Below are 115,343 nucleotides of genomic sequence, written 5' to 3'. Positions count from 1 at the left end.
CATAAATAATATTTTTTATCTAAAATAGACATCAGAATATAATTTATTCTCTATTTTTTTAATTGACCAATCATTTAAATATTTGTTAAAAATAATAAAAGAATGGATATCATTTTTTACATTATTTAGTAATTTAATTAATATAGTTGTCTATAATTTAATCATGATTAAATTAAATGAGACCACAAGCTTAATTACAAATTCTGAAAAGCTAGCAAACTTTACTTGAACAATTGTTGGCGTTGTTATTATGACTTTATTAGTTATTCTAATTACCACTCTTTTTACATATTTATATTTGAAGAATAAGAAATATCGTTCAAAAGGTTTTATCTTTGAGCAAGAAGTTGATAGTAAAATAAAAACATGAGTCAACAAAAAAAATGTAGAGTACATACCAGGTGGTACATATTCTTATAATGATAATATGTTTGAAATTGATGGTTTAATAATTACTTCCAAGGCAATTATTGTTGTAGAAGATAAATATTATACAGGTAATATAACCGGTGATGCCAACAACACCTTTTTACATTTACAAAATGATAGAGGTAAAAAGAAGAAAATAAATAATCCTATTATCCAAAACGATAATCACATCAGACATTTATTCAAAGCAGCACGTGCAAAATTTATTTGTGGTTCATTAATAGTTTTTGAAAAAAATGCAAAATTTAACATAAAAAATGTTGATGACCATGTTGTTTTAACAACTATTGATGATATTTCTAATACTTTAGACGAAATGTTAAAATCATTAGATTCACTACCGAAAACAATTGATATAGAAAACTATTCTTCGATGTTTATAAGTCTAAAAGCAAATACAATTAAAGAACAAAAGAAATGAAAAAAAATAACTAAAACAAACTCAAAAACACAAAGACAAAAAGGAAAATAATATGATAAAAGCACTACAATTCGTGGCATTCGAATTAAATATAAAAGAAAGTCAGATCCAAAAAACTTTAAAACTTTTAGAGGAAGGTAATACCGTTCCTTTTATTTCTCGTTATAGAAAGGATGTGACAGAAGGGTTAGATGAAGAAGTAATTCACCAAATTGATGTAATGTATTCATACTATGTTGAATTAATAAAAAGACAAGATGCCATAATTGAAATTCTAAAAGAAAGAAAATTATTAACTGAAGAATTAGAAAAACAAATAAAATCAACAACTAAAAAAGCTGATTTAGAGGCAATTTATGAACCATTTAAACTAGGCAAAAAAACAAAAGCAACAGATGCTATTGCATTAGGTTTAGAAGAGTTAGCAAAAGAAATATTCAACAATAAGGATGAAAAATTTAATCCTTACAAATTTGCAGAAAAATTTATAACCGAAAAAGTTCCAACCATTGATTTTGCAATTGAAAATGCATTATATATTATTTCTCAATGGATTTCACAAGATGTAGAAGTTCGTAATTACATAAGAGAGCAATATTTAAATTTCGGTAAAATTGAAACTAAATTAAAACAACCTGACCTTGATGAAAACCAGAATTTTAAAATATATTATGACTTTAAAGGAACGGTTTCAAGAATACAAAATTATCAAGTCTTAGCTATTAATAGAGCTAGCGACTTAAAAATAGTTACATATAAGATTTTGATTAATGACAAGGTAGTTCGTTATCATTTAACAAATAAATTCTTTAAAAACAAAAGAACAGCCACATTAATTAATAGAGCAATCGATGATTCTCTTGAAAGACTAATTAAGCCATCGTTAGAAAGAGAAATTTTTGCATATTTGTTTGATAAAGCCGAACAAAAAGCAATTGAACTTTTTGCAGAAAATCTAGAGAGTATGTTAATGACTCCGGCCGTAAAAGATAAGGTTGTTTTGGCTATTGATCCAGCGTACATTAACGGATGTAAAACAGCCGTTTTAGATAAAAATGGTAATGTTTTAAACATTGATATTATTTATCCAAACGGTAAATTCGCTAAACCAGAAGAAGCAACAAAAACAATTTTAAAAATTGTAAAAGCCTATGACATAGACATAATAGTAATTGGTAACGGAACCGCTTCACAAGAAACAACGAGATTTATTAAAGCATTATTAAATCATTTCAAGCTCGATATTCAAGTTGAAATAGTTTCTGAGATAGGTGCTTCAGTTTATTCTGCTTCAGATGTGGCAATCAAGGAATTTCCAAAACTTTCCGTTGAACAAAGATCTGCAATTAACATAGGAAGAAAATTCCAAGATCCGCTTAATGAAATAGTAAAAATAGAACCCAAATCAATAGGTATTGGACAATATCAACATGACCTCAATCAAAAAGAATTGGGTACAGCTCTTGATTTTAAAGTAGATAAAGTTGTAAACTTGGTTGGAGTTAATTTAAACACAGCAACAAAAGAAATTTTGACTCATATTTCAGGTTTAACTTCTAAAATTGCTGATTCAATTTTAGAATACAGAAAAACAGTAAAAGAATTTTCAAACCGTTTAGAATTAAAAGAAGTTAAAGGTTTAGGTCCTAAATCATTTGAACAATGTGTTGGTTTCTTAAGAATTTTTAATTCCAATAATTTCTTAGACAGAACTAATATTCACCCCGAAAATTATAGCTTAGCTAATAAAATAATTAAAGAATATGATTATGATTTTAATACAAATAAATTTAACAAGGAAGTCAATGCCGATAAAATTTTACAAGAGTCAAAAACAGATAAGTATTCGCTTGAACTGATTTTGGATTCTTTAAATAATCCAACTAAAGATATAAGAGATAACAAAAAAGGCTTTAAGATTAACTTAGATTTGAATGATATTGACGATATTGTTGTTGATGAAATTTACGATGGCAGAATTGAAAACATTACAGATTTTGGAGCTTTTGTTTTTATTGGAATTAAAACTAATGTTTTTATTCATTTCTCTAAATATAAAAATAAACCTATTGCACTTGGTTCAGATATAAAAGTTAAAGTGATTTCAATTGAAAAAGACAGGAAAAGAATATCAGGTGAATTTGTAGACATTTAAGAAAAATATACAAAAAAAGTTGCGTCAAAGCAACTTTTTATTATTTGTTTTTAAGAAATGTTTGGATTCTTTGTGTTAAATTATCAACGTTAAATCCTTTTAATTCATAAACTTTTTGACCGTCTTCGCTTCAACCATATCCGTTAGCTAGAAACGCATCAAATTTGTTGTATTTTGACAATTTATATCACATCATTTCATTTGTTGCTTCAATAGCAAATATAGGTTTTTTATTTAGACCTAAGCTTAGGATTAAATTCTCATTATTAATTAAGTTTTGTAAGTGCGGTACGGATATTACTTGAGCCTTTATTTTTAATTTAGCTAATTCATCTGAAACCTTAATAGCTAGTTCAACTTCTGAACCACTAGCTAGAATACTAAGGTTATAAGAAATTTGATTTTTTACTACATAAGCACTTAATAATTTTCCTTTTTCAGGTAATAAGTTTAACGAAACTAGTGGCTGACGACAACCGATAATTGCAACTTGAGTTTCCTTTTGATCTAGCGCATATTGGAATGCCGCTAACATTTCACTTTCGTCACAAGGTCTAATTACTTCAAAATTATGAATTGCTCTCAACATTGGTATTTGATCAAAAGGTTGGTGTGTTGGTCCATCACCACCTACTTGATATGAATCATGTGTAAATACATGAATTCCAGGTAGTTTCATCATAGCACCCATTCTTAACCCTGATTTCATATAATCAGCAAAAGCTAAAAATGTTGAGTCAATCGTTCTTATATTTGAATCTAAATATATACCATTGTTAATTGCAGACATTGCAAATTCTCTTATTCCATACTTTATGTTTTTTCCACCTTCTGAAACAAGCTGTTTTTCAAATCCTACCTTTGTTGCAGAAAACAAGTCTGCACTACCACCTATTATACTTTGGTAGTTTTTATCAATGTACTTCATAATTGTTGCTATATAATTTCTGGTAGCAACATTTGTTTCTTTAAATTCAACTCCAGATAAATCAAATTTTGTTGAATGTGAGGTTATTTCTTCAAATAGTTTTGCTTCTTTTGGATATGTATTTTTATAGTTTTCATATAGACTATTTCATTCTTCATATCTTTTATCTTTTTTTGCTAATTCTTCTTGACCGTAGTCATATACGTCTAAATCATAATCAAAAGGAATTTTATTATTTAAACCAATTGATTTTTTAAATTCTAATGTTTTTTCTTCATTTAGTGTTCCGTTATGTCCGCTAGATTTATTGGCAACAGATGTGTGTGGAGCAATAATAGATTTTACTTGGATATAACTAGGCTTATCAGATTTTTTGGCTTCTTTAATAGCTAGTGCAATACTTTCTTGATCATTAACATCTGCTTTAAAAGTATTAAAGTTTTGTGATTCGAAGAATTTAATTAAATCAATTCCATTTACATCATTAGCATTAGAATCAATTTGTATGTTATTGTAGTCGTGGATCATAATTAAATCATTCAATTTATATGTTCCTGCTAACTGAATAGCTTCTAGTGCAACACCTTCTTGAATACAACCATCACCATGAACTATAAAAATTTTATGGTCAATTATTGGGAATTTTTCTTTGTTAAAATTAGTTTGTAAGTATTTTTGACTCAAAGCCATTCCAACACCCATTGCTACTCCTTGACCCAAGGGACCGGTTGAAGCATCTACATAATCAAAAGCATCTATTTCAGGATGTGAAGGAGTTTTCGAATGAAGTTTTTTATGGTTCATCATATCTTCTTTAGAAAGTAATCCTAAAAAATGCATTGCCGAATACATAGACATTGAACCATGACCTGCACTTAGAACAAATCTATCTCTATTGATTCATTTTGGATCACTTGAAGAAATATTCATTGATTTAACTATCAATTCATATGTAATTGGAGCAGCGCCAAGCGCCATTCCTATGTGTCCTTGACCAGCTTTATTAATTGAATCAAGTGCAATTGCTTGCATAGAAGCAATATACTTTTTCTCTATTTTTTTAATCATTTATACCACCTTTTCTATATTATATTAAATAAACAAAATACCTTAGTTTATTTGTTATTATTTTTGAAACTATTTATTAAATTTATTGAATTTTAATTTCATTATTATGGTTAATAATTACAAACCGTTCTAGTCCTGAAATATCTTTATAAATTTTTGCATCATTGTTTTTTACTATTTGAATTCAAAAATCATGATGAAGAGGATTGATTTCAAATATTAGTTTTCCGTTTTTGTTAAGGTATTTTTTTGATTGCTTCATAATTTCTTTATAAAAAAATAGTCCATTATCATCAGCAAATAAAGCATGATGTGGTTCATGATTTAATACATTATTTGATATATTTTCACTTTTCATTAAATATGGTGGATTTGAAATTATACAGTCAAATTTTTCATCTATATTTTCAAACAAATCAGATTTGATTATTTTCACTTTTACATTATTTTCAAGAGTGTTAATTTTACTTTGTTCTATTGCGTTATCGTCAATATCACTTAAAGTCACTTGCAGATTTTTATTGTTAAATTTAAGTGCAATTCCAATAAAACCAGAACCACAGCAAAGATCTAATACTTTTGAATCGTTTTTTATATTTTTGAGAGCAAGAAAAATTAATTCCTCCGTTTCATAACGTGGAATTAAAACATTTTTTTGAATATTAATTTTAACATTAGCATACTCGATGTAGCCTATTATTTTTTGAACAGGAACTTGTTTGGATATTTGATTAATTTCTTCTTGATTAATGGTTTGTTTTAAACCATATTTTCTTTTTTCTTTTAGAAGTTCGCTTATTGATGACACTATAAACCGGCTTCTTTTAACTTTTCATCTTGTTCCATAGCTAAAAGCGCATCAATTATTGAATTCAGTTTTCCTTCCATAACTGGTGATAAACTAGTCGAATATGAAATTCTATGGTCAGTTACTCTATCTTGTGGATAGTTATAAGTTCTTATTTTTTCACTTCTAAAACCTGAACCAGCAAGTTTTCTATATCCGGATTCTTCCTCTTCTTTTTTCTTAAGTTCTAAGTCATATAATTTTGATTTTAAAATTCTCATTGCAATTTCTTTGTTTTGAATTTGGCTTTTTCCTTCTTGACAAGAAACAACAATACCACTTGATGCATGAGTTATTCTAACTGCTGAATCAGTTGTATTAACTGATTGCCCACCATTTCCGCTCGAACGAAAAACATCAATTCTTATGTCTTCACTTTTAACTTCTATTTCTATATCGTCATCTATTTCTGGCATAACAGTTACTGTTGCAGTTGAAGTATGTACTCTACCTTTTGTTTCAGTTACAGGAATTCTTTGTACTCTATGGACACCACTTTCAAATTTTAATTTTGAATATGCTTTATCTCCTAAGATTGAAAATGTTATTAGTGTAAAACCACCGGCTTCTGCTCTATTTTCGTCTAATACTTTAAGTTTCATATCATTTTGATCACTTCATTTTTGATACATTCTAAATAAATCTCCAGCAAAAATATTTGCTTCATCACCACCTGCTGCTCCTCTTATTTCTACAATTACGTCTTTATCATCGTTTTTATCTTTAGGCAAAATTAAAATTTTTAACTCTTCGGTTAATTTTGTCATTATTTCTTCTGATTGAGTTATTTCTATTTTTGCTAATTCAACCATTTCTTCATCTTTTTCACTTAACATTTCTTTTGAACTTTTAAAATTTTGTTCGGCATTTAAATAGTGATTAAAACATTTAACTATTTCTTCAATACTATTTAGTTCTTTGTTAATTTTTGTATATTTCTTTATATCATTAATTACATTGGGATCGTTAAGCATTTCTTGCATTTCATTGTATTTGTTCTTAATATTTGTTAGTGATTTGTACATTGTTTGTTCCATAATTTTTAATTATATTATAAAAATATAAATTACTTAATTATTAATATTAATTTGTATCTATTGATATTTTTTAATAATTAAACTACTATAAATATTTAGTGAATTTTTTAAACTTATGCAAACAATTTATAAGTTGAATAGTATAGGTTTAAAAAGGTTTTAAAAAACACCAACACAACTTATTAATAGGCATATTGGTGTTTTTATTTTTCAAAATAAGCAATTAAAGGTGTATCTTTCATTTTAAAATTATCATTTTTCATTTTAAAATTATCTAAAAATAATTTATTGTTTGTGCCTTTAAAACAATCGATTACTATCTTTTTGTTTCTATTTTCCTCGCTTAATAAAGATTTATTATTGTAATCTATAAAATCAATAGTTATAATTAATTTTCCTGGGTTTTGATATTCATAAGTATTTATGCTTACATCTTTTATACCGCTATAAAAGTCATTTTCTTTATTAGAAATTAGAAACGACAACACTATGTTTGAAATCATTGTTTCGATGTACTTATTCGAGTTTAACAAGTCTTTATAAACTTGGTATGCTTCTACTTGTAAAATATTTCTATTTGCTCATAATTGTAAGTTGTTTCTTTCTTTGAAGAAAATATACGAAACTATTTTTTCTATATTTTTTCTAAAGAAATTGTTTGCATCAATACCTTCAACTAACTTATTATCAAACTTCTCTAATTTGTAAACATCTCATAAATCTGCACTTGTATAATCTAAATTATTATTAGCAACATAACCTTTAAATAAATGATAATGAACATTAAAATCTATTGAATATCAAGGATATATCTTGCTTGTTCCATCTTTTTTATTTACTTTTATATTTAATTTAACAACACTATAACTGTTTTTTGGGAATGGTGCATATTCGATGAAATCAGTGATTTCATATGATAAATCCTCATTACTTTTCTCGTATGGAACATCTATATAAAATAAATCTTTTTGCCTATGTACAAGAGATATAAATGTTTTAGCACTCATTTTATCATTAAGGTTTTTTACATTATCAACTAGATTATCATAATTGGTTCAATTTCAAGGATTATCTTTAAATTTTAAAACCGGAAAGTTAAGATACTCATTAAACAAAGTATTGTCATCTTCATTTCAAAAATCAATGCTTAAAACAGATGATTTTAGGTAGTTTAAAAAATTTGTAATATAGAATTTTACTTTTTTGGATTTGTCGCTTAATAAACTCTTGTTTTTGCTATCAACAATATCAATGTTAAATGAAACAAAATCATTCTTTTTATTAACTTTATTTGGGTCTATATCAATCACAACATTGAAATCATTTACATCGAAGTTGTATTTCAATAAATGAACCTTAATTATATTTTGGAGATATTTTTTTTGTTCATGATTTATACTTCATCCATAGGCTCTTAAATTTTTTATATCAATATAGTTTGGTAACAAAGAGAAATAATATTGATAATTATCAATTATGTTTTTTATTGTCATTTGAATATCTGGAATGAAAAAATCATTACCATATCTTTTCATCTTCTCTTCATATAAATAATATGGATTTTTTACAACTTTATCATTGTCATATTCGATAAATAAATCATCAAATTTTTTTATCTCTTTAACTTCAATTGGTTTTTTATTATTTGCACTAACATTAATAATTAAATCATTGTTTAATTTAAATTTTATGGAGTTATTATAAATTTTACTTTTAATATAATTAATTTCACGACCATCCTTTTCAAGATTGTAGAAGTTACTAAAACCGACCAATTCATTTATTTGATCTTGGTTATATTGTTCAAAAAAATTATTTTTTAAATTGATTTTATAACCATTAATAGCGCAAGATTGCATTGCTAAAAACGAAGCAAGGCTTGCACTTGTTAAACTTGCTCATAAAAATAAACTATGTTTTAATCTTATTTTTTTCATCATATTAATATTACTATTAAATAATAAATTATTATTAATTTTTTATTTATTCAAATTCTTTAAAAATTTAAAAATTCTTTATAATACATTTTATGAATAATTTAACATCAAGACAAAGACTTTATAAAAGAACTATGATGAATTCTTATAATAAAGCAAGAGCAGCATCACAAATAAAAAACTTTTGAATAATTTACTTAATAAACATCTTAATTATTGCTGCAATTACAATATTTATATTGGTTCAATTTATCTTAAAAAAGGTACCTTTTAACTCAAATACAGCAAGCCAATCTTCAAAAATTTTAACATTAGTTTTCTTCATTGTTTTTAATTTAATTATGTTATATGCAATTTACTTTTTTGTTGTGACTATCTTCTTCATCCAAAAAACAAAGAATCTAAAAGACTTATGAATTTTTTACGAATCTTATAAATTACAAAGAAAAATACTTTTTTTAGATTTTAGAAATTATAGTTATGAACACTTGTTTGAAGAAGAGATTTTTGAACAAAGAAGTGCAGGTAAAATCGGTACAACAAACAATGGACAAGATGTAAATTTGGTTGAAGTAAATAATGACCAAAATTTAGAACAAAATACTATTTATGCAAGTGATGAAACACCAAAAAATAACAATTAAAACACTTTAAAAAATATTCTTATGAATATTTTTTTAATTTTATTTGTCAATATTGTAAAAATCCATTAACTTTTTATCAAAAAAACACTTTGGTAATGAAAAAACTCCATTTTAAGGTATTTTTTCAAAAAATATATTAAATTTTTATGGTTTAATGCTAAAATATATACGGGCATGGTTTTATTCATTCGCTGTGCCTATATCAATTTTTTAATTTTTTACTTTACAATCATAAAATGGTTGCTAAAATTTTTTAGAGTTATTTATTTTATTGTTTTTTATACTTTTAATATGTGTATTTTGCTTCTCTTGGAGCATTTAACAACAATAATAATAGGGAGACATTATATGTCTTCTTTTTTATTTTTTTTAATAAAAAATAATAGCCCACTAGAGACTATTATTTAAAATGGATTTTTAATAAACTTTAGCTACTTCTGTAGCAACTCTCATTATGTCCTTATCCATTTTTGTGATTCTTACATTTGTTTTTGATGAATCAGGTAAAACAATTGTAATAAGGTCTGTGATTTTAATCTTACTTGCTCTTAATAATTCTAAATTAACAGTTGCAATTACATCCCCTGCAGAAACCTTTTTGTTTACTTTAACAAATGATGTAAACCCTTGACCGTTTAATTTTACAGTATCAATTCCAATGTGTAATAGTAAATTAATTCCTGAATTTGTTGTTATTCCATAAGCATGTTTTGTATCATAAACCATGCTAATTTTTCCGTCAACCGGAGAATAAATTCTAGCTTCTTTTTTTGCAGAAAAGGCCACAACAAATCCTTCACCAACCATTTTTTCTGAGAATACTCCATCATGTAATGATTCAAGTGATTTAACTTTTCCACATGCTGGAGATTGTAAAGAAACAACTTCATCCGTGTTTAGAATTGTCTTTTCTTTTTCTACTGAAATAGCTGCAGGTTTTTCTTCAACAGTTTTTATTGTTTCAACAATAACATTTTCATCATTAAGTTTTTCAATTGTTGTTTTTTCGGAAACAATAGGTTCTGTTATAGTTACAGTTTTAACAATCTTTTGATCTTGTAATTCATTAGAATTAACTGTTGTTACTGTTTCAACAACTTCAACAGTTTTAACTGTTTGTATAATTTGACCTTCTTTAACTTCTGGAGTAAGTTTGTTTGATAGTTCTCATTGAGATATTAAGTCACGTTGTGATTTAATTTTTGAATTTAATTGCTCAGATACAGGACCAAAGATAGCTTGAACGTGGTTATTTCCTTCACGTTTAACTCCTGCTGCTCCTGCTGCTTTTAATGCATCTTCATTAACTAATGAACCATCTAGCACGTCATATCTTAAACGAGAAGCACAGTTATTAAATGAAGTAATATTAGAAATACCACCATATGCTTGAACAACTGCTAAACCTTTAGGATCGATTTGTCCTAAATCTTGTGTAGTTCCTTTTGTATCTTTTTGTTTTAAATAATCTTCTTTTGTAAATAATTTAACATTACGACCACGTCCTGGTGTTTCAAGGTTAAATTTCTTAATAAAGAATAAGAATGCAAAGAAGTAAATTGGTGCGTATCCGGCTCCAACTGCTAGTGTTCAATAGAAATTAGTTCCCTTAGCAAATGGAATTATTCCATAAATTGTTAAGTCTAATAATCCTCCTGAAAAAGCCATTGGTATATGCACACCTAAAAGGTTTGCGATCATGAATGACAATGCACAGAAAAATGCATGGAAACCTCAGAATAGTCATGGAGCTAAGAATAAGAATGTAAATTCAATAGGTTCTGTTACCCCTGTTACTAAACAAGTAATTGCAGCAGGTAAAACTGCTCCAATTGCAAGTTTTCTATTTTCTTTAGGAGCAGCCATTATCATAGCTAATCCTGCTGCTGGCAATCCAAAGATCATAAATGAGAATTTACCATCTAAGAAACGACCGACCTTGATTCCTAAATCTTGTGCTAAGAAAGCAAATAAAGGTTTAGAAACAGCAGTACCATTTAAAGTATATTCAATTGTGTTGTATTTAAATCCAACCAATGAAAGAGACATTGTACTATCTCCAACAAATTTATTTTTGCTTTCAGCTACTGTTTTAATTAAATCATTTAGAGATTCGCCAGGAACTAGTCCAGATGTTTTAAAGTTATTAAGCGCTGTATATAAATCTCCACCAGCTTGTGTATATCACAATGGAGCATAGAAAGCATGGTGTAGTCCAAATGGAACTAAAGATCTTTCTAAGAATCCAAATATAAATGATTCAAATCCATAAGGAACTTTACCTAAATAATTTCCGAATGTACTTAAACCTTTACCGATTCATGGTCATAATAATAAGAAGATAAAAGCAGTTGGTATCATAGCGATTATAGAAATAATAGCAACAAATCTTTTTCCTCCAAAAAACGAAATTACCGAAGGTAATTGAATTGTATGGAAACGGTTATATAAATATTGAACTATTAACCCAACTGCAATTCCTCCGAATGCTGAAGTTTGTAATGATTTAAAACCAAGTGTCGAACCAACAAGTTTTTCCATTGAAGCAGCATCTCTACCTCCTTGTTTGAATAATATTACATATCCTTCTAAAGTTTTTTCAGGAATAATCTTTCCTTCTTTGTCAAGTAAATCGACAAATTTTCCTAAGTTTTCATCATAAATTTGAGCAGGAACAGGTGTCCCGTTATGCATCAATGATGTATACGACTCTCATATGAAAACTGATTGAAGGGCACTAAAAGTTAAATAAGCAATTATGGTTGCAAATACTCCAACACCCGCTTCATCAGTAAATGCTACAACAAATGCTGAGGCAAATAGTAAAGGTAAAGCAGCAAAAACTGGCTCACCCAACATTTTGATAAATTCACCAAAAACTTTTAGTCCTTGATTATTGACTGCTTGATGAGATATTGTAGCACCTACTCCTAAAAATAACCCAGCAATTGCCATAATTGAAATAGGCAACATAAAAGCACCAGAAATTTTTGATAAAACTTTTCTTACTTTGCTAGACCCACTGTTATCTTTAGATTTATTGCTTTCTTTTTTAGAAAGCTTTTTTGAAAGTGTGTTCATTTTTTCCTTTCTTGTATTGTTGTTGTTAATCAACGTTCTAAATTATAAAATATTTTAAAAATTAATAAAACATAATAATTAAGCAATTTAATAAAAATACACTCAACTTTTAAGTGTATTTTTATTAAAAAATGTTTGATATTTTTGCAACAATCATAAACACACCGATTATGCAAAAAGTCATTCCAACAAATATAGGGATGTTGTATTTCATCCTTTGTCATCCCGGAACAAATAACCCACTTGCTTCATATGAACAACCTTTATTTTTTGGATGATTGATATAATACTCTTCTAATTGTTCTTTTTTATATTGAATCATTTTCCTTTTTTGCTTTGGGTATAGGAAGAATGATGCAATTCCGATAATTAAAAATGCAATTCCAAAAAATATAATTAATATATTAGTTGTGCGTTCTGTATCTTGTTTGGTTTGACCAACAATCTCATAAACTTTAATAATTTTATCTATAATATTCATAAAACTATTATACTTAAATGATAAAAAAATGTAGTTGAAAAAACTAATTCCTGAAAGTCATTTTTTAAATTTAGCACTTTATTATTTTAATTGCTAAAAAATTATTTTTTGTGTATAATATTAACATGGAAAAAATCAAAGAAAGTCTAGAAGAAATTCTAAAATTAACAGTTGAATCTTATATTGAAGAAAGTGAACCTATTTCATCAAGTCACTTGCTTATAAAATATAATTTAAATTATTCAAGTGCAAAGATAAGGTATTTAATGAATGAACTCGAAATTGATGGTTTTTTAGAAAAAGCCCATATTTCATCAGGTCGTATTCCTTCAATAAAAGGCCTTCAATATTACTCAGAATATCTTGCTTATAGTCAGCAAGAAATTCTTACTAGTCGTCTTAAAAAAATTTTCCAAAAACGCAAATTACAAATCACAGATACAGTTGAACAAGCTGTAGCACTCATTTCAGATATTACTGGATTAACATTAGTAACTAGTATTGACGATTCAAATGCACTACTTAAAAGTATACAAATAGTCCCATTAACAGAATTTACTGCATCAGTAATTTTGGTGGTTTCAAATGGTAATGTTTATTCAAAAACATTAGACATATCAAATACACACTTTAAAATAGAAGATGTAAGAATAGCTATTAGATTATTTAAAGAAAGATTACTTAATGTAAAAATAAATGAGCTTTCTAGCCGTGCTCTTTCTCTTAAGGATTTACTTGCAAAAAGCATAATAAACTATGAAGAGTTGTTAGAAAAATTTACAAGCCAAGTTTTCGATTTTGCCTTTACCACAAGGAATAAAGTTTATGGTAAGGACAATATAATATTAAATAAAGATATAAATAGATATGACTTAAACAAAATGCTTGATCTTATTGAAAATCACTCAATTTGAGAGATTATTGAAGGTAATACACCAGAAGATGAAAATCTAAAAATTTCAATAAACAAAAGTGGTTCTATAATGTCTAAACGATTACCTTTCGAAGGAACTATTCAAGAAATTAGTGTTGTTACACCTACTGTTAGTGACTTTGCAAAAATGAGAAGTGCAATTTATTTATTAGAAGATATATTAAAAAATAAAAAAATTGATAGTGTTGAAAATTTTGAATCTAGTGATGACGATATAAAAGGAGATGATAATGAAATCAAAAACTAAAGATATAGTAACAAGTAATTTAAAAAATAAAAAAGAAGATAAAAAATTTATATTTAGTAAAGGAGATATATTAACAGCAGAACTACAAGTTAAAATTGGAGATAAAGTAATCGATGAATTTACTACACAGGAAATATTCACTTTAGGATGAGAAGGATACCTACCTGGTTTTGATAAACTACTAATCAATAAAAAAATTGAGACCCCTATACATCTTAAGTATAAATTCCTTAAATCTTATGAAGATGTTGAACTTAAAGGTAAAGAAGCTGATGTAACATTAAAGCTAGTCAATTTAGTAAGAGAAGACAAAACTTTTATTTTCATAGAACCTCAAAAAGAAGATGTTGCTAAAGAACCTAAAAAACACCATCATCATGAAACGTCTAAAGAAAAAGAACTTGAAGCAGAAATCGACAGATTAAAAAGGCAACTTGAGGTTAAAGATATTGAACTAAAATATACTATTAATTCAATTCAAGAAAAAGCTAAATCACTTCAAGAAAAAGCTAATGAGGAAATTAAAAAAGCTCTTAGTGAAAATACTGAAAAAATTGAAAGAGATAAACAAGAAATTAGACAATATGCATTACAAAATTTCTTAGAAGATTTTATAACACCATATAATAACTTTGAATTAGCTATTGAAAGTGGGAAAAATATTGATAATCAAATGGTAAAAAATTTTGTTATTGGATTTAATATGATTCAAAAACAATTTGAAAGAATGTTAGAAGATAATAAAATTGAAATCATTAAACCCGAAATCGGTCAAATGTTTGACCCCGAAATTAATAATGTTATGGATATTCAATATGATAAACATAAACCTATAAATAGTATATTAAAAGTAAATATGAATGGATTTAAATTAAGTGGAAGAGTAGTTAGTCCAGCGCAAGTTACAATAAATAAAAAAAATTAGCAATTTATTTGTAAGACTGCTAAAAGTATGGTAAAATATGATTGTAAAAAGTTTAGCAATATATTTAACCAAGTGCTAAAAGTGGTAAAATAATGTTGCAATAAATGATTTAAAAAAATAGGAGGCTATAATGGCTAAAGAAATTATATTAGGAATTGACTTAGGAACAACTAACTCTGTTGTTTCAGTCATGGATGAAAAAACACCTGTTGTTTTAGAAAACCCAAATGGAAAAAGAACTACACCTTCAGTTGTAAGTTTTAAAAACAATGAAATAATTGTTGGTGAAGTTGCTAAAAGACAAATAGAAACAAACCCAAACACAGTTTCATCAATTAAAAGATTGATAGGAACAAATGAAGTAGTTAAAGTTAATAAAAAAGAATATAAACCAGAAGAAATTAGTGGAATGATTCTTTCATATATGAAAGACTATGCACAAAAAAAACTTGGTGCTACAATAACTAAAGCAGTTATTACCGTTCCTGCATATTTTGATAATGCACAACGTGAAGCTACAAAAATTGCTGGTAAAATTGCTGGATTAGATGTGCTACGTATCATTAATGAACCTACTGCTGCTGCATTAGCTTTTGGTCTTGATAAAACAGAAAAAGCAATGAAAGTTTTAGTATATGACCTAGGGGGAGGAACATTTGACGTTTCTGTTCTTGAATTAGAAAATGGAACATTTGAAGTTCTTTCAACATCTGGAGATAACCACTTAGGTGGAGATGACTGAGATAATAAAATCGTTGAATGATTAACAGGTCTTATTAAAAAAGAACACAATTTTGATGCATCAACCGATAAAATGGCTATGGCTCGTTTAAAAGAAGCTGCAGAAAAAGCAAAAATCGATTTATCAAACCAATCAATTGCTACAATTAACTTACCTTTCTTAGCGGTTACACCATCAGGACCTATTAACGTTGAAGTTGAATTAAAACGTAGTGAATTCGATGCTATGACAGCAGGTTTAGTTGATAGAACAAGAAAACCTATTGAAGACGCTTTAAGAGAAGCTAAAATTACCGCAAAAGACTTGCATGAAGTTCTATTGGTCGGAGGTTCAACAAGAATACCTGCAGTTCAAGACATGGTTAAAAGAACTTTAGGAAAAGAACCAAACAGAACAATCAATCCAGATGAAGTTGTTTCGATTGGTGCTGCAATTCAAGGATCTGTTTTAGCTGGTGATATTGATGATATCTTATTACTTGATGTTACACCTTTAACTTTAGGAATTGAAACAATGGGTGGAGTTTCTACACCACTTATTGCAAGAAATACAACAATTCCTGTAACAAAATCACAAATTTTCTCAACCGCTTCAGATAACCAAAGTGAAGTTACTGTTAGAGTTGTTCAAGGTGAAAGACAAATGGCTAATGATAATAAGTTGTTAGGGCAATTTAATTTAACTGGTATTAGACCTGCTCCTAGAGGAATTCCTCAAATTGAAGTTAGTTTCTCAATAGACGTTAATGGTATTACAAAAGTAACAGCAAAAGACAAAGATACCAATAAAGAACAATCAATTACTATTCAAAATTCATCAAAATTAAGTGATGCAGAAATCAATAGAATGGTTAAAGAAGCAGAAGATAACAGAGAAGCAGATAGCAAACGTAAAGAAGAAGCAGAAGTTATTGTTAGAGCGGAATCATTAATTGATCAAATCAAAAAAGCAACTAGTGAACAAGGTGACAAACTAGATGAAAAAACCAAAGAACAAAGTCAAAAAATGATTGAAGAACTATTAGATTTAATCAATAAAAAAGACATTACTGCTTTAAAAGAAAAATTAGATCAATATGAAGAATTAATGAGAAACTTTGCTAATTATTCAGCACAACAAAATGCAACAGCAGATGATTCAAAAGAAGAAAAAGAAACTTCTAAAAATAATCAAGAAGAAGAAGTTGAAGCAGAAGTTATTGTTGAAGACGATAAAAAATAATTATATTTAAATAGTGCTTGATTGCACTATTTTTAGATTGCTTAAAAATTAGTAAAAAAAAAATATTAATGTAAAATATATGAATATAAATAATTTGTAAAGTAAAAAAATAATGTAATGATAAATTTGTGTTTTAAAACTTTAAACATAAATAATTTTATGATTTATTTACATTTTGTCAAATTAGAAAGGATTTTTTATGACTCTATTTTATATTACAAATATACTTTTTTGAGTAACTTTTATTATAGGTATTATTTTTTTTGTAATTTATGGTTTGGAGTGAATTCACTTTTTTAATTCAAGAAAAAATATAAATTCTCTCAATAATTACACACCAAAAAAAACAAGAAATTTTGCCTTAATTATTCCTGCTAGAAATGAAAGTGTTACACTTTCAAAGCTAATTAATTCAATGCAAGAACAGAAATATGATGGAAAAATTGATATATATCTAGTTGCTGATAATTGCACAGATAATAGAATGACATACAATATTGGTATATCAAAAGGTGTAACTGTTTTAGAAAGGTTTAATGATATTCAAAAGGGCGGGAACTTTGCTATACAACACGCATTAAGATATATTAGAGATAATAACCTTTTAGATAATTATGATTGTTTTTGTTCGTTTGATGCAGATAATTTACTTGATAAAAATTGAGTATTTGAAGTTAATAAAGCTTTTGATTTTTATGGGAGTGAGGTCGTTACTACATATAGAAACTCTAAAAACTATGCAGATAATTGAATATCAAGTGCTTATTCGATACAATTTATTAAGGAGTCAAGCGTAATAAATAAATCTAGAAATTATAAAAGATATAGTGCTTACGTTAATGGTACAGGATTTTCTTTCACTAAAAAAATTCTGGAACAAACTAATTGATGAGATTTCAATTCGCTAAGTCATGATATTGAGTTTACTCAATGATTATTATTGAATAACGTAAATTGTGCTTATTCAGAAAATGCTATTTTTTATGATGAACAACCGATAAGATTTAAAGATTCGTGAAAGCAAAGAATGAGATGATGTGTAGGTTTTAAACAAGTGTGAAATATTTACAAAAATAGATTAAATACTGCGCTTGTTAAAAAAAATATAAATAAACCTTCATTAATAACTAATTACATAATGATATCTCCGGCAATATATACGCTAATTATTAATATTTCATTTTATTTGATAACCTCAATTTCAATGGTTTTAATGTATTTTATTAATTATACCCTAGATCCTGTAACTTATGTTGATTATAATTTATTCGGTTTAATACTTTATATTCTACTAACTCCATTTGTTATAATTATTACTATATATTTAAACCTATTTGTTCAGGCGATAATTATTGTAAAAAGAAATTGAAAAAGAATTAATGCTAAGAAATCTAAAAAAATAATATCAATATTTACTTATCCATTATTTATGCTAAGTTATATCCCGATATCATTCATAGCTTTATTTAAAAAAACATATTCAACAACACCTATTCAAAGAAAAGAAAATCAAGATTAATACCTTAGGAGTACCAAAATGGAAAAACAAATTAAAAAAGTTATCATACCTTGTGCTGGTTGAGGAACTAGATTCCTTCCACTCACCAAAACAATTCATAAAGAACTTTTACCAATTCTTAACAGACCGGCAATTGATTATCTAATAGATGAAGCTATTGAGTCTGGAATAGAAGAAGTAATTTTAGTAATAAGTGAAAGAAAAAGAGAATTAGATAACTACTTTAAAATTAATGAAGATCTTGAAACTGAACTTAAAACAAAAAATAAAACAAAATTACTTCAGGCTGTTAAAAAAACAAATAGATCAAAATATATCACTATAGTAATTCAAGATAAACAACTAGGTTTAGGTCATGCAATATCAATATGCAAGAATAAAGTAGGTAATGAACCTTTTGGTGTTATATTGGGTGATGACTTAATTAGGGTAGACGCTGGTGAAAAACCTGCACTTAAGCAACTTATTGATACTTACGACAAAATTGGTCATCAAAATATAGTTGGGGTTCAAAAAGTGCCTTGAGATTGTGTGAATAAGTATGGAATAGTTGCTCCCAAAATTTATTCTGAAAGAAAAAATAAATTTTTTGAAATTATTGGCGCTATTGAAAAACCACAACCTGAAGACTCACCATCAAGTAGAGCTATTTTGGGTAGATATATATTTAACCCAGAAATTTTTGACTTGTTATTAAAAACAAAACCAGGTGTTGGAAGTGAAATTCAACTTGTTGATTGTTTTGATGAATTAATGTTAAAACAAAAGGTTTTTGCTTGCGAATTTAGCGGGACCAGATATGATCTTGGAGGTGTAGAAGGTTTTGTTAAAGCTAATATTGATTATGCACTTGATAACGAGCAATTCAGTGAACAAATTAATGAATTTATTCATTCAAAAATTAGGTAATTTATATGTATGATCTAGATTATAAATTATGTACAATAATTATACCTGCTTATAATTCTCAGGATTATATTCATGATGCTTTAAATTCCATATTAAGTAATAAAAATCATGAAGAATATATCAATGTCGTTGTCGTAGATGATTGTTCTACTGACAAAACAAAAGAAATTGTTAAAAGATATTCTTTAATGCATAAAAACATTTTTTTGTATGAAAAAGAAAAAAATGGAAATTGAGGATCTGTCATAAATTATGTAAGAGACCATAAATTGGTAAATTCGAAATACATGATGTTTTTAGATAGTGATGATAAAATAAAAAATATATTCCTTAAAACATTGATTAAATATGATTCTAAATCAAATTATGATTTTCTTATATCGAAAACATCTGTCGTTTATTTTGAAAAAATGAAAATAACAATTAAGCCAAGATATTTTATAAAAGCCAAAAATTTAATCCATTCCTCTCCAGCACTTATACCCGTTTCACTAATAATTAAATCAGATATTTTTTATAAAACATCTAATCTTGAAGAGGGTGTTTCATACCAAGATTTTCCATTTTTTTTAGAAGCATTAAAAATATCAAAAAATCCTTCCTTTGTTAATAAAACTACTGGAATTTATTGATTCAATAGACCTGGTAACACAATGTCAAGTCAATGAAATAAAAAAAGAAAATTAGGTGAGCAAGCTGCATTTAATTCACTTATTAAAAAAGGATTATGCGAATATCAACTTTTAAAGTTACTTTTGCATTCATACGTATCAAATTTGTTTAATTCAAAGTGTAAGATTTACCTCGAAGCTTCCAAAGTGCAAAAATTTCTATCTTACTCTACATTAATTACAAGATTATTAATTAAAAAACAAATTAAAAAAGCTCTTAAGTTGAATGTTCTAGAGTTTGTTTATGATTCATCAAAATGTAAATTTGAAATTTATGAAAATTAAAACTCCTGTTGGAGTTTTTATTTATCTTATTTCTTAAGTATTTCATTGAATAATTCAAATGCTTGCTCAATTGTTGTGTCAATATCAAGATATTTATACTGTGCTAATCTACCAAGCAATAAAATGTTACTATACTTTGAAATTTCTTCTTTATATTTATTGTATAAATTTATATTATCAATCTGTTGTATAGGATAATATGGAATACTTCACTTATTTGATTCGATATTATACTCACCAGGATATTCGTGCGAAATAATTGTTGAATTATTTTTAATTAAAGTCATTTTATTATACTCAACGGTTCTTGTTATTTTCTTATCAAGTGGCTTGTTTATTATTGTGAAATTTTGATATTCCGGTTTGTTGAATTCTAAAAATTTAAAATATAATGACCTATATGGTAAAGAACCAAATTTAAAATCTATAAGTTTTTCAATTTGTCCTGTGTAGATTATTAACCCTTCGTATTCTTTATTATCTCAAAATGTTTTACCTTCTCTTAAAGATAATTTTTTAAGAGCATCGGTGTTTATAAACAACTTAATATTTTTATTATCAATCATTTTATGAAGCATCTTGGTATATCCCCCAATTGGCAAACCTTGTAATATAGCACCAGGAAAATAATTATGCTCATTTGTAAGTAGTATTTTAACTCTGTTTAGAACAGATTTGTCAATATTTTCAATTTCAATTCCCCACATTTTAGATGTGTATTTAGCATAAATATTTAAATAAATTCAACTAATAATTTTACTTATTTTTTTGTCTCGTTTTAGTTCTTCTAATGCATTTAGTTCATATACTGGCACCTCTGTTTTATTAGGAAAACATTTTAATAGTTTATCTGTAATTTCCTTATAGTTAATTGGATCAATTTGTTTTATGCTTTCTAATGAAACAGGTAAATTAATATACTTTTTATTTACTCTAGAAACGGGTTTATTTATATATTCATTAAAGTCAGCAAATTTTTTTATATAATTAGCTACATCATTATTTTTTGTATGAAAAATATGAGGTCCATAAAGATGATAAAGATTACCTTTTTTGCTTTTTAAATCATAGCAATTTCCACCAATATGACTTTTTTGTTCATATAATTCTATTTCATATCCTTTTTCTGCAAGTAAGTTTGCCATGGTGCAACCAGAAACTCCTGCACCTATAATTTTGATTTTTTTATTCATAAATTCTACCTCTAAACCGAATTTATTATATCAAAAAAAGAGAGCCAAAGCTTCTCTTTTTTGTATAAATCGAACATTATTTTCTAACTAATGGGTTTCATTTTCATTCTTTGACTTCAGGAATGTCTGTTCCGTATTCACGAATATATTTTGTATGGAAATCAATTGTTTCAAGCATTTTTGTTTCAAAAGCATTTGCTTTCTTACCAAGAGCGGCAACAGCAGCGCTTGCTGCCATATGGAATCTGTCCATATGACTTAATTGACGAATATCAAATGATGTTGTAATATCACCATTTTCTCTATAACCATGTGCAATTAAATTATGGTTATTACGTTTAAAGAATATATCTCTTAATATTCCTTCATATCCATGGAAAGCGAATAGAACTGGTTTATCTTTTGTAAAGATTTTATCAAATTCTTTATCAGTTATTCCTCTCGGGTCAATTGATGGGTGTCTTAATTTCATTAAATCAACAACATTAACAAATCTAATTTTTAGTTTAGGGAATTCTTTGTTAAGAATTGTAATTGCTGCTAACGCTTCTAAGTTAGGTTCTGTTCCAGCGGCTGCAACAACTAAATCTGGTTCATCATTTCCTTCGACTGTTGAAGCTCATTTGATTACTTTTAAACCTTTTTCAACTAATTCTGCAGCTTCTTTTGCTGAATAGAATTGTTCTCTAGGTTGTTTTGAAGCTATAATATGATTGATTACGTTTCTTTCTGTTAATGATTTATCCATAACAGCTAATAAAGTATTTGTATCAGCTGGTAAGTATTGTCTAATCAATTCCGGTGTTTTATCAGCTAAATGTCCAATAAGTCCTGGATCTTGATGTGTATAACCATTATGATCTTGTTGGAAAGCTGTTGATGTTGCAATAACATTCAATGAAGGATAATCATTTCTTCATGAAACATCATTTGCTTTCTTTAATCATTTCATGTGTTGTGTTAACATTGAATCAACAACTCTTAAAAATGATTCATAACTAGCAAAAACACCATGTCTTCCAGTTAAAACATAACCTTCTAAAAATCCTTCTGCTTGGTGTTCTGAAAGTTGCGAATCAATAACTCTACCTGCTGGTGAAAGAGCTTCATCAAAAAGTGGATTAATAGGTTCTAATCATTGACGGCTTGTAACTTTAAATACATTAAATAGACGGTTTGATTTTGTTTCATCAGGACCAAAAAGTCTAAAGTTATCTTTATTCATTTCCATAACTTTAGCAAAGTATGAACCTAATTCAACCATGTCTTGCGCAATTTTTGCTCCTGGTTTTTCTAAATTAAGTGCAAAGTCTTGTCAATTTGGTAATGCAAGATTTCTAGGATTTAATCCACCGTTTGTAACAGGATTCATTCCCATTCTTCTATCACCAACTGGTGCTATTTCAGCAATTTCAGGAACTAATTTACCTTTTTTATCAAACAAATTATCAACATTATATGATTTAAGTCAATCAACTAATGCATCAATATGTGTCATATTTTCTGAGTTAACAGGAATTGGAACTTGGTGTGCTCTAAAACTTCCTACTATTTGGTCACTGTTTCATTTTTGAGGTCCAGTTCAACCTTTTGGTGTTCTTAGAACAATCATTGGTCACAATGGTCTTGTAGCTTCTTCAGCCTTACCTTTTCTAGCTTCTTTTTGAATTGATAGAATTCTTTCAATAGCATAATCTAATTTAGTTGCCATTAATTTATGCATTTTTTGAACATCTTCACCTTCAACAAAAATAGCTTCTCAACCCATTCCTAAAAAGTAATTAGTTAATTCTTCATTAGATTTTCTACATAAAATTGTAGGGTTAGAAATTTTTCCACCATTTAAGTGAAGTATTGGTAAAACAGCTCCATCATTAACAGGGTTAATGAATGAATTTGAGAATCAACCAGCAGCGAGCGGCCCAGTTTCTGATTCACCATCTCCAACTATTGTAGCAGCAATGACATTAGGGTTATCTAATATTGCTCCTGTTGCATGTGATAATGAATAACCTAATTCACCACCTTCATGTATTGATCCTGGAGTTTCAGGAGCAGCATGTGATGCTGTTCCACCAGGGAATGAGAAATATTTAAATAAGTGTTTCATTCCATCTAGGTCTTGTGTTACATGGGGGAATAATTCAGTATATGAACCATCTAAATATGAGTTAGATGTCATAACTTGTCCACCGTGTCCTGGCCCTTCAATATAAAACATATTAAGATCATATTTATTAATTACTCTATTTAAATGAGCATATGCAAAGTTTTGACCAGGTATTGTTCCTCAGTGACCAATAGGGTAAACTTTAACATCATCCTTAGTAATTTTATTTCTAAGTAATGGATTATTTCTTAAATACATTTGTCCAACAGACAAATAATTTGCTGCTCTAAACCAAGCATCAAGTTTTTCGATGTATAGTTCTGTATCGTAAACAGTTTTCTTCATTTTATCTCCAATTATAATTTCTTTTGCATTAAATTTAGATTCTTAAATTTGTATCTTTTCTTTTAAAAAAAATGTTAATTATTCATTCTAACTTATGCTAATCAATTATATATTTTTATTTATTTTAAGTAAGCAAATTGATATAATAAGTGCATGAAAAAAGCGACTTCGGAAAATATTGATTTGATCATTAAAAAAGCAAATGAAAAACCATATAACAACTTTTTCATTATTGGAGACATAGAGTTATATTGAAAAAAGAATCATGCCCATTCTTTTCTATATTATGAAGGTCTAAACAATGTTATAGATACAATATATTTTGTATATTATAACACCTTATTAATCTATACCACAGCACAATTTGACACAAAGTCAATAAATAAATTATTAAAACATCATCACATTTTAAATGTAATTTGTCATGATTCATTTAGTCAAAATGAGTTTATTAAATATACTCAAGAAGTTAAAATAAGCATATTAATTAAAAAAGAAGATATTTTGGTTATGAAGAAACTTCCTGATAAGTTATTTTCAAAATCTAAGTTAATTTTGGAAGAAAAAATCGAAAAGCTACTTATTTCAAAATCAAAAATTAAAGAGTTTGCTTTTATGGGAAATAAGGTCGAAAATGAAATAATTGCTTATAAAGAAAAGTTTAAAAATAAAACATTTTTTTCATATTATATAGAACAAGATGACAAAGTTGTGGCTGCTGCATCTTGTGATTCTTGAACAGATAAGGTAGCAAGTATTGGCGGAGTTTTTTGCCTTGAAGAATATAGACAAAAAAATTATGCAAGTGATTGCGTATATAATTTGTGCAAACACATAATAGAAATTAAGAAATTAAAACCGATTTTATTTTTCGATAATCCTGTAGCAAAGATAATATATGAAAAGCTAGGATTTGAATTTATAGATAGCCTTTTTGTTAATGTTATTAAAAACTAAAAAAATCTTTTTTTGGTTTTTTTAAGCACTTTTTTAATACTTTTGGTATTATATTATCAACAATATATAATTAAAAGGAGCATCAATATGAAAAAATTATTATTTGGAGAAAGAGAAGTTACAAGCAATGGGGACGAAGTAAAACTTGGAACGGTTATTAATTTAAGAGGAGTAAAGGCGGGTACATTTGACGAGAGTAAACCAGTTCTTAAAAACGATTATACTGTTTTTACAACTCTTCCTTCAATAGACACAAGAGTTTGTGATTTACAAATTTTAAGACTTGCAGAAATTTCAAAGGAATATGCAGAATTTAACTATGTTTCATTCTCTCTTGATTTACCTACAGCATTAGCTTCGTATTTAACTGAACATCAAGTTGGAGAAATACAAATGTTTTCTGATTATTTAGATAAAAAAGTTTCTAAAGAAACAAACTTATTAGTTAATGAATTACAATTAATGAACAGAAGTGTATTTATTTTGGATAAGGATAACAAAGTTGTGTATAAACAAATTAATAAACAAATACGTGAAAACATTGATTTTGAAAGATTAGTTGAAGCGATGGAAAAAATAAGTAAATAATTATTTAAAGATTTAAAAAGTGTATAAAAAAATGCTAAATTCATTAGCATTTTTTAAATTATTTGTTTTTCTTTTCAAGTCTCTTGTTAAATCTATCAACTCTTCCAGTTGCTTTAACTTGTGCTTTGTTTCCTGTATAAATAGGATGACAACCTGAACAAACATCTACACTAAATTGTTTTTTCGTTGAACCAAATTCAAATTTATTTTGACATGTTGAACATGTAGCTTGAACTACATGATATTGTGGGTGAATATTTTTTTTCATACTTATCCTTACTTACTATTTTGCGTAGTACTCAACAATTAATGCATCTTTGATTTCTGAATGCATTTCATTTCTTTCTGGTAATCTATCGAATTTGAAGTTGAAGTCTTTTCTTGTTAATCAAGGTGATGCTGCTTTGTTTGCTAATGCATCTGTGATTTGAATATTCTTTTGTGATTTTTCTTTTAGTGTAATTGTTGAACCAATTTTAATAGACATTGAAGGAATATCTGCTTTCTTTCCATCTACTAAAAAGTGGTTGTGGTTTACTAATTGACGTGCTTGTCTTCTTGTTTGAGCAAATCCTGCTCTATAAACTAGATTGTCTAAACGACTTTCTAAAACTTGAAGTAAGTTTGTACCTGTAATACCTTTAATTTTTGTTGCTTTGATATATGATTTTTGCAATTGCTTTTCACTGATTCCAAAAACATATTTAATTTTTTGTTTTTCATATAAGTGTAAACCATAATCAGATAGTTTAACTCTTTTGTTTCCGTGTTGTCCAGGTGCATAGGTTCTTTTCTTACCTTTGGCAAATTCTTTACCAGTTTCAAGAATTGAGAAACCTAAACGACGAGATTTTTTAAACACAGGACCTGTATATCTTGCCATGTTTCCTCTTTCTGCATAAAAAGGGTATTTTTCTTAATAGAAAATTTAACTTTAATGTTTTCACATTACAGCTAAGCTACTTACAAATCTAAAGAAATATTAAATTTTTACTACTTATAAAATACTGCTGTTATATGCCTATTTATTTTAACATCTTTTGTAAAAAAACAAAATTGATTTTTCTTTAAAAAAACTAAGTATTTTCACTTAATTTTTCAATGTCTTTTCTTGCTTTTTCTCTTATATCATTTAAAAATACTAAGTGATTGTTTCTCACCACATATCAATAATCAAATCCATTAATTCGATCGGCATTTTTATTAGCAAATTTTGCTGCGCAAGTATGAATATCTAGTACCTCGTTGTTATAATACAATTTTCCATCATCTCTTAATGTTGCATAGTCATCATTAGATAGATTAGTGAATTTATCTCCAACTTTTAAATAGTTTTTACTTATCAAATCCTTAAAATGTACTTTTGTTGGTTTATTATCAAAAATTGATTTTTCTATATCACCTATTAGCATTTTTGTAAAATCAACTCTCTTTTTCCCGTGAGTAAAATATTTTAAATCTTTTTCGATCATTATGCAGTTTCTTCCCATTTTTTTTGCCATTGCACCTGTTGTCATTGTTCCGGCAAAAGGATCTAAAATTGTATCTCCAATCTTTGAACTTATTGCTATTATTCTATATAAAAGTGCTTCAGGTTTTTGAGTGGAGTGTAATTTATTATATTCTTCATCCTTTAATCTTTCTAATCCGCTACATATTGGAAATTTTCAAACTGAACCCATTTGTTTTCTTTCTCCTTTTGTAAATTTAGAAATTTCAATATTTTCGTTATTTAATTCTTTGGCTGTCTTATAGTTAAATGTAACTTTTGATTTTATTGACTTTGCAGCTCAAATTATTGTTTCGTGTGAATTATTTAATCTTGTGCCCTTAAAATTAGGAGTAGGGTTCGACTTGTGTCATATGATATCATTTATAAGTCAAAAATCTAATTCTTGCATAATCGCACCAATTGTATAAATACATTGCATACCACCTATGACAAATATTGAACCATCTTTTTTAAGTATTCTTTTACATTCTATTAATCATTTTTTTGTAAACTCTTTATAATCTTTAAGTGAATTAAATTTATCCCATTCATCATTACAACCATCAAAATTTGTACCTTCTACTCTTTTTAAGGTTCCTGTTGTCCGCATCCAATAAGGAGGGTCAGCAAAAATTAAATCAATAGAATTTTCATCTAATGACTTCATATATTCTATAGAATCGTCATTAATTAAAATGTTTTTTAATTCCATTTTATTTATCTCCCCTCATTTTTTTAGCTTTATTTAAATTGTGTTTTGACTGAAATAAATTATCTCTAAGAATTGACATTTCTACATTGTTTGAATTTAATTTATCTCATAGTTTTTTTGGAAGGTTTAAAAGTGCTTCATAAATTATGTTGTCATTATCAAAGTCAGGTATCTCTAAATTATGAGATATTTCATTTTTTAAATGTTTTAAATTATTTATTAAATCATTTCATATTTCAACTTCAGGACATATTTGTAAAAAATAATCTTTACCATAAACTAAAGCAATTTTTACATTTTTCAGGCTTATTTTATTAATTTTGTTTTCATAATATCTTTTGTTTTTAATTTGATTTTCATCTATAAATCACATATAGGCTTTTATAGTATAGTTTGGATATAAATTGTTAATTATTTTTATTTTTTCAATAAAATTATCAAACTGTCCTACTTTTTTAGTACTATCGTGATCATCTCTTACTTTTTGTTCTGTAATATAAATAATATTTTTTTTTATAAAAATTTGATCTATATTAAATCTTTGATTTTCATCATTTTTAATTTTAGAATTTATTTGCTCGAAGCCCAAATATTCTAAATATAATTTAATAATTTCTTCTAAGAAGTCACCAAATTTTATCTCGTTGCTTTGCGTAATGAATTGAATAATTTTCATTTTTATTGATGAAGCTCTAAAAATTGATATAAATCTATTTGGATTTTTAATCATTTTGATTAATAAATCAACATAAAAATCATCTTGACTACCTATTTTTTTTTTATAAATTTCTTTAAAAATACTATATTCCACTTTTGTCTTCATATATATTTGTAATTTTACCTTATTTTTTATTTATCTTATATCTAATATTTATTAAATACTATTTTTGAATGTGGAAATTCCACATTTTAAAATAAATTCCATATTTAATTTTTAGTTTTTATTATTCTATAAAATAAAAAATGTATTTTGGAGGTTTTTATGTTTTTGAAGTATAACGAAGGAACAATTGAAGTGATTACAGGGCCGATGTTTTCTGGTAAAAGTGAGGAATTACTTAAGAGGATAAATATCTTAAGTATTGCTCAAATTAAAACATTGATAATAAAGCCAGCTTTTGATACGAGATTTAAAGAAACATCAATAGTAAGCAGAAATGGAAAAGAAATAAAAGCTATTTCAGTAAATGATTCAAGTGAAATATTATCATTGATTGATAATTCATACAAAGCTGTAGCAATAGATGAATTAAACTTTTTTGATGAAGGAATAGTAGAAGTTATTCAAGAGTTAAGAACAAGAGGTATAAGAATAATAGTAAGTGGTTTAGATATGGATTTTATGGCTAGACCATTTGGTGTTGTTCCTATAATTATGGCTTTAAGTGATGAAATACTTAAACTTAAAGCAGTTTGCTTCAAATGCCATTCCTCAGCAAGCTTTACATATAGAAAGATAAAATCTAATGAACTAAATGTTCTTGGTGATTCTGAATATGAAGCTAGATGTTGACATTGTTATAAGCAAGGAATGTCTAAAAGATAATAAAAAAATTAGTTAAAATTATTACTTATGTTTATATTTAAAAAATACTAAATATACTATGTACAAAGTGGTTTAGTATTTTTTAATACAATTTGTATTTTGTTTTTGAAACAGAAAATTAAAAATCTCATTGGTTTAACCAAAGAGATTTTCATTATTAAATTATTTTAATTTAGCAAAATAATCTACAGTTCTTACTAATTGCGAAACATATGACATTTCATTATCGTATCATGAGAATAATTTGTATAAGTTTCCATCTTTAGATTTTAGTACTGATGTTAGAGCAGGGTCAAAAATTGAACCAAATGATGAACCAATAATGTCTGATGAAACAATTGGTGCTGTTTCATATTTAAGTGAAGAGTTTGCAGCTTTTTCAAATGCAGCATTTAATTCTTCTTTTGTTGGTTGTTTTGTTAATTTAACTGTTAAGTCAACTAATGAACCTGTAATTGTAGGCACACGAATTGCTGAACCATCCAATACCCCAGCAGCTTCAGGAATAACTAAACCAATTGCTTTAGCTGCTCCTGTTGATGTAGGAACCATGTTAGCAGCAGCAGCTCTAGCTCTACGTAAGTCACGGTGAGGAGCATCTTGTAATCTTTGATCTCCTGTGTATGAGTGAATTGTAGTCATAAATCCTGATTCTAAACCAAAGTTATCAACTAAAACTTTAACTACTGGTGCTAAACAGTTTGTTGTACATGAAGCACCAGAAATAATGTCATCATTAACATTAAGTGTTTTGTGGTTAACGTTATAAACGATTGTTTTAACATCACTTCCTGCAGGTGCAGAAACAACAACTTTTTTAGCTCCTGCTTTTAAGTGTTTTCCTGCTCCTTCTCTTTTAACAAAGAAACCTGTACATTCAATAACAAGGTCAATGTCAAGAGCTTTTCATGGTAAAGCTTCTGGATCTTTTTCTGCAAAAACTTTAATTTCTTTTCCGTTAACTACGATAGCATTTTCTTTAGCTTCAACATCAACTTTTAGTGTTCCAAATGCTGTATCGTATTTTAATAAATGAGCTAGTGTAACTGGGTCTGTTAAATCATTAACAGCAACTACTTCTAGTTCTTTGTTCTTTGTTTCTAATAGACGACGAAGAACTAATCTTCCGATTCTTCCGAATCCGTTAATTGCGATTTTTTTCATTTTAAACCTTTCGATTTGTTTAATAAATATATTTATTTGTGTATAAAATTATACTTTTATATTATATATGATAAGTGTAATAATATAACGCATAAAAATAAAGTAAAAATATTATTATGGTAATAATTGCATTATTTAATAGTTATTCTTTTTTTAGATTCAAATTGATAGTCAGTAGCATATAAAAAACCATCGCTACAATCGATAATTGGAGCATTTTTTATGAGTGATTTTGTAGCGTAGAATATTTTAATTCTCTTATTATTTTTGGTTATATAAGCACCTGGGTTTTCAGAAAAAGCCCTTATTTTATTGAAATTGAATTCTACTGAATCGCTATTTTTTATTTCAGAATCTTCTTTTAATAATTTAGGACTTAACATCACTTTTGTTTCATCTTGGATAATTTCATCAAAATTATTATTATAGATATCATAAAGCCAATTTGTTATGTTTTTGGTTGCTAAATTAGAAATTTTACTAAACATTGTAGTTGATGTATCTTCCTTGTTTATAGGCAATTTAGCAATTTTTAAGATGTTTCCTGCATCCATAATTTTAGTCATATAAATAAGTGAAATTCCCGTTTCGGTATCACCGTTTAATAAACTATATTGAATGGGCGCTGCTCCTCTATATTTAGGTAAAAGCGAACCATGTATATTCAAAGAAGCTATTTTTGGAAGTTCTAAAACATTGTTTGGAATGTATTGCCCAAACGCAGCGGTAAGAAAAAAATCAAACTCCATATTTGAAAGTTCTTGATATATTTCAGAAATTTTATTCGGTTGGTAAATTTTAATCTTATATTTTTTAGCTAGTTTTTTTGTTGGTGTTTCTTCTAAAGAATAACCACGATTTTTCGGCCTATCTGGCTGAGATATAATTGCTAGAACTTCAAAATTATTTATAACTTCTTCAAAAATTGGAACGGAAAAATCAGGAGTTCCAGCTAAAACGATCTTTATTTTTTTAGTTTCATTTAGCATTTTTTTCTCCTTCAATAATTATTTCTTTTTCGCATAATTTTTTTATTCCAATAAGTAATCTTTTTGTTTTTGATATTTCGTTTGGAAACGTTTTTGAGTATTTTTCAAAAAGTTGTTTCATTGTAATATCGCTAGCGAAAAATGTTATTTTATTACTTTTGAACCTTTCATCAATTATTTTTAATATAAAATTTAGAGTAAATCATTCTGATTGTTTCTCACTTCCAAATCTATCAAAAAATAAAATGTCAACGTTTTTAAGCCTGTTTTCTATAGAGTTAATATTTTGATTTTGCTTTTTGCTTATCTCTCCAATAAGATGTTTATATAAGTTTTCTATTTCTATAACAGCAACACTTTTGCTAAGAATTGCAGCTTCTTTAGCCATTGCGTGAAACATATAAGTTTTACCACAATAAGGCTCTCCAGAAAGATAAATACCTTTTATATTTGGAATGTATTGCTTTTCTCTTAAAAAAGGTAGATAAATAGCATCAATGTACTCGATCATTTTTCTTTTTGTTTTTTTGTCTGTAAAATCATCTATAGAAGCCTTAAAATTGATGTTTCATAATTCATTAAGCCATAAAAATGGTTTGATTTTTTCTTTTTCTGCAGCTTCATTAGATCCAAAAACTTCCTTAAAAACTAGTTTATTATTAAAATCACGTTCAAAAAACAAGTGTTTAACTTGATTTGAAAGCAAATGATTATTTCTATACATTTCTAAGAAGTTTGCGAAGTTTTCTTTAATTTCTTGATCCGAAACATTATGTTTTTTAAGTAGATAATTAATAACATCATACTTTTTAAAATTATTGATTGTTTCTTCAACAAAATCAATATTATTTACATCATCTTTATTTTTTAGTAATTCAAAACTTAAGTTTTTATTAATCATTTCTTAAGCTTTCTATATAAGATAGTTTTAATAAATGTTTCTTTTTGTATGCAATTATTGATGATGAAGAGCTATTTTCAAATTTGTGATCTAGATATGCTTCAGAATCGGATAAACCAATTATGTTTTTTAATGATAATTCCGTTATTAATGATTCTGCGCTCTTTAAATTAATTCTATTTTGAGCATAAAATGAAAGTAAAAGAGCAATATTAACGATTTTAAGATCTTTAACTTTGAATTCAAGTATTTTCATTTTATCTACTTCATCATCTGTTGGAATACGATTAGATAGTTGAGTAAAAAAATCAACATTATTCAGGTTTAAAGCAGCTTCATAATCATTAGTATATTTATTATTATTTAAATTTAGAGTATTTTGTATTTTAGTTTCTTTATCTATATTTCTATTTTCTTCAGCTGTTTTTATTCTTCTTCCAGCTTCTATGAACATTTTTGTTAAGTGATTTTGTTCATCTTTATCAATATTCATTTCAAAAACTTCAAAATAACTAGCTGAAATATCTTCGTAATCCCTTTTTGTGTTAGATTTTAAATTTCCAACAAGACGATTAAAGTTGTTTTGACCAATTTTTGCTTTTAAATGCGCACTTAAAATCGGATTCTTTTTAAATACATCATTAAATAATGGTTTTTGTAAAATAAATATTGTTTTAGCTTGATTATCGTCTTGGTAAGTTGATAAAAGTGACACCGATTCTAATAAAACTCTCGCTCTTTCTAACTCATCTTGACTTAATCCTGTATATAAAGATAAAGTAGATAAGTCATAAGGTGAAATATACTTAGTTACATTATTAGATAATTCTTTTAGATATTCGTATAAAACAATAGGATTTGGGCCTAAAAATGGCAAATAAAGTCTTTTTAAGTTGCTTATGTCTTCACCATTGATTTGTAAATCTTTTTCAATGATAAAATATGGGTATCTTATTACTTTTTCGCTCATTTTTTGCTCCTTTTCGTTTCTATTTACTTAATTTTATAAATATTGTTTGATTAGGCTTATAAATTCCATATTTTCACATATGGTTTCAATGTTATCATATGAGATATTAACAATATTAATTTTACCAAAAAGTTCATTTTCTTTACTTATTTCTTTGTTTTTTTGATTTAAAAAATCCCTTTGGTACTTATCCACATTTCTAATAGATAGGTTTTTTTGCCTTTTTTCTTCTGAAATTACAACGTTTATTGTTATATCGAAAAAAGATGTAAAATCCCACTTTTTAGTCAATAAAATGGGTATTTCTACAAAATCATAAGTATGCGTTTCTAAATGAGTGAAAATAATTGGATAAATTATATCTTCAAGTTTAAAAATATTGCTATTTTCTTCTAAAAGTCATTGTTTCACTTTATCTTTAGAAACAAAACCATTTACAACAAGGTTTGATGAAATCTCTAAGCTGATTTGATCTGCAAAAAATGAACTTTTTTCGTATAACTGGCCAACAAATTCATCACATGAAAAAGTTTTATAGCCTAGCTTTTTCATTTGGTTAAGTAAATAACTTTTTCCAGATGCTATTCTTCCTATGATTGCTATCATTTTAGATTCTCTAATCTTAAAAATACTCTTAAAAGATCAAGTTCAATAAAATAATCTTTAGCATTTTCAATGTCTATATTATATAAGTATAGATTTTTATCAAGTTGTAAATCACTAACATTATTATTTAAGCAAGCCAATTTATAACAAAGCAATGACATTTCCTTTGAGTTTAATAATTTTTCCTGCATTTTCAGTGTTAGTTTATCTATGTTATCATAAACATTGTGAATACTTCCAAATTGTTCTAAAAGTTTTATTGCTCCGATTTTTCCTATACCCTTTACACCGGGTAAATTGTCGCTTGTATCCCCGTTGATTGCTTTGTAATCAGGAATTTGATTTGGGTAAAAATTGTAAATATCATAAAAATTATCTTTGTTTACAGTTGCAAATTTTTTAGTTTCAGGGTTTTTATATATTATTGAAATATCTTCTTTTACTAATTGAAGTAGGTCCTGATCTTTTGAGTAAATATATTTACTTACTTCATTAATTTTTGAAACAGTAGCTATTAAATCATCAGCTTCTGCTCCTACAATTTCGTTATGGTTTATTTTAAGTAAGGTTAATAATTTTTTAACACTTTCAAATTGTTCATAAATTATTTCAGGTGCTTTAGTCCTTCCAGCTTTGTAATCAGGATATTCTTCATGTCTTTTAGTTTTTCCTTTTGCATCAAAAGCGATGAATAAATATTTTGGTTTTAATTCTTCAAGCAAATTTATTAAAGTAGTAAAAAATTGAAAAGTTCCATTAGTGGTAACTCCTTTGTTAGAAGTCATAACATAAGAGTTGTATGGATTATATGTTGCATAGAAACTTTGGAACATTAGCAAGTTTCCATCTATGATTAAAAAATTTTCTTTTTTCATTATCTTTCCTTTCAATCTCTTAAGTAATATTTATTTTTCATACTTCTATATAATTTTGCTTTTATTATGGTGTTTTTCTTTAAATTTTTAAAACGATTATCATAATCATTTTCGCTAATAAAAATTGCAATTTCGTCGCTTGAATCGCTTAAAACAACCGTTCAAATATTTTTTTTAGCAACATGAACTAATCTATTAACATATACAACTATTCATGTCTCAGTTTCAATTGGAAAGTTTTTTATTTTGATTTCACCTTCTAAATCAGAAGTTATAAAAGTGTTGTAAGTGTTACCTAATAATTCAAGTTCGTATTTTGATTCAGTTTCTATGTCTCTATCGATGATATCAACTTTTCTATCTAGCAGATTATTTTCTTTAATAAATAAAACTAATTCATCATCAATTTTTTCATCTTGAATTTTAAGTCTTGATACTTTTAGTTTAAAAGTTTCATATAAATTTTTAGCAATACTTAATGAATTTAACAATGAATTAACATTTCCATAAGTTCTAAAAGTATTAGATTTTATCAATGCATTTATGATTGATTCACCAACTCCAGAGTTTCTTAATTTTAAATATAATTCAAAGAATGAAGAAAATTTTTTATTATCTTTTGGTGTGTTTATAATCTTTTCTAGAGCAACACCACCCACTCCTTTTATCATATTAAGTGGTAAATATAAATTTGAATTAATAACAACTGCATGTTTTTTGGAGAAGTTTATATCTGGTGATTGAACTGAAATGTCAACGCTTTTTGCTTCCTTAACATACTTGTTTATAGTCAAATGTGTTCCGTTTGCATTACTTATTAAAGCTCTATAAAAAACATTCTTGTAATTAGTTTTATAGTAAGCCATCTTATAAGTTATATATGAATAAGCTACTGCATGAGATTTGTTAAATCCGTAATCTGCAAATAATTCTATTCTTGCATAAATTTCATCAAGAACATCTTTTTTGATATTGTTTTTAATTCCTCCTTCAAAAAAACTAGATTTCATTTCAACTAATTTTTTTTCATCTTTTTTAGAAATTGCTCTTCTTAATAGATCTGCTTGCGAAAAAGTCATGCTGGATATTTTTTGAACGATTTGCATAATTTGCTCTTGATAAACAATAATTCCAAATGTATCTTTAACTATTTCATCATAATAAGGATGGATTCTTTTTATAGTCTTAGGATCTTTTTTACCATTTGCATATTGATCAATATATTGCATAGGACCTGGTCTAAATAATGAAATAATTGCAACTAAGTCATTGAAAGAATCTATGCTTACTTTTGTAATTGCTGATTTCATACCAGGACTTTCAAGTTGAAAAATTCCTTCTGTTAATCCACTGTTTAAAACATCAAAGGTTTTTTTGTCGTTAAAAATATTCTCATTTTTATCATATAAGTAATCAAATCTTAATTCATTAGGAATTACTTCTTCGATATCTTTTATTATGCTTAATGTTTTTAATCCTAAAAAGTCAATTTTTAATAAACCATAGTCCTCTAAGAAATTAAGTGGTAGTTGTATTTGCGATAGATTTGTTGAGTTTGAATATGTAGGAGCAATATCGGTGATTTTTGTGTTTGAAATTATAATACCAGCTGGATGAATTCCATGTTGTCTTGGAATTCCTTCTATTTTTTTAGCTAATTCAAGCAATTTTGGATATTCTGAAATTTCTGCTTTGAATACTCTATTTTTTAAACAAGCTTCTTCAAGTGTTTCGTTTTGATCTAGACTTTTTGAAATTGAATCAATGATATTTAAATTAATTTGCAAATACCTACCAATATCCCTTATAGCCATTTTTGCACCTATACTTTGAAAGGTTGAAATGTATGAACAATATTCGTACCCATATTTTTCTACAATATATTTTGCAATTTCATCTCTTCTGTCATCTTGAATATCAATATCAATATCAGGCATCGTTACTCTATCAACATTTAAGAATCTCTCGAAAAGTAAATTATATTTAAGCGGATTAATTTTAGTAATTCCAAGTAAAAATGAAATTAATGAACCGGCGGCTGAACCTCTTCCTGGTCCTATATAAATGCCTTTATTTTTTGCAAAATCAATCACATCTTTTATTATTAAAAAATAGCTACAGAATCCTAATTTAACAATAGTTTTATATTCATAAGTTAATCTTTCCATTACTGTTTCAATAGAATATTTTTCAAACTCTTTTTTATTAATATCAAGACCAATAAGACATTGTTTGTATAATAATTTTTCAGGAGTTAAATCATTTTTAAACTCGGCTAATTTAGGAGTTGAATCTGGAAAAATTATGTTGATTGAATTAACTAACGTATTTACATTTAATAGAACTTTATTATCAATTCCTATAAAATCTTTTTCATTAAAATAATCATTATAATATGAATTTGTGATTTTATTATTTCCTGTGGTTTGAAGAGCTATTAATGCTTCGTTATCATCCTCAAATAATACTTTTTTAACTGGTGCATAGATTGTTTGGTCACTTATAATAGTCTTTGAGTTATATCAAAAATTCGAAATTTTAGGTACTTCTAAATTGTTTTTTAAGTATCCATTTTCTTCATGATCAATAACATAAACATTATTACTATCAAGACTTTCTAATTCTACTTTTTGGCCTTTTGAAACTAAAAAAGCTATATTATTAAGTTCTATATAACCTTCATAATTTTTAGCTATTATTATCACTGAGATATTGTCTTGAAGGAGTTCAAAACCAATGATTGGTTTGATATTGTATTTTTTTGAAAGATTTAAAAACATACCTAAGGCAAACATATTATTTATGTCTGTCATTGCTAAATATTCATATTCCTTCTCGCTTGCTAACTTAAATAATTTCTCAAGTTTTATTGTCGAATTTAAGAAAGAAAATTCTGTGTTTGTATGTAGATAGTAATGCTTCATTTTAACTCCTTTTATTAATTTATGATTATATTTTATATATATTATTATTTAATTAAACCATAAAGTAAAAATAAAAAAGCCAAAAGGCTTTAAATTCCTTGACCGTGAACGTGAAATGATAAGACAAAGATACTAAATAATATTCCTATTAGTAAACTTAAAATAACTTTATATCATCTTTTCTTTTCAAGGTTGTAGTGATAAAATTCAGGGAAGAATTCAACAAGAGCAGTAAATACAAATATACCACCAATAGTTGATTGCATCATTCCTCTTAATCATCAATGGTCATTAATAGAACTTCCAAAATAAATTCCTAATAACATAAATGGTAAAAATAACATTAGAAATCCAATTGAAAACCCTAGTGCTTTTCATCTTCCAAAACCAGCGTCTCTTAACCTATAATAAAATATTAGTTCTTCTGGAATTAAATGAAGTATAAGTGAAACTATGAAAGCAATAGTAAGTCCATTTGCCTTACCTTCAAATAGTAAATTGAGATTATAACCTAAAATAAATCCTTCAGGTAGTCTGTGTGTTAATATTAAAAGTAGTGCAATTAACTTTAATTTTCCCTCTGTTTTTTTTGTAAGTGCTTCTTCAGCAGATTCAAGTGAGTCATTTCTATTGAAAACATAATCTGGGTGCTCATGAGTATGAACATGATCGGTTCCTTCATCATGTTGGTGAACAAAAATCGACATTTTTCTGCTTTGTAAAAGTTTTTTATTTATTTTATATGAAATAAGAAACTTAATACCAAAGGCAAAAACTAAACCTATAAATGCACCACCAGCCACAACTCCTATATTAACTAAATAAATTTTATTGTAGCTATTTGCCCCAAAAGTTTTAGCAGAATATAATGAAGAAATTTCAAGAGATTCACGCATAAAACCAAATAAAGCAAGAACTGTGAAAAATCCTGTGCTAAAGGCGTATAAGTAAATTTTTCATTTTCTTGAAAGAGTGCTTTTAAACAATGGAAAAGCCAGTGAAATTAAAATTGGGATAGCTAATATAATTGCTAAAAATGTTATAACTAATAAGAATTTTGATAAGTAATCATTACCTATTAAAAATTTAATGTATTGTAAATCCATTTTTAATCTATCAATTCTATATTGTGGTAAACTTCTTGAACATCATCATCATCTTCAAGTTTAGCAACAAATTCTAGTAATTTTTCTTGCTTTTCTTTTGATACTTCTACATAAGTATTTGGAATGTATGTAACTTCACATTGAATAAAGTTATTAATATTTAATTGACCTTCAATAGCGTTTTTTACGTCACTAAATTTTTCTGGTTGACATAAAACTATAAAACTATCTTCTTCAACCTCAAGATCATCTGCTCCATTTTCTATTGCAACTAACATCAAAGTTTCTTCGTCAATTAACTCTTTAGAAATTTCAATGATTCCTTTTTTATCAAACGTAAAAGGAACTTGACCTGTTTTTCCTAAAGTAGCGTTTTGCTTATTGAAATATGCTCCTATATTTGATGTTACTCTATTAAAGTTATCACTTAAAGTGGTAACAATAAAAGTAATTCCACCAGGAACAGTTGCGTTAAAAACAATTTCTGTAAAAGCTGATGAATTTTTATCTCCTTTAGCTTTATTAATTGCTCTTTCTATGTTATCTTTTGGCATATTTTTTGATCTTGCTTTTGCAATTGCAAGTTTTAAAGCTGGATTAGTTTCTACATCTGCTCCTCCTGCTCCGGTTGCTGCTACGTAAATTTCTTTACTTAGTTTTTGGAATATCTTTCCTCTTGCTGCATCTTGTGCATTTTTTCTATGTGCTATATTTGCTGAGTGTGAATGTCCTGCCATTTTATTCTCCTTGTTTAAATTTTTCTACATCTAATGGTTTATAAGCGCCAACACGTTTATGTTCTGAAGTGTTATGCATTTTTTCTATTTTTTTAACTATATTTTCAGGTATTGTCCTACTAATTTTTTTAGGTTCTTCAATAAAATCAAGATAATAATCTAATTGATCATAATTAAATCCCATTTCATCTTCATCATTTTGACCTTGCCATAAACCAGCACTAGGTTTTTTGTTAATTATCCGACTTGGAATATTTAGTAATGAAGAAAGGTATCTAACTTCTCCTTTTGTTAAGTGACAAATTGGAAGAAGATCTACACCACCATCACCATATTTTGTAAAATATCCTACATGAAATTCGTCTTTGTTATCAGTTCCTAAAACTAAACTATTGTTTTCTTGTGCTATTGCATAAAGAGTTGTCATTCTTAAGCGAGGCATTATATTTGCTTTAGCTAAAGAATTATTAAGTTTTAATTCTTTGTTAATTGTTTCATTAGTTTCTTTTAAATTAATATTAATGAATTTTAAATCGAGTGATTTTTCAAGTTCATTAATATCTTCAAAATCAAAAGACATATCATTAATTGGCATTACCACACCAATTAAATTTTTACCCAATGCTTTTTTAGCTAATGCTGCAACAAGTGCTGAATCTATCCCACCACTTATTCCAACCACTGCTCCTTTTAAACCCGAATCATTTACTTTATTTTTAATGAAATCCGCTAAATATTCAATATATTGAAGAGCTACTTTTTCATCGTAAAATCTCTTTTCATTAACATATTTTGTAATTTTATTCATTGATTTCTCCTAATTAGTTAATTATATTTTATTTTAAAATATTAATAGAAAATTCAAAATAAAAATATTCTTTTTTTATATTACTTAATAGTTATATATTAAGTTATTGAAATTATATAAAATAATTAAAAATTTTATAAAATTATATTCTATGATTAATAAAGAAAATGAATATGATGCAATTGTCATTGGCGGTGGTCATGCTGGAATTGAAGCGACTTTTGCATTGGCTAACAAAGATAAAAAAACAGCATTATTTAGTTTTAATTTGAATAAATTAGCTACTATGCCTTGCAACCCATCGATTGGTGGTCCTGCTAAAGGAGTGATTACTAGAGAAATTGATGCTTTAGGTGGGCAACAAGGTTTTTTCGCCGACAATGCAATGATACAAATCAAAATGCTGAATGAATCTAAAGGTCCAGCAGTAAGAGCTATTAGAGCACAAATTGACAAAGAAAAATATTCAAAATTAGTTAAAGAAGCTGTTTTGAATCATGAGTATATTGATGCTTTTGAAGCTATAGTTACTGAATTGGTAGTAGATAACAATACAATAATTGGAATTAAAACAGAAGATGGAATTTTTTACAAATCTAAAGTTGTAGTTATTACAACTGGTACATATATGTCTTCTAGAATTATACGTGGTTCTGATATAACTTATTCTGGTCCCGATGGAGAAAAAACAACTAATAAATTAAGTGATTCTTTAAGAAATATAGGATTTAATTTACAAAGATTAAAAACAGGTACTCCTCCAAGAATATATGCAGATAGTATTGATTTTTCTAAAGTTGAAAAAGAAAAACTTGATGATAGTTTTTTATGTTTTTCATCAAGGTCACACATTAAATTACCAAAACAAATTTCTTGTTATTTGACTTACACAAATTCAAAAACACATGAACTAATCGAGCAAAATGTTCATCTTTCAGGAATGTATTCAGGTTTAATTGAAGGTATCGGACCTAGATATTGTCCTAGTATAGAAGATAAAATAATGAGATTTAGAGATAAAGAAAGACATCAAATTTTCTTTGAACCTGAAACTTTAGATGGTAGCATAATTTATATAAATGGTCTTTCAACTTCACTTCCTATTAGTATTCAAGAAAAGCTTATAAAAACTATTCCTGGATTGGAAAATGCAAAGGTACAAAAATGAGCTTATGCAATTGAATATGATGCACTAGATCCATTAGATTTAAAAGCTTCATTAGAAACTAAAAAGATAAATAACTTGTTTAGTGCAGGACAAATAAATGGTACAAGTGGATACGAAGAAGCGGCTGCGCAAGGTTTGTTAGCAGGCATTAATGCTGCACTTAAAATTGATTGTAAAGAACCATTAATTTTAAAAAGACATGAAGCTTACATAGGTGTTTTAATTGATGATCTAGTTACAAAAGGTACAAAAGAACCTTATAGAATGCTCACGTCAAGAGCTGAATATAGATTACTTTTACGAAATGATAATAGTGATATTAGATTATCCAAATATGCCTATGAACAAGGCTTATTAACAGAAACTGAATACAATTTTATAAAAAATAAATATGAAAAAATAGATAAAAAAATAGAAGAATTAAAAAATGTTTTTATATCTTCTAAGGACCCATTAGCATTAAAATACGGAATTACAAACGGTGTATCGATGCTAAAAGTTATTGCAAGACCAGAAGTTGATGCTAATGATTTTTTGGGTGATTTTGAATTTAAAAATGAACTTGTTGTAGCCATTAGACTTGATGGATATATTAAAAAACAACAACAATCAGCTTCAAAAATGATTAAGTTAGAAGCGTTGAAAATTCCGACAAACATTGATTATGATAATGTACCTAATATTGCAACTGAAGCTAAGATAAAATTAAAAAAAATATTACCACTTACTATAGGTCAAGCTTCAAGAATAAGTGGCATAAATCCAGCTGATATACAAATGTTAATTTTCTACTTGAACGGTAAAGGGAAAAATGAAAATTAATTTAATTTGTGTAGGTTCACTTGAAAAAAAGTTCGGTGATATTTATAAAACATACATAGATAAACTTCCTTCTTATGTATCATTTAATGCTATTGAATTAAAGGAACGTAAAGATGAAAATATAAATTTAAAAAAGCAAAAAGAGACTGAAATGATTTTGGAAAAAATACCAAAAAATTCAACAGTTTATCTTTTTTCACTTCAAGGAAAAAATTACGACAGTATTGAATTTTCTGGTTTATTAAATGAGGACAATATCACTTTTATTATTGGTGGAAGCGATGGTGTGATTGAAGAAGAATTTAATTCAACTAAAAAAATAAAAGTTAGCAACATGACATTTCCACACCAACTTTTTAGAGTGATATTTTCTGAGCAAATTTATCGTGCTTTTAGTATCTTATCAAATAAGAAATATCACAAGTAATTTAAAAATAATTTAAAAATATATATATACTTAATACATGAAAAGAAAACCTCCTGCATTACCAAACACTAGTTCATGAAGTATTTTCTCAAAATGAACAATTAGAAAAATTGTATTTGTTGCTATTCTAATTGCGATAGCAGTAGTTTTTACCATTATTGGAAATCAACTTTTACCTATTGTATCAATTCCAACAATAAAAATCAGTTTTATAGGTTTGCCTGTAAAAATAACCGGATTTATTTTTGGGCCAATAATAGGATTCTTTGTGGGTTTTTTAAGTGATATATTATCTATGTTATTTGTACCACCTTCTGCTTATAATCCGCTTTATACTCTTGCAACTGCTATGAATGGATTGGTATCAGGTATAGTAGGTTGATTTTTCTTAAAATTCCTAAAATTTTATTTTGGTGGAGAGTACAGAATTAACGCTTTTGAGGCAAAGATTTTTAATTTATCTATAAAATATAAAAAAGCTTTAGATAAAAATGATCTTGTAAAAGCTGAAAAATATGCTGATTTAATTATTGTTACTAACAATAAGAAGAATAACTTTATTGAAACTGGTTCATATCATTTATTATTAAACATTAACTTAACATCAGCAGCTATATTAATTATTTCTTTAATAATATTCTTGGTAATACTTGTCGGTTTTGTTGTTGATCAAAAATATATCAATAGCAGTATTATTAAAAATCGTTGAGGTCTTATGGCTTTTATGATCTCCGGTTTCTTAACTATGTTAGTCTTTGTTTTTGTTGCTAGATTTAAATTAAGTCCAAGTAGATATTTAATTCTTGTTCCTATTATTATTTTCTCAGCCCTTTTAGAAATGATTAATGTTCCTCTTTTATCTGTTGCAGATACTTATGCATTAGGTACCGGAAACACGGAGCATATATTTGTTTGAATATTTACGCATGTGGCAACCAGCCCTGTTAAAATTTGATTTAATATGTTGATAATTTACTATTCATATAGCATAATTGCTTCATTAATTTATAAAAATGAAAACCTTTCATACTAAGCAATTTATATATTGCTTTTTTTAATCTTCTTAAATAATATTTACTTTTATTTTCTATAATAATAATATGCGTATAAGTGAAAAATTATTTAGTGTTGAAAATTTTTATAAAAGAATAAAGTCAAAAAAAGAAGTTCAGAATATTAACATACCTTTGTTGGAATTATATTCTAATCAAACAACAGGAATTTTAGTTGATGATAAATCAATGGATTTTTTCTTCAAACATTTTTGAAAAAATTTCAGCATGAATGATCATTCATCTTTTTCACTATATAATAAAGATTTCATTCAAGATGATTTAAACATTACATTCGGAAGAGAAGAGGTTTTTAAAAAAGTTTCCTTTTTTGATGTTGCAGTTCTATCCGAAACCAAAAGTGAAATTCCTCTTTTTGAAATATGAAACTCAATAAAGCAAAATTTTGAAAATCATACTTTCAATAAAGGTGATTTTAAAAATGTTAATGATAATTTTAGTAGATCGTTTAAAGCTGATATTATAAAAACTTTAGGTTCAAAATCTTGATTTATTTCTGAAGAGTATAAAAATATTTTAGAATCATTGAATCAATTAAAAAATGATATTGAAAAAAATTCATTCACCATCACCGAGGAAGAAATAAATAAAAGAATAATAAAAAGTTATCAAAACATAACAAATCAAGCAAAGAAGATTTCAATGATATTTTTTGAATTTTATAATGAAATATATGAAAAGTATAAGCAATGTAGCAAGGCATCTCAAATAGATAGTACAACAATTTTAAGTGCTAAAATAAAACATAAAAGAAAACAACTAAACACATTAAATAAGATTAATGAAACTTCTGCTCTAAAAGTTGAAAATGATTTAAAGATTAGAGATATCATAAATGAAATTAGTTTTTTTGAAAAGTATAAAAAGTTTTTCAAAACACAATCTAAAAAAATTTCTAGCTTCATTCTTTATAAAATGAAAAAGTCTATAAATACAATTGAACATAAGATGTCTTTTTTTAAAAGTGATGAAGTTGAATTTTTAGAATTAAGAAAAGAACTTCTTGTAAAAAAACATTCAATGAATATTTTTAATCATTATAAAAATAAATTTTTTTATCTAACAAGTAATCAAATTAAACAAATTGAAAAAAGTTTTAGAAGAGAAGAAAGGTTGTTTTTATCAAACAACAAACTAGATAATAGATTATCCGTACATGAAATAAATAAAAAAATTAGAACAACTTATGAAGTTAATATTTTTCAATATATACAATTTTCAAAAGAACAAAAAATGCACTTAAAAAGAGAAATAAATAATAGAAAAGAAATTCTTTTAGGGCTTAAATCAAACAAGTTTGATAAAATCATAAATCACTTCAGACAAGTTGAAGAAGAAAAATTCAAAAAAGAAATTAACATGCTAAGAGCTGAACAAGAATGGAATGAAAATAAAGAATCTTACTTATTGAATCAAGCGCAAAAAAATTCTTCCCCCAGAGTTAGAATAATGCTTAGAAACGTTAAATCGCATTTAAGAAATATAAAAAATGTAATTAAACATATTGATAAACTTGTTGAAAAAAGATTTAAAAACGATCCTAAGTCAAATGTTTATGATTCACTATATAAAATATGAGAACTGATAGAACAACTTAATAATTTTTCACTTGCTAATTCATTTCTTAAAAAACTATTTAGATATTCTGATTCATCAAATTTCAACTATAAAGAGAATTTCGAAACAGAATTTATTGGTGTAATAAGATTTATTGAAGCTTTTCATTCTGTATCTCTTGATTTTGAGGATTACTTAACTCAATATATTTATCTTGAACCTATTAAAAAAATAAAATTAAAACTTGTTAAATTTGTATTTCTAAATCCAAGTGTTTTAATTGTTCAAGACGATCCAAATATCAAGACCACAAACGAAAGAAGAGATTTTCTAAAAATTCTTAATTCGCTTTCTAGGCAATATAATTTTAATTATCTTTTTATTTCAAATGATGCACAACTTTTGACTAAATATTTCGACTATGTATATCTACTATATGAAAATAATTTAGTGGAATCTGGGCTTACAAAAGATTTATTAAAAACCGCTTTACATCCTTATACAAAGTATGTTTTAAACAAAATTTCTCATAATATTATGAAGAGTCAACTACTATTTTCAAAACCTTTTTTACCTTGGTCACATGCAGATACGTTTTATTTACCTGAAGATAGACACTATATTTTTTCAACAATGAAAGAGTTCCAAAATTGATCTGAATTTAATTTAAGGTATGCTAATAATTTGCTAAATACCGAAGAAATAAACTATCAGGAAAACTTACATGTTACACAAACAAATTTAAATGATTTAGATTACATCAAAAAGAATTATGTTCCACAAAGAAGAGTCAAAGAAGTATTTATAGCAAATGCAAACAAGCAAAAATTTGCTAAAACTCAAGAAATTGATTGTTCGTTGTTAACTAGCGATTCATTAACAATGCAAATACTAACAACAGAAATTGAACTTGGAGACGGCAAAAAAGAAAAGATAAAGCACGATTCAAATGTTTATTAAAAAAATATTCTTTGCTCAACAAAGAATATTTTTTAGTTTTCTATTAAACAAATTCTACTATTTTGCTTAGGTTAAGTTTTAAATAACCATCTTTTTTGCTTGCTTGAGAAGGATTTTCACCATTTAAAAAAGCATCATTAAAATGTTTTGCATCTACAATTAAGTAAATATCATTTGTAAGTTTTTCTTGTGGATTCATAGTAAATGATTTTCACTTACGTGGAAAGTTTGCGAATCCACTTGGGTAAATATATCCGTTGTTTGTTGCATATTCTATTTTTGTATAAATTTTTTGCTTAGATCTATTAATACCAACATTTTTAATACCGAAATTAACTTTGACAAATTCACCATTTTTTACGTTTCTTGAAGATGTGATTTTAATTACATATTTATCTTTTAAATCAAGTTTATTCAAGTGAGAACTTAAAATATTTGAACCTTCAACCAAATCTAGATTTTTTAAATATTTATTAGTATATTCATAGTATTCTAGTTCTGAATTTATACTTAATAATTCTAATTTGTCTTCTTCTTTTGGCGTTGCAGTTATTTTTGCTTCCAATTCTTTCTTTCTTTCTTTAATAGTTTTAATTTCATTATCGTAATTAAAACTTAAAGTATCAAGTTTATTCGTTTTACTATTTGGAACATATATTCAACCCGATGGACTTATGTATGACTTAGATAGTTCTTCTTCTGAAACTTCTGGATTAATCATGATTTTTTCGCCGGTTACATTATCTAAAATATCTTCAAGTTTATTGTTATCAAATTTTCTATATGCAACAAAGCCCATATTTTTGTTTCACTTGTTAGAATCGAACTTTTCTAATTTTGGAAATATGTTATCTAAAAATTCGATAGCCATATTTTTATTATCATTAGCAGATTCTTGATCTATTTTTTTCTTAGGAAATTCTTTCTTTAAAATTTCTTCATATTTAATTAAAAATGTATTTACATTACCGTTGCTACCGTTTAAATATTCACTATTCAATTTATTTGCTAGTGCAAAAATATAATAGTTTTCTATTCATAAACCATATGAATTAAACAAATCATTATATTCAACAAGTTCTGAAAAAATCTTTTCATGTTTTTCATCAAGTTTAATAGCTCCTTGTTGAGTTCCTTTGCTAACAAAGTTAATAAATGAAAGCAACAAACTAAAACGGTCAAATTTACTTTTATTTTTAGTTTCTTTTTCAATAGTCATAAATTCATTTTTTAAAGAAGTTAATTTAGGATCCTGCTTTTCAAAAAAATATAATATAGTCATTATTTTTTTAATGTTTGCATCATAGTTATCACTATAGTTTTGAATTACAGGATTTAACTCTCTTTTCATTGCATCATCAAATCCTCTTAAATCATCAAATGATTTATTAGAAATTTTTGCAATATTTTCTTTATATTTTTCTTGATTCTTTTCTAATGACTTGTTGTTATTCGAACAAGATATAAAGGTTGCTGGAAGAATTGTAGAAACCAATGGCATACCTATAAAAGAGATTATTTTTAATTTATTTTTCATAAATAAGATTATAAAGTTAATTTAAATTATTTATAAAAATTTTCATTTTTGTTTTTACCCTTATACACTTAAAGTTTTACTCGATTTTTGGACAAAATTTGTTATAATTTAACATTATAATAGGAGGTAAGAATGAACAAAGCATATAACCATAAACTTATTGAAGAAGGCATTGAACAAGAATGAAGAATAACTGAAAAAGTATTTAGTACACATGACACATCTAAAAAACCTTTTTCAATTTTATTACCCCCTCCTAACGTTACTGGAAAACTCCATTTAGGTCATGCTTTTGACACATTAATTCCTGATACTATAATACGTTATAAAAAATTAAAAGGATTTGATACTTTTTGAATATCAGGAATGGATCATGCAGGAATTGCTACACAATCTAAAATTGAAGAACATTTGTGAAACACTAAAAAATTAACAAAGCATGATATCGGAAGAGAAGAATTTCTAAAATTAACGTGACAATGAAAAGAAGATTATGCAAATCTATTTAGAGAACAATGATCTAGATTAGGATTAGCACTTGATTATGAGCGTGAAAGATTTACAATGGATAACGATGCAAGTGAAGCTGTTGTAAAAGTGTTTGTTGATTTATATAATAAAGGCTACATATACAAAGACGTTAAAGCTGTAAATTGGGATACAAAATTGTTGACTGCAGTTTCGAATATTGAAATTGTTAATAAAGAAACTGAACAAACAATGTATTACATTAAATATTTTTTAGAAAACTCAAATGATTATCTTACAATTGCAACCGTTAGAACAGAAACGTTATTAAGTGATGTGGCTATAGTTTTTAATCCCAAAGATAAAAGATATTCTAAATTTTTAGGACAATTTGTAATTCACCCTCTAACCAATAAAAAAATTCCAATAATATCTGATGAATATGTTGATCCTAAATTTGGAAGTGGTTTAATGAAGTTATCGGCTCACGCTGAAGATGATATTGATATTATTAAAAAACATGCAAACCTTGAAGTTATTGAAACAATTAATAAAAATGGATTTATAGAATGTAAAGATAGTATTTTTAATGGTCTAGAAAGATTTAAAGCAAGAAAAGAAATTGCCGATTACTTAAGAAATAATAATTTTATTTTGAAAGAAGAAAAAACAATTTCTAAAGTAGGTTATAGCGAAAGAAGTAATACACCTATTGAGATACTGGTTTTACCACAATGATTTGTAAAAATGGAAACATTTGCAAAAGATATTTTGCAACACTTAAGAACAAAAGATAAGGTTAAATTCTACCCACCAAGATTTATAAAAATTTTAAAAAATTGAATGTCGAATATTCATGATTGAACAATTTCTAGACAAATTTGATGAGGACACAGAATACCTGTTTGATATAAAGGTGATCAAATTAAGGTCCAAACAACTAGTCCTGGACTAGATTGAAAACAAGATGAAGATGTTCTTGACACATGATTCTCTAGTGGTTTAAGCCCATTTGTTTTTTTAGGATGACCACAAAAAAACGAAATGATCAAAAGATATTATCCAACAAGCTTATTAGTAACTGGATCCGATTTAATTTTCTTTTGAATTGCAAGAATGTATATGTTTGGTCTTGATGTTATGAAACAAAAACCATTTGAAAATGTATTGATACATGGATTAATAAGAGATGAACAAGGACGTAAAATGTCCAAATCTTTAAACAACGGAATTGATCCAATTGATGTTATTGATGAATACGGTGCTGATGCTCTTAAATGATTCTTAATAACCAATACCACACCGGGTTTTGATATTAAATATTCTCCAGATAAAATTAAATCAGCTTGAGGTTTATGTAATAAATTATGAAATATTAGTCGTTTTATAAATGAACTCCCAAATGATAACAACAACAAAATAACAGATGCAGATAAATGAATAAACAATAAGTTATCACTATTAATTAAAAGTATTAATAAGTCAATGAAAAATTATGAATTTACGCTTGTTGGTAGTCAAATAAGTAAATTTATATACAATGATTTAAGTGGTTGATATGTTGAGTTTTTAAAAGTAAATCCTTCTAAAAAGCAAGCTCTTTTAATTCTTAAAAATACATTAATTGTTGTTAATCCATTTTTATCATTTGTTACATATAAGATATTTAAAGATATATTTAATGATAAACTTTATAACCATACATATCCAAAAGTTTCTACTTATAAAAACACGGACTATATAGATAAAGTTATTGACATTACCAGTGCTTTAAGAAAGTATAGAGAAGAAAATAATATTTCTAAAAAAGAACTAATTTATTGAGATAAAGATTTTGATTTAGATGACAAAGCAATTAGCACGATTAATAAATTGTCATACTCTGAAATTCAAAAAAACACTGATGCTTTAATAACTTTTGACTTTGGTAAGATCTTTATAAAGATTGATGAAAGTCAAAAACAAGAAAATAAAAAAAGGTTATTAAATCTAATTGAAAAATTAACTTTTGAAGTTGATAGATCTAAAAAGATTTTATCAAATGAAAACTTTGTAAAGAAGGCGCCGGCTGAAAAATTACAAGAAGAAAAAAGTAAATTAGAAAAATATGAAAATGAATTAAATGGATATAAGGAGGAACTGAAATGCAAATATTAAGTGGTGTAGAATTGTCGAAAAGAGAACTTGAAAAATTAAAAAAAGAAGTTCAAGATTTAGGTTTATCAAGAAAAATAAGACTTGCAATAATTCAAGTTGGAAATAACGAGGCTTCAAATAAATACGTTCAAAAGAAACTAGAAAAAAGTGAATATTTAGGCATTGAAGCAAAACTTTATAAATTTGATGAAAAAATAAGTCAGGACAGATTACTTAAAAAACTTGACGCAATTAATGATTATTCAGATGGTGTATTAGTTCAACTTCCATTACCAAACCATATCCCAGAACAAGTTATTCTTGATGCCATCCCATTTCATAAAGATGTGGATGGATTAAGTACAAGAAACGAATTTAATTTATATAATGCAGCTGGAAAACATTTTGTTCCTGCAACAGCAAGAGCTGTTTTAGAATTAATGGAACATTACAACATTGATGTTAAAGATAAAAGAGTTTCTGTTATTGGTAGAAGTCATTTGGTGGGTAAACCTGTTGCTCACATTATAAAAAGAATGGGTGCACAAGTTTCTACATATGATGAACATACAGGAATTAAAGGAATTGAAAATTCGGACATTTTAGTAGTAGCTGCAGGTGTAGCAAAATTAATAAAATCAAAAAACGTTAAAGAAGGTGCAATAATTATTGATGTAGGTACTAACCTTGACGCCCAACTTAGCGAGAAACTATGCGGTGACGTAGATTTCGAAGAAGTTAAGGATAAAGTAAGTGCTATTACTCCGGTACCTGGGGGAGTAGGACCTCTTACTGTTGTATGTCTTTTAAAAAACTTAATTGATGTATTTAAACCAGAAAACGAATAAAAACAAGTGAGCCATATAAAAGCTTACTTGTTTTTATTTTTTCTTTATTTGACTATAGAATAGTTCTATAACTTCATTATTTATTTGTAGAAACAATTTATTTTTATCATAAATTGTTCTATCATATTTATTTCTACCAGTAGCTACATATTTAGGGTTTTCTTGGAAATAAAGTCTAATATTATAATTTTTAAAATTATATAAAACATTATATTCAAAAATCGGTAATTGAAAATCTCTGTAATAAAATGTTAAATTTTCATTATTTATTATATGCTCTTTTATGAAATTGACATTCAATGTAGTTTCAAATTGTGCAATGTTATTTACTTTTAAAACATCCTCGATATTACCGAATTTTTCACCATAATAGTTTGTTATTGTACTTACAATTTTGTTATCATGATTGATATTAATTTGTGAATTATTGGTTATGGTTTAAGTGAAATTTCAATATTTTCTTCAAACATTTCTTGTATCATTTTATTTATTACTTCATTATTGAATTTTATTTTTGATTTGTCAATTGTAATGTTAAACTTTTGATTTTTTACATCACTACAATTATATTAAAAAAAAGCCTATATAATAGGCTTTTTAGGAAATTTTTTATGCTTTTTTAAGTTCTTTAAGACGAGCGCTTTTACCACTACGATTTCTCATAAAGTAAAGTTTTTGTCTTCTAACTTTGTTTGAACGAACTACTTCGATTGAAGCAATAAGTGGTGAGTTAAGTGCATATGTTCTTTCAACACCGATACCATAAGAAAGCTTTCTTACAGTAAATGTACATCTTGTTCCTGATTCTTTTTTAGAAATAACAAGACCTTCGAAAACTTGAATACGTTCTTTTTCACCTTCTCTAATACGGTTGTGAACTCTAATGTTATCACCAGTATTAAATTCAACTAAATCAGTACGAAGTTGTGGTTTTTCAACTAATTCTAATAATTTATTTCTCATTGTTTTTTAACCTTTCTATTATATCTGGGCGATTTTTAAGAGTTTTCTTAAATCGCTCTTTATTTTTTCATTCATCAATTTCTTTATGATTTCCATTCACTAATACTTCTGGTACTAACATACCTTTGTATTCTCTTGGTCTAGTATATTGTGGATAGTCTAGTAATCCAATACCTTGGAACGAGTCATTCATATATGAATCTTCATTTATTACACCAGGAACCAGCCTTACAATACTATCAGCCATTACCATTGAAGGTAATTCACCACCAGTAAGAACAAAATCACCTATAGATAATTCAACATCAACAAGTTGAACAATCCTTTCGTCAAATCCTTCATATCTGCCAGAGATAAAAGTTATTTGTTCTTTTTTAGAAAGTTCATTTGCAATTTGTTGATTAAATACTTTTCCTTGTGGACTAACCAATACTTTGTAGCCACCTCTATCTTTTAATGAATCAAGCGCTAAATCAATTGGTTCAATTTGTAGTAGTAAACCATGACCACCACCAAAAATTTCATCATCAACTTTATTGTGCTTATTTTTACTGAATAATCTAAAATCAACAACTTCAAAATTAATAAGTTTTTTTTCAATAGCTTTTTTAATAACACTTTCTTCAATTAAAGGTTTGAAGTAATTTGGAAAAATTGTAAGAAAATTGACTTTCATTATTTTTTTGCTTTTAATAACTCTTCAGTTAATTTGTTTGTTCTAAACAAGTTTGCAACTGTTATTGTAGGTTGAGCACCTTGAGCCAATCATTTTGCAGTAGCTTCTTTATTKATTGTTAATTCTTTATTGTGTGGATTGTAGTGTCCTAAAGCTTCAATAAATTTACCATCACGTGGTGAGCGAGAATCTGTTGCAACCAATTTGTAAATTGCATTAAACTTGCTTCCCATACGTTTTAATCTAATTTTAACCATTTAAATTTCCTTTCATTTTATCAATACATACGTAATTAATGTATATAGTATAGCATATTTTTTTATAATGTCAAGTAAAATTGCTTGACAGTAAAAAATAAATAATTATTCTTTTTTGCTTAAAATATTTTGCAAGTTGTATCATAAATATATGAATAAATTAGAATTATTAAATACAAAACCTTCAAATTTTTTGAATAACAAAAGAAAAAGAAAAGAAATTTTAAAAGATATATACAATTGAATTAAAGTAAATAACAACAAAATTGAAGAAGCATTATATAAAGATTTAGGAAAACACCAAATTGAATCATATCTTTCAGAGATTCAAATAGTTTTAAAAGAAATAAGAATGTTAATTAATAAAATTGGGTGAACTACTAAAAAACATCGTGTTGGTAATAATATTTCGAATCCATTAACATATTTTGATTCATCATTTTATAAGTTTGAACCTTTAGGAACAATATTTATAATAGCTCCTTTCAACTATCCTTTTCATTTAGCAATTATGCCTTTAGTAGGAGCAATTGCATCAGGTAATAAAGTTATTTTAAAACCCAGTGATAAATGTAGTCATGTCGCAAACGTGATTAAAGATTTGATTTATCAAACAAAATTGCATAAGGTTGCTGAATATTTAGAACATGATAGTTTGGTTGAAGAAATAAATCAAATTATAGACTCGAAACCTAATTTAATTTTCTTTACAGGTTCAACTAAAGTTGGAAAAATTATCGATCTAAGAGCAAAGCAAAATGGAATAAATACAATAATGGAACTTGGTTCGCCATGCCCTGTTTATGTTGATAAAAGAACTAATGTTAAAGTTATTGCAAAAAGATTAATATGAGCTAAAAGTTATAATGCTGGTCAAACATGTGTCTCACCAAATCATGTTTTTGTTCATAAGGATATTTACCAAAGTTTCATAAATGAATTAAATAACCAAGCAATTAAACAGCTAGGAATTAATTCAGAAAGCAATTGGCAACTTGCAAAAATTATTAATCGTGAAACATTACAATATATAAAAGACAAATTTGAAAAATTAACAAAAAATAATTTAGTAGTTGACGAAGAACAAAACAAAATTCAACTTAAAATTTTTGAAGCTAATTTAGAAGAACATCAAGAATTTTTAAGATGAGAACTTTTTAGTCCAATACTTCCTGTTTTTAAAGTAGAAAATAGCGACCAAGCCATTAGTTTGTTTAATAAATATAATAATGATGCTCTTTCTGCTTATATTTGTACAACCGACAAAAAAGTAATAGATAATTTTATTGAAAAAACGAATTCTGGATCGCTTTCTATAAATGATATGCTTATACATATTTCTAATTCTCGTCTACCTTTTGGAGGGATTAATAATAGTGGTCATGGTAGATACAGGTATAAAGAATCAATTAGAGCATTCAGTAAAATTAGGAGTTATTATAAATCAAATAATAGTTTAGATTTTTCTTCAAGATTTTTACCTTATAGTCAAAAAAAATATAAATTTATTAAAAGATTTATAAAATAATAGAAGCAAATATTTTTTGCTTTTTTATTTATCATACTATAATTAAGGCAAATAAGTAAATAATTAAATTAAGTATATTACTTTATAATAATATATAATTTTCAAATAGAAAGGCAAAATGAAATATAACAAATTTTTAAAACATTCTTTAATTATAAGTACATTTGTACTTAGCACTTCACTTGTTAGCACAACATTAATAATTAACAAAAAAGATAAATTAAATATTAATTCTAGTGTAAATAAAACGATAGTTACAACAGAGGATTTAAAGCAATTTCATAAGAATAAATTTATTCTTACAATTCTTGATAGTTTCTATAAAGAAGGTGAATTTTTTCCTAATAAAAATCAAGATATTTTAACCAAAGAAAAAGAAGCTTATGTTTTAAATCAAGATGATAAAGATAAATTTATACTTGAACCATTAAAAAAGAATTTATATTATTTTAATGGTATAACTCTTTATGCGGGTGAAAACAAAGATCCATTTATTTCTGGTGACTTACCAAATATCGATAACAAAAGTTCTGAAAAAGAATTCAAAAAATTTATAGTCAATGATTGATATTTACTTTTAAAAAATCGTGAATCTTTTAATTGATTGGGTGTAAATGTTATTAATGATTTTGAAGATAATTCAAAATTAGTTGAAGAAATTACTTCGGAGTATAAAATAATTCCCACATCAAATAAGATAGTTGACGCAGTTAAATATGATTATAAAGACGATTATGATGAGTTAAATTATGAAGTTTGAATTTTAAAATTCAGTGATAATTCTTATCAAAAATTAAATATTCAAACAGGAATAATTAACGAAAAAAAAATAAAGAGAATTTTTGTTGAACCGATTATTTTTAAAGTTTTAGATTCAAATAAAAAGTTTATTGATGTGAAAATAGATGATATAAAAAACGTGATAAAAGATAAAACGATATATGAAGATTTCAAGAAAAAACATGGAACAATATTAACATACTTGTTAAAAGGAGTTAATGATGAAAATTAAAAAACTATTATTAGCTGCGCCTTTAATTATTGCACCCATTGCTATTACATCTTGTTCAGCAACCAACAAAATGCTAAAAGAGAAACCAATTTTTATAGAAGAAAAATTAAGTCTTGATAAAAATGAATTTCTAAAGCAAAGTGCTATAAAAGATATTCTTGATCAATATTATTTAAAGGATGCTTTTGAACCAAGAACACAAGAAGAACTTAATAAGGAAATGGATGATTATATTAAAGATCAACTTTATGATAATTTAGAAAATTATAAAGATGAACTTGAAAAAATAACTTCTTATTACACTATACCTTATAGTTTGTCTATTRAGGTTGGGTTATTTGGATCTCCACCTGAATTTCTAACTAAATACGAAGAAAAATTTACTCAGTTTTTCAAAAAAAATTGGTTGTTTAGTTTGTATACTATTCAAAATTTTGATTTTATAGGTTCATCCGATGCTCTTACCGGTGAAGGTGGTCAATTTTCGGTTAAGTATGCTTCTCATCTTCCTTGATTAATAAGAATTAAATCAAACAAAATTCTTGATCATGTAATGATCGTAAAACAAAATTTTGTTTATACAGATGAAGATGGGAATAAATCAAAAGGTCTTGAATCGGGAAATGATTATCAAGCTTATGAAAAAACATTTTATTTAAAAATGTTTGAAAACTACGTTATCAATTTATCTATTACAAGACGAAATGATTATACTGATCTTAACAATTTCAAAAAAGAAGTTAATATTTTTGCTAGATATAGATTAAGAGTTTTAGAAAAACTAATAAATGGAGAACAAAAAGAATTTAGTTTAGTAAACTTTGCAAACAATTTTCTTTTTGTTGATACAGATAACGATGTTACAACCCCTGCAAACAATAATGTTAGAAAAGACTATACAGAAGAGAAATATGGAGATATTATCCCGTATTATATTGCAGGTTATAGAAAGGATAAAAAATAATGGATAAAGTACATAAATATAATTTTGCAAATTATTTGTGATTTTATTTGATGAAGAAAAAAACAACATTTATTATTCCGCTAATATCTTTTGTTTCACTATTTATTATTGGAATCAGTTTAATAATAAATAGAAACTATTCAGACATTAATTTTCTAATAGTTATTCCTATTTTTGTAAGTTTGTTAATGACTGTATTGTTTGCAACAATATTTTCAATAAATATTTTTAAGAGTATGGAAAGAGAAGGGCTTGAGCTTATAGTTTGTTCAAGACCAGTAACAAGAAAAAATATTTTAGCTACTAGAATAGGATTCTTATTTCTTTTTGGATTTGTTTATTCACTAATTATTTTTGTAATATTTTTAATATTTTTAACAGTATTAAAATCAAGAATTGGTGATTCTAATTACTATAGATATTTATTTTCAAGTTTTGGAGTAAACTTATTTGCATTTTACTTTTTTGGCTTGGTTACAGCACTTTTGGCAACAAAACTAAATAGAAGAATAGCCATTGCATTTAGTTTGACAATTTTTACTCCATTATTTTTGGTGGGTAATTTATCAACTTATTTTAGCGAATCAAGAATGAATGGTTATGGTGTTAGACTTAACAATAAATATAATGATTTAGATACATATGCATTTAGTTTAGATAATGAAAAAGACAAACTTTATTTAGTTAATAGAACTGAAAAAAACAATTATAATGAGCATAAAAAATTATTTAATGAAGTAAAAGGTAATGCAAACATAGCACAAGTTATGGGTTGATTAAATATTCCATATCAAATGGGTATTGTTTCTTCAAACTACGGAACAGATTACTTTAACAATCAAAGATTAAGTGACTCAAAATATTTAAGTAAAGTTGATTTTTATTCAAACAATAATGATGTTAGATATAAATATTTAATGAGCAATGACAATATAAAAATGTTTGTTCCAACCGCACCGTTAATCAATAATGACATTAGTGATGCAAATTTAAAGTGATCTACAAATAATTTAATTTATGCATGAGAAAATGCTGACTCCAAAAATGAACTAGTTGAAGATAATTTTGGTTTTAGTTCAATTGATGATTTTGCAGGTAAATTAAATTGAAAAGTTATTCAAAAATTTTTACACCTTGATGAGTTTGATGAGTTTTTTAAAGAAAACATAAAACTTGATGTAAACAATAAAGAAGCAACATTGCAAGAATTTAACTCGCAAATATTTGATTCATTTAATGAATTTGGTAAAAATATTCTATTTAATGAAATATTTTCAAGATCAGGAATAACTGAATCTTATCAACAACAAATTTATTTATATGTAATTACATATTACTATATGTTTTACAAACACAATCAATCAAGTTTGTTTGAAACCATACTTAAAAATAATAAAGCAGATGTTAATCAAAGTCAATATAAGGTTCAAGTAAAAATGAAAAGTGGAACTTTAAGAGCGTATATTATTGGTGGATTTAGTTCATACTTGCCAATTATTGAAACAATTAAATCAGGAGCATCAACTAAACAAGTTTCAAGAATGAAACTACAAAAAGATGAGAATGTTTCAGTGTTTAAAGAAGTAAGTAATATATTTACAGTACAAAGAAGTTCTACTGCATTTCCTGATTATGGAGTTGCACTATTATGGTCGTTTTATATTTTACTTTTAGTTGGTGGAGTTGTATATATTTATAGCAGAAAGGATTTTAAATAATGGAAAATAAAAAAATAGTTGAAGTTATTAATTTCTCAAAATCCTATAATAATAAAGATTATGCACTTAAAAATTTAAGTTTTGATATTTACCCTGGAAAATTTCATGCCTTTATTGGTTCAAATGGAGCTGGAAAAACTACAACAATAAAGGCACTTGTTAACGCTTATAATAAATGAGAAGGTAAAATTCTTATAAATGGAATTGAAAATAAATTTGCACAGGCTAAAGCAAAACTTGGATATATGCCCGAAAATCCAATTTTTCCAAGCAACTTTACAACATATGATTATCTTTATTCTTTCGCTCTTTTAAGTGGACAAAAAAGAAGTTTAGCAAAAGAAAATGTTTCAAAAATTTCTGAATTACTAAATATTATTGAATTACTTAATAGAAAGCCTGATAGTTTTTCAAGTGGTCAAAAAAAGAAAATATTGTTAGCTCAGTCTCTTATTAACGATCCGGATTTATTGATTATGGATGAACCGGCAGCTAATCTAGATCCAAACGCTCGTGAAGAATTATTTTCAATTCTAAATGATGTTAAAGCTCAAGGTAAGACTATATTCATTTCAACACATGAACTTTATGAAATAAGTAGATTTGTCGATTATGTAACTATTATTGACAAAGGTCAATTAATTTACAATGGAGAATTTAAGGAAGATAATTTAAATAATTTCTACTTTAAAAAAGTTAAGGAATTTTATGAAGTTAAAGAGTAAAATTTTACCTTCATTATTACTTTTCGGTTCTGTTCTGTCTTTAACTTCTTGTTTACCAAATATACAAAAAGAAAAGATTATTGAAATTAAAAATACTATTGAGAAGAACCAAAAAGTAATGCTCTTAGATGATATGGTCGAAGTAATATTAGGTAGTAAGGATGAAGCTTTGTTAAATAAATTTAAACAAGAACAAACTCCTAGCGATGAATGAAAAGGTAACTTAACTTTAAAGGTTGAAGAATATGAAAAACTTTTTCGTAATCCTAAAGTAAATGCAAAGGATTTAGAAAAAGTTGATGTTGAATTATCTAAAATGATTAATGAAAAGTGGTATTGATATTTAAATCATCTAAGAGAGTTTGAATACAATTTTTATAAAGTTGATGATTTTTTTGATTTCAAAATTAAAAAATGAAATCTTGAATTCAATCAAGAATACAAGGAAAATAGAGACAGCATTACTAAAATTTATAAATCCTCTCAACACTATTATCCTGTTTCAAATCAACCGGTTCAAGTATTATCACTCGACGAAATAGATGGAGATTCAGGTGGTCAATTTTACCTTAAATTCAATGATCAATTCTACTTACCATTTAATTATCAAACTAAATATAATACTGATGGATCAAGACTAATAATTGCAAATATAGGTAATAATATTTATAGATTTTCAACCAATAAAATTGTTAATATAAGAACATACCACAGGTTTTGACACAACTTTGCTTATCACTCCAATTTACCTTCATTAATGGAACAATTAACTCCTGAATGACAAAACTTTGTTAAGTCATCAGGATATGTATTAAACTATAAAATAACTGGATACGGAAAAAATAAATACTTACCAGGTGTATAAAAAAGAAACTTGTTTTAGCAAGTTTCTTTTTTAAAATTATTTATTAATTTTAATAAGAACGCCTTTGTTTATGAAGGTTTCTGTTCCGTTTCCTCATATTAGGCTTACAAGTTCTGGATAGTCACTAAATGGGTTTCTTAGTCCATTAAAGTGCTTAGCAATTTGATTATTTCTATCGACATCAAATTCGGAAAGTTTATCCTTATTTGCTCAATTTATATAAACATCTAAGTAAGTTTTTTTGAAATAAGGAAAGTTAGCATCAAAAACTAAATTTCCATTTGAGCTGTATCCATTTTGATGTGTTGCTTGGAAGTAAAAATATGCTCTAGCTATATCACCTTTAAACTCATCAATAGGTTCAGAAACATCGTTACCAATCTTTGTTCCATTTAAGCTTGTTTTAACAATAGTAACAACATTATTGTGTGGAAGATTTCCTCTTAGAGCGTTAACCTTAATATCCGTTGGTCATACAAAATGAGCATCATTTCTCGTAGGATTTGCTTTACTAAATCATGATTGTGGAATAACATGTTCTCTATTAAAACCTTGGCCTTCGTTTGCAGCGGATGAACCATTATTATTGAAATTATAATTATAAGGATCATTACCTGAAGGATTTTCAGAATAAATATCTAACAATGAATTGTCTTTTTCATAGTATTTATCTTGAAATGCATCTTTATAAATTCCATAAAGGTCTCCATATTGTTTTATTCCGCCAACATATTTCTTTTGGAGTTTGTGAATTGCCTCAAATAATTCTTTGCCTCTTAATCCTTGTAATTCTTGATAGTAATTATTTGATGAATCATAAGTTAAACTTTCTATTCCGGGAGTAACTGGGGTCACTGGTGTAACTGGTTTATTTTCATCATCACTTTTATTTTTATTTAATATTTGATTTAAGTTTATTTTAAATTCGTATAATCCAGATACATTACTATTTGCTGAATTAATAATGTTGTATTTTATAATTAAATCATTTTGGTTTAATAGAAATTCTTTAATTTCAATATTCATCATTAAGTCATTATTCCCAATAATTGAAAACGTTTTTAGATAATCTAAATTTATATCTTCTTTCTTATCTACCTTGCTTATAGGTAAAAAAGAAATTGATTTTGAATATTCATCTAATTTTTTTGGTTCTTCATTATTTTGTTTATTACATGAATATACAACAGTTGGTGTTAGTGCTATAGTGACAACTGATAGCATTGAATACATTAATTTTCTTTTTATCATTTTTACTCGAGTTCCACAACAAAAATTTTATTAGGTGACGATTCACTTTTTATTCTAATTTTTATTATTAATTTTTTTGTTTCATTGTAAGAAAAGAACAATCATCTTCTATTTCTTTCTACTGGTGCACCGTTATTGTAATTTTCAGGTGGAATAATATTTTGAATTTCTTCAATAGTTAATTCAGAAGAAAATTTTAAAAACTCAAGATCATTATTCGCCTTTTTACTTGATTGACCAAATTTAAATTTTATATTTTCAACTTTTGTTGCTTCACCAGGTATAAATTTTATTGTACTTCTGCCTGCTCCATCTTGCCCAATTAAATCTTTGATTTTTTGTATTGTCGAAGAATAATTTTGGTTTTTCTTATCAACAATAATTAATTTGTTTTCGCTAGCTAACGTTTCTAGTTTTCCTAGCTTCATATCTTTATCTGGTTTTGCTGGTTCAGTAGGAGTTTTGTTATCGGTAGGTTTAGGTTGAGGAGTTGTTTTATCATCAACTTTTAAATCTTTTTTAAAACCAGTTATTATAAATGATTTTGTCTCAAAAATCTTTTTACTTACATATTGACCGGTAATAATCATTTTTAAATTAGTATTATCAGTTTGTACTTCCAATGAATCTAATTTAAATGTATATTTGTCATTTAAAGAAGTAACTACAATATCTGTTATTTGAATATCTTTTGCTAACTTTTCATCTCTTTTAACTTCGTTTTTAAGTTCATATTTAAGATTTTTTCACATTTCAGTTTTTTGTGTTTCATGTGTTTTGTTACAAGATACTGCAAAAGTTGAAAGTGCTGCTATTGATATGTTCCCTAGTATTATTGGTATTTTTTTATTCATATTAATCCTTATCATTATTTTTATAAAATTGCTATTAAAGCCGAAAAACCAGTTTTTATTTTAATATTTATTATTCTAAATCTATAGTGTAGATAGTATCACTATTTGTTTCGCTGGTAACTCTAAATTTAATAATTAATTTACCGTTTTCATCTAAACTGAAAAATAAAGCTCTTCTATTTTTTACATCTTTACCATCATCATAATTTTTAGGACAAGATATATTTTTACCTATTGTTTTATCTATTTCATTATCGGTATATTTTAAGAATGAAATAACATTATTTTGAGAGTTTGCATTTTTAGAAATATCTCCATATTTAAATATTATTTCTGAAGCTTTTTGAGCTTTACTAAAATCTTGTTTTATGTAAGATTTTCCCTTACCATCAGGTCCTATAAGTTTTTTAATAGCTTCAATTGTCGTTGCATAGTCTGTTGAACTCTTATCAACTATAAAGAGTGTTTTATTCTTAGCCATTGTTTCAATTTTACCTAGTGGAACAGGTTTAAATCCGGTTATTTTTAATGTTTTTTCTTCGGAGAATAATGTTGGTGTTTCAATGCTTTTTAGATTAACAATAACCGAAACTTCACCAATTTCATTATTAATTTCAAATGCTCTTTTTTCAACTGTATACTTTGATTCATCATGTCCTTTTAATTCAAGTTGATCGATTGTATATTCTTTTGCTGTGTGATTTGGATATTCTGTATTTGGTAAACCGGTTATTCCAATAGTTACTTTTTTCAATTCCTCATTAATAGCTTTTTGTTCTGGGCTTTCTATCTTCATAAATCCACTGATTAATCCAGCCTTAGAGTCACTGATTATCTTTGTATTTGATTTTAGTTTTAATTGGTATTTAAAGCTTATTTCACCTTTTGTATTATCTGCCTTATATTCCGGTAATACAACTTCATACTTAGAGTCAAACCCTGTAAATTCAAGTGATGCTTGTTGTATTTCAGTTGCTTTTTTTGTTCCGTATTGATCCGCTGCTAATTCCTTTATGCTTACAACAACTTTTGCTAATTCTTCATTTGCTAGTTCTAATTCAGTTTTTGCTGTAGGTGTTGTTGTGTCTTTTTTAAATCCAATAATATTTTTTTCTTTGGTATCACTAAGAACAGTTGTCTTTTCTTTTAGTCTTAATTGGTATTTAAAACTTATTACGCCTTTTAGATCATCGCTTTTAAACTCTGAGACTACAACTTCATATTTTGCATCTATTCCTTCAAATTGAAGTAATGTTTGTTGAATTTCGCTTGCTTTTTTTGTTCCGTATTGATCTGTTGCTAATTCCTTTATGGTTATAACAACTTTTGCTAATTCCTCATTTGCCAATTCTTTATCAGTTTTAGCGTCAGCACTTGTTCCTGATTCACTTTTAAAACCAGAAATAATGAATGTTTTAGTTTCAGAAATTTTTCCTGATTTTTCGCTACCTGTAATTGTAATTTTTAAACTTACTTTATCGGTTTGAACTTCTAAGGAATCTAATTTAAAATTGTATTTATCAGCTAATGACGAAACTACAATATCTGTTGTTTTTATATCTTTTGCAAAAGTATTGTTTCTTTTAACGTCTTGTTTAAGATCATATTTTAATTTAGTTCACATTTCCATTTTAATTTCAGCATCAGTTAATTTATTACATGAAATTAATGTTGCACTAAGTCCTAATATAGAAATAGTTCCTAGAGTTAATAGTATTTTTTTCTTCATTTTTATGTCTCCTTTAAATGTAATTTAATTTTATATAATTTGATAAAAAGACAAAAATAAGGAAAAATGTGGAAATGTGAAAAAAAATTAAATAAAGCATTTTACGATAGTTATATGATAATAAATCAATAAAAATGAAGATTTATATTTTTTCAATATTTTGATAATGCAAGTTTTTTTGTAAAAAATAAATTTAGTTAGCAAAAGAACTCATTTTTTAGTGATTTGCCAATAAAAAACATATAAAAAAACCGAAGTTGTTTCAGTTTTGATATATTAGTTTAACTTGAGATTTCTTAATGCAGCTATTTGGTTAATTGTTTTTTCTAAATTTTCATATGATTTTTTAAAATCTAGTCCTTCTTCTTGTAAAAAAATATCTAATTTTGATTTTGTACATCATTCTTTAAATTCTAATAATTTTGTTTCAAGTTTATTTAAGGCTTCCTTTATTTTTTGATCATCTGTATATGTTGCCTTTTTAAACTCATTAATCATTTTTAAAACATCTTTTTTAATAAAAAGATTGCTATAAAGATTATTTAATTCTATTAACATGTTACCCATTACGTGAACATGTTCATCATGACCGTGTCCAACATTTGGAAGGTGTTCGTGATTAGATCCGCTTTTTTGATTATCTTCATAATACTTAACATTAAAAATAGTTTCTATTCCAAAATGATTAGTTTTCTTTAAAGTTTCAACTCACTCCTCGTTTTTTATTACAACATTATTATTAATGTTATTAATCGCTTTATTTAAGTTTGTTAATTTAAAGTTTCAATTCTTTGAATCTTTAAAAACTTCTATAAAAACATCTTTTGCATGTTTAATTAAATGGATAAAGTCTTCATCAATTAAGTCATCTAATTCTGCAAATTTGGCTGCAATAACTTCCTTACCTACTACTTCTTTAAATTCATCAAATCCTTTATCAAGTGAATTAATGCTTTGTTTTTCATTTAAATCTATTCCAATAACTTTTTCAAAAAGTTGATTTAAAACTTTTTTTGAACCTGTTGTATATTCTTCTTTATTAAATTTAGTTTTATTAACTTCTTTGATATCTTCATCAAGCTTCATTAATAACTTTTGTGAATTTCTATCAACTTCACTTAGAACCTTTTCATTATTACCATTATTACAAGACATAATGGCTACTGGTAATCCAAAAAGTGGTGAAATTGAGAGGAATAATAATTTCTTTTTCATATATTCTCCTTATATTATTGTTTAGTAATATTACAACTATATTTTACAACAAAAAAATCAAGACAAACACATTTTTTAAAATATCTATAAATAAAATTTTTATTAATTTATAATTCTAATATTAATTAATTACAGTCATGAAAATGGAGACAAAAAAATGAAGTTTACAGATATTTTAAATAAAAAAATAAACAGTATTAAAACAAAAAAACGAATTGTTTTAATAGATGGAAATGATCAACGTTCTATTGATGCTTCTAAAATTTTATCAGCATACAAGAACATTGAAGTTATTCTGCTTTTAGAAAAAGCAGATGAAAAACTAAATGGTTATAACACATTAAATATGTTTGAAGATAAACAAAAAATAGAAACTTATATTAATCAATATGTTGAACTAAGAAAAGGAAAAGAAACTTCAGAACAAGCGCGTGTTCAAGTTTCAACAAGACCTTTTTATGCTATGATGATGTTGTTCAACGGTGAAGTTGATGGTGTTGTTGGTGGATTAAATTACTCAACAGCTGATATTTTAAAAGCAGCATTTAAGGCAATTGGTCCTAAGCCAGGTATAAAAACAATTTCATCAGTTATGATAATGCATAAAGATGAAGATTCTTATATCTTTAGTGATATATCAGTTAATCCAAAGCCAACAAAAGAACAATTAAGCGATATAGGAATTAATGCAGCATCTTTTTCAAGTGTTTTAGGTTTTGACCCAAGAGTTGCATTCTTAAGTTTTTCAACAGATGGTTCAGCAGTTACTGAAGATACAAAATTAGTAAAAGAAGCATGTGATGATTTTAATAGCAAATGAAATGGTACAAAAGCTATAGGAGAAATTCAACTTGATGCAGCTGTTGATATGGGTGTCAGAAAAACAAAATATAAATCTAGTTCATATAATGAATTATCAAACACACTAATATTTCCTGATTTAAATTCAGGAAACATCGGATATAAATTAGTGCAAAGGTTCGCACAATATGGAGCAATTGGTCCTATTGTTGTAGGTATTAAAAAACCTGTTAATGACCTTTCAAGAGGAAGTAGTGTAGAAGATGTTGTTAATACCGTTTTAATAACAACACTTCAATCAGAAGGAGAAAAATAATATGTCAAAAATTTTAGTTATTAATGCTGGTAGTTCATCAATTAAGTTATCTTTATTTAATAAATCTGATTTTTCTTTAATTGCTAATGGTATAGCAGAAAGAATTACTTTAGAAAAAGGAAACATAACTATTAAGTTTGGTAAAAAATATGAATTTGAAGCAATAATGCCTAACCACAAAGTTGCAGTAGAAAAAATATTAGAAATTTTTGACCAAATTAACTTAGTTAAAGACAAAAAAGAAATCGAGTATATTGGTTTTAGAGTGGTTCAAGGTGGTCCATATTTTGCTGGTCCATCAAAATTAACTGATAAAGAAATTGCACTAATTGATAAGGTTTCAATTTATGCACCATTACATAATCCTGGTGCAGTTATGGCTATGAAAGCCTTTAAAGAAGTAATGCCTCATGCAAAAATGTCTGCTAATTTTGATACAGCATTCCATATGACTATAGACAAGGTTAATTCAACTTATCCAATTCCATATCAATGAACTGAAGAATATGGAGTTAAACGTTATGGAGCTCATGGTATTTCGCATAAATATATAACAAATACTATTGAAAAAATTCTTAATAAAACCGGAGTTACTTATGTAAATCTACATATCGGTAATGGTGCAAGTCTTTGTGCAATTAAAGATTCTAAATCATTTGATACATCAATGGGACTTACACCTTTAGCAGGAATTATGATGGGTTCAAGAAGTGGTGATATTGATCCTTCAATTCATGAATTTATTGTTAAACAAACTCATATGGATATTTCACAAGTTACTGATGTTCTCAATAAGAAAAGCGGGTTGCTAGGAGTTTCTGGTATTTCAAGTGATATGCGTGACGTTTCTAAAAATGCAAAAGAAGGTAATGAAAGAGCAAAATTTGCTTTAGATCTATATGCCCAAAGAATAGCTGATTATTTATCAATTTACTTAAATAAAATAGGACCTAAAATTGATGCTGTTGTTTTTACAGCTGGCGTTGGTGAAAACGATTTTAACTTCAGACAAAATGTAATTAATAAAATAAATATTGTAAAACTAGAATTAGATTCTGAATTAAACCAATCAAAAATAGATGAATACAAAGTGATTTCATCAAAAAATAGTTCTATTCCAGTATACGTAATTAGAACGAATGAAGAGTTATTAATTGCAAATGATGCAATTAAATTATATGAAGGCAAAAAGTAAAAAAGCTATCTATGCTGGTTCGTTCGATCCTTTTCATAAAGGTCATTTAGAATTATTAAAAAAGTCTCTTAAACTATTTGACTATGTTTACTTAGTTGTTTCGATTAACCCAGATAAAAATAATGCATTAAACCTTGATAGAAGATACAAAAATGTCTGTGACATTGTAGAAAAAGAAAAATTATTGAATGTTGAAGTCCTTTTAAATACAAATGATTTAATTGCTAATGTAGCTAAAAAATACGGTGTAAATTTTTTAATAAGAAGTTCAAGAAATGAGAATGATTTTCAATACGAAATGGAATTAGCAGCAGGTAATAAACATGTTAATAATGACCTTGAGACTGTTATTTTAATTCCAGATTATGAATATATAGAATATTCTTCAACTCTTGAGAGACACAAGGAAAAGTTGGGTAAATAATGTACAAATTTATAAAATCGTCAACTGATAAATCAAATTGATATGACCATCAAGCGAGTGAAATATGCTTTTGAGGTCGATCTAATGTTGGAAAAAGCAGCCTTCTTAATGCAATAGTTAATAATAAATCATTAGCTAGAGTATCTAAAACACCAGGAAGAACTCAATTATTAAATTACTTCGAAAATGATCTTAGTAAAAATATTATTGTAGACCTGCCGGGTTATGGATATGCAAAAATATCAAAATCACAAAAAGATAAGATGCTAAAAATGATTGATGAATACCTTAAAAATAGTTCATCATTAAAAGCTGTTTTACTTTTAATTGATTCTAGGCACGGAATCACAAATATCGATAGAGAAATAATAAATTATTTAGTATCGATCAATTTACCAATAGTACTAATATATACCAAAATTGATAAATTAAATCAAAAAGAAAAATCACAATTAATCAAAATGTCTAAAAACGAATTTTCAATTAATAAATTCAATTATCTATTTGTCTCGTCTCAAACAAGACAAGGAATTGATGAACTCAATAAGAATATTGATGATATTTTCAAAGGAGAATTATATGAATTTTAAAATTAAAGCCTTATATTTAGGAACAGCAATTGTTCTTGTTTCTTCCACATTAACTGCATCACTTGTTGTACTTGATAACAAAACAAAAAAAGAAAATTCAAATTTTCAAAAAGATAAGGCTCAATTGTTTAGTTCAAATAAGTTTATCACGCTTGAAGATTTTGATTTTTTATCAAATGTAAACAAATTAGATATCTCAAAACGATATGCAAGAGATTTTGTTACAAAAAACCCTTTTATTAGAAATCATGCAACTAATAAAGGTGATTATTGAAGAAATCAACTAACTGTTAAGTCTGAATTTGAAGATGATAGTGACTTTTTCTTAAAAGCAAAACACAATATGCCAATAAATGTCCTATTTGAAAAATATGCAATTGAATATGAAAGTTATGCAAACGATAATTTTGGAATTTTATACTTAAAAGTAAAAGCAACTGCTAAAAATACAAATGAAAAAGTTAAAACTATGGAAAAGGTTTTTTCATTGCAAGGATTTAAAAAGTTCACTAATCTTGAAGACCAAAATCATTCAATAATACTTTCAAACTTGTTTCTTAAAGGTGATTTAACGAAGTCTAATTCATATGATACTATTTATAGCCAATATTTAAACACTGATGATAAAGGAAGAAAAGAACTAATAAACAAATGATTTGTACTTGATGTAGATGGTTCTGGTGCTATTGATAATAATTCAATTGAAATGCAATTGGAACACCCTAATAAGCACCCTAAGTCATTAAAAATTTTATACAATATTCAAGTTAAAACATATTCAGCTACACTTGATGACTTAACAACAATTGATTTGGTTTCGATCGAAAATTCAAATAAAAGAGTTATTGAAATTCCACTTAATTTTATTGAAACAAATACAGTTTCAAAAACTTTGAAATTAAGTCCGAAAGATAATAAATCGTGATCAGACTTATTTAGAAAAGATTTAAGATTTGATAGAACTACAAATACTATTACTAACCTGGAATTGAAGTTTGATAATACATCTTATAAACTTGATGATTATATAATTACATTGAGTGATTTTAGACAAGATGATGTTGATAAAGATAATTATTTAGTTCCATATTCTATTATATCCAAGGCAGATTATAACAAAGGGATATCTTATGTCGTAAGTGGAGAAATTAAAATTCTTAAGAGCCTTCTTAAAAAATAATTAGATAAAAACATGCACAAACAAGCATGTTTTTCTTATTATTTTTTTTGTTCTTTTTTAGTTTTACAATTAATTTCTATTTTGATAATTAAGAGACGAAACAAAATTATTCATTAATAGTAAAAAAATGTTGTGTAAATTATTCCATTAATATAAATTAACTTATTTTAATTTTCCGTATCATATGTTAAAATAATAGCAATTAAATATATTTAGGAGAAAATATGAATCTTACAGAAAAGAGAAGTAAGTTAATAGTTACAGTTGGACCTTCAAGTGATAACTATGATACTTTACGTGCATTAATCGAAAATGGAGCAACAGCAGTTAGAGCAAACTTTAGCCACGGTGATCACGCAGAACAATTAAACAAATTTGTTTTGGGGCAAAAAGTTTCAAACGATTTAAGAATTCCGGTTTCATTAATTTTAGACACAAAAGGACCAGAAATTCGTATTGGTAAAATGAAAGACGGTGCTCAAACAATTAAAGCAGGAACAAATATTCTTATTTGAACTACACCAGACAAGTTTAAAAATCTTGAAGGAACAGAAAACGAAATTACAGTTGCTTACGATATGTCAAGAGATTTAAGTGTTGGAAATCAAGTTCTTATTGATGATGGTAAACTATCAACGGTTGTTACTGAAATAGGAAAAGGGTTTGTAAAAGCAGTTGCTGAAAATACACACAAAATTAAAACAAACAAACGTATTAATTTACCAGGTGTTGATTTTACATTACCATTCTTAGCAGAAAAAGACATAAACGATGTTGTTTTCGGAATCAAAAGTGGAATTCACTATGTTGCAGCTTCATTTGTTAACTCAGCTAAAAACGTTAAAGAATTACGTTCATTATTGGACAAAAATGGCGGGAAACATGTTCAAATAATTTCTAAGATTGAATCACATTTAGGAATTATGAATATTGATGAAATTATTGAAGCATCAGATGGAATTATGGTTGCTAGAGGAGATTTAGGGTTAGAAATCCCTTACTATGATGTTCCTTACTATGAAAAAGTTATGATCAGAAAATGTCGTGAAGCAGGTAAACCAATTATAGTTGCTACACAAATGTTAGACTCAATGGAAAATGTTCCTCACCCAACAAGAGCTGAAGTAACTGACGTTTATTATGCAACAGAACTTGGAGCGGATTCTACAATGCTTTCAGGTGAAAGTGCAAATGGACAATTTCCAGTTGAATCAGTAAAAGTTATGTCAGCAATTAACAAAAGAGCTGAAAAAGAATTTTACTCAAAAAATTACTATGATATTCAACTTGAAGAAGTTAGAAAAAATTCAAATGACAAAGACAATAGATCATTAATAGCTTATGATGTTGCTAATAAAGCACGTCGTGGTGATTACAAATTCGCTGTTGTTCTATCAAGAACAGGGCAATTATTAAAAGAAGTTGCTAAATTCCGTCCAAATACAGCAATTATTGGAGTATTAAATGACGAAAAATTAATTGGTGCATTTGGTATTACTTCAAGTGTATTTGTATCAGTTGATTCATTAAAATTATTTAATAAAATTAAAGAAAATCATGCAATTGCAACAGAAGCTTTAGAACCGTACGGTGTTCAACCAGGTGATAGATTCTTAGTTGTTGAAAACCATTCAATTACTGAACACATTATCAAATAATTTAAAACAGCTTTGCTGTTTTTTTATATAAAAAAGCAACATTAGTTGCTTTAATTTTATATAGTCATTTATACAAATGAAATGGTACACCGTATAGGGCTCGAACCTATGACCCGCTGGTTAAGAGCCAGCTGCTCTACCAACTGAGCTAACGGTGCAAATGTAATGTTATTATATTACTTTTTTACTTTTCATCAAGTTTTTTTGCTAAAATATTTAATAATATTAAAGATTTTTGAATGTATAATTATAAATATTGTTTAAGAGGTATATATGAATAAAGTAAGAACAAGATATGCTCCTTCACCCACAGGTTATTTGCATATTGGCGGAGCTAGAACCGCTCTTTTTTGCTATTTGTTTGCAAAGCACTTTAATGGTGATTTTATTTTCAGACTTGAAGATACAGACGTTAAAAGAAATGTAGCGGATGGAGAAAAAAGTCAACTTGAAAATTTAGCATGATTAGGAATAATTCCGGATGAAAGCCCGTTTAAAAAAGCGCGTGGAATTAGTGCATATAGACAAAGCGAAAAATTAGATAGATATTTAGAAATAGCACACGATTTGATTGATAAAGGATTTGCTTATAAAGCTTATGACACTACAGATGAATTGCAAGCTCAAAAGGATGAATCTGATGCTAAAGGAATTCCTTCTTTTAGATACAATAAAAATTGATTAAAGCTTTCAGCAAGTGAAATAAGTAAACGTGATAAGAATAAAGAGTATTCAATCCGTCTTAGGATGCCTGATAATGTTGTCTATGAATGAGATGATATTGTTCGTGGTAAAATCTCATTTAATTCAAATGATTTAGGAGACTGAGTTATATACAAATCAGATGGTTATCCAACATATAATTTTGCAGTAGTTGTTGATGATTACGATATGAAAATTACTCATGTTTTAAGAGGTGAAGAACATATTGGTAATACTCCAAAACAACTAGCTTTATATGATATGTTGAAATGAAGTAAACCTCAGTTTGGCCACTTAACAATTATTACAAATATGGAAGGTCAAAAACTTTCAAAAAGAGACACTTCGCTTAAACAATTTATTGAAGATTACAAAAATGAGGGATATAGCTCACAAGGTGTTTTCAATTTTTTAGCATTATTGGGTTGAACTTCTGCTGATGCTGAAGAATTAATGGATAAAGAAGAATTAATATTAAAATTTGATCCTACAAGATTATCAAAGTCCCCATCAAAATTTGATATTTCGAAAATGCAATGATTTTCAAAACAATATATTAAAACCTTAGACAATGAAATTATTTATAACGAATTAGAATTTGAAAAGAATAAAAAATTCAGCAAAGACTGATTCTTACTATTTATCGATACATTTAAACAAAGTGTTTATACACTAAATCAAATTAAAGAACACTTAGATTTATATGAAAATATAAATAAAACAGAAGTTCAAATTCCTTCAGAAGATTATGTAGTGGTTAAGGAATTTGTAAAAAATTTAGATTTAGAAAATTTTACAATTGAAAATATACAAAACGCTATAAATCTTACTCAAAGTAATTTACAAATTAAAGGTAAAAAGCTTTTTATGCCCATTAGATTAGCAACAACTTATATTGAACATGGACCTGAATTAGCAAAAGCAATTTACCTATTTGGTAAAGATGTGATTTTAGAAAGGATAAAAAAATGAAAATAAAATTTTTATCGGTTTCATTGCAAAATGAAGAAGAAAAGAAAATAGAATTTACTAGTGAACTTGAAAGAAGTTATGAAAATGGTTTTGATGTACTTTTCTTCAAGGAACCAACAAAAGGTATACCAAATCAAATTGAAATTAAAGAAGGAAGAATAAATATATTTGCTGGACCAACAACTTTAATGATGAAATCTAATCAATGATCTGAAAATCCTTTCGAACTAGACCTAGAAGGTAAAATAACAAGCATTACACTTTACACATTTTTAAAATATTTAGACTATGATAATGAAAAACAAATTTATAAATTTGGTTATGACTTATCATATTCACCTAATAATAAGGATTTAATAGGTCAATTTAATGTAACATTGGAGATAGAATAATGGTTGGAATAGATTTGGTAAAAGTATCACGTTTTAATAATAAAACTGATGAATTTGTAAAAAAAATTTTGAGTGATTATGAGCAAAAAATATTTAAAGAAGTACATCCTGATAAAAAACCTCTTTTTTTAGCAAGAGCATGAGCACTTAAAGAAGCGATATTCAAAGCAGATAATTCGCAAGCTGATTTTAGTAAAATAGTAGTTTATAAAAAAGATAATAAATGATGTAGTAATGGATTTGAATTATCCATTTCTCACGAAGGTAGTTTATTAATTGCTATAGCAATAAAGAAAGGAAAAAATGAATGTTAAATTTAAAAAAGTAGTTTTTTTACTACCTTGAATGATGCGCTTTAGAAAAATTAATTCAACTGCGAGAAAATATAGAAAAACACCTGATCTGATTGAACCTGTAACCAGATCTAAAATGATAATGAATTACTCAAAGAAGTTTCTAAAACTTAATAATGTTCAATTGTTGGTCGAAGGTTATGAAAATTTACCTGATAAAGGCGGAGTTCTACTAACTCCAAACCATAAATCTAACATTGACCCAGCAGCAATAATTGCAGCATTAGAATATCACGGAGAAGATACATCAATTCCATTTAAAATTCCAACTTTTATTGCAAAAAAAGAATTATTAAAGAAAAGAATTATGAGAAATATTCTTTCGGTAATTGACACATATGCAATTGATAGAGAAAATTTTAGAGAAAGTATGGAAACACTTTATGAGTTTGGTCAATTTGTAAAAACTAATAGAACATTCGGAATAGTTTTTCCTGAAGGAACAAGAGTTGATGAAACTGATGAACTTGGTGAGTTTAAAGGTGGTGCCTTTAAACTTGCTCAAAAAGAATTTATGCCTATTATTCCAGTTACTATAAAAAATAGTAGAACAGCCTTAGACAAAGGTAGAAAAGGAAAATTACTAGTAACAGTAATCTTTCATAAACCAATTAAACCATTAACTTTTATTACTCAGGATACTAAGTCAATAGCAACAAGAGTAAAAACCATAGTGGAAAGCGAATTATAAAATGGAACAACAATTTTTCAATGACTCTTATAATATTAAGCTTGATGATTTTGATGGACCATTAGACTTATTATTGAGTCTTGTCCAAGATAAAAAAGTTGATATTATGACTATTAATTTAGCTGAATTAGCAACTCAATATTTAGAAATAATTAATAACTTAAAGGAAAGTCAAATTGATATAGCTGGTGATTATTTAGTCATGGCTGCTACATTAATTCAAATTAAAGCAAGAATGCTTCTAAAGGAACCTGAAGAAGTTGATGAGGAACTTGAAGAAGATAGTAGAGCAATCTTACAAAGATTAGCTGAATATCAACAATTCAAAGAAGTCAGTGGTTCATTGAGAGAAAATGAACTTCTGAGAAAAGATATTTTTATTAAAAAACCAAGCACTTTAGAAGAATACATAGTTGATAAAGATAGTTCTAAACTCGATGGAAATTCAAACCCATATCAACTTATAAATGTATTAAGAAAAATGTTTGAAAGAATGTATGCTCTTAGGTTAAGAAGAACAAAACTTGAAACCTTTACTCTTACACCAAAGGATCAAGAAGCTTACATAAAAGATCTTTTCTTAAAATATGAAAATGTGACTTTTGAAATGATTTTTACATTGCCTTCACTGAATCACTTTGTAATTACTTTAGTAGCATTGCTTGATTTAGCAAGAAAACAAGAAATATTAATAACTCAAACTAGCCAATTTGGCGAAATATTAATAAATAAAGGACCAGAATATGAAAAATAAAATAATTGAAGCTCTCTTATATGTTCAAGGTGATGAAGGATTAACACTAGAACAAGTAAAAGAATTGTTTGGACTCAATACAATAGGTGAAGCTAAAAAAATAATGAATGATTTTTACAAAGCCTATAACGAGTCTGATGGAGCTCTAAAAGTTGTTGTATTTAATGAGGTATATAAATTAGCAACAAGAGAAACATATAAAGATTATGTTTCAAAACTAGTAAATGTTGTAAGAAAAACGCGTTTATCTAATGCAGCAATTGAAGTAGCTGGAATAGTAGCATACAAACAACCTGTAACAAGATCTCAAGTTTCATATATACGTGGTGTAGCATCAGATCAAGTAATGGCTAGTCTTATTGAAAAAGGAGTTATTGAACAAGTTGGTGTTTCGCCAACTCCTGGTAACCCTATTTTATATGGAATAACAAATAAATTCTATGATTACTTCAGAATTAAAACTTTAGCAGAATTGCCAAAATTAAGTGAGTTTAGTTTTGTTGATAGTACAGATCATGGACAAGATGAATTTGACTTATTTGGAAGTCAAAGAGATGAATAAATCCAAGTGGATTTATTTTTAATGAAAGGGAAAGATGAAAACAATAATAGCAACAAGTAACGATGCAGGAAGAACACTTTATAAATTAATTACAAAATACTTAGATAATGTTCCACTTAGCAGAATAGAAAAATTATTTAGAAAAAAAGATATAAAGGTAAATGGTATAAGAACTAACCAAAAAGACTACACCATAGCTTTTAATGACCAAATAGAAATATATGGATTAATAGATATAAAAAAGGAAGAAGCTCCTTTGATTTCATCTTTTTCATTTAAGAAAATTTACGAAGATAACAATATTTTAATAATTGATAAGCCTAACGGAATAGAAGTTCACTCTTCACCAAATTGCCTTGACAATCAAGTTTTGGCTTACTTAAAATTTAAGCAAGTGGATAGTTTTAAACCAAGTCATGTTGGTAGATTAGATAAAGAAACATCTGGAATTATGCTTTATGCAAAAAACTATCAAGCCTTAAAATACTTGAATGATAATATGGAAAACATAATTAAAACTTATACTTTTAAAAGTGATTTTAATGAAGAAAGTAAAGATGTTGAACTATATTTATACAAAGATGAGGACAAAAAAAGAATGGCTGCTTCTTTTACAAAAGTTCCATATTCAAAACTTTCAAAAACACATTTTTATTTAGAAAGTAATAAAAAATATGCAACATTAAGCAGTGGTAGAAAACATCAAATAAGAGTTTCGTTAATGAAATTAGGAAAACCAATTTATGGTGATTTTAAATATGGCGGTAAAAAAGCAGGAAGACTTATGCTACATTGTTTACAGATAAAATTTCAACAACTTGAAGGTGAATTTAAATATCTTAATGAACTTGAATTTTTAAGTCAACCAAAATGATAGGAGCCAAAATGAAACAAGAAATAAACAAAGAAAAGTTAAAAGAAATAGTTAAAAGTTTAATGCTAAAACCTTCTAAAGATGTTATTGATGGAATAATTTTAGATTGAAATGAACTTCAATATAATTTAGCAATTTTAAATAAGATTAACACCGAAGGTGTTGAGCCGATGAGTCATATCAACGAAACTCCAATTGTAGATTTTTTTAGAGACGATGTAGTAGTTAATTTTGGTATTTCAAAAAGTGAAATGCTTAGTAATGCTTCTCAAAAGGATAGTGATTTTGTTATTACTAAAAAGGTGGTTAAATAATGTCGTTAAAAATTATTAACCAAGGTAATTATTCGGCAGCATTAAAAGAATTAAAAGATGACAAAAATAATTCTGTTTGTTGAATAAACAATCAAACTTTTTCAAGTTTAAAAGGTGCTTTAAATAATTGTATTTTTACCATTAAAGATGTGTTTGCAACATCATTTGCACCAACGCAAGCCTCTTCAAAATTACTAGAAAATTTCAAACCTTCTTATAATGCTACTGTTGTTGAAAAATTGATAAACACTGGTGCTTTTCCGATTGCGAAAGTTCACAGTGACGAATTAGCTTTAGGCGGAACAGGAACATTTAGTGCATTTGGTTTGGTCAAAAATAAATTAGATGATAAAAGACTTTCTGGTGGTTCTTCATCGGGTTCTGTTTCAACATTTACCAATAACATTTCATTTGCTTTGGCTAGTGATACTGGAGACAGTGTTAGACTTCCTGCTTCATACAATGGTTGCGTAGGATTCAAACCATCTTATGGTGCCATTTCAAGATATGGAATGTTTGCCTACTCGTCTTCACTAGATACAGTTTCTTATTTTGCTCACAATGTAAATGATATATCAATAATTTCCCAATGTGCCTATGGTCAAGACTCATTAGATATGACATCAGTTAATGTTAAGATTGATAATATTAAAAAAACTAAACCAAAAAAAGTAGCTTTTTTAGATGTTACAAATCACCTGAAAGAATATGTCAAAAAATCTTATTTAAAAGCATTTGAAAAAATTAAAGATGATAATATAACTGTTGAAATGGTTAAAATTGATGAAGATCTACTTAAATCAATTAAGCCGGTATATGACATAGTTTCTTACTCTGAAGCGTCATCAAATCTTGCTAATTTAACAGGAATTGGATTTGGAAAAAGAGAAGAAGGTCAAGATTGAGAAGAAATTATGACTAATACTAGATCTAAAAATCTAGGAAAAATGGTACAAAGAAGATTGTCGTTAGGAAGTTATTATTTATATAGTGAAAATCAAAAAGATGTGTTTTTAAAAGCTCAAAAAGTTAGAAGAGTAATTAAGAACTACTATACTAATTTGCATGATAAATTTGATTTAATTATTTATCCAGCTTCGGCTGATATAGCGCCATTGATAGATGAAAAATATAACAATAGTTATATGGATTATATTTTAACTGGTGCAAATCTAGTTGGTAATCCTTCTTTGAGTATCCCACTTGGCAGTTACAAGAATATGCCTTACAATTTAACAATTGATTCTAAAATATATAATGATGAAAAATTACTTTCATATTCATTACATATAGAAGAATTGTTAGGAGGAAAACATGAATAATTTCGAAGTAATTATTGGTGTTGAAATTCATGTTGAATTAAACACAAAAACTAAAATGTTTTCACCAGCAAAAAATGATTTCAATGCACCTCCAAACACAACATTTAATCAAATTGATATAGCTTATCCGGGAACTCTTCCTTTGTTGAATAAACAAGCGGTTATTGATGCTATTATGTTGGCTAAAGCTCTTAACATGAAAATTGATGACGAAATGCACTTTGATAGAAAGAATTATTTCTATACAGACCTTCCAAAAGGGTACCAAATTACACAATTTTTTAAACCAATAGGTTCAGAAGGAGTTCTTGAAATTGAATTAGATGATAATTCAACTAAACAAGTAAAAATCGAAAGAATTCACCTAGAAGAAGATACTGCTAGACAAAATCATGATCAAAACGAAACAAAAATTGATTACAATCGTTGTGGTGTTCCACTTATTGAAATAGTTACACATCCCGTTTTAAGAAGTGCACAAGAAGCTGTTAAGTATGTTGAAATGATTAGAAAAATTGTTCTATATTTAGGAATTTCTGATGCAAAACTTGAAGAGGGTTCTTTAAGAGCTGACATCAACATTTCACTTAGACCAAAAGGTTATAATGGTTTTGGAACTAAAGTTGAAATTAAAAACATGAACTCACTCAATAATATTAAAAAAGCAATTGAATTTGAAATAGCAGATCAATATGCAAAAATAAATAAAGGTATAAAAATTTTACAACAAACAAAGAGATTTGATGTTGTTTCGAATTCAACTATACCAATGAGAGATAAGACAACAGGAGTTGAATATAAATACTTTCCTGATCCAAACATTCCTATAATAAAATTATCTCAAGAATTTATTAAGAATATAAAACTTCCTGAATTACCACATCAAAAAATGGAAAGATATAAGAAGTTGAATCTTAATGACATTTATTTAAATCTATTAATCAATAATCTTGAATTATCTAAATATTTTGATTCAATTCCTTATTATGATAAAGAAAAACTTTCAAAAGTTTTCTTTGCAGAAGTGGTTTCCCTTTCTAATCAACTAAACATACCTGTTGAAAAACTTAATATAAAAGTTGAACATCTAGCTCAAGCGATGGACTTACTGGATAAAGAAATTATATCTGGTAAATCACTTAAGAAATTAATAACTTTATTACCTAATTATGATTCTGATTTAGAAAATTTACTTCTTGAAAATAATTTAAAACAAATCACTGATGAATCTATAATTAAAGATATGATAAACAAAATAATAGAACAAAATCCAAATGCTATTTCTGAATATTTAACTAGACCAGAAAGAGCAATGAAATTCATATTAGGAAATGTTATGAAAGTTTCTAATGGACAAGTTTCACCAATTATTTCCGATAAAGTTGCAAAGGAGCTTCTAGATGAGAAGTTCAGATAGAAATATTTATAAGAAATATTATAAATCATTCAAAAAAGAAGATAAACAATATAAGAAAGACCTCAAAAAACAAAGATTCTTTCCTAATATTGTTTGACCTAATTTAATTAAAATAAACCTATATGAAATTATTATTAAGTTCATAATTAAATTAATTCTTTATGCTACTTACTTTTGAACATTCAGGAAAAGTAAGGAAAAAATGAATGCAATGATTAACCGTGCTTACATTAAATTTTCATCTCGTGAATTCATTTTTATACCAGCAGCGAGTTCATTTTATTTATTAGTCTCTTTTGTTCCTGTTATTATTATGAATTATTTAATACTTAGTTTATTTAATTTCGCCAGTGTTCAAAACATATTTAATAGATATTTTCTAGACATCATATTACCTAAAATGATTCCTGGTATTGAAACTGTTATTTCTTTTTTAACAACTGAATTAAATGGAACACAAGCCATTATTTCACTTATATTTCTTGCTGTAACTTGTTTGTGAGTTTCTAGTGCTGGATATGGGAAAATAATAGCTTCACAAAATTATATTTATAATCATAAGTATCTAGGAACTAATTTAGGAAATAGATTGAAAGGATTGATTGTAGTCCTTATAATAGCAATACTTCTTTCATTTACTGTTATATTTACAATGGGTTTAGATATAATGATTTCTGGTTATGAAATATTGAATAAAAAAGTTGATCATAATTCAACAATAGTACTATTCATCATAAATTCATTTTTATTCTTATATCTAGGTTTTATCTTGCTATTTAAATATTCACCTTCTTTTAAATTAACGTTTAGAAGTATTAATTCAGGTGCATTAATTGCAAGTATTCCTACATGATTATTAGTTTCGATATTTGCTTCGATAGCTAAAATATCTGATTTTAATAAATATGGACCACTAGGAATATTTATGTACTTATCAATTTTTATAAGTATGTTTACATACTTTATGTATCTAGGAATAATAGTTAATGAAGCTTATTTTAAAACATTTATTTCGCAAAGAACAGAACAAAAAAAGACACTTTTCAAATTTTAATAATCTATCAAAAAAAACACATATATTTCTATAGTATAGTCATATATGTGTTTTTTTGATGTTTAATTATTTTTAACTTCTAAAATTTTATCTAATAGTTTATTGCCAAACATATCTTTTATTTTAATGTTATATAGTTCAAAGACTTTGAAATAAGGATTCATATGATCAACAACAGAATTTAAAATAATTTTCTTTTGTTCTTCAGTAAGATTAGTTGTTTTTGAGTTAACCACTTCTACTAATTTTGTTCTATATCTTTTTGTGTTGAATAGAAATTCTCAGCCACCACCAGCTAATCATTTTCTACCGGCATAGCCTCCTCAAATTTTTGGTCAATTTTCAGGTTCTGTAGGTTTAGTTGAAGGACCACCATTAATTATATAATCTCAGTCTAAACCTTTTATATATGTTGCTACATTAGTAGGCATATCTTTTGTTTCATTAATTATATCGGTGATTATTTGCTCAATATTAGCAACAGAAGATAATTTTTGATCGGTTTTTAATTTTGTTATTTCTTTTTCATATTCCATTTTGTATTCTGTAGCAATATCAGATAATTTTTCAAACATAGCTGTTGTTACCGGCTTGATATTATTAGGAATTATTATAGCCTTTCCTAAATTAACTGATGGAAGAAATCCTGTAGCTTTATCTAAGTTGTTTACTCCATCTATAAAGAAATTTGCAAGTCCTTTAAGTGAATTTGTATATATTGTTGATAAATATCCAAATTCGTTTTTAATAAATTCATCATCCATATTGTAAACTTGTTTTAAATTTCTAGCCATTTCAAGTTGCATAGATTTAAATTGTTCATAACTGGTATCTATAAATTCTTTATATTTAGTTTTTGCTTTTTCTTTTTTAGTTAAATCTTTTACATTGTCAAACAATGTTTCAATTTCATTATATGTAGCCATTTTAGCATCATATAATGATTTTTCTGAAGCAACCAAAGTATTTGTTAATTCTGTACTTAGTTCATTTGGTTTTGTAAAGAAACCATCAATTTCGAATGATTTATCACTTGAAAAAACTTCTGGTAAATCAGCTGCTTTACTTTTTAACTTGAAATTAATTGTTAATTTCTTAAAGTCTGAAGAGTGAACTAAACTTGTTATTTTTAATTCAGCATTTGTGATTGTTGAACCGTTTTTATTAATAATTTGTTTTTTATCAATATCGCTGCTTTTTATATAGTCTTTACTTGCTCCATGAAGTTCAATATCAAATGTAAGAGCTTTTGCTATTTCATCAAGTCTATTTTTTTCAATTTCTTTTTTAGCAAGTAAATCTGTATATTGTTCTTTTGTTAAAAAACCACCAACCATAAAAATCTTATCTTTTTTAATTCCTAAAAATGTTCTTTCTAATTTTACATTCATAGTACCTTTGTCAATATCTTCTGATTCCTTAGAAAACTCTATAGTAAAACCTAACATTTTCTTTAATAAATTATATAAATCATTATTTGTCTGACTATTAACTTTTTCTTCTACTCAACTTCATATATTATTTTTTACAACATCAGAAGTTCTAGATTTTTTTAGTTCATTTTCTTTAAATTTACTTATAACTACATTAGCAATCCCTAAATATCTATCAAGTGATGAATTAGCAAATTTTTCAGTTATATCAAGTTCTTTATTTACTGTTTTTGTATATTCTTTTGAGTCGTGTGTTATTGATAGTGTATAAGTTAATTCTAAATTAACTTTATTTTCTGCATCTATCTTGTTTATAGATAAATTGGTAAATTTAATTATTGCACCTGTCAGATTTAAATCGGTTAAAAATGTTTTATATTTTTCATCTTTTTTTGTAGCATCTTTTTCGTCGGTGTTAAATTTCTTTAAAGCATCTAAATCATAGAATTGATCATTTATTTTTAAGTTAGCCAAATATTCATTTACTTTATTTTCTTGGTTCTTAAGTTCTAAATCTTCAGGTTTTATAAATCCACTAAACTCTGTTGATTTTACTTTAGTTTCAATACTTGTTAATCCTTCTTTAGAAGAAACTAATTTGTAATTTATTGATAATTTATCATTATGTTTTTGATCGTAAACAACTTCAGTTACTACAAGTTTTACATCAACTAAGGTTGCATTATTTTTTACATCTAGTTCGAAATCCTGTGTTGTGACACTTTTAGCTAATATGTTTGTTTTATCTATAGCATCTTTTAATTTAACAATATTAACTTGACTAATTAAATCATTAATTCTATTTAATTCTTTTTCTTCTCTTTCAAGTTTTTGAGTTCTAAATCCTTCAAAAACTTTTTGAATTGTTTCTGATTTAACATCTCTATCATTACTCTTTATATAATATTCAATTGTTATTTTTCCTGTTTCATCATCCGCATTATTTGTATTAAATAATTTGTATTCTGCATGTGCTGTTTTAAAGTTATTCTTAAAATATTTATCAAATTCTTTAATTACGTCGCTAGGTTTTAATTCGTTAACTTTAAATTCTTTATTTCATTCTATTGTATATTTCTTTACTTCTTCATCAAGAAATTTCTTTGTTTTTGTTCCAAGTGTTAAAAATCCACCGAAGTTGAAAACGACTTCTTCCGATTTATAATTATTGTTTTTACTTGTTACGGTTATTCCAACTTTTAATAAACCTCTTTCATCATCAGCTGAAACAATTTTTCTTTGATAAATGTATTCTTCTTCATTTTTATTTTCTTCAACAAAATTTTTATCTTCATTTTTTATATCAGAAGCTAAAGTTTCTTCTGTTTTAAGTTCTTTTGCTAATGATATTTTTAAATTTTTAGCAATCTTATTTACTTGACCTTTTTTTGTTAAAAATCCTTCAAAAGTAACTTTTTTATCTGGAGAAAYGATGTTATTATCTCCGTCTTTAACTTGTAAATGAAAGTTAATTTTAATTTCACCATTTTCATCATCTTTTTCAAATTTATTAAAAACTATTGTAACGTCTTTAATCTTTGAATTTGATGTAAAGTCACTTTCATTTATTTGACTAGGTAATGTATCTTTAATGTTTATAGTATTTTTTAGACTTAATAAAGCACTGGAAAGGTTATCGACATGTTTAATATCACTTGTGTTGTTGCACGAAACAAGCGAAGTTATACTTAAAGCAACTGCAGAAAAACCAGTAATACTTAATATACTTTTTTTCATTATTTCCTTCTTTCTATGTATATTTCTTGATTATATTAAAAAATTTTATGTTTTTAAAAATTTAAATAATAAATAAATCAAATTAAAATTACTAAAACATAGTAAAATTAAACAAGTAAATAATTTAATATAAAAGGAGAAAAATGGCTAAATTTAAAAGAATAATTATGATTGTTACAGATGGTTTAGGAATTGGTGCTGATAAAGATCAAAAACGTTTCAACGATGCTGGAGCTAACACAATTAAATCTGCTTCAATGGCTGAAGAATTTAAAATAGATAATTGAAAAAAATTAGGAATTGGAAACATTACTGAACTTAACGGTAATTACCATGTTAAAAAAACATTAGCATACATGGCAAAGGTTCAAGAGGTTTCAAATGCCAAAGATACTCTAGCAGGTCACTGAGAAATGATGGGTATTAAAACTTTAATTCCATTTCCTACATTTTATGAAAACGGATTTCCTCAAGACTTAATTGATGAATTATCAAAAGCTTTTGATGGAAGAAAAATTATAGGAAATAAATCTGCTTCAGGTACTGAAATCATTGATGAGTTTGCTCAACAAGAAAAAGAAACAGGTGCAATAATTGTATATACATCAATGGACTCAGTTTTACAAATTTGTGCTCATGAGGAATGAACAGGATTAGATAACTTGTACCGTTATGCAAAAGAAGCAAGAAGAATTTGTTCATCAAAACCAGAATGAAATGTTGGGCGTATTATTGCAAGACCATACGTTGGTGAAAATGGTAAATATACAAGAACATTTAATAGACATGACTATGCAAATAAACCACAGGAATTAATCCTAAATAGACTACAAGCAAAGGGAATTGAAACAATTTCGGTTGGAAAAATTAATGATATTTTTGTAGGTCAAGGAATTACTACACATTATCCAAGTGGTTCAGATGATAAAGGTATGGATATTACTATTGAATTAGCAAGTAAAGATACAGAAAATCAATTTATTTTTACAAACCTTGTTCAATTTGATTCGCATTATGGACATAGAAGAGATGTTCACGGATATGCTCAAAACATTGCTAACTTAGATATTAAACTTGGTAAATTAATGAATGTGTTAAAAGAAGATGATTTATTAATTATGACTAGTGATCATGGAAATGATCCACTTTATCCAGGATTTAATCACACTAGAGAATTTTTACCGGCTACAATTTATTCTAAATCATTTAAAGAACCAAAAGTACTTGAAAATTTCAATGGTTTAGGAACATTAGGAAACATTGTTGCCAGAAATTTTGGAGCAGAAATAATTAAAGAAACAGGTGATGACGTTTTTGATAAATTAGTTTAGTCTTAACAAAGAACACGATACCGTGTTTTTTATTAAATATTTAATAAGATATGGGGTAAAATTCTTTTATGCAAAAAAGTAAAATATTTATAGACTTTGAAGCAATTGATAATAAATTAATTAAGTTTTTAAAGATCAAAAAAAATAAAGTTCACTTTCCCTATTGTTATACAATAGGTTCTTTTGTTGATAAAGAATTTAAAACTATAACAAGAGTTTTAAAATTAAAACATGTAAATGGTTTTAATGTATATCAAATTCTTAAGAATTCTTTAACATATGACATTAATAAACTTCTAAATACTAATATTGAAATAAATAATGATACTGTTAAATTTATAGGATGGAATCCTGCACTTGAAACTTATATAACAAAGATTTTGTATGATATGCCCACATATCCTCAAATTTCGCTTAATAATTTTGCTCTTGATTTTGTAGCAAAAGATGCAAAATTTGAAAATAAATATTTTCCAATATATGATGAAATTGAATTAAAAAATAAATACTTCAAAACCATACTTAAATCTAAGAAATCAGGATTTAAGGCTTCTTTTACTGGAGCTTTACTGCTTTCATATTATCAAAAAATCGATTTTGAGCCAACCCCATTAAGTCAATCAATAATTACAAAAATAACTCAACAACTAAAATTATATAACAAAGATGATGTGCTAAAAATGTGATATGTTGAACAAAATTTAGAACAAGCCAATGAACTTCTAACAAAAATTAGAAACACTGAAAACAAGATACATCATTATGAGCATGAACTACGCGACATTCAAACTTGTGCAGAATACATTTCGAATAATTATCACGATGGAAATATGAGTTTTGAAAAATTTAATACATTACTTTTAGAACGATCAGAAGTTATCAAAAGTTCGATAAGAACTCTAAAATCAGAAGATCCTGAAGGTATTGAGTTAATTAAAAACCAAAATGAAAAAAGAAGGATTAAAAAAACATTAATAATAATAGAATCTATAAGTGAAGAAATTAAAAATATAGACCAATTATTAAAATATTTATTAAATATGGTTAAAATTATTAAAACAAACATTAAGGAATTACAACAAACACTCAAAGAATCAAGGGAGATATAATGAATAACATAAATTTAAATCGTAAAGAAAGTCAAATCCAACAATTACTTGCGAGCATCATAAGTAATGATATAAAAAACGTGAATGTTATTGATCCAGTTTTAATGGATGTAAAGTTAAGTGCTGACTTATCACATTGTAAAGTTTATGTAAATTTTACATCTCATAAAGAAAAAGGTCTTGAAGCTCTAAATAATAGTGCTGGATATATAAGAACGCTTTTAGCTAAATCGTTGAATTGAAGAAAAGTTCCTCAAATCCATTTTCATCAAGACACAGTTAGTGAATATGGTTCAAAAATTGATGCTATTTTAGCTCAAATAAAAAGCGAAAATTAAAAATATGGCTTGTCCATATTTTTTAATATTATTCAAGTATTCATTTATTTTCGGAAACGTCAAAAGAATAAATTTTGTTAAATAATTTGTCATTTAGTGATATGTGAGATATGAAGATTATTGTTTTATTTGTTTGTAAAAAATATTTATTTAACAACTCTTTTGATTTGGCATCAAGGTTTGAAATGGCCTCATCAAAAACATAAAAGTTTTTGTCTTGTGCCAATGTTCTAGCTATAACAATTTTTTGTTTTTGACCTTCTGATAGATTAAGAGTGCTAATATCATAAGTTTCATCTTTTATATAGTTTATTTCTAATTTTTCAACAAGATCGTTGTAAGTAGTTTCATCTGGATTTCTACCTAAAAATATATTATCTCTTAAGCTTCCAGAAACTATAAAATTATTGTTATTAGCATATGCAATTTGGCTAGATAAATTAATATTTTTTTGAATAGTTTTATTGTTGTATTTTATTGATCCGGATGTAGTTTCGATTTCGTTAAATAAAAGTGTAATTAACGTGCTTTTACCGCACCCGCTTTTTCCTTTGATTAATAACTTATCACCCTTTTCTATAGTAAGATTAATATCATTCAATATGTTTTTATTATCGATATTTAAATATACTTTTTCAAATGAAATAACTTCTAAATTACTCTTATAAATAACATCCTTATTATTTTCAAAAGTTAAGTAAAAATCATCAATCTTTTTTCTAAATAAATTCAAACTGTTTTTAACTGATACTATTGATGTTATACTATCAAAATTATTATGGAAACTTGAGAAATTATTGATTGCAATTATTATTGCTGGAATTGTTATTAATCCGTATTGTTGAAGTGTAAAAGACACACCAAAGATAATCAATAAACTCGAGATATTTATAATTGTTATAGGAATATCTAGAGCATATTTTTTTATCTCAATATTTTTATAAACTCTATTTCTGTATCCAAAAATTTCTGCTATTGAACTTATAAAAGGTAGTCTAAAACCACTATTTAAATATAAATCAAAGTTATTTATTTTAAAATTTAAATCACTTAGATATTTTTCATTAACAATTGATTTTTCAATATCTAATTTATTAGCATATAACTTTGAAAAAATATTATAAATCATTATAAATAAGGATAATGCAAGATATGCTAAAAGAATTACTCAATTTATATAAGCCATTAAAGCAATAACACAAACTAGTGCTATTATGCTAGGTATAACATTTAAGACAAATGTTAAATAATTATTTATGTATTGACTATAATCATTTGAAATTGAGTTTAAAACTGAGTTATTATCGATTGTTTTTAATGTAGCTATATTAGAACTGTAGTATTTATCATAAGACAGCATTTGGAATTTGTATGTAAATTTAACTATAAATATTCTTATTATGAAATTAAGTAAAACAACTGACAGGGCATCTATTATTAAAAAAGATACATAAATTAAAATTCACATTATAAGTTCAAAATCTGATGATAAACCAATAATGGTTGTTTTATTGATTAGTGTATTTAATATAAAGAAAGTTATGAATGAGCTTAACGATCTTATCGTTGTAATTAAACATGCTAATAAGAACGATAAAAAAAGAACAAATTTAGTTTTCAAATCATAAAGTGATTTAAATTGCTTCATTTGCTACCTCCTTATTTTTTAAATTATCTAACAAGTGTATTTTTTTAACATCAACAACTTTGTCTAAAAGACTGTTTGGATTTAAACCGTGTGATATGATGATTATTGTCCTATCTGTATTTAGAACATAATCTAAAACTATTTGTCTATTTAATTTGTCAATATTTGACAATGATTCATCAAGTATAATTACCTCTTTATTGCTTAGAAGAGCTCTTATTATTTGAATTCTTTGCTTTTCCCCCTCTGATAATAAATTGATATATTCTTCATATTTGCTACTTAAATTAAGATGAGAAAGATTGAATAAATCAACAAGTTCATAAGCTTTTTTTATGCTACTACTTTTCTTTTCAGAAGCAAAAATTAAGTTTTCTAAAATGGTTTCTTTTTCAAAATAATGAACGTTAGAAACTAAATAAGAATTGTTGATTAATGAATAATAATCATTATTTACAATTGATTCATTATCTATTTTAATGATTATATTATCAATTTTTAGGTTTCCACTTAAAAATTTAGCCAATGTTGATTTACCACTTCCATTATCACCAGTAACAAGAACCTTATTTCCTTTGTTTATAGTAATATATGGCTTCTCATCCAATGATTCGTTAACAATTTTTATTTCCTTATTAAACATTAAATTATTATCATAATTTATATTTTTGTATTTCAATTTCGTATTAATTTCATCAAAAGAACTTTTAGACATTATGATTGAACCAAGCATTTCTAAAAAACCTATAACATTTTGAAATATCATAAACATCAATGAGATTAAAGACATAATAACAGCTATTTGTGCATATGAAAAGTATACAACCAGCATAAAGGTTAACCCAACAGAAATTGATAAACCAACATTTGCTGTTCCAACTGCAAAAAATATTACAAGTGAAATAAGTTTCGATTCTTTTTTGTTGATTTTTTGAATTTCTTCTTGCTCTTTTTTGAAAATGTTTTTGTATGTTGTTTCAAAACCATTTCTTTTTAGAAGTAAGAAATTTTCTCTAGATTTCAATGTTGAATTATAAAATTTATTATTTCCATTATTGCTTAATTCACCTATTTTATTCATTAATGGTATTGCTAAAAACTGAAGTCCAATAGCAATTAAAGCGATTGGTATAACATAAGTTAACCCAATTGGTAGAATAATTCCAAGAGTTAATATTGCACCAATCAGTATTGCAATTGATTTAATGAAATCAATAATTTTTAAATGGTATTCAATGACTATGTTATTTATTATATTGCTATATACCGATATTTTAGTTTCGTTGCTTATTGAATTTCAAGATTCTAAATTATTTAAACTAAGTTTTTCTGCTAACTTAAATTGCAAATGATTCTTTAATGTTAGTTCAAGTTTTAAACTTAAAAATTTTGCTGATATTGAACAAACAACATTTGCAGCAAAAATTGCCGACAAAATGATTAAATATTTTATAATTTCATCATTATTTTTGTTAATAATATTTTCAATTAATGGATTTAAAAAGTATGTTTCAACAAGAATTAATACAACTACAAATAACTTTAAAAATATTGTTAAGAATCCCAAAATAGGATTATGAAAAATATTTTTTAAAGTGTTTTTAAAAGAAGTATCGTAAATAACTCTATGTATTTCATCATTATTTTTCATATTTACCTTTCTTATTTTTTAATTTATTCAATGTAAAAATTATGCCTACAAAACCTTCAAAAAAACCATTATCAACTTCATAATTATCTTGTGTATATCACTTTTTATTATTATACATATAATAAATTGGTATGGACATTAAAAAGACTATGGAAATATCCAAAATTATTATCTATTAATTCTTTGTACTTTAAAAGAGTATATATAACACCACTAACTCCATAATTAAAACTTGTTTTAATAGATCAAAAAGGAAATTGGTGTAATGAATTTGCAAGTTTCTTCATTACATTATTTACATATTGTGTTTTAAGATTATTTTTTTTACTATTTTATCAACTTTTTTATTGAAAAAGAATTTATTTTTTTGAATTCTTTCAAAGTCATAATTTTTCAATTTAATAAGTTTTAAATCGATGTTCTCAATTGTTAAATCCTTAAATAATTTGATAATTGCAATTGGTATTTTATGGTAATACGAAATTATTGAATATATTCTATAAATTTGTCATGATCATAATTTAAATAAAACGGCTCACTTCTTATTCCACATAAGTTTAATATCAATTCTGCAAGTTTAGATTTATCTTCTCATTTTTTATCCATAAGAACTGAGCAACCAAAGATATTTATATATACTTTTTGAATTGAAAGTCTTCTTTTATCGGATGTTAAATAACAATGTTCTCTATCTATGCAAAAAATCTTGTTTTTAGAAAGTACAAAATTATCTAATTTCACGTCATTCATTATAATATCTTTGTCATGATACTCAATCATTGTTTTAACAAGTTGTTTAATAATTAATTTAATCTTCTTTATATCTAATTTAGTATAAATACCTATTCGATTACCTAACTCATATAGATTTTCACCATCTATAAATTCGTAAACAAAGAATTTTGAATTATTAATTTCAAAAGTTTTTGGCTTTTATTTGAGAATTTTATTTCATTTTCTTTAAAATATTTTTCATTTAAATGTTTGATTTCTTTAGAGTTATTGTATCTAAATTCTTTAAGTATATAAAGTTCATTATTATTAATATTTTTAGCTTTATATACGCCACCAAAATTAGTCATTTGTAAACAATTTAATATATGAAAATCATTTACAATAATTTCTTTTTTACATTATTTTTGGTATTTAATAGAGGATCTTTTAAACCACTTTTAGGATCTAAATATATTTTTCTTTCATCACTTATTTTTTGACCATTTATATTCAAATAATATTTTTTTCTTTTATATAACTTCCATATCTATAGTTGATTATGGAATTTTTATAGTTCTTATCACCTATTATTTTGAAACTATCAAAACTTTTTAAACCGATATAAAGTTCCTCAATAATATTCTTGAATAACGGTTCATTTTTATTAATATAAATTGTTAAAAATTTACCAGAAAAAGATATATCAGCATTCTTGTTTCTATAATCATTTAATACATTTTTATCGTTAATAAATTTATATGATAATTGATATTTTCTTAATGTAGGAATTGTTATTTGTAATATTTGATCACATGTAAAAGTATTTGCATAGACATGAATCTTTCAACCTTGAGAATTAAATTGAACATCTAAATTGTCGATACTTGTTAAGTCAACATCTTCTGATATATCAATTAAAAATTTAGATAATTTTTTCAATGATTCTGACAAAATATCATTTGAATATTTACCATTTGTTGTTATATTTGTTTTCATATTTGCTTCTATTTGCTACATTTTTCAGTTGTTATTTTACATATTATTGTTATTCATTTTGCTTCATATTCTTCGCTTTCAGTTTGTTCTAAACCCAAATTATATAATTGATTTAATAATGTTTCGTTTTGTTCATAAGTTAATTCGTTAGACATATATTATCTCCTTTCAACGATGAAAAATTAAAAAAACAATAGATCAATTGAACCATTGTTTTTAAAATTCTATTTACAAAATAAATTAACTAAAAACAACAATCATTTTTTTTAATGAAAGAATAATAATGTTTTTGTTCTTAGTTAATTTCATCATGTTATTTGTATAACATCAATTTTTAAAAATGAGATGTTTTTTTTGATAAAATAATGAAATGAAAAAATGAGCAATATTTAGTGATGTTGACGGAACGATTTATGGATTCCCGGACAAAAAATTACTTCCAGAAGTAAAAAGTAAAATTTCAGAACTTAAGGTAAAAAACATTCCTTTTGTAATTAATACAGGTAATGCACCTTTTAAAAAAATTCAAAAACTAGCTGATGAATTACATAGTAGATATATAGTCTGTGCCTCAGGAGCGGTTATTTATGATAATTTAACCAAAGAGTATTTACATATTGAATATATTGATAAAAAAATAGCACAAAGAGTTTTTGATGTTGCAAACAAGCATTCTTTTGCACTTTATTATTTTGGAATTAATCAGTATTATATGCATAATCACTCTAAAGAGATGTATGACTTCTTAAGTAATTTTTGTGAATATAATGAATGAATTTTAGACGGTAAAATTAATGAAGATATCCATAAAATAGAGTTTTATGGAACTTTTGATGAGGTAAAAAAAGCTTATGAAGAGTTACTTAAAGAAGGTCTAGATAAAGTCTTAAATATTATGTATATGGGTTCTCATATCGAGATTGTTAAACATGGTGTAGATAAAGGTACAGGTATGAAATGACTTTGTGATAATATCTTTGATATTAAACTTGAAGATGTTATGTCGATAGGTGATAGTGCAAATGATATAGGAATGTTTGATTTATCGGGTTATTCATATGCTATGGATAATTCAGATAAAAATACAAAATCTAAAGCAAAATATCACGCACCCGATGTACATCAAGCAGGAATTGCATATGCGATTGATGATTATTTATATAGAAGCGATTACGAACTTAAAAAAGAAATTAGCCAAAAGAAAAAGTAATTAAAAAGATTTAGAATAAGTTTCTAAATCTTTTTTGATTATTAGTTGAATATTAAATCATCATCTGGGTTTGCATAATCAACTGGGTAACCAGCAGTTTTTAATTGGTTGTAAAGTGTGGTGTTTCCTTTATCAACAATAATTTTTCCACCTGGTTTGTTAAATATTTTTTTACCAATTTCTCTATAGAAGGTTTCAAGATTTTGCATTCCTGTTGAACTTAATCCTTTGGTTCCAGTTAGGTGTAATTTAGTTACAACTGCTCCATTAAATTTTAATCTTTTTTCGTTTGGATCTTCTGGTTCGTCAAGGTGCATTACTGTAAAGAATTTTGAAACTTCCATTTCTTCAATAGGCATTTTAAATGCAGGCGTATCACTATATAACACTAGTCTTCTTAGTTTTCTACCAAGAAAATCAAGACCTTTTAAACTCTTTAAAGATGATATTCTTGATAAATCAAGACCTGATGGGTAACTGTTTCCTGCCTCATGATTATCCGGGTTTAGACCAGGACCAAATCCACCTTGGAAAATAGGTTCATTATTACGTACTAAGTATGCCATTCTTAATCCTTTGTTCATGTCATGGAATGGATCGGCATCACCAGGTTTATAGTTTTCAGGGTCAAACCCTAAAGTGTTAAATGTAATTCTTGTTGCTGGTTTTACACTTGGACCATAGTCAAAAGAAACGTTGTAATCAACAGTTTGAATATAAGCTGCTTTATCAATTGCTCAAGGATTTAATACCCACTCATCAACAAGTGAATTTCCTTTTGTATAGAAAGCAAGTTCGTCAATTTCTTTACCTCTTAGAGCAATTAATGAACTTGTATTATTTGATTCAAATCAAAGTTCAAGTTGAGGAATTTTATTAGGTAATTTACTCAAAATTTCTTTAAATTTTTGACTTGAACCAGTTTTTTCAGAACCCATATTTCTAATTACAAATGAGTGAATTGTTTTACCTGCTTTTTGGTATTTTTCTAAGAAACTTAAGAACTTACCATATCCTTTAACATTTTCTGCATCAAGTATAACTTTAATTGCATTATTTCCCTTTTGATAAGAAGGATCAGGATCTGGATTTGTATATTTATAAACTTGAATTCCATCGTCATCTTCTAAGCCAAATACTTTTCAATCGGCTTTAACATCTTCTTTATTTCAACCTGTGAAATTACCTTCTTCAATATCTTTAGGACTTCTTACATATCAAGAATTGTATCCAAATAATCTTCTATTTTTATTATCTCTGGTCATTCTTCCGGTAACACCATTATATCCATCATTTAATGGGCTATATGAAAAACTGTCAAGCTTACCATTTTCATCAATTTTAGCGTTAGTATAATCTATAACCATACCTTTAGCTAACATCGCTAGTGCATTATCTGAAAGTTCAATTTTGTCTCAATCTATATCACTTAATGGTTTTCCACTGTAATTTCTTCAACTATCAAGTCCTCTTTCAACAAGCATATATTTTAAGTGATCTCTAACAGGTTTAGAAACGGCTTTTTTGATTTCGTCAGTTACTTCGATTTCAACAATTTCTGGTGCATCATTATTTATATAAGGAACTCTATTTATAATATCATTATCTTCTTCACCGAATTTATGTCTTGGATCCGCTAATTTATGTTTAACTTTAACAGGTACGTTCATACTTTCCCCGCCTGGTAAATTAATTTTTACAACAGTATCAACAGAAACAATCGAAGAACCTTCACCTTGTGAATTTGTTTTATCTACACCAGGGGTTAATGGTGATTCTGGTTTTTCAGGTACTACAGGAACTTCGGGAGTTATTGGAGTTGTAACGATTGGTTCCTCTACCGGTGGAGCCGGTTTAATTTCTTCTTTTGGTGGAACAACGGGAATAACTGGGTCTGTAGGTTTTATTATTTCAAGGTTATTGTCAGCATTAGACGCTTTAGAATTATCAATCCCTAAAGCATTATTAATAATGCTACTATTTGGAGATCTAAAAGAAACATCGATATTAACTGTATCGTTATTTAATTTTGTAAAATAAATTGGTAATGAAATTACTTGAGGAACAGTTATAGTAATAGCTGCCAGTCCTGAAAGTAACATAATTTTTTTTCTTTTTGCTCTTGTCATGATAAACTCCTTATTGATTTTTTCTTTATTATATATTTATTTAAAAAAATGTTTAAAATATTTTTAATGTAAATTTTAAACAATTTGTATAATTTAAATACTTATGAATAAATCAAAAATTAAGAATTTCTCAATCATAGCACATATTGATCATGGTAAAAGTACATTAGCTGATAGAATACTTGAATTTACAGGAACTGTTGCTAAAAGAGATTTAAAAGAACAATTTCTAGATACTATGGATTTAGAAAAAGAACGTGGAATAACAATTAAATTAAATGCTGTCCAACTTAAATATAAGGACTATATTTTTCATTTAATTGATACACCTGGTCATGTCGATTTTACTTATGAAGTATCACGTTCTTTAGCGGCAAGTGAAGGAGCTTTATTATTGGTTGATGCAACACAAGGGATAGAAGCTCAAACTTTAGCCAATGTTTATTTAGCTCTTGAAAATGATTTAGAAATTATTCCTATAATTAATAAAATTGATTTGCCTAGTGCAGACGTTGAATTGGTAAAACAAGAAATAGAAAATGTTATTGGAATATCTACTGAAAATGCTGTATTAGTCTCTGCTAAAACAGGATTTGGAATTGAAAATGTTCTAGAAGCTATTGTAAAATATGTTCCAAGTCCTCGAAATGCTGACGATTCTAAGCCGCTTAAAGCTTTAATTTTTGATAGTTATTTTGATCCATATCGTGGTGTAGTTATGCTTGTGAGAATCTTTGAAGGTGTTTTAAAACCTGGAGATAGATTTAAATTTATGTCAAATAATGAAGAATATCATGTTATTGATTTAGGGGTTAGAAATCCTCAAGAAACTAAAAAGGAGCAGCTAAGTGCAGGTGAAGTAGGATGAGTTTCAGCAGCCATTCGGGATGCAAAATTAGTTAGTGTAGGAGATACAATTACACTTGTTGATAATCCAACCGATCAATCACTTCCCGGTTACAAAAAAATGAAACCTGTTGTTTATACAGGGTTTTATCCAGTTGATACAAGAGACTATATGGAACTTAAAGAAAGTCTTGAAAAAATTTCTCTTAGTGATTCATCAATTACTTGGGAACAAGAAACTTCGAAGGCTTTAGGATTTGGTTTTAGAGTTGGATTCTTAGGAATGCTGCACATGGAAATTTTACAAGAAAGACTTGATCGTGAATATAATGTTGCAATTATCGCAACAAGTCCTAGTGTTGAATATAAAGTTTATAAGACTAACGGCGAAATTGAACTAGTTTCAAATCCTACTTTGCTTCCTGATAAAACCTATATTGATTATATTGAAGAACCTTACATTGAAGCAAGCATCTTTGTTCCTAATGAATATATAGGGAATGTTATGGAATTATGTCAATCAAAAAGAGGGATTTATATTAATCTCGAATTTGTAGATTCTAAGAGAAGTAGAATAATTTATGAAATGCCTCTAGCAGAAACAATATTTGATTTTTTCGATAGATTAAAATCAACAACTAAAGGTTATGCTTCTTTTGAATACAACTTAATTGGCTATAAGCAAAGTGATTTGGTAAAAGTTGACATATTGCTTAACTCAGATAAAATTGATGCTTTTAGTATAATAACTCACAAAGATAGAGCTTATCCAGCTGCTAGAGAATTATGCGAAAAACTTAAAGAAGCTATACCGCGTCAAAACTTTGAAGTTCCAGTTCAAGCAACAATTGGTGGAAAAATAATTGCACGTGAAACAATAAAAGCATATAGAAAAGATGTTACAGCTAAATTATATGGTGGGGATCCAACACGTCGTCAAAAGCTTCTTAAAAAACAAAAAGAAGGAAAGAAAAGAATGAAATCATTAGGAAGTATTGAAGTTCCTCAAGAAGCCTTTTTATCAATTCTTAAAACAAATATAGATCCTAAAAAATAGGATTTTTATTTGTTTTATTTTAACTATTTTGACATAAAAAACTTAATTTTTAAAGATAAAAATGACAACTTTTTATTAAAAACAAAAATAAGATTTTATTATTTTATTATTTTTCTTATGTTAAAATAATTCCATGAAAACAAGAAAGACAAAAATGAATCTTAAATTCATATTGCCAACATTGTTAAGTGTTGCCACCTTTTCTGGTGTGGTGGCGTTATTTTCAAGCACATGAGTTAATATAAAGGTTGCTTCTGCCGCTGGTTCTAGTGGTGTGCAACCTTTTTTTAGTTTATTATCTTCATATTATAGTAAGAAAAATAATATTGAAGTTGGCGTAGTTTCTGGTGGTTCGGGTCATGGTATAAGTGCTGTTGCCAACGGAAAGATTAACATCGGAATGTCTTCGAAATCTCCTAATCATACAGTTGAAAGTGATGACGATTTACATAAAAAATGAGTTAATAAAAAATTGAAAACCATAACAATAGGTAAAGAAGGAATAGCAATAGTTGCTAAAGTTCCTAATGATGTTGATTTTTCAATTAATAAAAATAACATTTCAAACTTATATAAGGCTTTTGCTGGTTATCATGATATACACCTTGATTTGTTTAATGATAAAGGCAAATATTCTGATATAAAATTGCTTCCATTCGCTAGAGAAGGAGCTTCATCAACATCAGGAACTGCAGAAGCTTTTTATCTTTCAAGTGGTATAAAAAATATTGAAATAGATCAAGAAACAAATGATGTTTTATTAGGTACTAAGAACTATGGGAATAATACTAAATCTACTTCAGAAACAAATTCCGAAGCTTACGGAATTTTCAGTAAAGATGGTCAAAAAGAAGGTTCGATTATTTACTTGTCTTTAGGTTTTGTATTAGCAAATAAGCAAAGAATTATAGATGATGGTTTTACGATTTTTTATCTTGAAAAAGACAACATAAAATATGAAGCTAATTATGAAAATATTAAAAATAATTCCTATTCATGAACAAGACCATTTGATTTAATAACAAGTGTTGAAAGCCCTAAATACATTAAAAATATGATTGAATGAATTTTATTTAACGATGATGAAGAAATAAATAAAATTTACTCAGAATTTGGAATAGTTAAATTAGATCTAAAATCATATTTGAGTATGTATAAGTTAAATAAAGACAAAGATTATTCAACATTTATAAAGTTAAAAGAAAATATAAATGATTTTTGAATAAGTGATTTTGAGTTAAATAGTTATGGAGTTGAGTAATGAAAAAAGTATTTTCAAATAAAGTTTTAAATATTACAAGTTCATTTTTTGCTTGATTTGTCATTGCTTCATTTTTAGCAATTTTAATTACAATAATAAGTTATTCTATTCCTGGAATAATTCATTATAAATGAAGTATTTTAGGTAGCGAATTTAATTTAAATAATAATAAAGCAGGGATATGATTGCCTTTATTTATAACGCTTGTTGTGGTTTCTACTTCAATGCTTATAGCTGTCCCAACGGGTATAAAGTGCAGCATATTTTTGGCCTATAGAATTAAAGAAAAATATGCAAAAGTTTTTAGAGTAATTATTGATTTATTAGCAGGATTTCCTTCTGTTATTTTTGGAATATTTGCTCTTGAATCGCTAGGTCCAGTTCTTAGTTATGTACTTAATTTAAAAACAACATTAAATATCCTAAATGGTTCAATAATGCTATCGTTTATGATTTTACCAACCATTGTTTCTTATACATATAATGCTCTAAAAAGCGCAAATATAAAAATTTATGAAAACTCCTTAGCTTTGGGTGTTACCAAAACTAAAACAATTTATAAAATTGTAAAAAAAGAAGTTGGCCCCGCTATTTATTTAGGAATTCTATTAGCTATTGGAAGAGCCATTGGTGAAACTATGGCACTAAATTTTATATTAACTAGTCAAAACTATGGAAAAATTTCGGCCGGTGGTTTTAAATCTTTTTGAGAAAGTGGGTTAAAAACGATAGGTGCCATTATTTCATATAACTTTTTTGCTGAAAATGGAGGAGAATCTTTAAGAGGAATTCTATATTTTCTAGGTTTGATTTTATTTATTATAACAATTTTAATTAATAGTTTTGCATATTATATGATTAAACCAAGTTCACAACATAAATTTAATTGACTTAAAAACACACATATATGATTAATTAATTTTATAATGTGAATTCCTAGAAAAACATTTTTAATTCGCTATTCAAACAGTTGTCAAATTCCTACAAGCAAAAAGAAAAGTTTTATATATGATAACTACAAAATTTCTCTTGAATGATTATCTATAATAATAACGATTGGTTTTATTTCTTGAATGATGTTTTATATTATTTTGAATGGATTTAAAGCAACGTTATTGCCGAGTTCATCTCTATTTAGTTTTGAATCTAATTCCACAGGAAGAGCATTAATAAATACTTTAGTTATAATTTTCTTGAGCGTATCAATTTCATTTCCGGTTGCTTTATTTAGTGCTATTTATATTTCAGAGTATTTAATCAATAAAAAAATTAAAAACTTTTTACTATTTTTAATAGATGCTTTAGGTTCAACACCGAGCATAGTTTTTGGAATTTTTGGTTTAACTTTCTTTATTCAAACTCTTGGTTTAAGTGCTGGTGGTAAAATGTCCAATTCTCTTATAGCGGGTGCTTTAACAATTTCCCTAGTTATATTAACAAACTTTATACGAGGAATTTATCAAGCATTTAATTTTGTTCCTAGTCACTATCGAGATAATGCTATTGCACTTGGAATACAAAAACATACCTTTATTTTTAAAATATTAATTCCTCAGTCATTTATTTATATATTTAATATTTTAATACTTGGAATAGGAAGAGTTATTGCGGAAACTGCACCTCTTTATTTGACTGCTGGATTAACATCATCAAATCAGTTTGGGATAAATTTATGAGGGCAAACTTTAACAACAAGAATTTTAGCTCAAATAAATTCTAATACCATAGATTCACATAATATAATGCTTGAAAGTGCATTCATATCTCTATTATTAATATTACTTCTTGTAATAATTACTAATTTATTACTACCTTATTTTATTAAAGTATTGAAGAAAAAAAGGAGCAAAAATGCCTAAAAATATTTTTAAAAACAAGCCAACTTTATTGGATAAAATTAAAAGCAAAATTAACTTTAAAAACAACAAAAACAATTGTGGTGCAGATGAATATAAAAATCATAATGGCGATTATGTTTTTGAAATTATTGACTTTAAAGTAGCTTATAAAAACAAAAAAGAATTGGCTTTAAAAAACATTAATCTTAACCTAAGAAAAGGCGTTGTAACTTCTTTTATAGGTCCTAGCGGATGTGGAAAAAGTACAATGCTTAAATCGTTAAATAAAATGCTTGATTTACAAGATGGAGTTAAGATTCAGGGCGATATTTATTATGAAGGGCAAAATATAAGATCTCAAAAAATTGATGATTTAAAACTTAGGAGTAATGTTGGTATGATCTTTCAAATTCCTACACCATTTCCTTTATCGATACGTGAGAATATCTCCTTTCCGCTTAAGGCACAAGGATTTAAAGATGAAAATATTATTAACCAAAAAGTTGAAGCAACTTTAAAAGATGTTGGATTATGAGATGAAGTTAAGGACAATTTAAATAAATTAGGTACAGAATTAAGTGGTGGTCAACAACAAAGATTATGTATAGCTAGAGCTATTGCACTTAACCCTGATGTTATATTAATGGATGAACCAACTTCAGCGCTTGATCCTATTGCAACTACAAAAATTGAGAATTTAATTTTAAAACTTAAAAATAATTACACAATAATTATAGTTACTCATTCAATGACACAAGCACAAAGAGTAAGTGATGAAACCGTTTTCTTTTATAATGGAGAAATTATAGAAGCAAATAAAACAAAGAAGATTTTTACAAACCCAGAACACATAAAAACAAAAGAATATATCAATGGAAAGATAGGATAATATGAACTACGATTTACTAAAAGAAGAAGAAAAAATTCTAAAAAGTGATTTTATGAAATATTTTGAACATTCAATTTCTATGCATAAACTTATTAAAGAAATGTATAAAAGTGACTTTTCAAATGAAAAAAAATGCGAAGAATTTGTTGAAGAAGTTAATTCACTTGAAACAAAATCAAACCATATTCATGCAATTTTATTAGAAGATGCTGTTTGATTTATTTCAAAAGAAACACCTAAAGCTAATCACTTGCGTTTTGTTATAGGTATTATTAATTCAATTTTTGACCTTGAAAGAATTTGTGATCATGCACAAAGGATAGCTCTTTTCAAAGCCAGAAATAAAACTGTTTCGATTTTTATGAAAGAAACAGTTGTTGAACTAGAAAATAATATTGAAAATTTTTCAAATAAGATTTATGAAGCTTTATTGAATTTTAAGGTAATGAATGTTTATAATCAATGCATTAAAGATTCAGAAGATTTCTTTTTAAATTATAAAAATAAGTTATATAGTATTTACAACGAAATTGATTCAATGGATAAATCGAAAAATGGAACATTAATTGATTTTGTCACTGTTCTTAAAAATTTAGATAGAACCGTTGATCATTTTAGAAATATCCTAGAGAACTTTGTTTTTATAAATAACCCTGATTTCTTTGTTAGAAACAAAAAAATAGATTAAAAAATCACCATAATAGTGATTTTATTTTTTTGAGCTAACTTCCTCAGGGATAATAACTTTTTTCATTCTTCATTTAATTAAGAACAATAGAACTGTTGTTGTACTTATTACTACTGATAAAGCCAGAACCCCACCTGTTCATAATTTTGCTCCTAAAAATTTAAACAGTGATTGTTTTGTTTCTTCACTTGCAAGTAAGTCAAAAAGAAAAGCACTAAGTAAAATCAAGAAAGTGAATAATATATTAACAAGTAAACTCCAATTCATTTTCTTGATAGTTATTTTTTTAATTTTTTTATAAAACTTTCCCTTTCTTGATTTTGAAATATAGTAATAAACCAAGAAAATTGATTGCAAAAAAATTATGATATATGTTAGCAATAAAGCTATAGCAAAATGTTGTAAAAGCATACTATAATTATAAATAATAAATTAATAATATTATTTTGTAATTTACTTATTAAAAAATTACTTTAATTTATAATAAATATATTTATTAAATAAGGAGAGAATATGGCACGTTTTATAGATCAAATAAATATTTTAGTTCAAGCCGGAAAAGGCGGAGACGGAATGATTTCATTTCGTCGTGAGGCTCACGTTGATAAAGGTGGTCCTGACGGAGGAGATGGAGGTAATGGTGGGAACATCTACTTTGTTGGGGATTTAGGTAAAAACACACTTTTAAGTTTCTATAAAAACAAACATATTATCGCAGAAGATGGTGTTAAAGGTGGTTCTAAAAACTTGTATGGTGCAAATGCTTTTCATACATATATAAAAGTTCCGATTGGTACGTTAGTATATAAAAACAATAAATTAATTTGCGATGTTATAGAACCAGATGTTCCTTATTTAGTTGCTAAAGGTGGGAAAGGTGGTAGAGGTAATACAAAGTTTAAAACCTCTAAAAATACTGCTCCTAGAATTTGTGAAAATGGACTTCCTGGTGAAAAATATGAAGCAAAAATAGTTCTTAAAATCCTTAGTGATGTAGGTGTTGTTGGGAAACCAAGTGCTGGAAAAAGTACATTCTTAAATGCAATTTCTAATGCAAACGCTAAAGTAGCTGAATATGAATTTACAACTCTTGTTCCTCAATTAGGAATGGTTAAATACTTTGAAAATTCATTTAGTGTAGCTGATTTACCTGGTCTAATAAAGGGTGCAGCACTAGGTAAAGGACTAGGAATTCAATTCCTTAAACATATTGAAAGATGTAGAGTTATCGCACATATTATTGACTTTGGTTCTGAAACAAAAGATCCTATAAAAGACTATGAAGTGATTAATAATGAACTTAAAAGTTATGATCTAAAATTAGAAGAAAAAGAACAACTTGTTATAGCTAATAAATCTGATTTAGAATCATTCAAAAATAATGTAAAAAGATTCAAGAAGAAGTATCCAAACATTCAACTTGTTGAAATATCTGCTATCAATAGAAGTAATATGGATAATGTAAAAAAAGTTCTTTGAGAAATGGTTCAAAAAATTACCATTAAGCCTATAGAACAAGAAGAAAAGGAATTATTAATAACTTATGAACCTGACTTTAAAGTCTTTAGTCCATACAAAGGACACTTCGAAATAAGTGGTAAAAAAATTGAAGAACTTTATCATAAAATTCCAATAAATTCATATGACAATTTACTAAGATTTAACAACATTTTAAAGAAGATTGGTGTATGAGATGAATTGATAAAAATGGATATTAAACCAGGAAATACTGTATCAATATTTGAATATCAATTTGAATGAGAAAACGAAAATTAAAAGCAATAAGATTAAAAAATCATTATTGCTTTTTTTCTCTTTATTTAAGCATTCTATCTATTGTAAAGGTACTATATCCGTGTTCTTTATAGCCTTCATGAAGAATTTCTAAATATTCTTTTGAAGGATAATAATGTTTAAAATTATCTTTCATTATATACGTTAAAACATCACGACTAACATCATCAATTTTTAATTCAAATTCTTCTTTTTCATAAAGGTTAGGATAATCTTCGTATTCATCTAATTTTGGTAAATCTTTTTTATCAATTAAGTATATAACTGATCTTACATATCCATTTTCCGAATCTGCTATAGTTAAATATCCGTTATTTTGTTCTCTTCCTCTAAACTCTAATTTAAAACCTAAAAGGTTTAAAGTTTTTACAAATTGAGCACTAGGGCAAATACTTTTCATGTGTTTTGTGCTTAAGTTACTTCCGTAAGCTAAGTAATAAAACTTGTTAGAATTTTTTTGCACTTGATTCGATTTCTTTATCAAATTTACCTACTATTTCTTTTGGTGTCATATTAGAAAAAACTGGTGTTTTAACTCCGCTTAGAAGCAAGGTTTCAACGTTTTTTGCACCAAAGAATTTTCAAGTTCCTTCTAATCACAAAGTGTGACTTCCTCATAAATATCAATCAGCAGGTGCTCCTTGTGAACCTACTATTAAAACTTTTTTTATGTTATCTAATAAACCGATTGCATCGCCTTTTTTAGAATATTTGTATGAAAATGTTTTGTTAGCAACTGCAATAGCATCTATGAAATTTTTAACAATTACACTTGGTCCAAAATTTATCATCGGAACAGAGATAACCACTTTATCTACATTTTTTAACTTTTCTATTCAAAAGTCACTTTTTACTTCTTTATAATAAGTCGCAAAATTTTGATTTGTAAGAAAGACTGAACTTAATTCTGTTTCATTTAAGTTAATTTCTTCGATTTCTTCTGTTTTGTTTTGTAACTTATACTTTTCTAAAAATTCTTTTGTTGCAAGATGTGAAATTGATTTTTCTTGATCAAATAATTCACCGTATAAAATTAATGTTTTACTCATTATTACTCCTTTTTTTATTTATTAATCTATTATAAAACATTAAATTGATATGAATAAAAATTATTTCTGTTTATCTTGAATTTTGTATATCTTCAATTATTTAATTTATCAAAATTTTGATATTAATTTTAATAGAAATGATAATATAAGCATCTTTATAACTATTATTTTTATTTGTGCTTTTCTTATAATAAAAATTTTAATATTTTTAATATTAAATTAATTTTTGTATAATTAAATTAGCAATAAATTGCAAAATAAAAGAGGAAAACATGAAAAAAAATAAACTATTGCTAATATCTTTTCCTTTAGCAATTACACCGGCTTTAATTGTAAGCTCATGTAATACAACTGAAAAAAAAGAAGATATTAAATTAAAAATTGATAAAAGACTTGAAAGTATGACTTCTGCTGTAAGTAAGATAAAAAATATTGAAAAATTGAATGTTCTTTACAAATCTCTTAATACAGAAATAAATGATTTTAAAGAAAAATCTCAAAGTAAGAACAATCAAACTGGTGACTTTCTAAATCTTGTTATTGTTGCTCAAGAAACTCAAATAAATAAAATAGTTGAGGCTATTGTTGATTTATCAAAAAATAATAACAATTCAGATGAAGCTAAACAATTAGCTGATGCTAAAAAAACAATTGAAGAATTAAAAAATAATTTAGAAAAAGCGAATGAAAAAACAGAAAAACTTGCTAATGAACTTAAGATGGTCACTATTGAACTAAGTAAATTCAGTGCAAAAGAATCAGCTAAAATATTATTAGATTTTATTAATAAAGATGTTATAGATAAACTAAAAACTAACCATGTTGATATTTATAATACAGATAAAGAATCACTTGGTAAACTGCTGAATCAAGCAAATCAATATTATGATTTAATCAAAGACAAAGATGAAGATTATACAAATATGATTAATTTTGAAAACTCTATTCTCGGATTAATTAACTTAGTCGATGCTTATTCAAAATATTTTGTTGGTCAAAATGCTCTAACAAGTTCGAAAAGTGAAGACTTTATGAACGAAATGTTTAACTGAAGGCTTTCGCAATTTGATATGGCTTCAGAATTGGTTAAAAAATTACCAGATACAAATGCTAATAAGGCAAAGTATTTAACAGATATTTCGGCAAGTAAAACAAGATATACTGAACAAAAAAATGCAATCAAACATTTTGTTGATCAACTAATTACATTTGAAAAACTTGAAAAAGAAGAAATTTTTAAATATGTCTTAGCTCCTGGGTCAAGTAGATACTTTAGATTTGAGTATATACCAGGAATATCAAAATCACCTTATATGACTATATACAAGCACATTGTGGATGCAAAAAAGATAGAAGAATTTAAAGATATTAGTAAAGATATAGAAAATACATTTAATAATTTTTTAAAGAATAATCAACAAATAAAATCATTATATTACTACATGGATTACAAAAAATACTTTGAGAAAAGTTTTGGATTATTAAAAAATGTAGAGTATGTTACTGATGTTAAAACCACAAAAGAATTCAGATATGAATTAGAAAAAATTAAAGATAATTTAGTAATTTTAGAAAAAATAAATTTTGCTGATGATAACAACAAGTTATCAGACAAAATTAATGAATTCACTACTAAAACCAAGAAAAATAGTATTGAAGATTTTATCGAAACTAAGATTAAACCAAATAAAGATAAAAATTCAGCTTACATTAAATTCTTTAATGAATCTACTCAAACATATTCAGCTGTAAAATCTTTGGATGAAAGTAATTTTGTTTCAAAATTTCACAAATTCTTAAAACTTAAAGAGTTGCATGAAAGATTGATAACTACAAATAATTTATTTAAGTTTTATGAAGTTTTAATGAATGAAGATCCTAAAACCGGAACTGTAGCAGATTTAATTGGTTTAACAAAATCAGTTGCTGAAATAACAAATTTAGTAACAAAAAATAAAGCTCAAATTGCAAAAATCATTGATGCTGAAGAATTTGTTTTAAATGAAACAAATAAATTATTATTTACACCAGTGGATACAACGGCAGAAAAACTAGATGCTTTTTTCGCTAAAGTTAAGGCAGATATGAAAACCTTTGAACTAAATGTTAAAGCTGAAATAGTTAAAGATAAGAAGTTGGATCCTGTGTTAATAAGTAAAGAATCTTCAAATAAATTACTAACAGATTTCAATAATTTATTCAAGTCTAAAATTGATACACTTTGCGACCAAGGTATAACATCAACAGAATTAGATGCTAAAAAAGCAAAGTTTGATTTAGTCAAAAAAGAATTAGATGAATTTGTAAAAATTGTTGGTTCTAAAGATCAAGGGCAAAGGATACATGTTTTTGAAATACTAAATCAATCATTTAAAGAAAACCAAATTCAACTAGACTCTGAAGAAGCTAAAGAATCTATTGCATTAATCAAGAATATAAAAGAATTTATTAATCAATCTAAAAACGATTTTACTTCAAAAGATGTAGTAAAAACATATCTCGAAACTCAAAAAACTAAATTAGATAGTTTAGAACAAAAAATTACAGAAGGTGAATCGACATTCTTTTCTGTTGCGACATCAACTAATTTTGATGCAATTACACCACTAAAGAAAGTGTTAAATTCATATAAAGTTGAATTGTTAAAAGCATACGATAAGAGAAATGATGAGCTTAATGTACAAAAACCATTACTTGATGTGCTTGTTGCTTCAACAAGAAAACTTCTTCCTGAATTTGGAACGATTGAAGATATTGATAATTTATTCATAGCAAAAAATATGGGAATAAAAATTTATGATCTTAAAAAAGAAACAAAAACTCTTGAAGATAGTATTCCAAAATTAAAAGAAACTCTAACCATTGTCCCACTACAAGAAATCCTAATCTTAATACGCAATACATATCCAAATCTTGAAGCAATATTAAACAAAATGTTTGAAAAAGATTTTGAACAAGATATGATTTCAAGAGAAATATTGTTCTCTGACTTTATGAATAATCAAAAAACAAAAATTGAAAGTTTAAAATTATTAAACAAGATTGAAGATATAAAAATATTAGATCCTTCAAAAGGATATAATCAACAACAAGCGTTTGACAAAATTAACGAACTTGAGAAAAAATACTCAGAATTATTAAGATATCATTTTGAATTAGTAAATACTAACTCAGCTCAATCTTTATTAGATGATTCTAAAACAAAAATTGTTCAAGCACGTGTTGAATATTACAAATTCTTAAATAGCGATTTTATCGAAATAGATAAGAAAAGTGCAATTCGTTTTGATTTAGCTAATTTCTTAAACGAAGATTTTAGTGATAATATACCATATTTCTTCGCTGACTTACTAGGAAGAATTGATGGAAGAAATGATGTGTCAAACTTTGTTCTTAAAGAATACTTCGAATAACTAATTATTCTTTAAATCAGCTTAATGTAGCTGATTTTCTTTATTAGCTTAAATAAAATATTAATATATAATATTAACATTAATTATTCACAATGAGGTAAAAATGAAAAAAATTAAAATGATGTTACTAAGTTTACCATTAGCAATAAGTCCTGTTATAGCACTTACTGCATGCAACAAAGAAGTAAAGAATGAAAATTTTAAAGAAAACATTGATTTGAAACTAAATCAAATGAGAACAACTTTAAATCAAGTTAAAGACATTAAACAATTGAATAGTCTTTATGATGCTTTAGATAAACAAATTAAAGCATTGGTAGAAAAAGCGAATCAAATTGAAAATATAACTTCTGATTTTTATCAAACTGTTTCTACTGCACAAGATAATCAATTTAGACAAATTACTTATGAAGTATCAAAACTAGCTAAAAATTCTTCTGAAGCAGATCCTAATAGTGCTGCAGAATTAGATAAAACAAAAAAATTATTAGATAAAATGAAAAGTGATTATGATAAAAGCATTAAGGAACTTCAAAAAATGCTTGACGAAGCTAAGGCAAAAATGTCAGCTGACGAATTGCCAAGAAATGATATCAGTGCTAAAGAAGCCCTTAATACAATATTTAATTTTATTGAAGTAGAATTTCATGATGCTTGAAAAAAACAACAACCCGATAAATATAAAGAAAATCATACTTTTTGAGAAAGTATGATTAAAGGTGTACTTGAATCAAAAGAACTTATCAATAAAGAACCAGAAGATTTTACAAATGTAAAATACTTTGAAAGACTAGTATTACACTTTATTGACAAATTAGCTGTTTTACAAGACTATCTAGAAGGTGAAAAGAAAGTTGAATTAGTTCATGCTAAAGAGAAATTTATGACGGCTTTATTTGAATGAAGAGTTAACGACATAACTAAGGCTATTAATGCTATTTCAAAACAAAAAACTACTGAAAACCCAAAAAAAGATGAACATATTAAGATACTTAATGATGCTAAAACTGAATATGAAGTAATAATGAAACAAAGTGTTGATTTTCCTAGTCAAACATTTAAATTTAAATATTTAGAAGAAAACATTATTTACAAACTTTTATTAGATCCGAATAAATATCATACTTATAGAGGTGAATATAAATTAACATTTGAAAGTAATGAATTTCCGGTTTATAAGCAAATAAATAATAAAAAACTACTAGATGAACTTAATATATTAACTTCAAAAATATACGATGAATACAGTGCATTTTTTGGTACAAAAGCACAATACTTTTTAACATCTGTTTACTTCACTAAAAAACTTTACATTTTTAAGGAAAACATACAATTCCTTAAAAATGTAAGATATACAAGTGAAGCAAACACTAAAAAAGAAGTTTTATATTATATTGAAAAAGCTAGATCTATTTTGTTTGATCTTGAAAAAGTTGATTACATTAAACTAAGAGATGAATACAAAACAAAGAATGCTTCTTTATTGAGTGCAACTGAAGCAAACAGCGTAAGAAAATTTGTAAATTCAAATATTACACCAAAAAAAGATGAAAATAAAAACTATGAATTATTTGAGTTATGAGCTAAAAAAGAATTGACTAAATTAGATAGATTGAAAGAAGATTCATTTGTAAATGCATTTCATAAACATGTAGCTATTAAAAAAATTGAAACACATATTAAAACAATATATGACTATATGAATTATTGAACTACATTGAAAGAAGACCCAAATTCCCCTGAATTAAAATCATTGTTAAGTTATGATAAAGATTTATCTAAATATGATAAAAGTATAGCTGATGAAAATAAAATAATCGATGAATATAAAACAAATAATACCTTTTTAAGTGTTGAACTTAAAAAGGTTGTAGAAATCATGCCGTCTACTCAAGATGAAGTTAATCTTAAAAAATATTTTGTAGACTCATTAAATAAAGCAACAACATTTAAAACACTTATAGAAAAAGAAGTAGCAGAGGCAGGAAAATTTGAAAATTATGCAGATGATTTTAAGACTTTGTTAATTAACTCTATTAATCTTTATGTTAATGAAGTAATAAAACTCAATAGTGAAGCCAAAGATAAATCGATTGAACAACTAAAAAATATGGCTTCAATATTGCAAACTAAATTTGTAGAATTAAACAAAAAAGTAGGTCATGAAAACGAAGGCAAAAAGACATTATTATTTGAAAGATTAAATGATAATGCTTTCCAAGAAGGATATAATGAAACCGATGAAACTTATACTAAAATCAGTAAATTAGTAATAGAATTACAAAAAGTAATCGAAGCAACAAAATCAAATTTATTTTCTACTAAAGATGAAGCAAAAACATTTATTGAGAAACAAGACTTAATTTTCAAAAAATTTGAAACAGATGTAATAGCTGCAAAAACAGCAGAAGTATTTACTGGTATAGGCGATACAAATGAATTTACTAATAATTTTGACAAATTATTGAACGAATACAAAGTTGTTTGAAATACTTTGGTTGCTCAAAAAGATGCTGAATTAGCAGTAATTAATCCATTATTAATATTGTTAAATAATAAATCAAAAGAACAATTAGAAACATTTGGTTTTGATGATACTGGGTTTAATAAATCGAGCAAAGGAAAAATTCTTACATATATTGAGGATTCAAACAATAACATTTCTGGATATCAAAGAAAGAAAACTCAAATTGAAAAACTTACTAAAATTGTACCAGGTCAAGAACTCTATGCTTTAATTCGTTTATGAGTAAAAAATGAATCTGCACAATTATCAGCTAGATTAATTTCCGATAAACATGATGATAAAGAAACTTATAAATTATTAACAGGTGCTTTTGAAGCAATTAGATCTAAAAATCAATTGTTTAGAAATTTAAATGACATACAACCTTCATTTATATCATTTACTGACCCTAAAAATGATGGAAAACAAGGTGAAGTTATAGCAAAAATTAAAGAACTTGAATTAGCTTATGCACAAGCTTCACTAAATGCTTTAAAAGTATTTAAGGATCAATCTTCAACACAAGAACTTAAAACAAGTGCTAAAGAAGCCCTTACAACTTCTAGAAAAGCATATTATGATTATTTAAATAGTAGTGATTTTTCAATAGAACGTAACAGTGAAATAAGACAACTTGCTTCTAAATATACCAATTATGAAGATTATAATAATCAAGGTTTCCAACCGTTCCATATAGCATACTTATATGGTGAATTAGTTTCGTTAACTGATACAATGAATTGACTATACGATAGTTATATTAAAGAATAATTTAAAAATTCCACTAGTTTTATTAGTGGAATTTTTAAATTATTAATTATTAGAAAAACACAACAATAAAGTAAATTGATTGATTTCAAAAAAAGTATTTTAAGTTATAATTTTATATGTAACAAGGGTGCTTTAATATTTTTATTAAGGCTGAGAATATACCTTAAAGCAGATCGAGATAATGCTCGCGTTGCAAGTTATTTTTATATATTCTTGACTCCTATTTTGTTACGCAAGGAGTAAAAATGAAAATCAATATGAAAAAAATAGGATTATTTAGTGCTTCATTAGCATTAATGAGTCCAGTTTTATTATCGGTTTCGTGTAATAATGAAACAAATAAAAAAATAGATTGAGATGAAAGCATTTCGATTGTTTATAATTGGGAAAATGACAGTAAATGAGACAAAGAATCATTTACAAATTTATTAAACCAAAGATTTAATGAATTAAAAAACGCTGATCCTAAACTAAAGGATTATAAAAATGTAAAATTTGATTTAAAAGTTAATGAATCAAAGAACCAAATGTTACAGGATTTAAAAAGCAATAAAAAAGATGCTGATGTTGCATTAATATCTTATTCAACTTTTGTTAATGAAACAATTGATGATAGTTTCCCCCATTTTGTAGGAACTTCAGGAACATTACAATTCAAATGAAATGATGATACTAATCCAAACTATTTAGATGGTTCAGCAACTGATCCACTTAGAAAAATTGCAAACAAAGAAAATCAATTGCAATTTTCAGCTCCATTTGGAGAGTTTAAAGATTGAAAAGACACTAAAGAAATTTATGGTTGAGATGGTTCTAAGTATGAAGCTTTTTATAATTTAGACAAGACAACAATTTTTTATCACGGAAGTATTTTAATATCAGGAACAGACCAAGAAAGAGCAGCTATTATTAAAAGCTGAGAAGACAAAAATTGAGCAGAATTCTCTAAAAATGGAATTGTTTATAAAAATAAAACCAGTGGCGGTAAATTCAAATATCAAATTTCGTTAATTGCTAAGCATTTTAGCAATACATTTAAAAATGAAAACGAAGTTGTAACTTGATTGGATGATCCAAAAAATAAAGAGTATGTTTTAAGTGGTAAAAATGCTTCAATTATTGGTCAAGAACAAAAAGACAAAAGAACTTTTAATATTGCTTTTGATGATGAAGGTGCATTTAATTGAACTCCAAAAGCATGAGGAACTTCTTCATATGTTCCTTCGAAACCTAACTCATTTGTAAGAGTTCTAACAGTTACAAATAAAGCACCTTATGATGCGATATTAGGTAGAGTAGGGTTAAGTAAAGAACAAGTCGATTTAATTTCAAAAGTGTTAAATTCATTGAAAATAAATGAAAACACATTAGGAAAATACACGGGTTATAATTACTTTTCATCTAATAAAGATTATAAGTTATTAGAATTAATAGATGTTCAAAAAAATGCTGAAGGCATTAAAAAATAAAGGAAAATATGGATCAAAATATAGTTAAATTAAAAGATGTCTCATTAAAAATTAATGATGAATTTTTGCTGTATGAAAATTTTAATTTAACTATAAACAAGGGGAAAATGGTTGCTGTCGTAGGGCAAAGTGGCTCTGGTAAAACGACCGTTTTTAAAATTTTAACCAAATACTTTTTACCTACAAAAGGATTAGTTGAGTTATTTGGTTCTGATATAGGTAAGATAACAAAAAAAGAATGAAAAAATATAATAAAAAAAGTTGGTTTTTTAAGTCAGAAACCAAACTTAATAGATAGTCAAAATGTTTTCCACAATATAACAAAGAGTTTTAATAATTATAAAAATTGATTTTATAAATTATTTAATATTTTAACCAAACAACAAAAAATAAAAATCTTTGAAGTATTAGACGAACTAAAAATTTTAAACAAATCTTTTGTAAGGGTTGATGAGCTTAGTGGTGGGCAACAACAAAGAGTTGAAATAGCAAAATTATTATTAAAAGATGTTGAATTAATTCTAGCTGATGAACCTACATCTAATTTAGATTTTAAAAATTCTAATGATGTTTTAGATTTATTAAGAAAATTGAATCAAGAAAAAAATATAAGTGTCATAGTAAATATTCATGATTTAAACTTAGCCTTAGAAAAGTTTGATGAAATAATAGCAATAAAAAATGGAAAAATCTTAGTCCATGAAGATACTAAGAAACTAGATTTATGAAAATTAAAAAAACTACTAGACTAAAAAATATCTCAATAAATTCAAACCTTTTTTTTTATAATGTTTCATCTAAAAATCAAAGCACAAAAAAACAACTAAGAAGTTTTTGGAAGTATATATTTCTATTTTTAACAATAGTATTAATAATTACTTTTTTTGCATTCTTAGATTATTCTTTTGCAGATAAATTCGGTTTTAAATTATTTGCAAAAAACTTAAAAAAATTATTTTCTTTTGATAGTGAAAGCACTTATTTACTTGGAAAAACTAACAACTGATCTCTTTCATTTAAATATCTTTTTATTACAATAAAAACTACTTTATCAGGAACTTTTATAGGATTTTTACTAGCATTATTAACATCATTTTTTTCTAGTAAATATTCAGTTAACAAATATTTTTCAATCATAGTAAAATCAATTATTTTATTTTTAAGATCTATTCCAGAACTTGTTTTTATAAATTTATTTATGATTGGTTTTTATCCGGAAATGGCTATGGTTATGGTCTTTATGTGATTTTCATGACTTTGATTACATAAGTATTTTATAGATGCTATCGACTCTTTTAATATTAAAGATTACTATGATTCAATAAAACAAGGTGATATAAAAATAATTTCTTTTTATAATCATATTTTCAAGAGATTATTTAGCAGATTTGCTTCGTTATTTATTTATTCATTTGAATCTAATATAAGATGAGGCTCAATAATATCAATATTAGGGCTTAGTGGAATAGGAATTTTAATTAACTTTTCGGGTAGCAGCGATCAATATTTTTCTCAGATTTCAATTCCGTTATTAATATTATTTATATTCATTATTATGCTTGAAATTTTAAACTTCATCCTTAAAAAATATTTATTTGATGATGTAAGTAAAATTAATAAAGAGACGGATTTTAAAAAGTTAGTTTCAAAAAAAGATGTTAAAAAAATTTTAAAAATAACATTGTTTATTATTTTAATTATAAGTAGCATAGTTGTTGTTTCAACAATCAATATTTCTAGAACATCAATTCAACAAACTAAAGATTTTTTTAAAAGTGTTTTTAATGTTGACTGAAGTGTAATTAAATTAAATAATTCGTTGGATTATAATCCGTTTCTTCAAATATATCAAGCTCTTAAATTTTCACTTTATAGCCTAATTATTATGATCATATTTAGTTTTTATATTTTATATATGAGCTTATATAAATTAAAGGGGATAAGAACAAGTTTTATATTTAAATTTATCAATACTTTAATTAGAGTTATTCCAAGTGTTATGTTAATTTATATATTTAATCCAATATTAAACAGCAAAATAACCTTACTTATTTTTGTATTATCGTTACATTCATCATCTTCATTTACTAAAAGACTTTACGAAACAATTGATACATTAGATTTTGCATTTATTGAAAATTTAAAAATACAAAATATAAGTAATTTTAAAATTTATAAAAGTTATTTAATTCCATCTATAAAAAAAGAATTAATCCTGCTTCTTGTACTTTATTTTGAATTAGGTTTTAGAAATGCTATTACGTATTCAGCTTTTAGTTCAGGTGAATTACGAATAGGATCTTTTATTAATCAAAACATGAATCAAATTAAATATCAACCAAACAGAGCGATGGCTTATATTTGAATTTCTTCTATTAGTATAATTGTAATTAATTTATTTTCAGAAATCTATAAAAATTATGATTTCATTAAGAAAAAAACAACAACCATTTATAACAAAATAAAAACATGCAGTTAATTAGCTGTACGTTTTTTAAATAGCCTTTTTTCTAAGGTCATCTCAATTAAACTTTGATCACTGATGTTTAACATAAAGCGAATAAAGTTCATCACCCGTTTCTTCTTTAAGTTTAAGAGCACTTTGCATTTGAAAATCTCTAATTTGTTCTAGTCCAAA

General features: G+C 26.2%; 100 protein-coding genes, 1 tRNA gene and 1 riboswitch (1 of these 102 cut by a window edge). Of the genes, 56 read left to right on the top strand and 45 right to left on the bottom strand.

Going from position 1 to position 115,343, the window contains the following annotated elements; genetic code table 4:
* The first annotated feature begins 163 nt into the window (after positions 1 to 163).
* The gene (locus MCRO_RS02985) at positions 164 to 901 is read left to right on the top strand and encodes a nuclease-related domain-containing protein (RefSeq protein ID WP_013054385.1); all 738 of its coding nucleotides are present in this window, start codon (positions 164 to 166) and stop codon (positions 899 to 901) included.
* A gap of 1 nt (position 902) precedes the next feature.
* Entirely contained in the window at positions 903 to 3,005 is a 2,103-nt protein-coding gene (locus MCRO_RS02980; RefSeq protein ID WP_013054452.1) for a Tex-like N-terminal domain-containing protein, read from the top strand.
* Between the two features lie 40 nt (positions 3,006 to 3,045).
* Here the strand turns inward: MCRO_RS02980 and MCRO_RS02975 are convergent, their stop codons facing one another.
* From MCRO_RS02975 to MCRO_RS02960, 4 genes are all read right to left on the bottom strand, one after another.
* Positions 3,046 to 5,001, bottom strand: coding sequence for a transketolase family protein (locus MCRO_RS02975; RefSeq protein WP_013054180.1), 1,956 nt, complete (start codon positions 4,999 to 5,001; stop codon positions 3,046 to 3,048).
* An 82-nt stretch (positions 5,002 to 5,083) separates the two neighbouring features.
* Positions 5,084 to 5,809 carry a peptide chain release factor N(5)-glutamine methyltransferase gene (gene prmC, locus MCRO_RS02970; RefSeq protein ID WP_013054650.1) on the bottom strand — a complete coding sequence of 242 codons (726 nt, stop codon included), beginning with the start codon at positions 5,807 to 5,809 and terminating at the stop codon, positions 5,084 to 5,086.
* Positions 5,809 to 6,885, bottom strand: a complete 1,077-nt coding sequence (prfA, locus tag MCRO_RS02965) for a peptide chain release factor 1 (protein WP_013054747.1) — start codon at positions 6,883 to 6,885, stop codon at positions 5,809 to 5,811. The genes prmC and prfA overlap by 1 nt, the downstream gene beginning before the upstream one ends.
* Positions 6,886 to 7,088: 203 nt before the next feature.
* Positions 7,089 to 8,825 (bottom strand): MAG3240 family lipoprotein, encoded by a 1,737-nt coding sequence (locus MCRO_RS02960; RefSeq protein WP_041594075.1) that lies wholly within the window; start codon positions 8,823 to 8,825, stop codon positions 7,089 to 7,091.
* A gap of 89 nt (positions 8,826 to 8,914) precedes the next feature.
* Here MCRO_RS02960 and MCRO_RS02955 point away from each other — a divergent pair, with 89 nt between their 5' ends.
* Positions 8,915 to 9,466 carry a C48 family peptidase gene (locus MCRO_RS02955; protein WP_013054601.1) on the top strand — a complete coding sequence of 184 codons (552 nt, stop codon included), beginning with the start codon at positions 8,915 to 8,917 and terminating at the stop codon, positions 9,464 to 9,466.
* Between the two features lie 417 nt (positions 9,467 to 9,883).
* Here the strand turns inward: MCRO_RS02955 and MCRO_RS02950 are convergent, their stop codons facing one another.
* On the bottom strand, positions 9,884 to 12,547 hold the full coding sequence (locus MCRO_RS02950; protein ID WP_013054588.1) for a PTS sugar transporter subunit IIABC: 2,664 nt from the start codon (positions 12,545 to 12,547) through the stop codon (positions 9,884 to 9,886).
* A 124-nt stretch (positions 12,548 to 12,671) separates the two neighbouring features.
* Positions 12,672 to 13,028 carry a LapA family protein gene (locus tag MCRO_RS02945; RefSeq protein ID WP_013054670.1) on the bottom strand — a complete coding sequence of 119 codons (357 nt, stop codon included), beginning with the start codon at positions 13,026 to 13,028 and terminating at the stop codon, positions 12,672 to 12,674.
* 125 nt (positions 13,029 to 13,153) lie between these two features.
* Between MCRO_RS02945 and MCRO_RS02940 the strand changes: the two genes are divergently transcribed.
* From MCRO_RS02940 to MCRO_RS02915, 6 genes are all read left to right on the top strand, one after another.
* Positions 13,154 to 14,209: a heat-inducible transcriptional repressor HrcA gene (locus MCRO_RS02940; RefSeq protein ID WP_013054772.1), complete on the top strand. Its 1,056-nt coding sequence runs from the start codon at positions 13,154 to 13,156 to the stop codon at positions 14,207 to 14,209.
* Positions 14,193 to 15,134 carry a nucleotide exchange factor GrpE gene (locus tag MCRO_RS02935; protein WP_013054225.1) on the top strand — a complete coding sequence of 314 codons (942 nt, stop codon included), beginning with the start codon at positions 14,193 to 14,195 and terminating at the stop codon, positions 15,132 to 15,134. The genes MCRO_RS02940 and MCRO_RS02935 overlap by 17 nt, the downstream gene beginning before the upstream one ends.
* Before the next feature lie 130 nt (positions 15,135 to 15,264).
* Complete coding sequence (gene dnaK, locus MCRO_RS02930) at positions 15,265 to 17,097, top strand: molecular chaperone DnaK (RefSeq protein WP_041594073.1); 1,833 nt, start codon at positions 15,265 to 15,267, stop codon at positions 17,095 to 17,097.
* Positions 17,098 to 17,296: 199 nt separating this feature from the next.
* A complete protein-coding gene (locus MCRO_RS02925) occupies positions 17,297 to 18,616 on the top strand; it encodes a glycosyltransferase family 2 protein (RefSeq protein WP_013054528.1) in 1,320 nt (439 codons plus the stop codon).
* 18 nt (positions 18,617 to 18,634) lie between these two features.
* On the top strand, positions 18,635 to 19,525 hold the full coding sequence (locus MCRO_RS02920) for a UTP--glucose-1-phosphate uridylyltransferase (protein WP_041594072.1): 891 nt from the start codon (positions 18,635 to 18,637) through the stop codon (positions 19,523 to 19,525).
* Between the two features lie 5 nt (positions 19,526 to 19,530).
* Entirely contained in the window at positions 19,531 to 20,481 is a 951-nt protein-coding gene (locus tag MCRO_RS02915) for a glycosyltransferase family A protein (RefSeq protein WP_049757057.1), read from the top strand.
* Between the two features lie 26 nt (positions 20,482 to 20,507).
* On the opposite strand, the gene glf is transcribed toward MCRO_RS02915, so the two are convergent.
* Both glf and MCRO_RS02905 read right to left on the bottom strand, forming a co-directional pair.
* Complete coding sequence (gene glf / locus MCRO_RS02910; protein ID WP_013054198.1) at positions 20,508 to 21,674, bottom strand: UDP-galactopyranose mutase; 1,167 nt, start codon at positions 21,672 to 21,674, stop codon at positions 20,508 to 20,510.
* A gap of 76 nt (positions 21,675 to 21,750) precedes the next feature.
* On the bottom strand, positions 21,751 to 24,129 hold the full coding sequence (locus MCRO_RS02905; protein WP_013054493.1) for a phosphoketolase family protein: 2,379 nt from the start codon (positions 24,127 to 24,129) through the stop codon (positions 21,751 to 21,753).
* Positions 24,130 to 24,282: 153 nt separating this feature from the next.
* On the opposite strand from MCRO_RS02905, the gene MCRO_RS02900 reads away from it, so the two are divergent.
* The gene (locus MCRO_RS02900) at positions 24,283 to 25,086 is read left to right on the top strand and encodes a GNAT family N-acetyltransferase (protein WP_013054710.1); all 804 of its coding nucleotides are present in this window, start codon (positions 24,283 to 24,285) and stop codon (positions 25,084 to 25,086) included.
* A gap of 87 nt (positions 25,087 to 25,173) precedes the next feature.
* Positions 25,174 to 25,674 (top strand): redoxin domain-containing protein, encoded by a 501-nt coding sequence (locus tag MCRO_RS02895; protein ID WP_013054298.1) that lies wholly within the window; start codon positions 25,174 to 25,176, stop codon positions 25,672 to 25,674.
* Positions 25,675 to 25,732: 58 nt separating this feature from the next.
* Here the strand turns inward: MCRO_RS02895 and rpmE are convergent, their stop codons facing one another.
* From rpmE to MCRO_RS02875, 4 genes are all read right to left on the bottom strand, one after another.
* On the bottom strand, positions 25,733 to 25,942 hold the full coding sequence (gene rpmE / locus MCRO_RS02890; RefSeq protein WP_013054534.1) for a 50S ribosomal protein L31: 210 nt from the start codon (positions 25,940 to 25,942) through the stop codon (positions 25,733 to 25,735).
* Between the two features lie 15 nt (positions 25,943 to 25,957).
* Positions 25,958 to 26,557: a 30S ribosomal protein S4 gene (rpsD, locus tag MCRO_RS02885; RefSeq protein WP_013054159.1), complete on the bottom strand. Its 600-nt coding sequence runs from the start codon at positions 26,555 to 26,557 to the stop codon at positions 25,958 to 25,960.
* Between the two features lie 193 nt (positions 26,558 to 26,750).
* A complete protein-coding gene (locus MCRO_RS02880) occupies positions 26,751 to 27,878 on the bottom strand; it encodes a DNA-methyltransferase (protein WP_013054249.1) in 1,128 nt (375 codons plus the stop codon).
* 1 nt (position 27,879) lies between these two features.
* Positions 27,880 to 28,701, bottom strand: coding sequence for an HpyAIV family type II restriction enzyme (locus MCRO_RS02875; protein WP_013054307.1), 822 nt, complete (start codon positions 28,699 to 28,701; stop codon positions 27,880 to 27,882).
* A 159-nt stretch (positions 28,702 to 28,860) separates the two neighbouring features.
* Between MCRO_RS02875 and MCRO_RS02870 the strand changes: the two genes are divergently transcribed.
* Complete coding sequence (locus MCRO_RS02870) at positions 28,861 to 29,424, top strand: thymidine kinase (protein WP_013054681.1); 564 nt, start codon at positions 28,861 to 28,863, stop codon at positions 29,422 to 29,424.
* A gap of 162 nt (positions 29,425 to 29,586) precedes the next feature.
* On the opposite strand, the gene gap is transcribed toward MCRO_RS02870, so the two are convergent.
* The 10 genes from gap to MCRO_RS02820 form a co-directional block, all read right to left on the bottom strand.
* Positions 29,587 to 30,588 carry a type I glyceraldehyde-3-phosphate dehydrogenase gene (gene gap, locus MCRO_RS02865; RefSeq protein ID WP_013054606.1) on the bottom strand — a complete coding sequence of 334 codons (1,002 nt, stop codon included), beginning with the start codon at positions 30,586 to 30,588 and terminating at the stop codon, positions 29,587 to 29,589.
* Between the two features lie 131 nt (positions 30,589 to 30,719).
* Entirely contained in the window at positions 30,720 to 31,577 is an 858-nt protein-coding gene (gene fmt, locus MCRO_RS02860; RefSeq protein ID WP_013054544.1) for a methionyl-tRNA formyltransferase, read from the bottom strand.
* On the bottom strand, positions 31,561 to 32,478 hold the full coding sequence (locus tag MCRO_RS02855; protein ID WP_013054372.1) for an ATP-binding protein: 918 nt from the start codon (positions 32,476 to 32,478) through the stop codon (positions 31,561 to 31,563). The genes fmt and MCRO_RS02855 overlap by 17 nt, the downstream gene beginning before the upstream one ends.
* On the bottom strand, positions 32,471 to 33,448 hold the full coding sequence (locus MCRO_RS02850; protein ID WP_013054440.1) for a hypothetical protein: 978 nt from the start codon (positions 33,446 to 33,448) through the stop codon (positions 32,471 to 32,473). Before MCRO_RS02850 ends, MCRO_RS02855 begins: the two co-directional genes overlap by 8 nt.
* 33 nt (positions 33,449 to 33,481) lie before the next feature.
* Entirely contained in the window at positions 33,482 to 34,054 is a 573-nt protein-coding gene (locus tag MCRO_RS02845) for a dephospho-CoA kinase (protein WP_013054324.1), read from the bottom strand.
* Positions 34,048 to 34,929 carry a 5'-3' exonuclease gene (locus MCRO_RS02840; RefSeq protein ID WP_013054262.1) on the bottom strand — a complete coding sequence of 294 codons (882 nt, stop codon included), beginning with the start codon at positions 34,927 to 34,929 and terminating at the stop codon, positions 34,048 to 34,050. The genes MCRO_RS02845 and MCRO_RS02840 overlap by 7 nt, the downstream gene beginning before the upstream one ends.
* Complete coding sequence (locus tag MCRO_RS02835; RefSeq protein ID WP_013054435.1) at positions 34,929 to 37,853, bottom strand: DNA polymerase III subunit alpha; 2,925 nt, start codon at positions 37,851 to 37,853, stop codon at positions 34,929 to 34,931. Before MCRO_RS02835 ends, MCRO_RS02840 begins: the two co-directional genes overlap by 1 nt.
* Positions 37,854 to 37,942: 89 nt before the next feature.
* On the bottom strand, positions 37,943 to 38,959 hold the full coding sequence (locus tag MCRO_RS02830) for a ZIP family metal transporter (protein WP_013054312.1): 1,017 nt from the start codon (positions 38,957 to 38,959) through the stop codon (positions 37,943 to 37,945).
* 2 nt (positions 38,960 to 38,961) lie between these two features.
* Complete coding sequence (locus tag MCRO_RS02825) at positions 38,962 to 39,696, bottom strand: YebC/PmpR family DNA-binding transcriptional regulator (RefSeq protein WP_013054704.1); 735 nt, start codon at positions 39,694 to 39,696, stop codon at positions 38,962 to 38,964.
* A 1-nt stretch (position 39,697) separates the two neighbouring features.
* Positions 39,698 to 40,504, bottom strand: coding sequence for an NAD+ synthase (locus MCRO_RS02820; RefSeq protein ID WP_013054391.1), 807 nt, complete (start codon positions 40,502 to 40,504; stop codon positions 39,698 to 39,700).
* Between the two features lie 151 nt (positions 40,505 to 40,655).
* Between MCRO_RS02820 and mnmG the strand changes: the two genes are divergently transcribed.
* The 4 genes from mnmG to MCRO_RS02800 all read left to right on the top strand — a co-directional run bounded on the left by mnmG (position 40,656) and on the right by MCRO_RS02800 (position 46,511).
* Entirely contained in the window at positions 40,656 to 42,494 is a 1,839-nt protein-coding gene (mnmG, locus tag MCRO_RS02815) for a tRNA uridine-5-carboxymethylaminomethyl(34) synthesis enzyme MnmG (RefSeq protein ID WP_013054169.1), read from the top strand.
* Positions 42,484 to 42,921, top strand: coding sequence for a 23S rRNA (pseudouridine(1915)-N(3))-methyltransferase RlmH (locus MCRO_RS02810; RefSeq protein WP_013054331.1), 438 nt, complete (start codon positions 42,484 to 42,486; stop codon positions 42,919 to 42,921). The genes mnmG and MCRO_RS02810 overlap by 11 nt, the downstream gene beginning before the upstream one ends.
* Before the next feature lie 37 nt (positions 42,922 to 42,958).
* A complete protein-coding gene (locus tag MCRO_RS02805; protein WP_013054722.1) occupies positions 42,959 to 43,954 on the top strand; it encodes an ECF transporter S component in 996 nt (331 codons plus the stop codon).
* 67 nt (positions 43,955 to 44,021) lie between these two features.
* Positions 44,022 to 46,511 (top strand): MAG1360 family OppF-related protein, encoded by a 2,490-nt coding sequence (locus MCRO_RS02800; RefSeq protein ID WP_013054738.1) that lies wholly within the window; start codon positions 44,022 to 44,024, stop codon positions 46,509 to 46,511.
* A gap of 43 nt (positions 46,512 to 46,554) precedes the next feature.
* On the opposite strand, the gene MCRO_RS02795 is transcribed toward MCRO_RS02800, so the two are convergent.
* Complete coding sequence (locus tag MCRO_RS02795; protein ID WP_013054750.1) at positions 46,555 to 48,048, bottom strand: hypothetical protein; 1,494 nt, start codon at positions 48,046 to 48,048, stop codon at positions 46,555 to 46,557.
* Positions 48,049 to 48,180: 132 nt separating this feature from the next.
* On the opposite strand from MCRO_RS02795, the gene MCRO_RS02790 reads away from it, so the two are divergent.
* Positions 48,181 to 50,673 carry a valine--tRNA ligase gene (locus MCRO_RS02790; RefSeq protein WP_013054702.1) on the top strand — a complete coding sequence of 831 codons (2,493 nt, stop codon included), beginning with the start codon at positions 48,181 to 48,183 and terminating at the stop codon, positions 50,671 to 50,673.
* A complete protein-coding gene (locus tag MCRO_RS02785) occupies positions 50,661 to 51,500 on the top strand; it encodes a bifunctional 5,10-methylenetetrahydrofolate dehydrogenase/5,10-methenyltetrahydrofolate cyclohydrolase (protein ID WP_013054584.1) in 840 nt (279 codons plus the stop codon). Before MCRO_RS02790 ends, MCRO_RS02785 begins: the two co-directional genes overlap by 13 nt.
* A gap of 33 nt (positions 51,501 to 51,533) precedes the next feature.
* Here MCRO_RS02785 and MCRO_RS02780 read toward each other — a convergent pair whose 3' ends face one another.
* From MCRO_RS02780 to rpsP, 4 genes are all read right to left on the bottom strand, one after another.
* Positions 51,534 to 51,800 (bottom strand): hypothetical protein, encoded by a 267-nt coding sequence (locus tag MCRO_RS02780; protein ID WP_013054467.1) that lies wholly within the window; start codon positions 51,798 to 51,800, stop codon positions 51,534 to 51,536.
* A 309-nt stretch (positions 51,801 to 52,109) separates the two neighbouring features.
* A complete protein-coding gene (rplS, locus tag MCRO_RS02775; RefSeq protein WP_013054398.1) occupies positions 52,110 to 52,463 on the bottom strand; it encodes a 50S ribosomal protein L19 in 354 nt (117 codons plus the stop codon).
* Positions 52,453 to 53,139: a tRNA (guanosine(37)-N1)-methyltransferase TrmD gene (trmD, locus tag MCRO_RS02770; protein WP_013054343.1), complete on the bottom strand. Its 687-nt coding sequence runs from the start codon at positions 53,137 to 53,139 to the stop codon at positions 52,453 to 52,455. Before trmD ends, rplS begins: the two co-directional genes overlap by 11 nt.
* Positions 53,139 to 53,396 (bottom strand): 30S ribosomal protein S16, encoded by a 258-nt coding sequence (gene rpsP / locus MCRO_RS02765; RefSeq protein WP_013054254.1) that lies wholly within the window; start codon positions 53,394 to 53,396, stop codon positions 53,139 to 53,141. The genes trmD and rpsP overlap by 1 nt, the downstream gene beginning before the upstream one ends.
* 151 nt (positions 53,397 to 53,547) lie before the next feature.
* Between rpsP and MCRO_RS02760 the strand changes: the two genes are divergently transcribed.
* The 6 genes from MCRO_RS02760 to MCRO_RS02735 all read left to right on the top strand — a co-directional run bounded on the left by MCRO_RS02760 (position 53,548) and on the right by MCRO_RS02735 (position 60,208).
* Positions 53,548 to 54,924 (top strand): aldehyde dehydrogenase family protein, encoded by a 1,377-nt coding sequence (locus MCRO_RS02760; protein WP_148207930.1) that lies wholly within the window; start codon positions 53,548 to 53,550, stop codon positions 54,922 to 54,924.
* 118 nt (positions 54,925 to 55,042) lie between these two features.
* On the top strand, positions 55,043 to 55,936 hold the full coding sequence (locus MCRO_RS02755) for an aromatic motif membrane protein (protein WP_041594071.1): 894 nt from the start codon (positions 55,043 to 55,045) through the stop codon (positions 55,934 to 55,936).
* Positions 55,926 to 56,900: an aromatic motif membrane protein gene (locus MCRO_RS02750; protein WP_013054476.1), complete on the top strand. Its 975-nt coding sequence runs from the start codon at positions 55,926 to 55,928 to the stop codon at positions 56,898 to 56,900. The genes MCRO_RS02755 and MCRO_RS02750 overlap by 11 nt, the downstream gene beginning before the upstream one ends.
* Entirely contained in the window at positions 56,900 to 58,618 is a 1,719-nt protein-coding gene (locus MCRO_RS02745) for an ABC transporter permease (protein ID WP_013054533.1), read from the top strand. Before MCRO_RS02750 ends, MCRO_RS02745 begins: the two co-directional genes overlap by 1 nt.
* Entirely contained in the window at positions 58,618 to 59,343 is a 726-nt protein-coding gene (locus tag MCRO_RS02740) for an ABC transporter ATP-binding protein (RefSeq protein ID WP_013054623.1), read from the top strand. Before MCRO_RS02745 ends, MCRO_RS02740 begins: the two co-directional genes overlap by 1 nt.
* On the top strand, positions 59,327 to 60,208 hold the full coding sequence (locus MCRO_RS02735) for an aromatic motif membrane protein (RefSeq protein WP_013054583.1): 882 nt from the start codon (positions 59,327 to 59,329) through the stop codon (positions 60,206 to 60,208). Before MCRO_RS02740 ends, MCRO_RS02735 begins: the two co-directional genes overlap by 17 nt.
* Before the next feature lie 36 nt (positions 60,209 to 60,244).
* On the opposite strand, the gene MCRO_RS02730 is transcribed toward MCRO_RS02735, so the two are convergent.
* The 4 genes from MCRO_RS02730 to MCRO_RS02715 all read right to left on the bottom strand — a co-directional run bounded on the left by MCRO_RS02730 (position 60,245) and on the right by MCRO_RS02715 (position 65,257).
* Positions 60,245 to 61,459 carry an endonuclease gene (locus MCRO_RS02730; RefSeq protein WP_013054646.1) on the bottom strand — a complete coding sequence of 405 codons (1,215 nt, stop codon included), beginning with the start codon at positions 61,457 to 61,459 and terminating at the stop codon, positions 60,245 to 60,247.
* Between the two features lie 2 nt (positions 61,460 to 61,461).
* Entirely contained in the window at positions 61,462 to 62,313 is an 852-nt protein-coding gene (locus tag MCRO_RS02725) for a hypothetical protein (protein ID WP_013054170.1), read from the bottom strand.
* 70 nt (positions 62,314 to 62,383) lie between these two features.
* Positions 62,384 to 64,042, bottom strand: coding sequence for a lipoprotein 17-related variable surface protein (locus MCRO_RS02720; RefSeq protein ID WP_041594070.1), 1,659 nt, complete (start codon positions 64,040 to 64,042; stop codon positions 62,384 to 62,386).
* Between the two features lie 276 nt (positions 64,043 to 64,318).
* Positions 64,319 to 65,257: a hypothetical protein gene (locus tag MCRO_RS02715; protein ID WP_013054695.1), complete on the bottom strand. Its 939-nt coding sequence runs from the start codon at positions 65,255 to 65,257 to the stop codon at positions 64,319 to 64,321.
* Between the two features lie 157 nt (positions 65,258 to 65,414).
* On the opposite strand from MCRO_RS02715, the gene MCRO_RS02710 reads away from it, so the two are divergent.
* The 6 genes from MCRO_RS02710 to pyk all read left to right on the top strand — a co-directional run bounded on the left by MCRO_RS02710 (position 65,415) and on the right by pyk (position 71,421).
* Positions 65,415 to 66,374 carry a phosphate acetyltransferase gene (locus tag MCRO_RS02710; protein ID WP_013054562.1) on the top strand — a complete coding sequence of 320 codons (960 nt, stop codon included), beginning with the start codon at positions 65,415 to 65,417 and terminating at the stop codon, positions 66,372 to 66,374.
* A gap of 1 nt (position 66,375) precedes the next feature.
* Positions 66,376 to 67,569, top strand: coding sequence for an acetate/propionate family kinase (locus MCRO_RS02705; protein WP_013054515.1), 1,194 nt, complete (start codon positions 66,376 to 66,378; stop codon positions 67,567 to 67,569).
* Positions 67,535 to 67,993 (top strand): pantetheine-phosphate adenylyltransferase, encoded by a 459-nt coding sequence (gene coaD, locus MCRO_RS02700; RefSeq protein ID WP_337998349.1) that lies wholly within the window; start codon positions 67,535 to 67,537, stop codon positions 67,991 to 67,993. Before MCRO_RS02705 ends, coaD begins: the two co-directional genes overlap by 35 nt.
* Positions 67,993 to 68,583, top strand: coding sequence for a ribosome biogenesis GTP-binding protein YihA/YsxC (yihA, locus tag MCRO_RS02695; RefSeq protein ID WP_013054587.1), 591 nt, complete (start codon positions 67,993 to 67,995; stop codon positions 68,581 to 68,583). Before coaD ends, yihA begins: the two co-directional genes overlap by 1 nt.
* On the top strand, positions 68,573 to 69,763 hold the full coding sequence (locus MCRO_RS02690; protein ID WP_013054139.1) for an MAG1430 family protein: 1,191 nt from the start codon (positions 68,573 to 68,575) through the stop codon (positions 69,761 to 69,763). The genes yihA and MCRO_RS02690 overlap by 11 nt, the downstream gene beginning before the upstream one ends.
* 224 nt (positions 69,764 to 69,987) lie before the next feature.
* The gene (gene pyk, locus MCRO_RS02685) at positions 69,988 to 71,421 is read left to right on the top strand and encodes a pyruvate kinase (RefSeq protein WP_013054193.1); all 1,434 of its coding nucleotides are present in this window, start codon (positions 69,988 to 69,990) and stop codon (positions 71,419 to 71,421) included.
* Between the two features lie 82 nt (positions 71,422 to 71,503).
* On the opposite strand, the gene MCRO_RS02680 is transcribed toward pyk, so the two are convergent.
* Positions 71,504 to 71,579 (bottom strand) — tRNA-Lys (locus MCRO_RS02680).
* A gap of 115 nt (positions 71,580 to 71,694) precedes the next feature.
* On the opposite strand from MCRO_RS02680, the gene gltX reads away from it, so the two are divergent.
* Genes gltX through MCRO_RS02625 form a run of 11 tightly spaced genes read left to right on the top strand, consistent with a single transcriptional unit; the run spans position 71,695 to position 80,828 of the window.
* Positions 71,695 to 73,101, top strand: a complete 1,407-nt coding sequence (gene gltX, locus MCRO_RS02675; RefSeq protein WP_013054231.1) for a glutamate--tRNA ligase — start codon at positions 71,695 to 71,697, stop codon at positions 73,099 to 73,101.
* On the top strand, positions 73,092 to 73,487 hold the full coding sequence (locus MCRO_RS02670; protein WP_013054754.1) for a hypothetical protein: 396 nt from the start codon (positions 73,092 to 73,094) through the stop codon (positions 73,485 to 73,487). Before gltX ends, MCRO_RS02670 begins: the two co-directional genes overlap by 10 nt.
* The gene (locus tag MCRO_RS02665; RefSeq protein ID WP_013054326.1) at positions 73,487 to 73,801 is read left to right on the top strand and encodes a 4'-phosphopantetheinyl transferase superfamily protein; all 315 of its coding nucleotides are present in this window, start codon (positions 73,487 to 73,489) and stop codon (positions 73,799 to 73,801) included. Before MCRO_RS02670 ends, MCRO_RS02665 begins: the two co-directional genes overlap by 1 nt.
* On the top strand, positions 73,791 to 74,531 hold the full coding sequence (locus MCRO_RS02660; protein ID WP_013054597.1) for a lysophospholipid acyltransferase family protein: 741 nt from the start codon (positions 73,791 to 73,793) through the stop codon (positions 74,529 to 74,531). The genes MCRO_RS02665 and MCRO_RS02660 overlap by 11 nt, the downstream gene beginning before the upstream one ends.
* A 1-nt stretch (position 74,532) precedes the next feature.
* Positions 74,533 to 75,285 carry a segregation/condensation protein A gene (locus MCRO_RS02655; RefSeq protein ID WP_013054408.1) on the top strand — a complete coding sequence of 251 codons (753 nt, stop codon included), beginning with the start codon at positions 74,533 to 74,535 and terminating at the stop codon, positions 75,283 to 75,285.
* Positions 75,275 to 75,847, top strand: coding sequence for an SMC-Scp complex subunit ScpB (scpB, locus tag MCRO_RS02650; RefSeq protein WP_013054384.1), 573 nt, complete (start codon positions 75,275 to 75,277; stop codon positions 75,845 to 75,847). The genes MCRO_RS02655 and scpB overlap by 11 nt, the downstream gene beginning before the upstream one ends.
* A gap of 34 nt (positions 75,848 to 75,881) precedes the next feature.
* On the top strand, positions 75,882 to 76,724 hold the full coding sequence (locus MCRO_RS02645; protein WP_013054281.1) for an RluA family pseudouridine synthase: 843 nt from the start codon (positions 75,882 to 75,884) through the stop codon (positions 76,722 to 76,724).
* A gap of 8 nt (positions 76,725 to 76,732) precedes the next feature.
* On the top strand, positions 76,733 to 77,035 hold the full coding sequence (locus tag MCRO_RS02640; protein WP_013054190.1) for an Asp-tRNA(Asn)/Glu-tRNA(Gln) amidotransferase subunit GatC: 303 nt from the start codon (positions 76,733 to 76,735) through the stop codon (positions 77,033 to 77,035).
* On the top strand, positions 77,035 to 78,357 hold the full coding sequence (locus MCRO_RS02635) for an amidase family protein (RefSeq protein ID WP_013054483.1): 1,323 nt from the start codon (positions 77,035 to 77,037) through the stop codon (positions 78,355 to 78,357). The genes MCRO_RS02640 and MCRO_RS02635 overlap by 1 nt, the downstream gene beginning before the upstream one ends.
* Entirely contained in the window at positions 78,350 to 79,774 is a 1,425-nt protein-coding gene (gene gatB, locus MCRO_RS02630; RefSeq protein WP_013054764.1) for an Asp-tRNA(Asn)/Glu-tRNA(Gln) amidotransferase subunit GatB, read from the top strand. The genes MCRO_RS02635 and gatB overlap by 8 nt, the downstream gene beginning before the upstream one ends.
* Complete coding sequence (locus MCRO_RS02625) at positions 79,758 to 80,828, top strand: YihY/virulence factor BrkB family protein (protein ID WP_013054551.1); 1,071 nt, start codon at positions 79,758 to 79,760, stop codon at positions 80,826 to 80,828. The genes gatB and MCRO_RS02625 overlap by 17 nt, the downstream gene beginning before the upstream one ends.
* A 62-nt stretch (positions 80,829 to 80,890) precedes the next feature.
* Here MCRO_RS02625 and MCRO_RS02620 read toward each other — a convergent pair whose 3' ends face one another.
* Positions 80,891 to 83,998, bottom strand: a complete 3,108-nt coding sequence (locus MCRO_RS02620; RefSeq protein ID WP_013054800.1) for a lipoprotein 17-related variable surface protein — start codon at positions 83,996 to 83,998, stop codon at positions 80,891 to 80,893.
* A 143-nt stretch (positions 83,999 to 84,141) separates the two neighbouring features.
* Here MCRO_RS02620 and MCRO_RS02615 point away from each other — a divergent pair, with 143 nt between their 5' ends.
* The 3 genes from MCRO_RS02615 to rbfA all read left to right on the top strand — a co-directional run bounded on the left by MCRO_RS02615 (position 84,142) and on the right by rbfA (position 86,776).
* Positions 84,142 to 85,329 (top strand): phosphopentomutase, encoded by a 1,188-nt coding sequence (locus MCRO_RS02615; RefSeq protein ID WP_013054554.1) that lies wholly within the window; start codon positions 84,142 to 84,144, stop codon positions 85,327 to 85,329.
* 68 nt (positions 85,330 to 85,397) lie between these two features.
* Positions 85,398 to 86,438, top strand: coding sequence for a hypothetical protein (locus tag MCRO_RS02610; protein ID WP_041594069.1), 1,041 nt, complete (start codon positions 85,398 to 85,400; stop codon positions 86,436 to 86,438).
* Positions 86,438 to 86,776: a 30S ribosome-binding factor RbfA gene (gene rbfA / locus MCRO_RS02605; protein WP_013054311.1), complete on the top strand. Its 339-nt coding sequence runs from the start codon at positions 86,438 to 86,440 to the stop codon at positions 86,774 to 86,776. Before MCRO_RS02610 ends, rbfA begins: the two co-directional genes overlap by 1 nt.
* Positions 86,777 to 86,804: 28 nt before the next feature.
* On the opposite strand, the gene MCRO_RS02600 is transcribed toward rbfA, so the two are convergent.
* The 7 genes from MCRO_RS02600 to MCRO_RS04140 all read right to left on the bottom strand — a co-directional run bounded on the left by MCRO_RS02600 (position 86,805) and on the right by MCRO_RS04140 (position 91,940).
* Complete coding sequence (locus tag MCRO_RS02600) at positions 86,805 to 88,424, bottom strand: ATP-binding cassette domain-containing protein (RefSeq protein ID WP_013054431.1); 1,620 nt, start codon at positions 88,422 to 88,424, stop codon at positions 86,805 to 86,807.
* Positions 88,411 to 90,075 carry an ATP-binding cassette domain-containing protein gene (locus MCRO_RS02595; protein ID WP_013054233.1) on the bottom strand — a complete coding sequence of 555 codons (1,665 nt, stop codon included), beginning with the start codon at positions 90,073 to 90,075 and terminating at the stop codon, positions 88,411 to 88,413. Before MCRO_RS02595 ends, MCRO_RS02600 begins: the two co-directional genes overlap by 14 nt.
* On the bottom strand, positions 90,065 to 90,193 hold the full coding sequence (locus tag MCRO_RS04235) for a hypothetical protein (RefSeq protein ID WP_274376986.1): 129 nt from the start codon (positions 90,191 to 90,193) through the stop codon (positions 90,065 to 90,067). Before MCRO_RS04235 ends, MCRO_RS02595 begins: the two co-directional genes overlap by 11 nt.
* Before the next feature lie 365 nt (positions 90,194 to 90,558).
* On the bottom strand, positions 90,559 to 90,855 hold the full coding sequence (locus MCRO_RS02590; protein WP_041594068.1) for a hypothetical protein: 297 nt from the start codon (positions 90,853 to 90,855) through the stop codon (positions 90,559 to 90,561).
* 98 nt (positions 90,856 to 90,953) lie between these two features.
* Positions 90,954 to 91,157, bottom strand: a complete 204-nt coding sequence (locus MCRO_RS02585) for a hypothetical protein (protein WP_013054777.1) — start codon at positions 91,155 to 91,157, stop codon at positions 90,954 to 90,956.
* Between the two features lie 136 nt (positions 91,158 to 91,293).
* Positions 91,294 to 91,785 (bottom strand): class III lanthionine synthetase LanKC N-terminal domain-containing protein, encoded by a 492-nt coding sequence (locus MCRO_RS02580; protein WP_041594067.1) that lies wholly within the window; start codon positions 91,783 to 91,785, stop codon positions 91,294 to 91,296.
* Between the two features lie 8 nt (positions 91,786 to 91,793).
* Positions 91,794 to 91,940, bottom strand: a complete 147-nt coding sequence (locus tag MCRO_RS04140) for a hypothetical protein (RefSeq protein ID WP_013054487.1) — start codon at positions 91,938 to 91,940, stop codon at positions 91,794 to 91,796.
* A gap of 215 nt (positions 91,941 to 92,155) precedes the next feature.
* Here MCRO_RS04140 and MCRO_RS02575 point away from each other — a divergent pair, with 215 nt between their 5' ends.
* Entirely contained in the window at positions 92,156 to 92,995 is an 840-nt protein-coding gene (locus MCRO_RS02575; RefSeq protein ID WP_013054513.1) for a Cof-type HAD-IIB family hydrolase, read from the top strand.
* 41 nt (positions 92,996 to 93,036) lie between these two features.
* On the opposite strand, the gene MCRO_RS02570 is transcribed toward MCRO_RS02575, so the two are convergent.
* Positions 93,037 to 95,124, bottom strand: coding sequence for a putative immunoglobulin-blocking virulence protein (locus MCRO_RS02570; protein ID WP_013054354.1), 2,088 nt, complete (start codon positions 95,122 to 95,124; stop codon positions 93,037 to 93,039).
* A 103-nt stretch (positions 95,125 to 95,227) separates the two neighbouring features.
* Here MCRO_RS02570 and lepA point away from each other — a divergent pair, with 103 nt between their 5' ends.
* The 5 genes from lepA (at position 95,228) to MCRO_RS02545 (ending at position 101,703) form a co-directional block, all read left to right on the top strand.
* The gene (lepA, locus tag MCRO_RS02565; RefSeq protein ID WP_041594066.1) at positions 95,228 to 97,027 is read left to right on the top strand and encodes a translation elongation factor 4; all 1,800 of its coding nucleotides are present in this window, start codon (positions 95,228 to 95,230) and stop codon (positions 97,025 to 97,027) included.
* A gap of 133 nt (positions 97,028 to 97,160) precedes the next feature.
* Entirely contained in the window at positions 97,161 to 98,288 is a 1,128-nt protein-coding gene (locus tag MCRO_RS02560) for a substrate-binding domain-containing protein (protein WP_013054316.1), read from the top strand.
* Positions 98,288 to 100,147 (top strand): phosphate ABC transporter permease, encoded by a 1,860-nt coding sequence (locus MCRO_RS02555; protein ID WP_013054392.1) that lies wholly within the window; start codon positions 98,288 to 98,290, stop codon positions 100,145 to 100,147. Before MCRO_RS02560 ends, MCRO_RS02555 begins: the two co-directional genes overlap by 1 nt.
* Complete coding sequence (gene pstB / locus MCRO_RS02550) at positions 100,140 to 101,015, top strand: phosphate ABC transporter ATP-binding protein PstB (protein ID WP_013054228.1); 876 nt, start codon at positions 100,140 to 100,142, stop codon at positions 101,013 to 101,015. Before MCRO_RS02555 ends, pstB begins: the two co-directional genes overlap by 8 nt.
* Position 101,016: 1 nt before the next feature.
* Positions 101,017 to 101,703: a PhoU domain-containing protein gene (locus tag MCRO_RS02545; RefSeq protein ID WP_013054126.1), complete on the top strand. Its 687-nt coding sequence runs from the start codon at positions 101,017 to 101,019 to the stop codon at positions 101,701 to 101,703.
* Positions 101,704 to 101,724: 21 nt separating this feature from the next.
* Here the strand turns inward: MCRO_RS02545 and MCRO_RS02540 are convergent, their stop codons facing one another.
* Positions 101,725 to 102,114: a hypothetical protein gene (locus MCRO_RS02540; RefSeq protein WP_041594065.1), complete on the bottom strand. Its 390-nt coding sequence runs from the start codon at positions 102,112 to 102,114 to the stop codon at positions 101,725 to 101,727.
* Positions 102,115 to 102,216: 102 nt separating this feature from the next.
* Here MCRO_RS02540 and obgE point away from each other — a divergent pair, with 102 nt between their 5' ends.
* Positions 102,217 to 103,479, top strand: a complete 1,263-nt coding sequence (gene obgE / locus MCRO_RS02535) for a GTPase ObgE (protein ID WP_013054644.1) — start codon at positions 102,217 to 102,219, stop codon at positions 103,477 to 103,479.
* A gap of 40 nt (positions 103,480 to 103,519) precedes the next feature.
* Here obgE and MCRO_RS02530 read toward each other — a convergent pair whose 3' ends face one another.
* Positions 103,520 to 103,981, bottom strand: a complete 462-nt coding sequence (locus MCRO_RS02530; protein ID WP_013054734.1) for a gamma-glutamylcyclotransferase family protein — start codon at positions 103,979 to 103,981, stop codon at positions 103,520 to 103,522.
* Positions 103,944 to 104,546, bottom strand: a complete 603-nt coding sequence (locus tag MCRO_RS02525; RefSeq protein WP_013054543.1) for an FMN-dependent NADH-azoreductase — start codon at positions 104,544 to 104,546, stop codon at positions 103,944 to 103,946. Before MCRO_RS02525 ends, MCRO_RS02530 begins: the two co-directional genes overlap by 38 nt.
* Positions 104,547 to 104,818: 272 nt before the next feature.
* Between MCRO_RS02525 and MCRO_RS02520 the strand changes: the two genes are divergently transcribed.
* From MCRO_RS02520 to MCRO_RS02500, 5 genes are all read left to right on the top strand, one after another.
* Positions 104,819 to 107,959 carry a coiled-coil domain-containing protein gene (locus tag MCRO_RS02520; RefSeq protein WP_013054586.1) on the top strand — a complete coding sequence of 1,047 codons (3,141 nt, stop codon included), beginning with the start codon at positions 104,819 to 104,821 and terminating at the stop codon, positions 107,957 to 107,959.
* Positions 107,960 to 108,062: 103 nt separating this feature from the next.
* Complete coding sequence (locus MCRO_RS02515) at positions 108,063 to 111,236, top strand: hypothetical protein (protein WP_013054183.1); 3,174 nt, start codon at positions 108,063 to 108,065, stop codon at positions 111,234 to 111,236.
* Positions 111,237 to 111,349: 113 nt separating this feature from the next.
* A riboswitch (TPP riboswitch) is annotated at positions 111,350 to 111,449 on the top strand.
* A 32-nt stretch (positions 111,450 to 111,481) separates the two neighbouring features.
* A complete protein-coding gene (gene cypl / locus MCRO_RS02510; RefSeq protein WP_013054456.1) occupies positions 111,482 to 112,705 on the top strand; it encodes an ABC transporter thiamine pyrophosphate-binding lipoprotein p37/Cypl in 1,224 nt (407 codons plus the stop codon).
* Between the two features lie 8 nt (positions 112,706 to 112,713).
* Complete coding sequence (locus tag MCRO_RS02505) at positions 112,714 to 113,457, top strand: phosphonate ABC transporter ATP-binding protein (protein ID WP_013054259.1); 744 nt, start codon at positions 112,714 to 112,716, stop codon at positions 113,455 to 113,457.
* Complete coding sequence (locus tag MCRO_RS02500) at positions 113,430 to 115,184, top strand: ABC transporter permease subunit (RefSeq protein WP_049757056.1); 1,755 nt, start codon at positions 113,430 to 113,432, stop codon at positions 115,182 to 115,184. The genes MCRO_RS02505 and MCRO_RS02500 overlap by 28 nt, the downstream gene beginning before the upstream one ends.
* A 15-nt stretch (positions 115,185 to 115,199) precedes the next feature.
* On the opposite strand, the gene MCRO_RS02495 is transcribed toward MCRO_RS02500, so the two are convergent.
* A protein-coding gene (locus MCRO_RS02495; RefSeq protein ID WP_013054609.1) for a phosphotransferase crosses the window boundary here: on the bottom strand, positions 115,200 to 115,343 show its end. 1,491 nt of this gene lie beyond the right edge of the window; 144 of the gene's 1,635 nt are visible here — the last part of the coding sequence; its start codon lies off the right edge, out of view; the stop codon is at positions 115,200 to 115,202.

The sequence above is a fragment of the Mycoplasma crocodyli MP145 genome, assembly GCF_000025845.1.
Classification (GTDB): Bacteria; Bacillota_I; Bacilli_A; order Mycoplasmatales; family Metamycoplasmataceae; genus Mycoplasmopsis; species Mycoplasmopsis crocodyli.
The sequence above is the reverse complement of the archived record's forward strand: the minus strand, read 5'-3'. Positions and strand labels throughout refer to the sequence as shown.